Genomic DNA, 115343 nt, shown 5'->3' on the forward strand with positions numbered 1-115343 from the left:
GGAAGCGCCCACGGCTCCAGCCCTCCCCCCTGTGGTGGTCATGGGCACTCGCCCTGACCATGCTCTACCTCCTGGCGCTCACCGCCATGACCTTCCTCAAGAAGCACGCCCTCGATTGGCCCGCGCTCGGATACGCCAGCGCCGACATGCCTTTCCAGCTCGCGCTTATCGGCGAGTTGAAGAACCACATGCCACCCACCTCGCCGATGGTGGCCGGGGAACCGCTCCTCTACCACTGGTTCGTCTACGCCCACTTCGCCGCGTCGAGCTGGATCACCGGCATCGAGCCGCTCGTGCTGCTGTTCCGCCTCGGCATGCTGCCCATGATGGCCGCGATCGTCATCTTGACGGGCATGGTGGCGCGGCGCGTCATCGCTTCCTGGGCCGGAGCTTTCGCCGCCGTGATCTCAGCGGTCTCCGTCGGCGCCGTGAACCTGTACACGGGCGCCGGTTATCTCCTCACCCGGGGCGGCATCGCGGACGCCTCCTGGACGAGTCCCACCCACGCTTTTGGAACCGTCTTGTTCGCCCCCGTCGTCCTCCTCGTCCTCGATCTGAGGCTCAGGCGCTACAGAGGTGGATGGCTCCTGCTCGGCGTGTTCCTGCTCGCTGTCATGGGAGCCAAGGCCATCTTCCTTCCCCTGCTCGGAGCGGGGCTCGTGACGGCGGTCGCGCTGGAGGTCGCTTCGCGGCGCAGGCTCCCCTGGCCCACACTGGCCGCACTTGGGATGACCGCGGCCTGTTTCCTCTTCGCACAGGTGGTGCTGTTCCGGGGGGTGCGGAACGGCATGATCGTCGAGCCCCTTTCTTTCGCGAAGGTCGCATGGGTGGAGCTGACCGGTCTCCCCGACCCGAACCCTCCCCTGCTCTCCTCGCTCGGGATCACCTCCATCTACGTGCTCGGCTGGGTCATCGCGTGGGGAGGAAGCCTTGGGCTGCTGAGCCGGTCACGCTCATGGGCTCGGCCGGGAATCCCGCTCATGCTCGGCATAGGGGCCGCCGGGATCGGCGTGGCGCTGCTGTTCGGACATCCCGGCCGCAGCCAGCTCTTCTTTCTCTGCGGCGCGTACCCCTACCTCGCGATCGGCTCGGTCTATGGAACCCTCGTGCTCGCGCGGCGGGCGCGGGTGTCTCGGCGGGCGATCGTCTACTCCGCCATAGCCGGAACGGCCGTGACCTACCTGATCACCTTCGCCTGCGGCGTCACCATCCCGCTGCGCCCTGGCGAGCCGGTCGGCCTGCTCTATCGCCCCTACGCCGTCCTCCTGGCCGTCCTCGTTCTGGCCGCCGCCTTCATCACCGTCGTCTGGGGTCGCCTTCGCGCCTGGGCGCTCATCACCGTCGCGTGCACGGCCGTCGGCATGACCGCCTACGTGCACGCGCGGGTCGCCTCAGCCGTCGGCCTCTCCACCGGAGACACCCATCTGGTTCGCCGAGCGCAGGACGTGGTGATCCCTGCGGGCGTGACGACGGCCGCGCGGTGGCTGCGCGCTCACGCCGGACGGGGAGACGTGGTGGCCACGAACGTACATTGCCGCTGGAACATCCCCGACGTCTGCAACAGGGGCCAGTCCTGGATCGCCGCCCTATCCGAGCGGCACGTGCTGGTCGAGGGATGGAGCTACACCACCACCAACCTCCGCCAGTGGCGGCCCGGGCTGGATCCCGAACACCTTCCGTTCTGGGACGGCGAGCGACTGCGGCTCAACGAAGCCGCCTTCACATCGCCGTCGGCGGCCGTCATCCGCGGCCTTCGCGATCGTTACGGCGTGCGGTGGCTGTTCGCCGACGAGCGGACGGCGGGTCTCAGCCCGCGCATCGGTGACTACGCGACGCTTGCGTTCCGTTCCGGCGACTGCGCCGTCTATCGCATTCCCGCGTGACCCGCACTTTTCCTGAAAAACACGAGCCAGGAGGGCGATGTGAGAATTCTGCACATCGGCTATCGACTGCCGCCGGAGCCGGGCGGCAAGGAACTCTACATCGAACGACTCGTCCGCGAGCAGGTGCGCCGTGGACACGACGTGATCGTCGCGCACCGGCGCGGCGCACCTCTCCAAGGTACGACGACCCTGCGCTTGCCTCCTGTTCGGGCAAGCCGGATTGTTTCCTTGAAATCGGATGAAATTGCCTTCGCGATGGAGTGCGCCAAGGCGCTGCCCCGCACGCGCGGGCTCGACGTCGTCCACCTGCACGGCGATCACCGCGAGGCGCTCGTACTCGGCCCCGCCACACGGCGCCTTGGCATTCCGCTCGTGCTGCACGTGCACGGCGCCCTCACGACGCTTCATCGCCCCATCATGCCGTGGGCGTTCCGCCACGTCGGCGGCTTCATCGTGTCGGGGACGCGCCCAAGGGGCGACCTGCTCGGCGTCGGTGTTCCCGATCGGCTTATCCACATGATGCCGAGCGGTGTGGAACTCGGTCATCTCGCCCGATTTCGCGGCAGTGCCCCAATTCAGCGTGGGCTGATCGTCAGCGTGGGATCACTGGTCAAGGTGAAAAACCACGAGCTGACCATCGAGGCGTTCCACCGGGTGCGGGCCGCCCGGCCGGACACCCGCCTCGTCATCGCCGGAGACGGACCGGAACGCGACCGGCTGCGGCGGCTCGCGGACGCCGGTCCGGGCATCGAGTTCCTCGGCCAGATCCCCAGCGACCAGGTCTATGCGCTGGTGAGCCGGGCGGACGCCTTCGTGCATTCCTCCCGGCGGCTGCGCACCATCGGCGAAGGGATACCGACTGCGCCGCTGGAGGCCCTGGCCCTCGGCACCGCCGTCCTCGTCTCGTCTGAGGCGTCGCTCGATCCGGCGGTTCCCCCTGCGGCCTATCGGGTGTTCCGTTCGCGCACGGATCTCGTCACCCAGCTCCACGCGGTGATGGACGACGAGGTGGCGCGCCTGCAGATGATCGAAAAGGGTGTCGAAGCCGCGGCGGACCTCGACTGGCGGCTGGTGGCCGAACGCATCGAACAGGTTTACGAGAAGGTCATCGCCCGCGACGCGGCTGCCCTGGCGGCGACATGAGCGGCCCCCACATCTGCGAGGTGATCAAGACGCTGGACCTGGGTGGGGCCGAGATCCTGCTGGTGGAGCGGATGCTCGCCACACCCCAGACCGGCAAGCGCTACACGGTGGTGTGCCTGCGGGCATCCACCGACGAGCTCAGGGCACGGCTGCGGTCGGCCGGAGTCGAGGTGATCGACCTCACCTCCCACCCGCGGTGGCAACGTCCGGCTCGCCTCATCCGCGTGATCGGCAAGCTCCGGCCGGACGTGATCAACATCCACTCTCCGCTTCTCGCGGTGCTGCTGCGGCCGCTCGCCCGGATGAGGCGGCCCCGCCCGGCTCTGATCTCGACGGTGCACAACGTCCGCTACCGCCTGCCGACCATGCTGCTCGACCTGGGCACGCGCTGGCTGGACATGCGGACGGTGGCTGTCTCCCCTCACGTCGCCCGGTCCCGGACCTGCTGGCTCGCCCGTCACGTCACGGTTCGCGTCCACGGTGTGCGGGTCGAGGTGCAACGCCGCTGGGCGCGGATGGCGGACCAGACCAGACGACATTGGGACGTGCCCGGCGGCGCCTTCCTGATCGTGCACGTCGGGAACTTCCATCCACAGAAGAACCACGACCTGCTGCTGGACGCGGCGGTGAAGGTCCTGGAGCAGGACAATCGCGCCCGCTTTCTGCTCGCCGGTTCCGGGCCGCTGTTGAACCGGACGGCGCGGCGGGTGGACGCCCTCGGCCTCACCGGCGTGCGCCTGCTCGGGCGCCTGCCCGACGCGAGGCGGCTCATCGCGGCGGCCGACCTGCTCGTGCTCAGCTCCTCCTACGAAGGGCTGCCCGTCGTCGTCATGGAAGCGCTGGCGGCGGGGGTGCCGGTCGTGTCGACGGCCGTCGGCGGGGTGCCCGATCTGATCAGCCACAACCGGAACGGGCTGCTCGTCGAGCCTGATGATCCCGATGCGCTCGCCGGGGCCATCCTGCGCGCGATGCGCCCGGACGCCCACGCGCGGCTGCGCGAGGGCGCGCGGGACAGCGCGGACCTCGTGGACATCGGACGGGCGGCGGAATGGTTCGACCGGCTCTATGACGACGTCCTCGCCTAGGCCCGTGCGGATCCGACTGCCGGGCCGGCGGCACCTGCGCACCTTCACCTCGCTGAGTTCCGCCGGGCTCGGCGAGGCCGTGCTTCCCACGCTCAGCCTGATCGCCCTCGTCCGGGTGACCGGGAGCGAGACCTCAGGGCACGTCATCTTCGCGCAGTCCGTGTCCGTTCTCTGGTTCCTCCTGTGTGATCCGTGCCTGGAGAACGCCGCCCAGCGGTTCGTTCCTCTGGAGCAACGGCGGACCGGCCATGGCGCGGCCCTCTTCCTGCGCCTGCTGCGTCTGGACGTGGTCATCGGTTTGGCGGCGACCCTGCTCGCCCTCCTGATGGTGCTCGGCGCATGGCTTCTCGGCCACGTCTCGGACGGCCTCGCGCTCACGTTCGCCCTGGCGGTTGCGGGGCGAGGTGCCATGGCGCCGTACGCGACGGCGTGGGCGGGATTTGCACTGGCCGGCCGTTTGCAGACCTCGGGGGTGCTGCGCGTGCTGGGCGCGGTCCTGTCGTTCGGTTCATCGCTCGCCGGGCTCTTCATCGGTGGCCCACTGCTCTATCTGGCCGGTCAGGCGGGCAGCGCGCTGGTCATGGCGGCGATGTTCTGCCTAGCCGCGTCACGTGCGGTGACGCGGCAGCTGGGCCCGGCCGCCGGCCGCCCCAGGCTGCCCGCGGGATTGCTCCGGTTCACCCTGCCGACCTCGATCGGCACCTTCGTGGCCGGTGTCTCCGACTCCGGCATCCTCACCATCGCGGGCCTCGTGGGCGGGCCACAGCTCGTCACCATCTTGAAGATCACGATGGCACCGGGGCGCTTCTACGCCAATCTGGCCGTCCCGGTCGCGGCGATGCTGTACCCGCGTCTCACTCAGGCCGTCGCCCTGGAAGCCGGAAGCGCCGTCATCATGCGAGACGTCGTCCGTACCACCGCGCTGTGCGCGGGGGGCGGTGCGGTGACAGCCGTCGTCGCGCTTCCACTGATCGGCACCGTCATCACCATCGCCTACGGACCTGAGTACGGTCCCACCGGGGCGGTGGCGATGCTGCTCCTCGGGGCGGCATGCATGAAGGGCACGGCCTGCTGGTCCAACGTGCTTCCCCTCGCCATGGGCAAGCCGGGCGTGCGGCTCGCCTACCTCTGCGCCGAGGCGGCCCTTCTCGTGGGCACACTGCTCGTCGCGGGCTGCACGACCTCCGCCACCGTGGCCACGGCACTCGTCTTCGCCTGGGGAACGCTGGGCCTCGCCATCCTGGGCACCGGCTTCTGGATCGCGTCGCTGGGCCGCGTCATCGGGCCTCGATCGCCCGGTTCACACCAGGATCCAATTCCTTCCGATCGCACGATTACGGCAGCGCAATGAACACAGCATTGGTTGTAAATGGTTCCCCGACGAAATTTGAAAAACATAAGGGAGCTCGATATCTGCGGGCACGGTGGTTGCCGGCGGCCTTTCTCGGTATTGTTACGGTCGCAGTGCTGCGCCTTTACGGCGTTTCCGTCTCGGACCTGTCGGCCTTCGCCGCCTATCTCACGATGGGCCTGACGTTTCCCGGAGTGCTGCTGATCCGATGCCTGTATCGCGGGCGCCGGACGCTGGTGGAGGAGATCGCCCTGGGTCTGGTCCTCGGCTATGCGATCGAGGTGCCCGCCTACATCGCCGCACGGGCGGCCGGTCTGCCGCTGCTCGTACTGGCATTCCCCATCGGCACCTACGCACTGTTCCTGGTCGTGCCCCGGCTGCGTGGACACTGGAAGGGGGGCCCGCGGCGGGCATCACCCTTGTGGTGGTCGTGGTCCATCGCCCTGACGATCGTCTACCTGGTCGTCTGGAGCGCGGCCACCTTCTTCAGAGCCAATGCCCTGACCTGGCCCGCGCTCGGACTTTCCCATGTCGACACGCCGTTCCACCTCTCCCTGATCGGCGAACTGAAACACCACCTGCCTCCCACGGTTCCGGCGGTCGCGGGAGAGCCGCTGCTCTACCACTGGTTCGTCCACGCGGAGCTGGCCGCGACGAGCTGGGTGACGGGCGTGGAGCCGGCGGTGCTGCTGCTCCGCCTCGCCATGCTGCCCATGCTGGCCGCGCTCGTCGTGCTGGTGGGCGTGATCGCGCTCCGCGTCCTCGAGTCGCGGCCGGCCGCGCTCGTGGCGGTCCTGGCGGCGTTGTTCATGGCGGCGCCCAGCCTTCACCTGGGCAGCAACGGGGTGTTCACCTGGGGCGGCATTCAGGACGCGGCATGGATCAGCCCGAGCCAGACGTTCGGGGGGGTCCTGTTCGCACCGGCCGTCCTGCTGCTCATCGACATCCTCGAAGAGGACGACGTCCTCGGGGCACGCCGCCTCGGCAGATGGCTGCTTCTCGCCGTCTTCCTCGTCGCGGTGATGGGCGCCAAGGCGACCTACCTCCCGCTGCTGGCGACCGGCCTTGCGGCGGTCGCCGCTGTGGAGGCGACCAGAAGCCACCGCCCGCCGCGACCCGCGCTCATCGCGTTGGGGATGACCGTCACGTGCCTCCTCTTCGCACAGGCGGTGCTGTTCCGGGGCGCTCGGCAGGGGGTGGACTTCTCCCCCTCCTCCGTGAGCCTCCACCTGTGGAAGGAATTCACCGGACGGTCCGACGCTCCGCCCCTCGCCGCGGTGTTCGGACTCAGCTTCCTGTTCCTGACCTGCTGGCTCTTCACCTGGTGCGGGGTGCTGGGGTTGCTCGGCCGGCCGCGCCTGCTCATGCGCCCCGCCGTCGTGGTCATGACCGGGATGGGCGCCGCCGGTCTGGGCGCGGCCCTCCTGCTGGGAAACATCCATCTCAACCAGCTCTACTTCCTGCGGGCCACCTACCCCTACATGGCTGTCGTCACGGTGTACGGCCTCGTCACCGCTGTCCGCGGCTCACGCGGGTCCCCCCTCGCTGTGGCGTCCGCGACCGCCCTCGGCGCCGCCGCCGCATATCTGATCCCCTTGTGCTGCGGGGTCGAAATCCCGCTGGCTCCGGGTCGGCCGCCCGCGCTCCTGTACCTGCCGTACATCGCACTGGCGGCAGTCCTCCTCCCGACGGGGATCGTCTTGATCGTGAGACGGGGCCGGACGGGCTGGGCCCTGACGTTGTCGATGGTCGCCGCCATAGGCCTGCCGGCGGAGGCGCACGCGCGCATCCTTGCGATCGTGCAGGGCATCGCCGGAGCCAGGACGGAAGCGCTCGCCGGGCCGGTGACCGAGCCGTCCGTGCCGAGGGGCGCTCTGGCCGCCGCGAGATGGCTCCGCGACCACTCGAACCCCGATGATCTGGTCGCCACGAACGATCATGTCCGCTGGGCAGACCCGAATTCATGCGATACCCGTCATTCTTGGGTGAGTGCCCTGACCGAGCGGCGCGTACTGGTCGAAGGATGGGCGTACACCGCGAAGACCTGGGATCGGCTGCGACCGGGTCAGGGGCCGGAGTGTACGCGATTCTGGGACACCGCCCGGCTCAGATCGAACGACGCGGCATTTGTCACGCCCTCACCGGAATCGATCCGTCGGCTGTGGACAGACTACGGCGTGCGATGGCTCTTCTCGGACGAGCGGCACGCCGGGCAGATCCGGCGCTACGCGACCATGCGCTTCCGCTCCGGCGACGTCGCCGTCTACCAGATCCACGACTGATGCACCGCACCTTGTCTGTCGATTTCTTGGCAAAGTGCCCCTTCCGCGAGTAATCGATCAGGTTCGGGTACCGAATTCGGAAACTCTTCGCCGTTACGGTGAGCACATCACGGCGAAGAGCCGCGTCCGAGTTAGCTTCTCCGGCGTGAACCATACCCGTCTGCAAGGAGCCCGCGATGAAACCGGACGGCCGTATTCGCGTCATGGAAATCATCGCCCGCATGAATATCGGCGGCCCGGCCACCCAGGTTATGGGACTGTACGAACGGCTGAACCGCGATGAGTTCGACCACCGCCTTTACACGGGCCACGTCGACGGCGCCGAGGGCGACCAGCTCCGGCTTCGGGGCGCGACGCTGCGGGTGCACCGGATCCCGGGCCTCGGCCGCGCGGTCAGGCCGGCCGACGACCTCCGCGCGCTCCTGCGGCTGATCGGCGCCATGCGCGAGTTCCGGCCGCACATCGTGCACACCCGGACGGCCAAGGCCGGGGCGCTGGGCCGTACGGCCGCCCGCCTCGCCGGCATCGGCGCGGCCATGGTGCACGTGTTCCACGGGCATCTCTTGGAAGGCTACTTCTCGCCGGCCAAGCGCCGCCTCTACATCCGGACGGAGCGGCGCCTGGCCGCCATGTCCGATCGCCTGGTGACGGTCGGGCCCAGGGTCCGCGACGATCTGCTCGCCGCCGGAATCGGACGCCCGGAGCAGTACGTCGTGATCCCGCCCGGCGTGAAGCTGGGCCCGATTCCCGACCGCGAGACGGCCCGCGCCGCCCTGGGCGTTCCCTTGGACACGCCCGTCGTCGCCTTCGTCGGCCGGCTCACCCGGGTGAAGCGACCCGACCGGTTGCTCGCGACCGCCGATGCCGTACTCCGCCGCCTGCCCACCTGCCGATTCGTCGTCTGTGGAGACGGCGAGCTCATGGAGGAGCTGGTGCGGGGCATCGCGGACAGGCCGGGCTCGTTCCGGCTGCTGGGATGGCGCAAAGACACAGAAACCGTGTACGCGGCGGCCGACGTGGTCATCCTGACCTCGGACAACGAGGGCACGCCGCTGACCCTCATCGAGGCGGGCATGGCAGGGATTCCCGTCGTCGCCACGCGGGTGGGAAGCGTCCCGGATGTCGTCCGCCACGGCGTCACCGGCCTACTGGCCGCCCCCGACCCGGACGACCTGGCCGAGCAGACCCTCCGCCTGCTGTCCGATCCGGCGCTCGCGGCTGGCATGGGCGAGGCGGCCCGCCGATGGACGTCGACGTCGTTCGCCGTGGAGCGCCTGGTAGCCGACACCGAAGCGCTCTACCGGTCGCTTTCCGTCGGACCGCGACACCTTACAGGAAACATCGCATGAAGATCCTCATCACGGGCGGCGCCGGGTTCATCGGCGCCAACGTCTGCCGGACGCTCACGACGCGGCCGGAGGTCGAAAGCATCACGGTGCTCGACGACCTCAGCACCGGGAGTCTCGCCAACCTTGCCGACGTGGGAGTCGAGGTGGTCACGGGCAGCATTCTCGACCGGGAGTTGCTGGCCGAGATCGTCCCCGGCGCCACACACGTGATCCACCTCGCGGCCCGGCCGTCGGTGCCCCGGTCCCTGAAGGATCCTGTCGCCTCACACGCCGTGAACGCGACCGGCACTCTTCACGTTCTCGAGGCCTGCCGGGCCACCAGACCGCATGTCATCATCGCCTCCTCGTCTTCGGTGTACGGCGACTGCCAGGAGCCGTACAAGCACGAGGACCTGCCGACCCGGCCGCTCAGCCCGTACGGCGCGGGCAAGCTCGCTACCGAGGCCTACGCCCTGGCGTACGCGGAAAGTTACGGTCTGCCGGTCCTGGCGTTCCGTTTCTTCAACGTCTACGGACCTCTGCAGCCCGCGGGTCACGCTTATGCGGCCGTCATCCCGGCCTTCGTGTCGGCCGCGCTGAACGGCCGTCCGGTCCCGATCCACGGTGACGGGAACCAGGCACGGGACTTTACCTTCGTCGGATCGGTGGCGGACGTCCTCGCCGACGCCGCCGCCCGCCGGGTCACATGCGGCAAACCGGTCAACCTGGCATTCGGCACACGGGTAACCCTACTCCGCCTCAAGGAGATCCTGGAAACCGTCCTCGAGCGCCCGATCGAGGCGGAATTCCTGCCGCCCCGTGTGGGCGACATCAGGGAGTCGCAGGCCTCTTCGCGCCGACTGCTCGACCTGTTCCCCGGGGTGCGGCCCGTGCCGTTGAAAGACGGGCTCAGCCTGACCGTGACGTGGTTCGAGAAGGCGGTGAGCACGAACGAACACGCTGAAAGGGCCCCGAGCACGCACGGCTGATTCGCCCGCCGCCGCATTCATTTACCCGAGCGATCCTGTCAACTGCCACTTGTATGGAGAGAAGTCGTTGACCATGCCCAGCGGAAACACCTACCTGATCACGGGTGGGAGCGGTTTCGTCGGATCCCACTTGACCGACGCGTTGCTCGCACGGGGCGATTCCGTAATCGTTTTGGACAATATGTCGACCGGGCGTCGCGCCAATCTCGTGCATCACGTCGGCAATCCCCGGCTGCGCGTCGTCCAGGGCTCGGTACTCGACGCGCTCCTCGTCGACGAATTGGTCCACGAGTGCGACGTCGTCGTCCATCTCGCCGCCGCCGTGGGCGTGAAGCTGATCGTGGAGCAGCCGCTGCGCTCCCTGACCACGAACATCCGCGGCTCGGAGATCGTGATCGAGGCGGCGCACCGGTATCGCAGGAAGATCCTTGTCACGAGTACGAGTGAGATCTACGGAAAGAACTCCGGCGGACCCCTCACCGAGACGTCCGACCGCATACTGGGCAGTCCCGGCGTCGTGCGATGGTCCTACAGCACGGCGAAGGCCGTCGACGAGATCCTGGCCAACGCCTACCACAGGGAACGTGGCCTGCCGACAATCATCGTCAGGCTGTTCAATACGGTGGGACCCCGGCAGAGTCCGGCCTACGGGATGGTCATCCCGCGACTCGTCCGGCAGGCGATCGCGGGGCTCCCGCTCACCGTCTTCGGGGACGGCACGCAGACCCGCTGCTTCGCGCACGTGCTCGACGTGGTGCAGGCGTTGGTCCTGCTGCTCGACCATGAGGCCGCCATCGGCCAGACCTTCAACATCGGGTGCAGCGACGAGGTGAGCATCCTGGAGCTCGCCAAACTGATCGCCGAACTCACGGGGAGCACGTCGGGCGTCGACCTCGTCCCGTACGCCGAGGCCTACGGGACGGGCTTCGAGGACATGCAGCGCAGGGTCCCCGATACCACGAAGCTGCGCGAACTCACCGGCTGGACGCCGCAGCGATCGCTGGACGACATCCTGGTGGAGACCATCGCGGAAGCCCGCGCCGAGCCGGTGAATTTCCGGCGGTGAACAGCACGACTCTCCTCGCAGCCGTGATCAGCAGCTTCCTGCTGACCGCGGCGGTGACCCCTCTGCTGCGCCGTCTGGCGCTTCGTTGGGGATTCATGGATCGACCCGGAGGTCACAAGTCGCATGAGCGGGCCACTCCCTACCTCGGCGGCGTTGCGATCATGCTGGGCACCGTCATCCCCCCGATGGCGCTGATCAGTCCCACCGATGAGCGATTCATTTTGATCGTCGTCGGGGCGGTGGTTGTGACCCTGCTCGGCCTCATCGACGATCTGTCGCCGCTGCCCCAGCTCACCCGATTGACCGTGGAGTCGCTGGCCGCCGGCGGGGTGGTGCTGACAGGCGTCCAGGCGTCGGTGACCGGCACCTGGCTCGACGGCCCGATCACCGTGCTGTGGATCGTCGTCGTCACCAACTCCTTCAACCTGCTCGACAACATGGATGGAGCGCTCGCGGCCGTCACCGCGGTCACTGCCGTGATTCTGGCCGGGGCGGCCTTCGTGTCCGCCCAGCCCGCGATCGGACTGATCTTGATGACCCTCCCCCTGGCCTGCTTGGGGTTCCTGCCGTACAACTGGGCGCCGGCGAAGATTTTCATGGGGGACGCGGGCTCGCTGTTCGTCGGATTCGTCCTCACCTGTTCGGCGGCCCTGCTGATCACCGGTCGCGACACCGGCACGGCGATCGCAGGCATGCTTCTGCCGACCTTCGTCGCGACCGTGGACACGGGGGTCGTGCTGCTCTCGCGGAGGAGGGCGGGACGGCCGATGATGCGAGGCGGAACCGACCATCTTTCCCATCGTCTTCGCAAACTCGGTCTCAGCACACGGCTCACGGCCCTCACGCTCGCCGCCCTCGCGGCTGTGACCAGCATGCTGGAGCTGGTGATGACGCTGGGCTGGATCCCGCCGCTCGGCGCGACGATCGTCGGCCTGACGGCCGCCTGCATTCTCATCGGCCTGCCTCAGCGCGTGCGGGTCTACCCGCCTGTCCGCGCTCAGCAGTCTCTTCACGTAAGGCGAAAATGATTATGGAACTGCTCTATTACGCGCGACTCATCCGCAGGAGCTGGCTGCTCCTGCTGCTATCGCTGATCATCGGGGCGGCGTCCGCCCTTGTCATCACCGCGAACACACCGCCCAAGTACGTCACCACGATCTCCATGCTGGTCTCCGGGGACGACAGGGAGGGCAGCGTCTCTGCCGCCCTCCAGGCCGGGGCCCTGTCGCAACAGCGAGTGCAGTCCTATGCCACCCTGCTGACCAGTCGCCGGGTGGTCGGTCAGATTGTGCACGGCGCGGACATCCCGAGCCTCCAGGCGAGCATCACGGCCGAGACCATCCCAGGCACCTCGCTCCTGCGTGCCACCGTCACCGACACCGATCCGAGGCGCGCCGCCGCCCGCGCCAACGACCTCGGGGCGGCCTTCGCCGCGCTGATCGACCAGATCGAGCGGCCCACCCCCAAGAGCCGCCCGAACGTCCGGGTCTCCGTGGTCGACGCGGCGGAGATCCCGACAGCGCCGGTGTCTCCCAAGCCATTGCTCAACGTGGCACTCGGACTTTTGCTGGCGCTGTTCGTCGCCATCGGCACGCTGGTGCTGCGCGATCGTCTGGACACGAGCATCAAGGCCCTGGAGGCGCTACAGCAGGTCTCCAAGGGTTCGGTTCTCGGGATCATCGGCTTCGAGCGGAACGCGCGGCAGCACCCTCTGATCGTCCGCGGCGACGGCCGGTCGTCACGGGCGGAATCCTTCCGGTCCCTGCGCACGAACCTGCAGTTCACCGGGGTGGACAGGCAGTTGAAGTCGCTTGTGGTGACCAGTTGCCTGCCGGCGGAGGGCAAGTCCTCCACCTCCGCCAACCTGGCGATCGCGCTGGCTCAGGCAGGCTGGCGGGTGATCCTGATCGACGCCGACCTACGCCGCCCCCGTCTCGCCACCTACCTGGGCATCGAGGGCGGCACCGGTCTCACCGACGTGCTCATCGAGCGGGCCCGGCTGCACGACGTCATCCAGACGTGGGGGCAGCCGGCCCTGTCCGTCCTGCCCAGCGGCAGGATCCCGCCGAACCCCAGCGAGCTGCTCGGTTCGCGGGGCATGCGCTCGGTGCTGGCCCAGCTCACCGAGGAATACGACATGGTGATCATTGACGCGCCGCCGCTGTTGCCGGTCACCGACGCCGCGGCCCTCTCCGCGATCTGCGACGGCGCCCTGCTCGTCGTACGGCACGGCAAGACCCGGCGCGAGCAGGTGGCACGCGCCGAGGAACTGCTGTCGTCGATCAACGCCCGTCTGGTCGGGACGGTCCTGAACTTCGTGCCGGCGAAACGGAACGAGTACTTCGGGTACGAGTACTACAGCAGTAAGGCCGAGCCGGAGACGCCACGGGTCCCTGAGCCGGTACAGGCATGAGCAGGCGAGCCGGGCCCCGGAGCGACTCCGCGGAGCGGAACCGCCGGGGGCTCGGTCAGGGCGCCGACGCGTGTCTGAGAAGGTGCATCGGAACGGCGAGCGCGTCCACGATTCGGCGGGCCGCCTCCCGGTAGGCCCTGCGGGGACCTCCGTAAGGGTCCACGATGTCGGGCTGGTCCACCCGGACCAGCCCGCGCAGCGCTCCGGCCTCCTCCAGCAGAACCCGCGCCCGGCCGACGGGATGCCCCTGGCTCAGCACTTTGCCCGAAGGGACGGCGCGGGCAAGCGCGCCGAACTCGACGATGGTGAACGCGCGCGCGGCCGCGCGCGGATACAGGGCCGCCGCCTCGGCGCGGTGCTCGGACGAGGCCGCCAGCACGAGATCGGCGTCGGCCACCGCCTCGGCTGTGAGCGGGCGTGACGAGAAGCCCTCCGAATCCCCGCCGAGCCGCAGCAGCACCTCACGCGCACGCTCGGCCATCGGCCATCCCGTCCGGGCGCGGGTTCCCGCGCTGCCCACCAGGATCGGCGAGCCCGGTCCGAGGGCCGCCAGGGTAAGCCGCTCCGCCATGGCCGACCTGCAGATGTTTCCCGTGCACACGAAAAGGATGCGGAAGGTCCCCGTGGCTTTCCGCGCCGTTTCCTCCCCCATCTCCGGCGCTTCCGGCGTTGTCGGCACCGCGTCCGTCGCGGCTCCCGTCCACGTCCGCGTTTTGGCTTCCCCGGGGACCGCTCCAGTGGCGGTTTCCCCCGCATGCGTACACTCCATGGCCGGACGCTAAGCCGCGCCCGGCGTGCCGCCGCTCGCGGCACGCCGGGCCTTTACGGTTCTTGTCGGTTCCCTCGCGCGCTTGTCAGGAGCCGCAGCCCCTGCTGTCGGCCGTCACCAGCGTCCGCTGCGGCCGGACGAGCGGCTGCACAGGGACCACAGGGGCCGCCGCCGAGTACGGTTCGAGCAGGTCGATCTCCAGCGTCCTCGACTGGCCGGGCGCAAACTCCAGCAGCTTCGAGTAGACGGGGTGGGACCGCTCGGTCTCCGCATAGTACGAGATGGGCTGCCCGTCGAGCCGCACCGCCGTCGCCTTCGCCCCGATCCCCGCGTACAACGACACCCACAGCAGGTTGGAGCCGGCGGCGTGCGGACGCCGCGGTTCGTCGAGCCGGCTGGTGACGTACGGGGGCAGCGGACCGCGCGGCACGTCGTTGGTCAGCCGGATGCGAATGCGTGAGGCGCGCATCCCGTCCGGGCGGCACGGGCCGAGTTGGTAGGTGAGTGAACGGTCCAGGTAGTAGTCGAGCTTGGTGCCGGCCGAGTTGTTGACCACGAGCCCGGCGTACGGCCCGCGCTGCTCGGGCAGCACCCCGCCGAGCGGGCTCGCCGCGAGACGCCGCTGCTCGGCCTCGGCCCGGCTCCAGACGTTGAGCCGACGCTCGTTCACCATGCGCACGAAGGCGGGCAGCAGCCGCGCGGGCTCGTCCAGCGAGCCGGTGAGCGCTTCACTGACCGCGCCGGCGATCCTGACCAGGTACATCTTGCGCTGCGCCCGGTCGGGATAGCGGGCGTAGGCCTCCCGTTCCGTCAGGGCGACGACGTTGCCCGCCGTCACCGTCTCTCCGCTCGGGAGCTTCACCGGCCCGATCGCGCCCAGGATGTAGGAGAGGCCGACCGGGTCGGTGGCGATGGCCCCGTCCAGTTCCTGGCCCTTCTGACGGCGCCAGAGACCAGTCCAGGTGGCGGCCGCGTACGGGAAGTGCGGAGAGAGGTTGGACACCGAAAGTCGCGTGGTCGCGCCCCGCCCGTATCGGGAGACGAATTGCGGGCCGAGGTCGGCGACGGGCTTCGAGCTGGCCGGCATGCCGGTGTTGGCGGACAGCCGCGCGACGGACACCCTGCCGCCGTCGGCCTTCAGAACGCCGAACGCGCCGACGAGGCCGCCGGTGCCGCGAGCCTCGGCGTTGGTCTCGAACGCCAGGAAGTAGCGGCGGGGGCCGTCTCGGCCCAGCATGGGCGGCAGCAGCGCGGCGGCGTCCGCCCCCTGGCTCAGGAAACCGCGCAGCCGAGCCGCCTCGCGGAGCACGGTGTCGCGTGCCTCGTCCAGGGCCGCCAGCCCGGTCGACGCCGGGGTGCTCGCGACGCGTGACCTCGCGGCCTCCACGCGGACGGCGCCGTCGCGCAGCACCGGCGCCATCGCGTCGAGAGCGGCCAGCGCGCGCCGCAGATCCCCCGGCGCCCGCTCGCCCGAGGACAGCAACGGCGCGGTCACGCGCTCCACCTGGGACAGCACGTCGGTGATGTCCGCGACCGACGCGGCCAGCCCCCGGGTCGTCGCCGCGCCGTCGCCCATCACGGGCAGGTGGGTGAGCAGCGCCCAGTAAACGCCTCCGGTCAGCCGCCGCGCCTCGGCCGCGTGACCACGGGCTTCGGCCAGCGCCGCCGCGGCCGAGCGGGCCGTCCCGATGTCGCCCGGCCGCAGCCGGAGCAGGGCGGACCGCGTCGCCTCCAGGTGGTCGCGCACGCTCAGCCCGAGGTGGGCCGCCCAGCCCCCGGCCAGCACGAGGCCGAGGGCCAGCGACGGCAGGCCGACGACGACCAGCCGGCGATTCCTCCTACTCGGCACCGTTCGACCGGCGGCGTCGCGCGGAGACGAGAGTGCAGCCCACGGCGACGGCCAGCAGGCCCGCGCCCACCGCCGCGACGCCCACCGGGGCACCCGTGAACGGCAGCTGACCGCCGCCGGTCGGGCCGCCCGCGGCCTGTGCGGGTGGCGGCCCTGCCGGTGCCTCGCCCACGGGCCCGGCCTCCTCCTCGAGGGTCTCCTCAGGCTCCTCCTCCGGCTCCTCCTCTTCGGATTCCTCCGCAGGCGCCGCCTCGGGCGCGGCCTGCTGCGCGGCGTTCTGCACCGGGGTGATCCCGCTGGGACCACCCGTGCCGGGCGCCACGATCGGCTGCGCGTTGCCGGTCTTCGTGTCGTTGTTCGTGAAGGCCTGCGGCCAGTTCCAGCCTTGCCAGTTCTGCTGCGGCCAGACCCAGCCGTTGTTGTTGCAGTTGTTCCCGGTGCAGACGGGCTGTGTCGGCACGTTCTCCACCACGACGGGCCTGGGAGGATAGATGCCGTCCCCCGCCGGGGTCGCCGGCGACATACCGATCTGCGCGGCCGCGACCCCGGGGAACCCGAGTATCAGGCCGCCTGCTACCGTCGCCGCCAGAAGAATAGGTACGGTATTTTTTCGCGCCACTTTGGACTCCCGATAACTGCCGCTCAATTCATTGAGCCCCGATTGCCAGCGATATTTTGCTGCTCGACTGTTATATGCGCCGGGCGCGGAGCCGCTTCGTTCCGGCGCACAGTGCTTACCGAAGGATCGTCCAGGCTTTCGCTTCGTTGACCACTCCCACATCGCCGCAGGCTGAGCACACCGTACGGCCCGCGCGGGCGGTGCGGCGCGGGACACGCGACGGACTTACCGCTCCTGTGTCCGGCGTGCCAAAGAATTCACCAACGCCCTCCGCAAGGCCGCCGCCGGAGGATGTCCGAAAGCGATACTCGGTCCGTGCGCGGAGAAGACGACGGAGCGGTGAGAGCGGTGACTCGGGTCATCGGCGAGCTGTGCCTGCCCGTGGGGCTGGTCCTGCTGCTGTTCTACGCGTACCTGCTCTGGGGCACCGGCGCGGAGACCGAGCGGGAGCAGCGCGTCCTGCAGCGACGGCTCGGCGAGGTCTTCGGCAGGCACGGTGGGCAGGCGGGCGCAGGTGTGGGTGCGGTGCGGCTCGGCGACGCCCTGGCGCTGCTGCGCATCCCGCGGCTGGGCGCCGGCTACCGGTTCGCCGTCGTCGAGGGCGTCGGCCCGGCGGAGCTGCGCAAGGGCCCGGGCCACTTCCCCGGCACGGCGCTGCCCGGCCAGGTGGGCAACTTCGTGCTCTCCGGGCACCGCACCACCTACGCCGCGCCGTTCAACCGGATCGACCAGCTGCGGCGCGGCGACGACATCGTGGTGGACGCCCGGGACGCCCGCTACACCTACCAGGTGACGCGCAAGGAGGTCGTGGACCCCGGCGAGGTGGACGTCGTCGATCCCGTCCCCGGCCACCCCGGGCAGCGGCCCACCACCGCGCTCATGACCATGACCACCTGCCACCCCAAGTTCTCCGCGGCGCAGCGCCTGGTCGTCCAGAGCGTGCTCGTCCGCCGCGAGGAACGCCAGGAATGACCGAGGGAGATCCGGCGTGTACCGATTCCTGTGGCGGCGGCTGCCCGGCGGCACCGCGCTCCGGCTGGCCGTCGTGCTGCTGCTGACCGGCGCCGCGGTGGCCGCGCTGTGGTACGTCGTGTTCCCCTGGCTGGCGCCGCGGGTGCCGCTCGGGTAGCACTGGTCCCCGCGCCGTCGCGGGCTGAGCTGATTCAGAGGGCGCGGGGTTCAGAGGGCGGGGTTCAGAGGGCGGGGTTCAGAGGGCGGGGTTCAAAGGGAGACGCCGAGCAGCGCGTCGGCGACGTCGCGCACCAGCGCCGGGGAGGACGCGTCGTCGCCCTCCGCCGCCGCCCAGGCGTCGACCGCCGCGAGCGCGCCCGGCGCGTCGAGGTCGTCGGCGAGGCGCTCGCGCACCGCCGCCAGCACCGGGGCGCCCGCGGGGCCCGCCGGGCGGGCCACCGCGGCCCGCCACCGCGCCAGCCTGTCCTCGGCCGCGGCGAGCTGGTCCGGCGTCCACTCCCAGTCGGTGCGGTAGTGGTGCGCCAGCAGCGCCAGCCGTACGGCCATGGGCTCGGCCGTCTGCCGCAGCCTGGAGACGAACACGAGGTTGCCCCTGGACTTCGACATCTTCTCGCCGTCCAGGCCGACCATGCCCGCGTGGACGTACGCCCGCGCGAACGGCCACTCGCCGGTGGCCACGTGGCCCTCGCAGGCGCCCATCTCGTGGTGGGGGAAGATCAGGTCCGAGCCGCCGCCGGCGACGTCGAAGCCGCTGCCCAGGTGGCGCAGGGCGATGGCGGTGCACTCGATGTGCCAGCCCGGCCTGCCGGGACCGAACGGCGACTCCCAGGACGGCTCTCCCGGCCGCTCGGCCCGCCACAGCAGCCAGTCGAGCGGGTGGCGCTTGCCCTCCCTGCCGGGATCGCCCCCGCGCTCGCCGAACAGCTCCAGCATGGTCTCCTCGGAGTAGCCCGAGACCGCGCCGAACTTGGGCGCGGAGGCCACCGAGAAGTAGACGTCCCCGTCGATCTCGTACGTGGCGCCGCGCTCGGCCAGCCGGGCGATCAGTTCGGCGATCTCCCCGACGGTCTCGGTGACCCCGACGTACTCGCGGGGCGGCAGGATGCGCAGCGCCTCCATGTCGGACCGGAACAGCTCGATCTCGCGCTCGCCGAGGGACCGCCAGTCGGTGCCGGTCGCCTCGGCCCGCTCCAGCAGGGGGTCGTCCACGTCGGTGGCGTTCTGGGTGTAGTGCACGTCGTGGCCGGCGTCCCGCCACACCCGGTTGACCAGGTCGAAGGCCAGGTAGGTGTTGGCGTGCCCGAGATGGGTGGCGTCGTACGGCGTGATGCCGCACACGTACAGCCGGGCCTCGCCGGAGGGGGCCGTCTCCCGCACCTCACGGGCGGCGGTGTCGTACAGACGGAGCATGAGGCCCGAACCAGGCAGCCTGGGGACATTCGGAGCAGACCACGATCGCATGGTGTGAAGCCTATCCGCGAGCCCGGCGGATCGGTTCAGCCGGTGTGCCCCACGAGGTGTCGATCTCGTGCCAGGTGGCGGGGTCGTCGGGCTGGGGGCAGAAGTCGTAGCGCAGCCCCTCCTCCGCGAGGGCGACCAGCGTGATCGACAGGCTGGCGAAGACCCGTCCGTCCGGCAGCCGCCGCCGCATGACCAGCGCGCGGGGATCGTCCCAGGGCATCCCGGCGCCCGACGCGGGGTGGAGCCACTCCCCCCAGAACCGCTCGGACGAGCCGCCCGTGGTCCACTCGGGCCGGGCGGCCCGGGCGAAGCGGGGCCGGAACCAGGCGGTGCGCGGCTCGTTCTCGCCGCGGTCCCAGCCCGCGTTCACGATCACGTGCACGCCCTCGGGCAGCTTCTCCTCGGCCAGGCTCTCACCGTCCCAGCTCCACAGCCGTACGCCGTCGAGCCCGCCGAGGACGAGATGGAAAGGGTCGTACCAGGTCAGGTCGAGCGGTGGAAACTCCCCCGCCGCGGCGGCGAGGAGCGGCAGCTCGCCGCGCGAGCGGCGCCGCCCGGCCGGGGCCGCGGCGCCCTCGCCGTTGAGCAGCGCGGCCACGTGCCGCGCGGCGGGATCGGCGGCCAGCCAGGTGCCGCCCGCCTCCAGGTCGCGGCCTCCGATCAGGCCGGGGTACGCGGGCCAGTGCCGGTCCGGCGACATCCACGGCCGCGTGACGAACTCGTCACGCACTCCCGCCAGGAGCACCGGCGCGCCAGCCTCCGGCTCGACGCTCACGATGACCGTACACAATGCGTGTTCCCTCCAATATCGGTAGAGACCCCTGCAGAGTGCACAATCCACACGTTTTGCGCAAGCCTGTCTGCGGTGATCAAATCGGTGATCAAATCGGCGGCCACGGGATCGCCGGCCAGTCTTCGGAGGGGTGCGGATGGACCCCGGTGGCCAGCAGCCTCTTGACCCGCTCCCACGTGGCCTCCACCTCGGCCTGGGTCAGCAGCTCGCGCAGGCGCCGGCCGAGGCGCCCCCGCTCGATCTCGCGCTCCAGCCGCACCAGCACGTTGACCGCCTCGCGCGGGAGCGTCTTGCCGCGCCACTGCCACAGCACGGTGCGCAGCTTGTCCTCCACCGCGAAGCAGACCCCGTGGTCGACCCCGTACACGTGCCCGTCGGGCAGCGGCAGCAGGTGGCCGCCCTTGCGGTCGGCGTTGTTCACCACGGCGTCGAACACGGCCATGCGGCGCAGAGCGGGGTTGCGGCTGCGCATCAGCCCCATCAGGTCGGTCTCGGGATCGGCGTCGATCCACAGCTGCACCATCCCCGGGCCGAAGGGCCCGTCCCGGTAGACGGTCGGCGGCACGATGCGCCATCCGGTGACGGCCGCCACCTCGTAGGCGGCCACCTCCCTGGCCGCGAGCGTGCCGTCGGGGAAGTCCCACAGGGGGCGCTCCCCGCGCACCGGCTTGTACACGCACGCCGCCGCGTGCGCGCCGTCGCTGATGGAGCAGTAGAGAGTCATGTTCGTGGCCTCGACGAGTCGCCCGGCCACTTCTAAGGCGCCCTCCCGCAGCAGGCGCATGGCCGCCGCGTCGTCCAGCCCCGGCCCGTCCACGTCGCTGATGCTCGTCTCGTCCTCAGCCGTCATCCGGTTCCTCGCACGCGCGGCGCGAGGCCGCCCTTCCACCCGTTCACACCGCGCCTCTCATGCCGCCAGAACTCTCATGCGGACAGTCCCCCGGGGTGGTGACCGTTGAGGCGGACGCAGATGTGGCCCTCGGGATCGAGGGGCCGGCCGCACAGCGGGCACGGCGGGCGGCCCGCGGCGACCACCTCCAGCGCCCGGCGGCTGAACGCGCGGGCGGCGGCGGCGCTGATCCGCACCCTGAGGACGGCGGGCTCGGGCCGGTCGTCCAGCGGCGGCTCGTCCTCCTCGTCGCCCTCGGCCGCCTCCTGCGCCTCGATGATCACCTGGGCGGTCTCGGGATCCCAGGCGAGCGCCATCGTCCCCACCCGGAAGTCCTCGTCGATCGGCAGGTCGAGCGGGCCCTCGTCGGCCAGCTCCGCGGGGGCCATGGCCGGCACCGGCGCGCGCCCGCCGCTGCGCCGCAGGACCTCGTCGAGCAGTTCGTCCAGGCGGTCGGCCAGCACGGCGACCTGGAACTTCTCGAGGGCCACCGTGGTGATCCTGCCCTGGCCGCGGGCCTGCAGGAAGAAGGCTCGTGCGCCCGGTTGCCCCACGGCACCGGCCACGAACCTGTCAGGTGGATCGTAGTCGAAGACCGGCATAGCCCGACCTTATGTGGTCCCGGGTCCACCGCCGACGGCGGCATCGCTTCCGGTGATGGTTTCTCCCCCGTCTTCGTCCCCCGACACCTCCGGCGGGGGCACCAGGTTGGCCACTCCCCCGCCCACGTCGTTCGCCCTGAGGAGGAAGGGGCGCAGGGGGGTGTAGCGGATCACCGTGACGGACGCGGGGTCGGCCGTGATCCGCTGGAACTGGTCCAGGTGCAGGCCCAGCGCGTCGGCCACGATCGCCTTGATCACGTCCCCGTGGCTGCACACGAGATAGGTGGCCTTCTCGCCGAGCCGCTCGTTCCAGTCGCGTACGGCCCGCACGGCCCGGTTCTGCACCTCCGCCAGGGCCTCCCCGCCGGGGAACACCGCGGCGCTCGGATGGGCCTGCACCACCCGCCACAGCGGCTCCTCGGCGAGCTCCTTGAGCGGCCTGCCCGTCCAGTCGCCGTACCCGCACTCGCCGAACCTGTCGTCGGTCTGCACCGAGACGGCGCGGCCCTGCGCGATGGCGGCGGCGGTCTCCTGGCACCGCTCCAGCGGGCTGGACACGATGGCGTCCAGCTCCAGGGGCGCGAGCCGTTCGGCGACCGCACGCGCCTGCTCCCTGCCGCGCTCGTCGAGATGGACCCCGGGGGTCCAGCCGGCCAGCACAGGGCCGGTCATCGCGGTGAGGCCGTGCCGTACGAGGAGGACGGTCGTCATGACTGCACCACCCCGAGGCCCAGCAGCGTGAGGAGGAACGTCCCGGCGAAGACGCGGTAGACGACGAAGACGATGGTCGAGTGGCGCGCCACGTAACGCAGCAGCCAGGCGATCGAGGCGTAGCCGACGACGAACGACACGACGGTCGCGATCAGGGTCGGCGCGACCGGCGGGCCGCCGCCGTCGCCGACGTGCCGCAGCTCGAACAGCCCCGAGAGGATCACCGCCGGGATCGACAGCAGGAAGGAGTAGCGGGCGGCCGCCTCACGCGTGTATCCGAGGAACATCGCGCCGGTCATCGTGGAGCCTGAGCGGGACGCGCCGGGGATCAGCGGCAGCATCTGCCACGCGCCGATGATCAGGCCGTCGCGCATGTTGAGGTCGGCGACCTCCTTCTTCTTGCGGCCCATCTGGTCGGCCACGAGCAGCAGCAGGCCGAAGACGATGAGCATGGCCGCGTTCAGCCACAGGTTGCGGGCCGGGCCCTCGATCGCGTCCTTGAACAGCAGGCCGGCGACGCCGATCGGGATCGTGCCCAGGCCGATGTACCATCCCATGCGCGCGTCGAGGTCGCCGCGCAGCTCCGGCGTCCACAGGCTGCGCAGCCAGGTCCAGGTGATCCGGACGATGTCCCGCCAGAAGTAGATGAGCACCGCGAGCATGGTGCCGAGCTGGATCACCGCGGTGAACGCGGCGCCGGGGTCGCCCCATCCGGCCAGCTTGGGCACGATCAGCAGGTGGGCCGAGCTGGAGATGGGCAGGAACTCGGTGAGGCCCTGCACGAGCCCGAGCACGATCGCCTGAAGTACGTCCATGGTGCGGACAGCCTATCGGCTAGTCTGTCCGCACCATGGACCAGCGACTAGTCGGGCGCAGCGGTCTGTCGGTGTCCAGGATCGGGCTCGGCACGATGACCTGGGCCCGCGACACCTCCGCCGAGGAGGCGACGGCGCAGCTCACCGCCTTCGCCGAGGCCGGCGGCACGCTGATCGACACCGCCGACGTGTATGGCGGCGGCGACGCCGAGCGCCTGATCGGCCGGCTCATCCGCGACGTGGTGCCGCGCTCGGAGCTGGTCATCGCCACCAAGGCCGTGCTCACCCCCGGCGGTGAGCACGACGCCTCGCGCCGCCACCTCATCCGCGCGCTCGACGCCTCCCTGGCCCGGCTCGGGCTGGACGAGGTCGACCTGTGGCAGCTCCACGCGTTCGACCCCCGGGTGCCGTTGGAGGAGACGCTCGCCGCCGTCGACTTCGCCGTCTCCACCGGCCGCACGGCGTACGCGGGCGTGTGCAACTACACGGGCTGGCAGCTCGCGGCCGCCGCCACGTGGCAGCGGTGCGGCGACGCGCGGGCCCCGATCGTCGCGGCGCAGGTGGAGTACTCCCTGCTGGCCAGGGACGCCGAGGAGGAGCTGCTGCCGGCCGCCGGCCACGTGGGCGCCGGGGTCCTCGCCTGGTCGCCGCTGGGGCGCGGCGTGCTGACCGGCAAGTACCGCACCGGCATCCCCGCGGACTCCCGCGCCGCCACCCCGCACTTCGCCGAGTTCGTCCGGCCGTACCTGGACGAACGGTGCCGCAGCATCGTGGAGTCGGTGACGACGGCGGCGGAGGGGCTCGGCGTGTCGCCGCTCGCCGTGGCGCTCGCCTGGGTGCGCGACCGCCCGGGCGTGTCGTCGGCGATCGTCGGCGCGCGCACCCACGCGCAACTCCTCGGCGTGTTGCAGGCCGAGAAGCTGACATTGCCGTGGGAGATCCGCGAGGCTCTGGACGACGTCTCCGACCCCTGACCGCCGCGCCGGGCCCGCGTGGGCGGACGAGAGGCGAATGAGAATCGTCCTCACGTATCACACATCGATACCGAACTGCAACTTTCTACTGCATAACCCCGCGCTCTGGCGAAGAGTGGCGGGTATGTCGGGGACGGATCAGAGCACTGCGGAAGGGGACACATGGGGATCGTAGGCAAGGCCTCCGCGATCTCCGCCGGGGCTATCGCGATCACCCTGGCCGGAGGACTCCCTCTCGCCGCGTCCCCGGCACAGGCGCTCGACTGCACGGGTGACGGCGGACTGGTCTCGGGCATCACCGGCGGCGTCTGCTCGCTGGTGGACGGCGTGGGCCGCCTGGCGGACGGTGTGACCGACGTCGCGGACAAGGCCACCGGCGGGGTGACCGGACCGGTCACGAAGGTCGTGGACGACACGCTGAAGACGACCACCGGAGCCGCGGGCACGGCGGTGAACGACGTCGGCAAGGCGGTCGACAAGGCCGGCCGGACGCTCACCGGTGCGGCCGACACCGTGACGGGTGCGGCCGGCGGAGCGACGGGGAAACTGAGCGGAGCGGCGGGCACCGCGGCCGGGGCGGCGACGGGAGCGGTGACGGGCGGCGACGGCGGAGGCCGATCCGCGGCCACGCACAGCCCCGTCCCCAGCGTCCAGAAGCTCACCGACGGGCTGACCCGCGCCGTCCAGGACACCTGCCTGCCCCTGGTCGCCGGCGAGGGCTGCGCGTCCCACGGGCAGCGCGAGGACGGCGAGGCGCAGAGCTCAGGAAAGCCGCGGCCGGCCGGCAAGAAGCCGGCGCGGCCGAAGGCGTCCATGACGCCCGAGGGCGCCCTCGTGCCCGAGCCGTACCGGCCGCGTCTCGTCGCGGCGCACGACGACGCGCCCGAGACGGGCAGCGCGTCGAGGGTGGACCCCGACAAGCAAGGCGTGATCCCCCTCCTGTGGCCCGGGCAGAAGATGCCCGAACTGCCCGAGCTGCACGGCGGCCCGGCGGGCGCGCCCGCGCGGGCCCACCGGTCCTACGACGCGGCGGGGACGGCCCTCACCGCGGCGCTGCTGCTCTCGGCGCTGCTCGCCACCCGCGTGGTCTCGGCACGGCGGGCGCGCGCCGGGCAGCAGGAGCCGCGCGAGTCGATCCCGTTCGAGGGCGGCCTGCGGCTGCCGGGGAAGCCGGGACGCCACCGGCTCGCCTGAGGCCGGCCCGCGTCATCGGCCGGAGCCGCGCCGTGCCGGATTTGATGGGTTGATGCGAACCCCCGCCGGGTGATCGCGCATCAACTCCGGGACGGGTTATCCATGCCGTGGCGGCACCGCGAGGTGCCCGGGTCACGGAAGGAGCAGCTCGCGATGAGATGGAGCACCACCCTCAGGGCACTGGCCGTCCCGGCGGCGGCGGTCGTGCTGACGACGACCGCGACCGGTGCGGTCGCCGGGCCGGGAGACGGGCCGGGCTCGGGATCGGGGTCGGGCCGGACCGGCACGGTGCGGCCCGACGACATTCCGCGCGGCGGGACCGCGAACCTCCCGCGCCGCGTTTCCGACAAGGTGTGCGACCAGGGTCGCAAGAGTGCGCAGACCTGCGACCAGACCGACCCGATCAGGAGCCGCTGCGACTACGGCGCGTACACCGTGGCCAGTTCGCGGCTCTGGTATCACGACGGTCGCGGACGGGCCACCCGGCCCGCGGGTGCCACGGTCGAGTTGCGGTACTCCCCCCGCTGCGGGACCAACTGGTCGAGGGTCACGCTCGACGAGGGGCGCACCGCACCGCTGGGCGTCCTCGTGTGCCGGGGCGGGGGCTTCGACGACTGCACCGAGACGTACGCGACCCGCAACGGCACGGCGTACTCCGACCAGCTCTACGCGAAGGACGTGGAGGCGACGGCGTACGCGCTGTGCTGCGGCACCTGGCCGGGCGTCGCCGCGGCCTGGGCCCGAGGCTGAGCCTGCCGGGGAACCGACGGTCCGGGCGCCGTACGCCGCCGCGCCGGGAGGAGCCAGCGCATGGGCGCGCGGACGGGAACGGGGGCCGGTCGTACGGCCTCCTCGCGGACCGTGAGGAGGCCGTACGCGGCCGGTCAGGAATACCACGTGGGCTCGGGGATCTCGTCCCGCAGGCGGTAGACGCCCACCTCGCGGCGCTTGTACGCCACGGGGTCGTGCAGGGTGTGGGTGCGCACGTTGCGCCAGAACCGGTCGAGCCCGTGACGGGACGCGGTCGAGCGGGCGCCGGTGGCCTCGAAGACACGCGAGGTGACCTCCAGGGCGACGTCGGTGGCCCGCGCCTTGACCGCGGCCACCCGCACCTCGTGCTCCCCGCGCAGCCGGGGGGTGACCTCGTCCGGGTCGAGGTGGAACCGCAGGCCCTCCCGGGCGACCTCGTCGGCCAGCGCCTCGGCCGCCCACAGCTTGGCGGTGAGGTCGCCGTAGAGGTCGATGACGTACGGCTCGTCGACCGCGCGCTCGTGCCCGCCGTGCAGCCACGGGCGGGTGTGCTCCCTCGTGTACGCCAGCGCGGTCTCCAGCGCTCCCCTGGCGATGCCGAGGTAGAAGTTCACGAACACGAGCTGGATGGCCGGCACGTTGAGGGTGGCGTAGACGCGCGGCTGGAACTCCTTGTCCACGTAGCCGAGGGCGTCGCGCCACGGCACGCGCACGCCGGAGACGGTGACGCTGCCGCTCTCGGTCAGCCGCTGGCCGATGTTGTCCCAGTCGTCGTGGAAGGTCAGCCCCTCTGAGCTGGAGGGGACGATGGCGAAGACGTGCTTGTCGGTGCCCTCCAGCACGCCCTCCAGGACGGTGACGTCGGAGACCTTGCTGCCGGTGGAGAAGGTCTTGCGCCCGTCGAAGACGAGGGTGTCGCCCTCGTCGCGCACGACGATGTCGCGGTCGCGGGGGTTGACGGCCCCGCCGAAGAACCACCGGTGCCGGGCGGCGTCCGCCTCGACGCGCTCCCACTGCTCGCGGGTGCCCACCAGGCGTGCCGCCCAGTTCCAGAGGTAGTGGTAGCCGAGCAGCTGGCCGATGGAGCCGTCGGCCGCGGCCACCTCGCGGACGACGCGGTAGGCGGTGGGCCAGTCCTGCCCCGCGCCGCCGTGCCCGGCCGGTCCGAGCAGCGTGACCAGGCCGGAGTCCTTGAGCAACCCGACCTCGGCGTACGGGGTCTTCGCGGCCCTGTCGCGCTCGGCGGCGTCAACCGCGAGGACGGCCGCCACCTCGCCGGCGCGCGCGATCCACTCGTCGGGAGTGCGCGGCGCCGGGCCGTCCGTCCATTCCGTCCGGCTGGCGTGAGCGATGGTCACGTGTCGTCTCCTCTCGTGTGCGGCGCGTCGCGCCGGCTGTCGCTCACCAGGTTAGGCAACATTCTCTACTTGTTAAGTAGGGAAATCGCCGAACGGCCGGTAGGGTCGCCCTTGAACACCGGCCGGACACCCCCGGCAGCCCCTCGGACAAGGTGGACGACTATGCGCATCGAGCAGCTCGAGTACATCCGCGCGGTGACCCGCCTCGGCTCGCTGCGCCGGGCGGCCGACCATCTGCACCTGTCCCAGCCGGCGCTGAGCGAGACCGTGCGCAACCTGGAACGGGAACTCGGCGTCGACCTCCTGGAGCGGCGCCGGTCCGGCGCCACGATCAGCGACAAGGGCCGCGAGCTGCTGCCGTACATCAACGGCGTGCTGGAGGCGGTGGACCGCCTGCGCGGCGCGGCCGACGAGCAGCACCACACGGCCCGCATGGTCAGGCTGGGCACGGTCAACGCGGCCACGGTCCCGCTGCTGATCCCCGCCGTACGGGCGTTCCGGGAGGCCCATCCGGCGACGCAGGTCGAGGTCGTCGGCGCGCAGCAGGCCGAGATCCACCGGCGCATCCGGGAGGGCAGCTTCGACCTCGGGCTGGTGAACTACCTGAGCGGCGACGACCTGCCGCCCGACCTCGCCACGACCGAGCTGCTGCGCGGCCTCCCGGTCGTGTGCGTACGGCCGGACAGCCCGCTGGCCTCGCTGCCCGCGGTCGAGGTCGCCGACCTGCTCCGCGAGCCTCTGATCGTGATGCGCTCCGGCTATGTCATGCACCGCCTGGTGCACCGCCTCCTCGGCGGGCGGACGCCGTCGTTCTCGTATTCGACCGACGGCGCGGAGATGGGCAAGCTGATGGTCGCCGAGGGGCTGGGCGCCACCGTGCTGCCCGAGTTCAGCGTGGCCGGCGACCCCCTCCTGCGCAGCGGTGCGATCACCTACCGGCCGCTGGCACAGCGCGTGGCGGAGGTGCTCCTGGTGATCCAGTCGCAGCGATCCACCTCCGCCCCCCGGGTGGCCCGCGACCTGCACCGGTTCCTCCTGGACCGGGCACGCGAGTGCCGCACCGGCGCCCGGGCGCGCGCCGCCGGGTAGACAGCCCAGGACGACGGGGCCGGGTGACAGGGCGGAGTGCCAGTGGTGGGGTTACAGGGCGGCCCTATCACTCCCCCGCCGATCGCGTGTGGAACTCCCGGCATGGCCGCCGTACGATCCCTATTGTTCGAGTAGGAAATGCCTGGAAGGGGTCCTTCGTGTCCGCGAACGTCAGTCCCGAGCCACTGCGGTTCGCCTACTGGGTGCCCAACGTCAGCGGCGGGCTCGTCACCAGCACGATCGAGCAGCGCACCGACTGGAGCTACGACTACAACCGGAAGCTGGCGGTGCTCGCGGAGAACAACGGCTTCGAGTACGCGCTGTCCCAGGTGCGCTACATGGCCAGCTACGGCGCCGCGTTCCAGCAGGAGTCGACGAGCTTCAGCCTGGCGCTGCTGCTCGCCACCCAGCGGCTGAAGGTGATCGCCGCCGTGCACCCCGGCCTGTGGCACCCGGCGGTGCTGGCCAAGCTGCTCAGCACCGCCGACCACCTCTCGGGCGGCCGGGCCGCCGTCAACGTGGTGAGCGGCTGGTTCAAGGGCGAGTTCACCGCCCTGGGCGAGCCGTGGCTGGAGCACGACGAGCGCTACCGCCGGGCCGAGGAGTTCATCCGCGTCCTGCGGGCGAGCTGGACCGAGGACAAGGCGCGGTTCCAGGGCGACTTCTACCGGCTGCACGGCTACGACCTGCAGCCCAAGCCGCTCTCTGGGCCGGACCGCCCGCACCCCGAGATCTTCCAGGGCGGCAACTCCACCGCGGCACGCGCCATGGCGGGCCGGGTCTCCGACTGGTACTTCAGCAACGGCAAGGACTTCGACGGCGTCACCGAGCAGATCGAGGAGGTCGGGGCGGCCGCGCGGGCCCACGGCCGCCGGGTGCGCTTCGGCCTGAACGGCTTCCTCATCGCCAGGGACACCGAGGCCGAGGCGCGCGAGACGCTGCGCGAGATCGTGGCCAAGGCCGACGTCCAGGCCGTGCACGGGTTCCGCGACGCGGTCCGCCAGGCGGGGCAGTCCACCCAGGACGGGCGGGGGATGTGGGCCGACTCCTCGTTCGAGGACCTGGTGCAGTACAACGACGGCTTCCGCACCCGCCTCATCGGCACGCCGGAGCAGATCGCGCACCGGGCCATCGAGTACAAGAAGCGCGGCGTCGACCTGCTCCTGCTCGGCTTCCTGCACTACCACGAGGAGGTCGAGTACTTCGGCCGCCACGTGCTGCCCATCATCCGCGAGCTGGAGGGCGAACTCGCGGCGAAGGGCGCCTTCCCGGTGGAACCGGCCCGGGCCTGATCCCATGACCGATCTCACCCACGCACCCGTTCGCCCATTGGGGACCGCGCACGTCGTCACCGGCGACGAGGAGGCCCTCGCCGTCGCCGCCGAGCTCGCCGGGCGGTTCGCGAACGGCGCGGCGGAACGGGACGCCCGCCGCGAACTCCCGCACGCCGAGCTGGCCGAGCTGTCGGCGAGCGGCCTCCTGGGCGTCACCGTCCCCCGCGAGCACGGCGGCGCCGACGTGCGGACCGCCACACTGGCGGAGGTCGTCCGCCTGCTCGCCACCGCCGATCCCAATATCGCCCAGATCCCGCAGAGCCACTTCGTGTACGTCAACGTGCTGCGGCAGCAGGGGTCCGCGGCGCAGCGGGAGTTCTTCTTCGCCGAGGTCCTGGCGGGCAGGCGGTTCGGCAACGCCCAGTCGGAGGCGGGCACCCGGCACGTGCAGGACTACCGCACCCGGCTGCGTCCCGCAGAGGACGGCGGCTTCGTCCTCGACGGCGTCAAGCACTACTCGACCGGGGCCCTGTTCGCCGACTGGATCACCGTGCTGGCCAAGGACCCCGCCGACCGGCTCGTCGTCGCGTACGTGCCCGCCGGCGCGCCCGGCCTCACGGTCGTGGACGACTGGGACGGCATGGGCCAGCGCACCACGGCCAGCGGCACGGTCCGGCTGGAGGGCGTGCGGGTGCCGGCCGACCGCGTGGTCCCCCATCACCTGACCTTCACCGGGCCGCAACTGCACGGCGCCCACGCGCAGCTGCTGCACGCCGCGATCGACGTCGGCATCGCCCGCGCAGCGCTCACCGAGGCCGCCGAGTTCGTCCGCACCCGCAGCAGGCCGTGGTTCGAGAGCGGCCTCGACCGCGCCGCCGACGACCCCCTGACCATCCAGCGCTTCGGAGAGCTGGAGGTCTCCGTACGGGCCGCGGAGGCGCTGCTGGGCGAGGCGGGGCGCGCGGTCGACCGGGCGCGGGAGCGGCTCGACGACGAGACCGCGGCGGCGGCGTCCATCGCGGTCGCGACGGCGAAGGCGTTCGCCGACCCGGCGGCCGTCGAGGTGACCGATGCCCTGTTCGAGGTGTCCGGCACCAGGTCGGCGCTCGACTCGCTCAACCTGCACCGGCACTGGCGCAACGCCCGCACCCACACCCTGCACGATCCGGTGCGCTGGAAGATCCAGCACATCGGCCGGTACGCGCTGAACCGGACCCCGCCCCCACGGCACGGCCTGATCTGATCCGCCCCACCTGAACAGGCCCCACCCGAATCCGGCCCCACCTGAATCCGGTCCGAACCGACGGAGGTTCCGCCATGTCCGCCATCGTCGTCCTGTCCGGCAGTCCCTCGCCGGTCTCCCGCACCGCGGCGCTGTGCGCACACCTCGCCGACCGGCTGCGTCTCCCCGGCCACGAGGTCCGCACCGTGCACGTGCGCGACCTGCCGGCGGAGGCGCTGCTGTCGGCCGACACGGGGCACCCGCGGATCGCCGAGGTCGTCGGCCTCATCGGCGAGGCGGACGGCGTGCTGGTCGCCTCACCCGTGTACAAGGCCGCCTACAGCGGGCTGTTGAAGACGCTGCTCGACCTGCTGCCGCAGTTCGCGTTCGCGGGCAAGGTCGTGCTGCCGGTCGTCACCGGCGGCAGTCCCGCCCACGTGCTGGCCATCGACTACGCGCTCCGCCCGGTCCTGACCTCGCTCGGGGCCGACCACGTCGTGCCGGGATGGTTCGTTCTCGACCGGCATATCGCGATCCGCGACGGCGAGGCCGGCCTCGACCCGGAGCACGCCGCCCCGCTCTATCGCGTGGTCGACGCCTTCGCGTCCGCGGTGGCCGCGCGCAGCCCGCTGCTGGCCGCGTCCTGAGGAGAACCCCCATGACACTGACCTTCCACTGGTTCCTGCCCACGTACGGCGACAGCCGGCACCTCGTCGGCGGCGGGCACGGCACGGACATCACCACAGCCGGCGGGGACCGGCCGGCCACCCTGGCGTACCTGGGCCAGATCGTGCGCGCCGCCGAGCAACTCGGATTCGACGGGGCCCTCACCCCGGCGGGCGCCTGGTGCGAGGACGCCTGGCTGACCACCGCCATGCTGGTCGCGGGCTCCGAGCGGCTGAAGTTCCTGGTCGCCTTCCGGCCGGGGCTGCTGTCGCCCACGCTCGCCGCGCAGATGGCCGCCACGTTCCAGCGGCACTCGGGCGGCCGCCTGCTGGTCAACGTCGTCACCGGTGGCGAGGACCACGAGCAGCGCGCCTACGGCGACTTCCTCGCCAAGGACGAGCGCTACGAGCGCACCGACGAGTTCCTCACGGTCGTCCGCGCCCTGTGGCGCGGGGAACGGGTCACCCTGGAGGGCAGGCACGTCAGCGTCGCGGACGCCGCGCTGAGCCGGGTGCCGTCCCCGGTCCCGGCCGTGTATTTCGGCGGGTCGTCACCGGCCGCCGGACGGGTGGCGGCGCGGCACAGCGACGTCTACCTGACCTGGGGCGAGCCGCCCGCGCAGGTCGCCGAGAAGCTCGCCTGGATCCGCCGGGAGGCCGCCGCGGCCGGGCGGGAGGTGCGGTTCGGCATCCGGCTCCACGTGATCACCCGGGACACCTCGGCGCAGGCGTGGGCGGAGGCCGATCGCCTGCTGTCCGCCCTGGACCCGGCGGTGATCATGTCAGTGCAGGCCGGTCTCGCACGCAGCGGGTCGGAGGGGCAGCGGCGGATGCGGGCGCTGCACGGGGGCCGCACGGACGCGCTGGAGGTCTCGCCGAACCTGTGGGCCGGGGTGGGCCTGGTCCGCGGCGGCGCGGGCACGGCCCTGGTGGGCAGCCACGTCGAGGTGGCAGAGCGGATCGAGGAGTATCACGCTCTCGGCATCGACGAGTTCGTGCTGTCGGGCCACCCGCACCTGGAGGAGGCCTACTGGTTCGGCGAGGGCGTCCTGCCCCTGCTGCGCCGCAAGGAATTGTGGCGGCACCCGGTGGACGCGCCCGACGACCCGCTCCCGGCCGCCATCCCGTTCGCCGGCACCGCGTCCCGATGAGATGTCCCGATGAGGCGTCCCGATGAGGCGTCCCGATGAGGCGTCCCGATGAGGCGTCCCGATGAGGCGTCCCGATGAGATGTCCCGCTCCCGCGGGCCGCGGCAGGATTGCGAGCCGCCGCGACCCGTCGGCCCGCGGAATCTCAGGAGCCGGGGAGCGGACCGCCGTCAGGCGCCCATGGCGTGCACGCCGCCGTCGACGTGGACGATCTCGCCGGTGGTGGCGGGGAACCAGTCGGACAGCAGCGCGACGCACGCCTTGGCGGCGGGGGCGGTGTCCGCCAGGTCCCAGCCGAGCGGCGCGCGCTCCGGCCAGGAGTCCTCGAACTCCTTGAACCCGGGGATGCTCTTGGCCGCCATCGTGCGGAGCGGGCCGGCGGCGACGAGGTTGACCCGGATGCCGTGCTTGGCGAGGTCGCGGGCGAGGTAGCGCGAGCAGGACTCCAGCCCGGCCTTGGCCACGCCCATCCAGTCGTAGACCGGCCACGCCTTGGTCGCGTCGAAGTCCAGGCCGACGACCGCGCCGCCCTCCTTCATCAGCGGCAGGCACGCGACGGCCAGCGACTTGAACGAGAACGTCGAGATGTGGATCGCCGTGGCGACGTCCTCCCACGAGGTGTTGAGGAAGTTGCCGCCCAGGCAGGACTGCGGGGCGAACCCGATCGAGTGGACGACCCCGTCCAGCCCGTCGAGGTGCGCGCCGACGCGGTCGGCGAGCGTGTCGAGGTGATCGTTGTTCTGGACGTCCAGCTCGATCACCGGCGGCGGCTCGGGCAGCCGCTTGGCGATGCGCTCGACCAGGCTGAGGCGGCCGAAACCGGTCAGCACGACCTGGGCGCCCTCCTCCTGGGCCAGCTTCGCGACGTTGAAGGCGATCGACGAGTCGGTCAGGACGCCGGTGACCAGCAGTCGCTTCCCGTCCAGCAAACCCATGTCCAGCTCCAGTCTGTCGTTCGCTCAGTGGCCCATGCCGAGGCCACCGTCGACGGGGATGACCGCCCCGGTGATGTACGAGGCGTCGTCGCTCGCCAGGAATCTGACGACCCGCGCGATCTCCTCCGCCTGCGCCTGCCGCCCGAGCGGGATGCTCTTGCGGATCTGCTCCTGCTGCGCCTCGTCGAGCACCGCGGTCATGTCGGTCTCCACGAATCCCGGCGCGACCACGTTGACTGTGATGCCGCGCGAGCCGAGCTCGCGGGCCAGCGACCGGCCGAAGCCGACCAGCCCGGCCTTGGAGGCGGCGTAGTTGGTCTGGCCGGCGGAGCCCGACAGGCCGACGACGGAGGAGATCAGGATGATGCGCCCGCGCCGCATCCGCAGCATGGGCCGCACGGCCCGCTTGGCGACGCGGTAGGCGCCGGTCAGGTTCGTGTCGATGACGTCGGTGAAGGTCTCCTCCTTCATCATCGGCAGCAGCGTGTCCTTGGTGATCCCCGCGTTGGCGACGACCACCTCGACCGGGCCGTGCTCGGCCTCGGCCTTCTCGAAGGCGGCGTCGACGTCGGCGGAGCTCGTCACGTCGCAGCGAACCCCGAACAGCCCCTCCGGGGGCTCGCCGGAACGGTAGGTGACGGCGACGGCGTCCCCCGCGGCGGCGAGCTCGCGGGCGATCGCGAGGCCGATGCCGCGATTTCCGCCGGTGACGAGAACAGAGCGAACCATGCGACCGACCGTATCGGCTACTTGGGGGTAGTCCACTTGTCCGCAGGGCACAAGATCACAGGGTTAGGATCGTGGACATGCGCCAGATCGACCCCGACTTCCTCGCCCTGCCGCTGCGGCGGCTGGCGGACGCGGCCCTGCAGCGCGCCCGTGACCTGGGAGCCGAGCACGCCTCGTTCCGGCTCGAACGCGTGCGCGCCGAGACGCTGCGCCTGTTCGACGCCCGGCTCGAGGGGTCCTCGGACGCCGACGACCTCGGCTTCGCCGTACGGGTGATCAAGGATGGCACGTGGGGCTTCGCGTCCGGGATCGAGCTGACCCCGGAGGCGGCCGCCCGGGCCGCCGAGGAGGCCGTGCGGGTGGCGGCGGTCAGCGCGCCGATCAACCGCGAGCCGGTGGAGCTGGCCCCCGAGCCGGTGTACGACGACGTGACCTGGGTGTCGGCCTACGAGGTCGACCCGTTCGACGTGCCGCTGCCGGACAAGGCGGCGCTGCTCGCGGAGTGGTCGTCCGGCCTGCTGGGCCGGGTCGACCACGTCTCGGCCTCGCTCATGCAGGTCAAGGAGCAGAAGTTCTACGCCGACACGGCGGGCACGGTCACCACGCAGCAGCGCGTGCGGCTGCACCCCGTCCTGACGGCGATGCGGGCCGACGGCGACCGGTTCGACGACATGCGCACGCTGGCCCCGCCGGTCGGCCGGGGGTACGAGTACCTGACCGGCACCGGCTGGGACTTCCCCGCCGAGCTGGCCGAGATCCCCGACCTGCTGGACGAGAAGCTCAAGGCGCCCTCGGTCGAGGCCGGGCCGTACGACCTGGTGGTCGATCCGTCGAACCTGTGGCTGACGATCCACGAGTCGATCGGCCACGCGACCGAGCTCGACCGGGCGCTCGGCTACGAGGCGGCCTACGCCGGCACCTCGTTCGCCACCTTCGACCAGCTCGGCACCCTGCAGTACGGCTCGCCGGTGATGAACGTGACGGGCGACCGCACGGTCGAGCACGGCCTGGCCACCGTCGGCTGGGACGACGAGGGCGTGGCCGGCCAGTCGTTCGACATCGTCCGCGAGGGCACGCTGGTGGGCTACCAGCTGGACCGGCGGATGGCGCTGCTGAAGGGCCTCGGGCGGTCGAACGGCTGCGCGTTCGCCGACTCCCCCGGGCACGTGCCGATCCAGAGGATGGCCAACGTGTCGCTCCAGCCGGCGGCGGACGGCCCCTCCACCGACGAGCTGATCTCCCGGGTCGAGCGCGGGATCTACGTCGTCGGCGACAAGAGCTGGTCGATCGACATGCAGAGATACAACTTCCAGTTCACGGCGCAGAGGTTTTACACGATCGAGAACGGCCGCCTGGCCGGGCAGCTGCGCGACGTGGCCTACCAGGCGACGACCACGGACTTCTGGCGCTCCATGGAGGCCGTCGGCGGCCCGGAGACGTACGTGCTCGGCGGCGCCTTCAACTGCGGCAAGGGCCAGCCGGGCCAGGTCGCGCCGGTCAGTCACGGCGCTCCCGCCGCCCTGTTCCGCGGCGTACGGATCCTCAACACCGTCCAGGAGGGTGGCAAGTGAGCGACGGGGTGACCACACCGCAGGAGACGGTGGAGCGGGCGCTCGCGCTGAGCGAGGCGGACGGCTGCGTCGTCATCGTGGACGAGGGCTCGACCGCCAACCTGCGCTTCGCCGGCAACACGCTGACGACCAACGGGGTCGCGCGCTCGTCCCGGCTCACCGTGATCTCCGTCGTGGGCGCCGGGACGGGGGTCGTCTCGCGCTCCGCCGTACGGGCCGACCAGCTCGCGGACGTGGTGGCGGCGGCGGACCGCGCCGCGCGGGAGGCCCGGCCGTCGGAGGACGCCCGGCCTCTGGTGGAGGGCACCGCCGGTGCGGACTGGGAACGCCCGGTGGAGCCGACCTCCATCGACGTCTTCGCCGCGTTCGCGCCCGCGCTCGGCGAGGCGTTCGGCGCCGCCGAGGCCTCCGGCCGCAGGCTGTACGGCTTCGCCGAGCACATCATGACCTCCACGTTCGTCGGCTCGTCCGCGGGCCTGCGGCTGCGCCACGACCAGCCGACCGGGCGGCTCGAACTGAACGCCAAGTCGGCGGACATGACGCGCTCGGCGTGGACGGGCGTGGCCACCCGCGACTTCTCCGACGTGGACGTGGCCGCCCTGGACGAGACGCTCACGCGGCGGCTCGACTGGGCCAAGCGGCGGATCAGCCTGGAGCCGGGCCGCTACGAGACGCTCCTGCCGCCGACGGCGGTCTCCGACCTGATGATCTACCTGTACTGGTCGGCCGGCGCGCGGGACGCCGCCGACGGCCGTACGGTGTTCTCCCGGCCCGGTGGCGGCACCCGTGTTGGCGAGCGGCTCTCGACGCTGCCGATCTCGCTGCGCAGCGATCCGGCGCGGGCCGGCGTCGAGTGCGCGCCGTTCGTCGTCGCGCACTCCTCCAGCCGGGAGCAGTCGGTCTTCGACAACGGCCTGCCCCTGGCCCGCACCGAGTGGATCAGCGACGGCACGCTGGCCAACCTCGTGCAGACCCGGCACTCCGCCGAGCTGACCGGGCTCGCCACCACCCCGCAGATCGACAACCTGATCATGACGGGCCCCGAGGGCGGCCGCTCGCTGGAGGAGATGATCGCCTCGACCGAGCGGGGCCTGCTGCTGACCTGCCTGTGGTACATCCGCGAGGTCGACCCGCAGTCGCTGCTCCTGACCGGGCTGACCAGGGACGGCGTCTACCTCGTCGAGAACGGCGAGGTCGTGGGCGAGGTCAACAACTTCCGGTTCAACGAGTCGCCGGTCGACCTGCTCGGCCGCCTCACCGAGGTCGGCGCGAGCGAGCAGACGCTGCCGCGCGAGTGGAACGACTGGTTCACCCGCGCCGTCATGCCGCCGGTCCGGGTGCCCGACTTCAACATGTCGACGGTCAGCCAGGCCAGTTAGCACGGTGACTGGAAACGGTCACCACGCGCGGTCCACAGAGCCGGTTGAATGTGCCCGTCTCTTCCGTGCGCTCAGCGGCAGAACATGGCAGTCGACCTTGAGCGTCCGATCGCGGATTCAGTGGCCGGATTCAGGCAGGATCGCGTTCGCGTCGATTCCCGTCGTGGAGCGATGACGAGCTTGCCTTCATCCGCGGCTGAACCGTTCGCCGAAGCGGGCGGTGAACAGGTCGGCGCCCTTGCGTTGAGAGACCGTTTCGGTCGTCGCCGGCGCGACGCCGCCGGGCACCGGCAGCTGGCCGACACCTCGACGCGGGCCGAGCGGAAGCAGGATCCTCTGGTGCGGCGTCGGCGTGTGGACGGCTTTCGGCCGCTCGCCGGCGAGCTGGGCTCTGAGGTTCTCGGCCACTACCTGCGCCTGCACCTGGGCGTACGACGCCATCTTGGGGTCGGGGAGGTCGGCGATGTCGCCGAGGGCGTAGACGTGGTCGTATCCCTGGACGGTGAGCCGGTCGGTGACCGGCACCGTCGCTCGCGCGGTCAGCGGCGTGAGTTCGCCGTCGGTCAGGTAGTCGCTGGTGATCCGCACCCCGAACGCCTGGAACCAGATGTCCGCGCTGATCTCGTTGCCGGCGTCGGTGGTGGCGGTGAAACGCCCGGCCCGGCCGGCCTCGGTCGGGGGCGGCGCGGTCAGGGTGGCGCCCAGCAGCACGGTGATGCCGAGCTCGCCGAGCTGGCGGTGCAGCTCGGCGCGTACTTCGGGAAGGAAGCCGGGCAGGAGGCTTTCGGCCTTGCTGACGATGGTCACGTCCTTGTCCGGCCAGACCTCTTTGATCTCCCCCGCCAGTTCCAGCCCGACCGGGCCGGAGCCGAGGATCAGGACACGGCCGGCGCCGGACAGCTCCTTGTGTGACTCTCGGAGATCGTCGAGCGCCTGGGCGATGGTCGTGGCGGATGGCTTCGGCTTGGCGGGAAAGGGGTAGCCGGAGCCGGTCGCGAGAACCAGATAGTCGGCCTCGACCCGGTCGCCCGACGCGAGCGTCACCCCGGCCGGATCCACCGAGGTGGCCCGGTCACGGATCACCCGGCCTCGCTCGAGCAGAGTGTCGAACGGGAAGAAGATGTTGGCCGCCCAGTCGGGTTGGGTCAGCGCCCGCAGCGACCCCGCCGCGTTGACAAATGCTTCCCGTGGGTCGATGAGGACGACGTCCCCGGCGAGATCCAGCGCCTTGGCGACCAGGGAGCCGCCGTATCCGCCGCCGACCACCGCAACCGTACGCGTCATTGCTGCACGCCCCCACAAATAGAAAGTTCGGTCACCGAACAATATTAGTTCGGTGACCGAACTTCAAGGGCGGCGCTCAGATCTCCATGAAGATCATCGAGACCTTGTTGTCGTCGGCGACGCGGCCGAGCAGAGCCGCGAGCGTCGTGCGCTCGTCCTCCGTCAACGAGACCGCCAGCTGCTCGATCCGCCGGGACCCGTCAGCGTAGAACTTGTCGGCGACCTCCCGGCCGTGCGACGTCAGCGCGACCGACACCGCCCGCGAGTCGCCGGGGTCGACCTCGCGCCGCACCAGACCGTTACGCTCGGCGTAGTTGACCATGCCGCTGACCGTCGACTTGGCGAGGCCCATCACGGTGCCGAGCTCACCCATACCGCACGGCCCCGGCCGTAGAACACACAGGAACTGTCCCTGCTGGGGCGAGAAACCGAACTCCCGGCTGGCCTCCGTATAGGCCGCATTCACCAGAAACGCAACCCGCGCCAGAGCGGTCGTGAGCCCCAGCCGGCCCTCTCTTCTACCCACGTGACCAGCTTACGGCCCACCACGCTCCGCAAAGATTCTCAACCGGCCGCGTGCGCGCAGGAACCAGTCGAGCAGAAACACCGCGATCCGGTCGTTCATCAGCCCGAACGGCGCGGCGACCGTGACGAGCCGGTCGGCGCCCGGGGTGCCTTGGTTTCCGGCAGCGCGGTGTCCTCGGTGGCGAACCACAGGTAGACCGCCGCCAAGGCGCCGGCGAACCTGCTGTTCACCGTGGAACTGCAGCGCCGCCTCACCGAGGCCGGTTCGCCGGTGCTCGCGACGGCCGCGCACCCCGGCATGGCGGCCACACCCTCGTCGGGCACCTCGAGAACGAGGGGCGCCGGTCACCCTCGGTGAGCTCCAGTGCCGGCCGAGCGCTCCCCGGGCCGCCCGGACGCGAGCTACCGCTTCAACCGGCTCTGCGGACCACGCAGGTGACCGTCTCCAGTGACCAGGTCTTACCCGGCGTCCTCAAGGCGGAAGCCCACTTTCATGCCGACCTGGAAGTGGGCCACCTCGCCGTCCACGATGTGGCCGCGCACCTCGGTCACCTCGAACCAGTCCAGGTGCCGCAGCGTCTGGGCGGCCCGCCTGACGCCGTTGCGGATGGCCTGGTCGACGCTCTCGGCCGAGGTGCCCACTATCTCGGTCACCCGGTAGGTGCGATCCGACATCACGTCCTCCTGCCTGTGCCTGTCGCGTGATCGTATCCCCGTGCGGGCGTCACCCCCGCCTCCCCCGGGGTCTACCGTGGAAACCGTGAATCCATGGCGCTGGTTGAGAAAAGACCGCCCGGTCGTTCACCAGGTGACGGACGCCCAGCCGTCGCTGTCCGACGACGTGCGCAAGCGGGAGATCAGCTACCTCATCAAGATGGGCATCCGCCTCGTCTGCCTCATTCTGGCCGTGGCGGTGCCGGCTCCCTGGCCCGTCAAGGCCCTGTTCGTCGCGGGGGCGGTTCTTTTGCCGTACCTTGCCGTCATCGGGGCCAATCAGAGAGGTCACGAGCCTCCTCCGCCCCCAGGTTTTACCTCGCCTAACCAAAACGAGATACCACGCCATCGACGCGAGATCGGGTCGTGACAAAGTCTTGACGCAACCCAAGGGTTGGAGGTGTACAGTTTAGCCAAGCGCTCTGGTCCCCCGTCGGAGCGCTGGTGCCGGCGTTCCGGGCCCCCGTCGGAACGCCGATGAAGCGGCGCCGGGTGGTTTGCCCCCGTAACCACCCGGCGCCGCCCTTTTCCGACGACTTTGCACAGGCCTCGACTCAGCACAGGTCTCACGGACCGGCCGTCGCGGTCGTCTCCGGGAGGGGACGGCCCTTCCGCCGAGCGGCCCCCGGCGCCCGCCCTTCCCCTCTACGCGGCGCGCCGGGGCCGTGGAAGCCGGCGTCAGGAGTCGGGGGTGTCAGTGGTCGCACGCGTCTCCGCGGTCGCCTCCGCCCAGTCCTTCGCCATCCGCGACACCCGCTCCACCGCGTCCGGCGGCGCGGTGCCGGCCCCCTGCGCCAGCCCCACCAGGTAGGCGGTCAGCGGGGCGGCCGGCCGCGCCACATTGTGCGCCACATCCCTGGTCAGGTCCAGCAGCGCGGTCCGGTCCACCCGGGCGGGGTCGATGCCCAGCTCGCGGCAGACCAGCGCCGTCCATTCCTCCAGCACGTTCACGCGCACTCCCTTCACCCGCGTTCCCGGGCCCGCTCGCGGGCCGCGCGGAGATCGTCGACAGTGTCGCAATCGAACCACGGCGGGGTCTCGCCGGGCGCCACCGGAGGGCGCACGGGCGCCGGCTCCAGCGGGCCGAGCAGCCCGCGCAGCGACCGGCCCCGGTACGCGCCGAGCGCGGACCGCAGCGCCGCCGTCCGCCACGCACCGGTCAGCCACTGCTCGCGGCCCTCGTCGTCCACGAGCACCGCGCCCGCGCCGCCCTCCGGCACGGCCGCCAGGAGCGCCGCGACGTGGCCGGCGACGACGAACGGCAGGTCGGCGGCGAGCAGGACGACCAGTGGGAGCGTCACCTCGGCGAGCCCCGCGCGCAGCGCCGGCACCGGTCCGCCGCCCGGCGGGTCCTCGCGGGTGAACAGCACGCCCGGCATGTCCCTGGGCGGGCCCACCACGACCACGGCGTGTGCGTCGCGGACCGCCGCCGCCACACGCTCGACGAGGGGCAGCCCGCCGACGAGCGCGCCCGGCTTGTCCGCGCCACCGAGCCGCTCGGCCCGGCCCCCCGCCAGGATCACGGCGTCGTACGGCGGCACGCCGGCCGCCTCACCGGCACCGGTTCCAGGACGGGGACGCACGGGTGCTCCCTGGACTCTCTCGCGGGCTCTCTCGGGCTCTCTCTGGGCTCCGTCAGCCGCCGATGGCCGACATCGGGCGGGCCGGCTGGAGGAACGCGGGGTCGTCGATGCCGTGCCCGGCCCTCTTCCCCCGCACCGCCGCGACCCACCGCGCCGCCAGCTCCTCGTCCGAGGCGCCCGCGCGCAACGCCGTACGCAGGTCGGACTCCTCGGTGGCGAACAGGCAGTTGCGGACCTGGCCGTCGGCGGTGATGCGGACGCGGTCGCAGGCGCCGCAGAACGGCCGGGTGACCGAGCCGATCACGCCCACCCGGTGCGGGCCGCCGTCCACCAGGAACAGCTCGGCCGGGGCGCTGCCCCGCTCGCGCGGGTCGTCCTCGGTGAGGTCGAAGGAGTCCTTCAGCAGCCCGAGGATCTCGTCAGCCGTGATCATGTCGTCGCGGCGCCAGCCGTGCTGGGCGTCGAGCGGCATCTGCTCGATGAAGCGCAGCTCGTACCCCTGGTCGAGGCAGTAGCGCAGCAGCGGCGCGGCCTCGTGCTCGTTGACGCCGCGCATCAGCACGGCGTTGACCTTGACCGGCGTGAGCCCCGCCGCCGTCGCCGCGGCGAGCCCGTCCAGCACGTCGCGCAGCCGGTCGCGGTGCGCGAGCCGGGCGAACACGTCGCGGTCGAGCGTGTCCAGCGAGACGTTGACGCGGTCGAGGCCGGCCCGCGCGAGCGGCTCCGCGAGGCGGGCCAGGCCGATGCCGTTGGTCGTCAGCGACACCTGGGGGCGCGGGCGCAGCGCGGCGGTCGCGGCGACGATCTCGGCGAGCTCGCGCCGCAGCAGCGGCTCGCCACCGGTGAAGCGGACCTCCCGGATGCCGAGCCGCTCCACGCCGATCGTCACCAGGCGGATGATCTCCTCGCCGGTGAGCAGGTCGGGCTTGGGCAGCCAGTCGAGGCCCTCGGGCGGCATGCAGTACGCGCACCGCAGGTTGCACCGGTCGGTCAGCGACACCCTCAGATCGGTCGCGACCCGGCCGAACGAGTCAACCAGCACGAGAGGACCTCCAACCCCAGAGAGCCTCAAGCCTAAGCCCTGCCGTCACGATGGCGGCAACCTCGGTCTCCCCGCCGTGATTCCCGCACCCCGGGACGGAAGGGGGGGCCGTCCGCGGGGCGGGTTCGCGGCGGCGCGCCTCCTCGGCCGTTTCGCCGCCCCGGCCGCGACCGGCCGGCGGACCCCCTCCTCCGGCTGCGAACGAACCCCCGGCTGCGACCGGACCTCGGGCGGCGCGTCCGTCTCCGCGTGAGATCAGCGGTCGCGGCGGCGCTCGACGCGCTTGCGGCGGGCCACCTCGCGCCGGTGCTCGGCCAGCGCGCGCTCGCGTTCGCGCCGGTTCACACGCGCCTCGCTCCTGGTGCTCTCCAGTTCGAGCCGCAGCGCCTCCTGCGCCGCCGTGCCGCGCCGCTCGACCCGGGCCGCCGCGCGGGCGGCCAGCTTGGCGGCCCGCTTGGGATTGACCCGCCGCTCCCCCCGCTCCCCCACCCGTACGGCGGGGGCCGCCTCGGCGCGTTCGAGCAGGGCGACCCCATGCCGCATGAGGAACTCGTACAGCTCGGGGTCGGTGGGTTCCGAGCCGAGGACGAACCGGGTCGCGCGAAGCTCGCCGTCCTCGACGATCTCCAGGACGCCCACCCAGAACGGGCTCTCGAAGTAGACGGACAGGGAAACCACGATGCCTCCACAGGTATGCCGACTGGCGGCTTGGCGAAGCCGCTTTCCGGCACACCGGACATCCTCCGAGGCTCCCCGAGGGGACACGAGAGGCGGATACGAGACCGCCGGCACCGGTTCGGATCGACCGGGGGCCGGCGGGTGCCCGGGCTACCGACCGGGACCGCGTTTTCGTGTGCGCAGCCCAGCTTAACGGCCACGTCCCCGCCACGGCCATCGCCTTTCCCGGGCGCCGAATGGAGCCGGGGAAGCCTGGGGAAGCCTGGGGAAGACTGATGGGCATGGAGCCGATCTCTCTCGACGCGCGGGCCAGGGAACTACTCGAACGCGCCGCCGCCGCTTCCGGCGGGCGCGCGGCCGACACCGTGCACGGCGGCCACGAGCAGGCGCTGCGCCAGACGCTGCTCGCGCTCACCGCCGGCACCGGCCTCGCCGAGCACGAGAGCCCGGGTGAGGCGACCCTGCTGGTGCTGCACGGTCATGTACGGCTGAGCAGCGGCGACGCCTTCTGGGAGGGACGGTCCGGCGATCTGCTGGCCATCCCCGACGCACGGCACGCGCTCGACGCCGTCGAGGACAGCGCGGTCCTGCTCACGGTCGTCAAACGCCCCTGACCTCGCCCGGCAAGCGATCTCACCGGCTCCCCGCGCCAGTCGCCGGCCTCTGACGGCTCGCCTCTCCGGCCGCGGGCGGCCCCCTGCGCCTTCTCACACCGCCTGGAGGACCCAGCCGAGAGCGAGCAGCGACAGGACCTTCACGACCTCCAGCGCCACGTAGTACAGGTGCGCCCTCGACCTGTGCCGCGCCGGGTCCTCCCCTGCCAGGACGCGGTCCGACCTGCGGTTGAGCGACGGCCGTACGACGGCGAGCTGGGTCACCAGGACGATCGAGGCGACCGCCGTGAGCACCGCCACCGCCACGCCGGGCGCTCCGGTCGCGACCGCCGCGATCACGACGACCGCCAGCACGACCTCGGCGGCGTTGAGGGCGCGGAAGACGAGACGGCCGATGCCGAGCCCGATCGGGATCGTCACCCCCGGCGCGCGGAACTTCAGGGGCGCCTCCATGAAGGAGATCGCCAGCACCATCCCGAGCCAGACGAATACGGCGGCGGCCGCTATGGAGTTCATCGTCTCCGCGCCTCCCCGGTCCATGCGCGTTCTGACACGCCGGGCGGCCCCGGCGGGCGCCGCCATTGTCCCGCCTCCGCGGTCCGGCCCCCGGCCCGGGTCCCGGGCTCCGCTCCGGCCGCCGCCGCCGCCGTGCCTGTCTGTCACAAGTGGGCCGCAAGAGCGTCGAGACAGTCTCAAGGGCGTGAATCACGACACGGAGGGCCGCGTCCGGATCGGCCCGTGGTTGATCGCCTGGCATCCGGCGTGGTGGGCCTCCCTGCTGTGCCTGGTGGCGGCGGTGCTGCTGTTCGTCTTCGTCGAACCCGCCGACTGCTACGGCCCGCCGTGCGCGTCCGACAGCTCCAACTACGACCGGGCGGCCAGGGTCTTCACCGCCGTGGCGCTGGCGGCCTACTTCTGGGCGTACGGGCAGTGGCGCAGGCTCGGGCGGCACGAGAGGAGCGCGTCCGACGCCGAACGTGTGCTGGTCGTGCTCTTCGGCCTGATCCTGGCGATGGCGCTGTGGCCGCTGTATCCGCCCACGTCCCGCTGCGGCCCGCCCGCCGCCGCCCTGACCCCCTGGTACGGCGACCGGAACGGCCGGCTCCCCGACGCCTGTGCGGAATCTCTCGACCAGCGCCAGACCCAGCTCATCCTGCTCGGCCTGCTGGCGATCCCGCCGGCGGTCGCGGCCGCCAGAGACGCGGGCGGGAGATAGGGACGCGCTACGGGGCCTCGGCCCCGGCGGGGCCTATCGCCAGCCGGTCCGCTGCCGCAGCCAGGCGAGCGCCGCCCGGCCCTGCGCGAGCTGGAACGCGCGGAGCGTGGGCAGGCCCGGCGGCGGCGGGAGGCTTCCCCGCTGCAGGAAGAAGCCGGTCACGGCGGCCAGGACCGCGGTGACCGCGTCGCCGTCCGCCTTCGCCGCGACCGGGTGGCCGTCGAAGACCTCCGCCGGCGGCGGACCGCCCTGCATGGCCACGCTCGGGAGCATCCCGAGCAGGTCGAACCAGGGGGTGGTCAGGCACGCCCAGGGCCAGTCCACCACGTACACGCGTCCGTCCGCGGTGAGCAGCAGGTTGTCGGCCCGGAGGTCGGCGTGGGCCAGCGTGTCGCCCTCCGCCGCCCGATCCCAGGCCGCCTCCAGCTCCGCCAGCCGGTCCAGGTGCCGCCGGGCCCACGCGGCGTCAGATCCGTCCACACCGAGTCCGTCCACACCGAGTCCGTCCACACCGGGGCCGTCCACACCGGGGCCGTCCGGGCCGGCGGCCAGCCGCCGCCATCCCCGGTACTCCTCCGCGAACCGCTCGGCGGCCGGCGGCACGGCCACGGGCGCGGGAGTGAGCGACTCGGCCAGCTCGGCCATCGCGTCGAGCACGAGGTCCAGTTCGGCCGGATCCCAGGGCTGGGCCGGCGACCGTCCCTCGACGTCCTCGAAGAGCAGGACCACCCAGCCGTCCTCGTCGAAGGACGCGAGCAGCCGGGGCGCGGGCGCCGTGGCCGGCAGCGCGGCGGCCACCCGGGCCTCCGAGCGGTGGATGCCGGGGCTGAGCGGGTTCGGCTCGGGCCCGACCGCCTTGACGAAGGCCCGGCCGCCGCCCGCGAGCCGCAGGCGGGCCGCCACGCCCGGCGAGAAGCCGCCGGGCTGGGTGACGGCCCCGGTCACGCGGTCTCCGAGGTGCCGCTCGACGGCCAGCCGCAGGTGCGCGGGCACCGCGGTCCACGGCAGCCGTACGCCGCGGGCGGGTGGGGGCGGGCCGTCCTCGCCGCCACGGCGATGCCGCTCCTCCTCCTCGTCCTGACCACCGGGGTCGCGGGAATCGTGGCTCATTTCGGCATGATGGACGGCGGGCGGGTAGGGCGGCAAACGAGTTTCCGCGCGATATTCGGTTGGGATTCCCGCCCGGCGCCCGGCACAGTGGATCTCGACCGAGGAGGGGATCCAACCATGCCGAAGCACATCGCCCCGAAGGTGCTGTCCTGGGCGAGCGAGATCGACGACGGGACGATCGTCCAGGCCGCCCGGGCGGCGCGCCTGCCGTTCGTGCCCGGTCACGTCGCGCTCATGCCGGACGCGCACGTGGGCATCGGCGCGACGGTCGGCTCCGTGATCCCCACGGAGGGCGCGATCATCCCGTCCGCCGTCGGCGTGGACATCGGGTGCGGCATGGTCGCGACCGAGACCACGCTCACGGCCGCCGACCTGCCCGACTCGCTCGACCCGCTGATGCGGCTGGTGGAGCGGCGCATCCCGGCGGGCGTGGGCAAGGGGCACGACGACCGCGCGGTGGACCGCGCGCTCGGCGAGCTGGGCCGGCCGCACACCGGCCTGACGCCCAAGCAGGAGAACACGGTGGCATGCCAGTTCGGGACGCTCGGCTCGGGCAACCACTTCGTGGAGGTCTGCCTCGACGAGCGCGACCGGGTCTGGACGGTGCTGCACTCGGGCTCGCGCGGGATCGGCAACCAGCTCGCCACCGCGCACATCAACGGCGCGAAGCGGCTCATGCGGCGCCTGGAGATCGGCTTGGAGGACTACGACCTCGCCTACTTCACCCAGGGCACCCCGGAGTTCACCGCGTACATCGAGGACATGCTGTGGGCGCAGCGCTACGCCATGGCGTCGCGGGCGCGGATGGACAGGGTGCTGAGCGAGGCGCTGTTCCGCGTCGTCGGCGCCGGTACGCGGGTACGGACGATCAATTGCCACCACAATTTCACCCAGATGGAGACCCATCAGGGCCAGCAGCTGTGGATCACCCGCAAGGGCGCGATCAAGGCGGACACCGGGGACGAGGGCGTGATCCCGGGCTCGATGGGCACCCGGTCCTACATTGTGCGCGGACGGGGCAACCCGCTGTCGTACAACTCCTGCTCGCACGGTGCGGGGCGCAGGATGTCGAGGAGCCGGGCCAAGCGTGAGCTGTCGCCGGCCTCGCTCAGGGAGGCGATGCGCGGCCGGACCTGGAACGCCGACCGGGCCGCCGCCCTGGTCGACGAGCACCCCGAGGCGTACAAGCCGATCGACCAGGTGATGGCGGACCAGAAGGACCTCGTGGAGGTCCGGCACACGCTGCGCCAGGTCTTCAACTACAAAGGATGAACGGAGGGGCGCCGCCGTTCCGCCCCCACAGGCTCGCGGGTCACGGCCGCGCCGGCCGGACGCAGGACGAAGCCGCTCGCCACCCGGGCCGGGATCCGGTACGGCGAGACGCCGAGGTCCTGCTCCGGCACGGTGTAGTCCAGCCGGGCCAGCCGCGGCGCGAGGGCCTCCAGCAGGCCCACGACGACGGGCTCGCCCGGGCACCGGTGGCCGGCCGCCGGGTCGCCCCCGCCCTGCGGGATCAGGTCGTACCGGCCGATCTCGCGCCCGATGAAGCGTCGCGGGTCGAACGCGCACGGGTTCGGCCAGAGCGCCGGGTCGTGGTTCTGGCCCCAGATGTCGAGCAGCACGAGCCAGTCGGCCAGGATCTGCTCGCCCTTCCAGGTAAGGTCCGTGACGGCCTTGCCCGCCACGAACGGCGCGAAGGGGTAGAAGCGCCGCACCTCGTGCGCGAACGCCTCGGCGTACGTGCCGTCGGCGTCCTCGGCCAGGCGGACGCGGTTGACCGGCCAGCAGTGCAGCGCGTGCGCGGCGAACGCGAGGAACCAGCTCACGGCGACGGTGGGGCGCACCAGGTTGAGCAGTTCGACCGCCGCGATCCGGGGCGCGAGCGGCTCTCCGTCGGGCTCCGTGTGGCGGGCGGCCACGGCGAGCGCCGAGGTGTCCGGCACCCGCAGGGCCCCGCGCCGCACGTCCTCGACCAGTCCCGCCAGCCACGCCTCGCGCCGCCTGCGGGCGCCGCGGGCCCGCCAGTGCCGCGGGCCCGGTGACCCGAAGCCGTCGACCAGCGCGACGAGGTCCGCGGCGAGAGGTTCGGCCTCCTCCTCGGCGAGCGGGATGCCCGCCCACCGGCACGCCCCCCGGGTGATGACGCGGGCGGCCTCGTCGAGGAGCACGACCTCTCCCCTGTCCGGCCAGGTCGCCACCGCCGCGTCCCACGCCGCGGTGGTCTCGCCCACCAGGGCGGCGACGCTCCGCGGCGTCATCAGCGACATGAACATGTCCTTGCGCGCCCGGTGCGCGGCCTGGTCGAGCGTGTGCACCGCGCCGTGGCCGAACAGCGTGCTCTTGATCGGCTCGGGCAGCGCGGGAGCCCGCTGGACGTGGTTGTCGTCGTAGAAGAAGCGGACGGCGTCCGGCCCGCGCAGCACGACGGCGCGCCGGCCCATCAGCCGGGTGTGGACCATCTCCCCCTGGGTCTCCCGCCAGCGGGCCAGCAGCCAGGCGTAGCCCTCGAACAGCAGGAGCAGCGTGGTGTCGAGCAGCGGCATACCGTGCTGCCTGCCCCGAATCACCCCCCGAAAACGGCCGACCCCGCCGGCCCGGGCGCCGGGCCCGCACGCCGTCCGCGGGGCATGTCTCGACACGACCAGGATTCTAGCGCCGCTAGCGTTGTTGCCGCCGCTCTGTTATCTTCGCTCTTGTTCCTAGCGTTGCTAGCAAGGAGATGTGGCGTGACCACCACCGCATACGCACTGGCGATCGTGCTCGACCTGCTCGTCCTGTTCATCGGAGCCCGCTTCCTGCTCCAGCCCCGCGCTGCCGCGGCGGGGTACGGCGTGCCCGCCGTCCCGAACGGCGACGCGGCCTATCTCACGATCAAGGGACTGCGGGACGCCACCTTCGGCGTCCTCGGCCTGGCCCTGCTGGCGGGCGCCGGCGCCCGCGCGGAAGCCTGGTTCATGCTCGTCGTGGCGCTGGCGCCGCTCGGCGACACCGTGATCGTGCTACGGCACGGCGGCACGAAAGCCGTCGCGTTCGGCATTCACTTCGCCACCGCGGTCGTCGTCCTCATCAGCGCCGCCCTGCTCTTCGCCGTGTGAGAACCGTGGGAGAACCGACCGCGGTGGGATCCGGCCCGTACGGCGGTCAGCCGCGGAGGCAGGTGCCGCCGTTCAGCGTGAAGCCGGTGGGCTCGGGGTTGGCGCCCGCGAGGGAACCGTTGAAGCCGATCTGCAGGGACGCCCCGCTCTGGATCACCGAGTTCCACGGCATGGCCGCGGCGGTGACGTCCTTGCCGGACTGGGACCAGGTGGCCGACCAGCCGTTGACGACCTTCTGTCCCGCGTCGGGGAGGACGAAGCGCAGCGTCCAGCCGTTCATCGCCGTCTGACCGAGGTTGGTGATCGTGACGGTGGACGTGAAGCCGCCGGACCACGACCACGAGGTGTACTCGACCCTGCAGCCGACCGGGCGCGGCGAGTGCGTGGGGTAGTCGACCGGCACCGTGGCCGTCACCAGGTCGGACGGCAGGCTGAGGTTTCCCGCGGCGTCCTTGGCCACGACGAAGTAGACATACGACTGACCGGCGGTGAAGTAGACGTACTCCTGACCGGGGGTGGAGTTGAAGCCGCTCTCGGTGAAGGACCGGGCCGTGCTGGGCAGATCCCTGCCCGCCCGCGTCCAGCCGGTGTCGGTGCGCCGGTAGACGTCGTAGCCGGTGACCTCGACGTCGTCGGTGGACGGCGTCCAGCAGAACGACGTGCCGTTGAAGTCGGGCAGGCAGTCGGCCTGCATCCCGGTCGGCCTGGTCGGCGGCGTCGTGTCACCCGTGGGAGGGGTCGGCGTCACGTTCACGCCGGAAATCGCCGGGGTGCTGAACGGCGCGGAGGGCGGGCTGGTGTTCCCGGCGGCGTCCTTGGCGACGACGTAGAACGTGTAGGTCCGGCCGTGGACCAGCCCGGTGACGACGGCCGTCGTCCGGGAGGTGGAGGCCACGGGCGAGAAGCCGTCTTCTCCGAGGAGCATCACCGTGTATTCGGTGACCCCGACGTCGTCGGCGGACGCCGTCCAGCACAGCCCGACGACACCCTGGAAGCTTCCGCTCGGGGGCGGGGGCGGCGGGCACGCCCGCAGGCCGCCGGGGGCCGTCGGCGCCTTCACATCCGCCCCCGGTGACGGCGACGGCGACGGCGAGACGGTCCGCATCGCGTGGACGGCGTGTAATCCGGCCGCGCCGCCCGCGAGCACGGGCGGCGCTGCGATGTTGGCCGCCAGCAGCGCGGCGGCGACGGTGCCCGCCGCGGTCCACGCGGCCGGCCACGGCAGTCTGGACAAGACCCACCCCTCCGGGACGACGATCCCCCGACGGCATCGCCCGGATCATCCGTCGCCGGGCCGTGCCCGTCAAAGGCCACTCGCGTCCACGCCCGTCGTCCCTCAGGGACCGTGAAATTTTCAGACGGGCCGCGGCCGCCGTCACGCGGTGAACGAACCGGCCGCGGCGGGATCCGGCCCGTACGGCGGTCAGCCGCGGATGCAGGTGCCGCCGTTCAGTGTGAAGCCGGTGGGCTCGGGGTTGGCGCCCGTGGAGGTGCCGGTGAACCCGATCTGCAGGGACGCGCCGGGCTGGATCACCGCGTTCCACGACGTGTTCGCGGCGGTGACGTCCTTGCCGGACTGGGACCAGGTGGCCGACCAGCCGCTGGTCGTCTTCTGTCCCGCGTCGGGGAGGACGAAGCGCAGCGTCCAGCCGTTCGTCGCCGTCTGGCCCAGGTTGGTGATCGTCACGGTGGCCGTGAAGCCGCCGCCCCAGGGCCACCAGTCGTACTTGATCTTGCAGCTGACCGGGGGCGGCGAGTACGTCGGGAAGCCCGCCGACGCCACGGTCGTCACCAGATCGGACGGCAGGCTGAGGTTGCCCGCGGCGTCCCTGGCCACGACGAAGTAGACGTACGTCTGGCCGGTGACGAGGTTGCCCTCCGTGAAGTGCCGGGCGGTGGCGGAGGCCGTGCCCGCCCGCGTCCAGCCGGTGTCGGTGCGCCGGTAGACGTCGTAGCCCGTGACGCCGACATCGTCGGTGGACGGCGTCCAGCAGAAGGACGTGCCGCGGAAGTCCGGCAGGCAGTTGGCCTGCATCCCGGCCGGCCTGGTCGGCGGGGTCGTGTCGCCCGTGCCGGGGCTCGGCGAGACCGACATGCCGGTGACCGCCGTGGTGCTGAACGGCGCGGTGGGCGGGCTGGTGTTGCCGTCGGCGTCCTTGGCCACGATGGAGAAGGTGTAGGTGCGGCCGATGGTCAGGCCGGTGATCACGGTAATCGTGGACGTGGTCGAGGTCGCCTTGACGAAGCCGTCCGGGGTGAGGCGGTAGACCTCGTAGCCGGTGACGCCGACGTCGTCGGTGGACGCCGTCCAGCACAGGCCGACCACCCCCTGCGGCGTGCCGCCCGTCGGCAGGGGCGGCGGGCAGGGCCGCACCTCGCCCGGCGTCGTGGGCGTACCGGCGGGACCGGTCCCGGTCGGCTGCGGCGACGGTTCGCCCGCGGAGGCGGAAGCGGCGTACGCCGTCGTCACACTCGTCGCGAGGACGGGCGGCGCTGCGATGTTGGCCGCCAGCAGCGCGGCGGCGACGGCGCCCGCCGCGGTCCACGCGGCCGGCCACGACAGTCTGGACAAGACCCACCCCTTTGGCACGACCCGCCGACGGCATCGCCCGGATCATCCGTCGCCGGGACGGGCACGTCAAAGGCCGCTCGCGTCCGGGCCGGTCATTCCGTAAGGAACATGAAATTTTCAGCGGAGCGGGCCGTTGTTACCGTCACGGGGATGAAGATCGTGGTCACCGGCGCGGCCGGTTTCATCGGGAGCCGCGTCGCCGGGCTGCTGCGGGACGCCGGGCACGAGGTGCGGGGATTCGACCTGCGCGGCGGCGAGGACGTCACGGCCGGTGACGTGCGGGACGAGGACGCCGTCGGCCGCGCCCTCGACGGCGCCGACGCCGTCGTGCACCAGGCGGCCAAGGTCGGCCTCGGCGTCGACGTGTCCGACCTGCCGGACTACGTGTCGGTCAACGCCCTCGGGACCGCCGTGCTGCTCGCCGCGATGGCGCGGCACGGGGTCGCCCGGCTGGTGCTGGCGTCGTCGATGGTGATCTACGGCGAGGGCGTCTACGACTGCGCGGAGCACGGCCGCCTGCGCCCCGGCCCCCGGGACGAGGAGGACCTGGCCGCGGGGCGGTTCGAGCCGGCGTGCCCGCGCTGCGGGCGGGCGCTGACGCCGGGGACCGTGGACGAGGACGTCCCGGCCGATCCCCGCAACGCGTACGCCACGAGCAAGCTCGCCCAGGAGCACCTGGCGGCCGGCTGGGCCCGCGAGACCGGCGGCGCGGCGGTCGCCCTGCGCTACCACAACGTGTACGGCCCCGGCATGCCGCGCGACACCCCCTACTCGGGGGTGGCCGCGATCTTCCGGTCCGCGCTGGAGGCCGGACGGCCGCCGCTGGTGTTCGAGGACGGCGGCCAGCGCAGGGACTTCGTCCACGTCGCGGACGTCGCGGCGGCCAACCTCGCCGCGCTCGACGCGCTGGAGTCCGCCCCGCCCGGGCGGCTTCGCGCGTACAACGTGGCCAGCGGCGAGCCCCGCACGATCGGCGACCTGGCGGACGCGCTGAGCGCGGCGCGGGGCGGGCCGGCCCCCGAGGTCACCGGCCGCTACCGGCTCGGCGACGTGCGGCACATCGTGGCCTCCCCCGACCGCGCCGCCGCCGACCTCGGCTTCCGGGCCCGGGTCCGGTTCGCCGACGGCATGCGGGAGTTCGCCCACGCCCCGCTGGCCGGCTGACGTACGACTCGATCCCGGCTCGCTCACCAGGGCGACCGGACGAAGCCCTGCAGCAGCAGGCCCGCCATCGCCTGCGCGGCGAGCAGGCGGCGGTCTCCCGCACACCCTGCTCCCATACACCCGGCTCCCGTACGCCCCGCCACCGCGACGACCCACAGGGCGTACGGCAGCCAGATCCGCTCCACCTCACCCCGGGTGACGCCGCTGACGTCGAGGGCGAGCACCGCGGCCAGCGCCGCCACGGGCAGGATCCGCTCCCCGGCCCGCCCCGGCGCCACCAGCCCCACGGCGGCGGCCGGGCCGGTCACCAGGGCGAGCACGGCCAGGTCGGCGACCAGGAAGTACAGGTACGGCCGGGCCGCGCCGGGATCGGCCGCCCACTCGGCGTGGGTGGCGAGCACTCCGGCGGGCCACCAGAACCCCCCGGCGGCGAACAGGGCGCTCACCGCCGCCATCCCGGCCAGACAGGCGGCCACGGTCGTACGCGGCACCCCCGCCGCGACGGCCGCCACGAGGGGGACGAGCAGGTAGGGCACCAGGCCGTAGCTGAGGTAGGGCAGCGCGCCCAGGGCCAGCCCCGCGCCGAGGCCGAGCGCCACCCGGCCCGCCCGGCTCCGCGCGCCGAGCACCAGCAGCGCCGTCCCCCACGCCCCCACGCCCGCGAAGAACGCGTCCATGGTCGTCGCGATCCACACCGCCGCCGGGCACAGGGCGAGGTACGGCAGCGCCCGCCTGGCCGCCTCCTCCCCCGCCACGCGCCACACGGCCAGCCCGATCGCGGCCGTGGCCGAGCACCCGGTCACGACCACGAGGACGGCGGCCCAGAACGGCCCCGGCAGCCCGGCGGCGGCCAGCGCCCACAGCACCAGCACCGGCAGCGGCGGATGGCCGCGCACGTGCGTGGGGTAGGCCGGCAGGGCGCGGGTGAACCCGGCGAGCCAGCCGAGGGGGTCGTCACCCACGGCCCCGAGCCCGGCCAGGTACTCCTGGGGGTGGGTGAACGGCCACGCCAGCCCCTCCCCCGACACGGCCAGCAGGACCGTCCACGCGAGCGACGCGGCGAAGGCCGCCGCCAGCGCCGCGCGCATCGGCAGGTGCGCGGTCAGCCGGGGCAGCGCGGGGACCGCGACCGCGGCGAAGGCCGCCGCCGGAAACAGCGCGAGCGTGGGCAGCCGCGCCAGCGCGTGCAGCGGCGGGAGGTGGTCGATGCGCAGCGCCCCGCGGGCGTGCAGCAGACCGCCCACGGCGAACGCGCCCGCCACCAGCGCCGCCCAGGCCGCCAGCGCCCGCCGCCCCGCGATCCACCGTGCCGTCACGACCGACACCGTAGGCGCGCCGGGGCCGCCCTCCCGCCCCGTGGACGGCCCCGTAGTCACTTCGTAAGAACTGGGCGGCCCCGGCGGCCCTAGCTTCTGCGGCATGCAGATCGATGTGGTGCTTCCCTGCCTCGACGAGGCGGCGGCGCTGCCCTGGGTGCTCGGCCGGATGCCGGACGGCTGCCGCGCCATCGTGGTGGACAACGGGTCCACCGACGGGTCGGCCGAGGTCGCCGCCCGGCACGGCGCGCTGGTGGTGACCGAGCCCAGGCCGGGGTTCGGCGCCGCCTGCCACGCGGGCCTGGAGGCCGCGACCGCGCCCGTCGTGTGCTTCATGGACGCCGACGCCTCCCTCGACCCGCGGCAGGTGCCGTACGTCGCGGAGGAGGTGGTGAGCGGCGCCGCCGACCTGGTGCTGGGCCGCCGCAGGCCCGTCACCGGCTCGGCGTGGCCCGCGCACGCCCGGCTGGGCAACCGGGTGCTCGCCTGGCGGCTGCGCCGCCGCACCGGCGCCCCGCTGCGCGACCTCGGCCCGATGCGCGCGGCCCGCCGTACGGCGCTGCTCGCCCTGGGCCTGCGGGACCGGCGGTTCGGCTACCCGCTGGAGATGGTGCTGCGGGCGAGCGAGGCGGGCTGGCGCATCGGCGAGGTCGAGGTCGACTACCTGCCCCGGGTGGGCCGCTCGAAGGTGACAGGCACCGTACGCGGCACCGTGCGGACCGTCCGCGACATGTGGCGGGCGGCGTGAAGACCAAGGCCGTGACGCAGATCCTCGTCATCGCCAAGGCACCCGTGCCGGGGGCGGTCAAGACCCGGCTCACGCCGCCCTACACCGCGCGGGAGGCCGCCGCGCTCGCGGAGGCGGCGCTGCGCGACACGCTGTCGGCCGTCACCGCCGCCCCCGCCGCGCGCCGGGTGCTGGCCCTGCTGGGCGAGCCGGGGCCCTGGCTGCCCGAGGGGTACGACGTGGTCGCGCAGCGGGGGGACGACCTGGCCGCACGGCTGGCCGCCGCCTTCGCCGACGCGTGGGCGGCCCTTCCCGTCCCGGTCGTGCTGATCGGCATGGACACCCCGCAGGTCACCCCCGCTCTGCTGGCCGAGGCGGGGCGGTCGCTGGACGAGCACGAGGTCGTTGTCGGCCCGGCCGCCGACGGCGGGTTCTGGCTGCTCGGGCAGCGCAGGCCCGACCCCGCCCTGCTCGCCGGGCTGCCGACGTCCCGGCCCGACACCGGGGCGCTGCTGATGGAGCGGATCCGCGCCGCCGGCGTGCGGGCCGCCCTGCTGCCCGAGCTGACCGACGTGGACACCGCCGCCGACGCGCGTGCGGTGGCCGCGCGGATCCCCTCCTCGCGGTTCGCGGCGACGCTGGCGGCCCTCGGCGCGGACGTCGTCGCGTGATCGGCCCCCTCTACGCCGAGTCGCTGGACGGCGCGCGGGTCGAGGCCGAGTCGGCCGACGGCAGGACATGGCCGCTGGAGGCATGGCGCTGGCTGGACGGCGCCGAGGGGGACGAGGCCATGCTCGCCCGCTGCGCCGACCCCACGCTCGACGTGGGCTCGGGGCCGGGGCGGCTGACCGTGGCGCTGACGAGGCGCGGCGTGCGGGCGCTCGGCATCGACGTCACCCCCCGGGCCGTACGGCTCACCCGCCTGGCCGGCGGGCGGGCCCTGTGCCGCGACGTGTTCGGCCACGTGCCCGGCGCCGGCCGCTGGGGCACCGTGCTGCTGGCCGACGGCAACATCGGCATCGGCGGCGACCCCGACGCCCTGCTGCGGCGGGTCCGCGAGCTGCTGCGGCCCGGCGGCGAGGTCGTCGCCGAGCTCGATCCGCCCGGCACCGCGACCCGCACGGAACGGGTCCGGCTACGCCGGGAGGGGACAGTCACCGGGTGGTTCGCCTGGGCGCGGGTCAGCGTGTCCGGCATCGGGCCGCTCGCCGCGCGCACCGGCTTCCGCCCCCTGGAGGTGTGGACCGAGGCCGGGCGCTGGTTCTCGGTCCTGGGCTGAACCGGGAGCGGCTCGCGCGCGGGTCGTCCGATCGTGTCGCCTCCAGAGACCCCGTCACTCCGGAACCCGGCTCCGAGCACCTCGTCGTGCAGCCGCTCGAGGTAGGCGAGCAGCGCGTCGATGGCCGCGTGGCCGTCCCCGGAGGGCCCGTGACCCGGCACGATGGTCACCAGATCGGGCATGACGGTGCCGGCAGGGAACGCCATGTTCCCGAAGGTGTGGTCACCGTGGTAGGTGGTGTTGACCAGGAACCGCAGCGGCCGGTCGGTCAGCTCGGCGACCAGCTCCTGGATCCGTCCGGACACCTCCGGGATGATTCCGGCGTCCACGACGAGGGCGGCGTCGCGGCCGGCGACGAGCCCGTTGTTGTCCTTGGGCGGAATGGTCGCCATCAGCGCGTGGACGCCGTCCGCGAGGGTATGAGGTCTCAGCCGCAGGCCCGTGGGCGAGAGGTTCGGCCCCGCGTATCCGCTCGGCCGCTCGGCCAGCTCGCGTTCCGGAATGTGCGTCGTCGCGTTCATCCCTCGCTCCTCAGCAGGCGGGCGGTGAAGGGGTTGAGCTCGATGGGGCCGTCCTCGCCGATGACGACGGTGCCGCCGAGATTGGTCAGGCGATCGCCGATGACGGCGTTGGGCTCGAAGGCGAAGGTCATCCCGGGCATCAGGGGGAGCTGGCCGCCCATGGTCGGCAGGTCGAACAGCCGGCCGTACCGCGCCGCCTCGGGCAGCCTGCGCAGGCCGGCGCCGAAGCCGCCGACGGGGCCCATCGGGTTGAGCGTGTGGACCAGCGGGTGGACGTTCCAGGCGCCGGCGTCGCGCAGCGGCCCCTGCATGGCCTCCACCAGGTCGCCGAAGGTGGTGCCCGGACGGGCCGCGGCCAGACCGGCTTCGTAGCTGGCGCGGGCCACCTTCGCCCCTGTCTCGATCTCCGGGTGCGGCTCCCCCACGGCGATGGCCACCTGGTGCTGGGTCTCCTTCATCCCGAAGCGGCAGAACACCTCGGCCATGACGACGTCGCCCTCCTCGACGGCGCGCGGCGCCTGCGGCCGGTAGGACCAGGCGGGCGGTCCCCAGGAGACGAAGCCCGGCCCGGACGACAGCAACATGCCCGGGGCGGCCAGGCCACGCCGGAACGCCGCCGCCATGCCGGCCGCGTAGATCTCCGCCTCACTCACCCCCGGCCGGGCGGCCTCCAGCATGGCCTCGGCCATCGCGTCGCCCGTCTCGGCCGAATAGCGGACGACCGCGAGTTCCTCCTCGGACTGCCGCATGATGGCGAGCAGGTAGCTCAAGCCGACGGGTTTGAAGCTGACCTCCGGCAACTCCGCCAGCACCTGGGACCACAGCCCGTACGGCATGATCGGATTGATGTGGAACGGCGGGTAGGGGTCCAGCCCCAGCACCCCGACGGCCGCCGTCTCCAAGCGATGTTCCCGGAGGACCTCCGCCACGCCCGCCGCGTGCCTGGCCACCCGGATGCGCTCCGGGGGGATCCACAGCTCCTCACCCCGCCTGCTCGCCTGGATGTGGTCGGCGACGGGGAGCGTCGACCAGGTCAGCTCGACGGGGTCGGCGTCGCGGCAGAAGACGACGATCGCGCCGGGCCGGTCGTTGGTGAAGTAGGCGTCCGGGGCGAAGGGCGCGAGATCCACGCACTCGTGCTCGCCGTACGCGATGAGCGCCTGCACGCCCTCGGCTTCCATGATGCCGCGGGCGATCGCCCAGCGGCGGTCCCGCTCCGCAAGTGAATAAGTGGGAATGCTCATGCCGCCGAGGCTAGGAACGGACGCGGCCGTGCCGCCTCCGTCATGTGACGGTAGTGGCGGACACCTCGCCCCGGTCCGCTTAGGTCATCACGAACCTGGCGAGCTCGGCGCGCGAGGTGATGCCCAGCTTGGGGAACGCCTTGTACAGGTGGTAGGCGACCGTACGCGGGCTCAGGAAGAGCTGCGTGCCGATCTCCCGGTTCGACGCTCCGCCCGCCGCCAGCCGCACCACGTGGAGCTCCTGCGGCGTGAGCATGGCCAGCGGGTCGCGGCCGTTGTCGCGGGGGGACGGCGAGACGCCGGTGGCACGCAGCTCGGCCGCCGCACGGGCGGACCACGGAGCCGCGCCGAGGCGGACGAACGCCTCCATGGCGGCGTTCAGCCGGGTGCGGGCCTCGGCGCGGCGCTGGTGACGTCGCAGCCATTCGCCGTACAGCAACTCCGTGCGGGCCTGCTCGAAGGGGTGGCCGGCCTCGCGGTGCAGGGCCAGCGCCCGCTCGTACGCCGCCTCGTCGCCGGTCATCAGCGCCTGGCAGCGTTCCAGTACGGCGAGCGCCCACGGCTGCCCGATCGCACGCGCCCACGTGGTGATGCGCTCGAGCGCGTCGCGTGCCCGATCGGGAGCGCCCACCCGGACAGCCGCCTCGACGTAGTCGGGGTAGGCGTAGCGCCAGATGAAGGCGTGCCGGCCGGGCCCGGTCATGCGCTCGTCCATGCGCTCGAGCACCGACGTGTAGCGGGCCGCCCCCAGGTCCAGCATGATGGCGGCGTACGTGGCCCAGGTGGCGCCGGTCATCCACGTCTCGGCCGCACACGCCTGCGCCATCAGCCGGCGGCACTCCTCCTCCGCCCCGGCCACCGCCGCGAGCCAGGCGGAGACGCCGGTGAGGTAGTTGTGCCAGTACGGCTGGTCGATGTCCGCCGCGATCTGCAGGCCTTCGCTCACGCTGGCCCGCGCGGCGCGGTGGTGTCCGTTGAGGATCTGCGCCGCGGCCTGGAGCAGCATGGCCTGCGGGAGACGGCCGACCCGCCCGGCCTGGCGGCATTCGGCGACCAGACCGTTCGCGTCCTCCAGCATCATGCGCTGCCGGCCGTGGACGAAGCCGAGGTAGGTCGCCATGGCGCGCAGCTCGAACGGCAGCGCCGCCTGGTGCCCCAGCCTGGAGTACGGCATGCCGAAGACGGCCGTGTCGTCGCCCTCAAGCAGGTGGACCATGTCCTGGCTGAACTCCTTGATGACGCTCAGAGGGCCCTCGACGAGCGGCGTCAGGTCCGCGATACGGCGGGCCAGGCCGACCTGGTCGGGATGTGGAGTGCTGCTCCAGGTGGAGACGACGGCCAGGCCCAGCATCGGCAGCGCGGCCTCGGGGTCGACCGGGACCAGAGCCTCGACGCCGTCCAGGATCAGCCGGGTCGCCTCCAGCGGTCGGCCCGCCTCGAAGGCCAGCGTGGCCCGCACCCGCGCCAGCTCGGCCGCCACCACGGGGTCCGGCGCCGCCGGAGAGGCCCGGTGGGTGAGCTCCTCGGCGCGCCGCCGCAGGCCGGCGTCCAGGGCCGCCGCCGCGGCGGCGGCCCAGCGGCGCGCCGCGGCCGGCGGATCGATGGAGAGCCGCGCCGCCCGCTCGTACCCCGCCGACGCCGCCGCCTGGCCGCTGCGCCTCGCGGCGCGGATCGCGGCCTCCTCCAGCTCCCCCGCCACCCGTTCGTCGGGCCCGGCGGCCACCGCCGCCAGGTGCCAGGCGCGGCGGTCCTCGTCCGCGGCCCCGGCCAGGGCGTGGTGCGCGGCGACGCGCTGCGCGACGTCCGCCGCCAGCCGCGCCGCCGTACGCACCAGAGGGTGGCGGAAGGCCACGCGCGTGGGGGTGACCCCGACCAGCCCCGCGCGTTCGGCGGGCGCGAAGTCGGTGAGCGAGACGCCCATGCCCTGCAGGGCGCGGTTGAGCGTGTCGATGTCGCCGCTGTCGTCCAGGGCCGCCACCAGCAGACATGACCGGGCCGCGGCGGGAAGCTCCAGGATCGCGGCGCGGAAGCCCGCCAGCACCCGGCCGGAGACCGGCTCGGCGCCGCCGAGGGAGAAGGCCGGCGGCCCGATGGCTCCGGCCCGTTGCTCGGCGGTGAGCGTACGCGGCAGCTCCAGCAGCGCCAGGGGGTTGCCCTGCGCTTCGTCCACGATGAGCTCGCGTACGGCCAGTGGGAGCCCGCCGGCCCGCTCGGCGAGCAGGCTCGCGGCCGGTCGCCGGGCCAGCCCGGTCAGCCACAGCTCCGGCTGCCCGGGGGCGGGAAAGGACGTCCCGTCGTCCCGCGCCGCGAAGATCAGCGCGATCGGCTCGGCATGCAGGCGGCGGGCCGTGAACAGCAACGCGTCCGCCGACTCCTGGTCCAGCCACTGAGCGTCGTCGACCAGGCAGACCAGCGGCTGGTCGGCCGCCAGCTCGGTCAGCAGGCTCAGGGTGGCGAGCCGTACGAGGAAGCGGTCACCGGGCGCCGCCCGTCCCAGCCCCAAGGCGCTCATCAGGGCGTCCGCCTGCTGGTCCGGCAGCGCCGCGATGCGGTCGAGCATCGGGCGCAGCAGCAGGTGCAGAGCGGCGAACGGCAGCTCCGCCTCCGACTCGACCCCGCTCACCCGCAGGACGCGGCCCTTGGCGGCGGAGGCCGCGTACTCCAGCAGCGCGGTCTTCCCGATCCCCGCCTCGCCGCGGAGGATCAGCACACCGGTGCGATCGGCCAGCAGCCGGTCGATCTCCGCCTGTTCCGCTTCGCGGCCGTGGAGCATGCCTCATAGTCTGCCGCACACCGTAGCGGGGTGATCCACTCGTCGGCCTTGACCGGTTCCGATTTCGAGTCCACTGGTCACGCGCGGTTCCGGCCCGTGCCGTGGTGGCGTGGGTAGGCTGCCGCAGGAAGCAGGCGGAAGCGAACGGGACGGATGGCGGGGATCGCGCGAGCAGTCGCACGGGTGGTCGCACGATGGTCGCGGGCGCGGCGCGGCGACCGCATGGGCGGGAACGGCGCCACCGGACACCTCGCCCCCGGATGCGTGACCGGCAGGGACCTCGCCTGCGTCTCGGCCCTCGCCGCCGCGGCGGCGGCGCTCTACGCGTTCTATTCGTGCGTCACGCTGGCGCGGTTCCGGGCGGGCGCGTACGACTTGGTGATATTCGACCAGGCGATCCGCTCGTACGCGCGTTTCCAGCCGCCGGTGTCGATGCTGAAGGGAGTGCACAACGGGTTCGGGCCGGGGTTCTGCCTGCTCGGCGACCACTGGTCTCCGGCGCTCGCGCTGCTGGCGCCGCTGTACTGGCTCCACGACGGGCCCGCGACGCTGCTCGTCGCGCAGGCCGTCCTCCTCGCGCTGTCGATCCCGTTCGTATGGGCGTACGCCTTCCGCGCCTCCTCGGCGGTCACGGCCGGGCGGGGCGTCGCCTATCCCGTCGCGGTCGCCTACGCCCTGTCGTGGCCGATCACCGAGGCCGTGGCCTTCGACTTCCACGAGGCGGCGTTCGCGCCGCTGCTCACGGCGGCCATGCTGGAGCGTCACCAGGCCGGGCGCAGGCGGACGGCCGTCCTCGCCGGGCTGGCACTTCTGCTGGTCAAGGAGGACATGGGCCTGCTGGTGGCCGGGTTCGGGCTGTTCCTGCTCACCCGCCGCCGCGACCGGGGACCGGGCGCGCTGCTCGTCGTCGGCGGCGTCGCCGCGACCCTGGTGGCGACGCGGCTCCTCATCCCGCACTTCGGCGGCAGGGCCGACTACTACTGGGCGTACTGGACGCTGGGCCCGGACCTGCGCCGGGCCGTGGTGCACGCCGTCACGCGGCCCGGCGACGTCGTCGCGCTGCTCGCCGACCCGCCGCTGAAGCTGCGCACGCTCGCGCTGACGCTCGCTCCCGTGCTGTTCACCGCCCTGCTGTCCCCGTTGGGGCTCGCTCTGCTGCCGCCGCTGCTGGAACGCATGCTCGCCAGCACCTACCCGAACTGGTGGACGCCGCGATACCACTACACGGCCTTCGTCGTCGCGGTGGTCTTCGCCGCCGGCGTCGACGGCGCGCTGCGGGTGGCCGCCCGGCTTCCCGGACGGTCCGGAAGGCTCGTGCGGGGATGGGCGCTGCTCGTGCTCGCCACCGCGCTCGCGCTCGTGCCGTTCTTCTCGTTCGGCGCGCTGTTCACGCCGTCCTTCTACGCGGAGACGGCACGGACGCGCGCGGCCGGGCGCGCCGTCGCGGCCGTGCCGGACGGCGTGCTGGTCGAGGCGGCCGGCTCCCTGGCCCCGGCCCTGTCGGCGCGTACGCGGACCCTGCTGTGGGACCGCACGCCGCGCGGGGCGCCTTGGGTCGCCGCCGACGTGGGGGCCAGGACGTTCCCCTTCGACTCCGTCCGCCGGCAGATCGCCCGGGTCGAGACGCTGCGCGAGCAGGGCTATCGGGTGGTGTTCCGGGAGGCCGGCTACGTGGTGCTCACCCGCCCCTAGCCGGCCGTCTCACGGGCGTACGTAGGCGTGCGGGGTCGTGCCGAAGGCGTGCTTGAACGACTGGATGAACGCGCTGGGCCCGCTGTAGCCGCAGGCGGTGGCCGTCGAGGTCACCGATCGGCCGCCGGCCAGCAGGATGAGCGCGCGATGCAGCCGCAGCTGGGTGCGCCACTGCGGGAAGCTCATGCCGGTCTCCGCGCGGAACAGCCTGCTGAGCGTGCGTTCCGAGGCGCCCACCGCCGCGCCCAGCTCGGCGAGCGTCCGGCCGTCCGCCGGATCGGCCTCCAGGATCGCGGCCACGTCGCGAAGCCGGGGATCGGACGGCGCCGGCAGGCACAGCGGAAGCGCCTCGACCCCGCGGAGCTGGTCGAGCAGCACGCGTTCCAGGTTGGCGCGCTGCCCCGCGGTCAGCTCGTCGTCGCCGGTCAGGGCGACCACCACCTCCCGCAGCAGCGGCGTGATCGCCAGGACCGTGGGCCGGTCCAGCCGCAGCGGGTTGACCGGAGGGGCGAACACCAGCGCCCGCATCTCGGTCGGCCCGTACGCCTCATGCGCGTGCGTCACCCCGGCCGGTATCCACACGCCCCGGTGCGGCGGCACCACCCAGTCGCCGAGCGGGGTCGAGATCCGCAACACCCCGCGGTGCGGATGGATGAGCTGGTGCGAGGCGTGGTCGTGCCAGTCGATGCGCTGGCGGTGGGCCAGCGGCACGCGGGACGGGCCGCCGCCGGCGGGATGGCGGGTTGTCGACATGACTCGGCAGAGTATCGATAGTTCGCCGACTCGGTCGTCCGGGATGCTCGACGAAGCCTCTCAAGGAGACGATCAGTGACAGAGACATCCGTTCGGGCACCGGCGGCGCGGGCGACGTCCGCGTGGCGGCGCATGTGGCTGTGGGCGGCCGCACACGCCGTCGACGACCTCTACCAGGGACTGGTGCCGGCCTGCGTGCCCTACTTCGTGCTCGACCGGCACTACGGCTACGTGGCGGCCTCCGGGCTGACGCTGGCCGCGGCCCTGGGCAGTTCGATCCCGCAGCCGTTCATCGGCCTGGCGGTCGACCGTTTCCGCCTGGGCTGGCTGGCCGCCGCCGGCGTCGCGCTGGCCGGGCTCGGCCTCGGCCTGTCCGGGCTCGTGGAGTCGTACGCCGCGGTCTGGACCCTCGTCCTGCTGTCCGGGCTCGGGGTGGCCATGTTCCACCCGGCGGCGGGCAAGGGGGCCCGGGAAACGGCGGGAGACAGCGCCACGGCCATGAGCGTCTTCGCGGCGGGCGGGAGCGTCGGCTTCTTCCTCGCGCCGGTGCTGGCCACGCCCGCCCTGATCTCGATGGGTGTCGGCGCCACGGCGCTGTTCATCCCGCCGGCCCTGCTCGTCGCGTTCGCGCTGCTCAGGAACCGGCCGGCGGGCCACACGGCCACGGCGGCCACGCGTGCGGGCGCCGACAGGTGGACGCCGTTCATGGTCCTCACCGGCATCGAGATCATCAGGTCGGTGACGTTCTTCGGCGTGCTCACCTTCATCGAGCTTTTCTGGATCAGGCACCTGGACGCCGGACGCGGCGTCGCGGGCGCGGCGCTGGCCGCCTTCCTGGTCGGCGGGGTCGCGGGCACGCTGATCGGGGGGCGCCTCGCGGACCGGATCGGGCTGGTGCGGACCGTGCAGATCGGCGGCCTGCTGGCCATACCCGCGCTCGCCGGGCTGCGCCTGCTCCCCGGGCCCTATCTGCCACTGGTGTTCGCCGTGCTGGCGGGCATCGCGATCAACATCCCGTTCGCCGTGCTGGTGAAGCTGGGTCAGGACTACCTGCCGAACCGGCCGGGCACCGCCGCCGGTGTCACGCTCGGGCTCGCCGTGAGCGTCGGAGGGCTCGCCGCGCCGGCGCTCGGCGTCGCGGCGGAGGCGTACGGCCCGCAGGGCGTCTTCACGATCCTCTGCGTGGTGCCGATCGCGGCCGTGGGACTCGGGCTGTTCCTGCCCCGCAGGTGACCTCACGCAGGTGATCTCACGCAGGTGACCTCACGCAGGTGACCCCTGCGGATGGTCGCCGCGGGCACCCCGGGCCGCGCCCCGGCGGCGGCGCGGAATCAGCCGGCGGTGACGACGCCCGGCGTGGCCGCGAGCAGCAGGACGTCGATCCCGGCGGCGCCGATCGCGGCGGCGAAGGGCGCCACGGGCACGCGCCGGCCGAGCAGCAGACCGGCCGCGGCGCACGCGGCCACCCCGGCGAGCGCGAGCCACCCGGCCGGGCCGGCCGGTCCCGGGGGCGCGACCACCAGCAGCGCGGACGCGGCCAGCAACGGCAGCGGCAGGAGAACCCGCACCCGGGCCGGGCCGAGACGCTGCGGCCAGCCCCGCACTCCCGTGGCGACGTCCGTCTCGATGTCGGGCAGTACGTTGGCGAGGTGCGCCGCGCAGCCGAGCAGCGCCGCGGCGAGCACGGCCCACCACGCCGGCAGCGCGACCGGCAGGGAAACCGGCAGCGCGACCGGCAGGGAGACCGGCAGCGCGCGGCCCGGCGTCCCGGTCGTCATGAACACCGGCACCGCGCCGAACCCGGCCGCGTACGGCACCCACGAGGCCGCCGTGCCCTTGAGCCACAGGTTGTAGAGCCACGCCGCGGCGACGGCCGCCAGGTGCGTCGCCCCGGCCACCACGCCGCAGGCCAGCGAGAGCGGCACGCAGGCCGCCAGCGCGGCGAACGCCGCGACGCGCACCGCACGCGCGGACACCAGGCCCGCGACGATCGGCTTGGCGGTCCGGCCGGCCGCGGCGTCCCTGGCGGCGTCCACCGCGTCGTTGCACCAGCCCACGGACAGCTGGCCGGTCAGCACGGCGAGGGCCGTCAGCGCCGTCCCCGCCGGGCCCCACCCGGCGACCGCCACAAGCGCCGTGACCAGTGTCGTCACCGCCGCCGTCGGACCGGGGTGGCACGCCCGGGCCAGCCCGGCCGCCGTCCGCGCCGTCCGCGCCGTCCGCGCCGTCCGCGCCGTCCGCGCCGTCCGCGCCGTCCGCGCCGTCCGCGCGGTCCCGGCCGCCGGGCGATGCCCGGCCGCTTCCCGGCCCGCGACGTCCCTCGAAGCGACGCCCCTCAGGGCCGGATCCCTCAGGGCCGGATCCCTCAGGGCCGGATCCCTCAGGGCCGGATCCCTCAGGGCCGGATCCCTCAGGGCCGGATCCCTCAGGGCGGGGTCCTCCACGACGGGGTCCCCGTGACACGCGCCTTGAACCGGCACGGCGACACCCATTTCGGCCGCCGTGTCGTCGGGCAGCGCCCCTGAACCGGTCACGATCCCGAGCGTAACGGGAGGTCCCGGATACAGATCACGATCGAGCCCCGGAAGGCATGCGCCGCCCATCAACGGGCAAGAGGGACTTGTCACGGTTTCGCCACCTTGGGGAGTGAGATGACGCGGATCGCGGCCGTCCATGGTGTCGTTCCCCCTCATCGCCACTCACAGGCGGAGATCGCGGACGCGCTGGCGAGGGTCTGCCTTCCGCCGGGTGCCGATCGCCGGCTTCTCGACCGGCTGCACGCCGGCGCCCGGGTGGAACACCGCAACCTGGTGCTGCCGCTCGACCAGTACGGCAAGCTCGACGGCTTCGGCGCGGCCAACGACCTGTTCATCGAGGCCGCGCTCGACCTTGGCGCGCGGGCCGTCACGGGAGCGCTGGACGCGGCCGGCCTCACCCCGGCGGACGTCGACATGATCATGTGCACGTCGGTCACCGGTGTCGCCGCGCCGTCGCTGGACGCCCGGCTGGCCAACCGGATCGGGCTGCGCCCGGACGTGAAGCGGGTGCCGGTGTTCGGCCTCGGGTGCGTGGCGGGCGCGGCGGGGATCGCCCGGCTGCACGACTACCTGCGCGGCTGGCCCGGCCACGTGGCGGTGCTGCTCTCGGTCGAGCTGTGCTCACTCACGTTGCAGCGCGACGACACCTCCACGGCCAACCTCGTGGCGGGCGCCCTGTTCGGGGACGGCGCCGCCGCCGTGGTGGCGTACGGGGACGACCGCGAGCCGCCCCGGGGCGGCGGCGCGGCGGGCAGCACGGTGGACAACACGGTGGACGGCACGATGGACGGCACGGCGGGCAGCACGGCGGGCAGCGCGGTGGACGGCACGGCGGGCAGCGCGGTGGCCCATGCGACGGGGACAGCGGCTGGGACAGCGGCGGGGCCCATGGTGGTGGCGACGCGCAGCCGTCTGTATCCCGGCTCGGAACGCGTGATGGGCTGGGACGTCCGCGACAGCGGCTTCCGGGTCGTGCTGGACGCCGGGGTGCCCGACATGGTCCGCGCGTACCTGGCCGGCGACGTGCACGGGTTCCTCGCCGACCACGGCCTGACGTCCGGCGACGTCACCGCCTGGATCTGCCACCCCGGCGGCCCCAAGGTGCTGGAGGCCGTCGCGGAGACGCTCGCGCTCCCGGACGGCGCGCTCGACCTCACCTGGCGTTCGCTGGCCGCCAACGGAAACCTGTCGTCGGCCTCGGTGCTGCACGTGCTGCGCGACACCCTGGCTCTGCGGCCTCCGCCGCCGGGCACGCCGGGCCTGATGCTGGCGATGGGCCCGGGGTTCTGCTCCGAACTCGTCCTGCTGCGCTGCTGAAGAGTCCGGCGGGAAGCCGGTGGGAAGGGGGTGGGGATGTCACCCTGGCCTGTGTCGCCCTGGCTAGTGTCGCCCTGGCCTGTGTCACCCTGGCCTGTGTCACCCTGGCCTGTGTCTCCCTGGTACGTGCTGCTCGTCGCGCTCGTCGTGGTGGAGCGCCTCGCCGAACTGGTCGTCGCGCGCCGCAACGCCCGCTGGAGCCTCGACCGGGGCGGCGTGGTGTACGGCAGGGGCCACTATCCCTGGATGGTCGCCCTGCACACCGGCCTGCTGGCCGGATGCCTGCTGGAGGTGTGGCTGGCGGACCGGCCGTTCGTCCCCGGCCTGGGCTGGCCGATGCTCGGGCTCGTCCTGGCCGCGCAGGCGCTGCGCTGGTGGTGCGTCACCACGCTCGGCCCGCAGTGGAACACCCAGGTCATCGTCGTGCCCGGCCTGCCACTCGTGACGCGCGGGCCGTACCGGTTCGGGTGGCTGCGCCACCCCAACTACGTCGCGGTGGCGGTGGAGGGGGCGGCGCTGCCGCTCGTGCACTCCGCCTGGCTGACCGCGCTGGCCTTCACCCTGCTCAACCTGCCGCTCATGGCCGTGCGCCTGCGCTGCGAGAACGCGGCCCTCGCCACCGCCGCCGGATGCACCGCACGTGAGGCCGGGCGGACGCCGGGCGGGGCCGCGGCGTGATCGACGTGCTGGTGGCCGGCGGCGGGCCGGCCGGGCTGGCCACGGCCATCCACGCGGCGCTGGCCGGCATGGAGGCGGTCGTGGTCGAGCCCCGGCCCGGGCCGGTCGACAAGGCGTGCGGAGAGGGCCTGATGCCCACCGGTGCCGCCGCTCTCGCGGATCTCGGGGTGGCGGTGCAGGGCGGCAGGCCGTTCCTCGGCATCCGCTACGTGGACGGGCTGCACCGGGTGCAGGCGGAGTTCCGGGACGGCCCCGGGCTGGGCGTGCGCCGCACGGCCCTGCACACCGCGCTCGCCCTCCGCGCACGGGACCTCGGCGTCCGCGTCGTCCCCGGCCGGGTGGAGGCGGTGCGCGCCGCCGGCGAGACCGTGCGCGCCAGCGTGACGGGCGGGCCGGAGCCGTGCCGGCCTGAACTGGGCGGGCCTGAACACGGGCCTGAACTGCGCGGACCTGAACTGCGCGGACCTGAACTGCGCGCGCGCTGGCTGGTCGCGGCCGACGGGCTGCACTCGCCGATCAGGGCGCGGCTCGGGCTCGACCTGCCGTCCGGCGGCCCGCGCAGGTACGGCCTGCGCCGCCACTACCGGGTCGCGCCGTGGACGGACTTCGTGGAGGTGCACTGGGCGCCCGGCGGCGAGGCGTACGTCACGCCAGTGGGTGACGACCTGGTCGGCGTGGCCGTGCTGAGCAGCGAGCGGCGGCCGTACGGCGAGCACCTGGCGCGGTTCCCCGACCTGCTCGCCCGGCTGGACGGCCCGGCCGCCACCCCCGTGCGCGGGGCCGGGCCGCTGCGCCAGCGGGTGCGGCGGCGGGTGGCCGGGCGGGTGCTGCTCGTCGGCGACGCCGCGGGCTACGTGGACGCGCTCACCGGCGAGGGGATCTCGCTGGCGCTGCTGTCGGCCCGCGCACTGGTCGACTGCCTGCGGGAGGGCCGTCCCGAGGAGTACGAGACCGCCTGGCGGCGCCTGTCGAGGCGTTCCCGGCTGCTGACGGCCGCGCTTGTGCGGGCCCGGCGGCATCCTCCGGCGGCCCGGATGATCGTGCCCGCCGCGCGGCGCCTGCCCGCGGTGTTCGGGGCGGCGGTGCGGTCGCTCGCCTGAGCCCCGCGCCCTGCCCAGCCCCGCGCCTTCCGCAACTCCACTCCTTCTGCGCGAAACGGGCATAGCGCCCGCGAATTGTTACAACCGGATTCACAATTCATGAACGCCCGTTTTTAGGGCACCCCCGGCAACCCCTATACGGGCTGGCAATAGAACCTACTTTGATATGAACGAAGTAGCCATATTTCGTGACCGGTATGGAAAGATCTAGCGTGTGCACGGAATGGCGAGGCCGATGTTACGGCAAGGATGACTGGAGGGTCGTCACTTGCCCCACTTTTCCCACATCGCCCTGCTCGTCCTGCTCGCCCTGCTCGGTACGCTCCTGATCGCCGCGCTGGTGGTCCTCGCGGTGCGCCTGCGCCGGCTGCGCGCCATGCAGGCCGAGGCCGTACGGCAGGCGGCGGCGGAAGCGCGCGAGCAGTTCGGCCGCGACGTGCACGACCTCGTGAGCAGCCGCCTGTGGCTGGCCACGCTGCGCAGCGAACTCGCATACCGGCTCGCCGATGACGACAGCCCCCTGCGACCTGCGCTGGCCGACGTGGTGCAGTCGATCCGCCAGGCGTCCGCCGACATCCGCAACGTGACCCGCTCCTTCCGGGACGTCTCGCTCGCCTCCGAACTGGCCAACGCGCGGGCCGTGCTCCGCGCGTACGGAACCGACTGCAAGGTCGAGGCGGCCGAGGAGGCGGAGCTGGGCGAAGAGGTGAGCGCGGTGCTCGCGATCATGGTGCGGGAGGCGGTGACCAACGTCCTGCGCCACAGCAGGGCGACCCTGTGCACGATCGAGATCGTCGTGCGGGGCGGCGTGGCGACACTCACCGTCGCCAACGACGGCGTCGCCCCCTCCATACCGCCCGGCGACGGCAGCGGGCTGGACAACCTGCGTAACCGGGCGGCGGCGCTCGACGGCGTCATGGGAACGGTCCTCGACCCGGACGGCTGGTTCCGCCTCATCGCCGAGATCCCCCTCAAGGGCGGCGACCGCCGCTGACGCCGGCCGGGCTCACCCGCCGGGCGGCCCGGCCCCCGCGGCCCGGCCCCCGCGGTGCAGCCCCCGGGACCCGGCCCCTGCGGCGCGGGCGCGCCGCTTCAGATCTCTGAGTGCCTGCCGGGCGCGAGCGCCCCTGTCACCGCGCCCCTCTTACCGCGCCCCCTTACCGCGCCCCTCTTACCGCGCCGCCCCCATCGCCATGTCCCCCATCGCCATGTCCCCCATCGCCGCGCCCCCATCGCCGCGCCCCCATCGTTGCGCCACTGTCACCGCGTCGCGTGCCACGCCGGGCCAGCCCCCGCACTCGTCTCACCGCCCCCTACTCCGCCCCCACGCCGCCCCCTACGCCGCCTCCACGCCGCCTCCACGCCGTCCCGCGCGGGCCCCGGCCGGCCCGCCGCGGATGGCGTCGCATGTTTGACCAGCAACTTGACCGAATGCTTCACGCGGCATCCCGGAGACGGCCGTGAACAGCATCATCGTCGACCCATGACTGCGTCACGGTTCGTTATGTGCAGATTTCACATGCCGCAGTTGACGGGCGTAACTTGGCCCTTCTCTTTATTTCCGGAATTCTTTGACGTGACCGGCCTAAGGGGACATCTGGTGATTAGTAAGTACGAGATTTACTGCCTCGCAGATCCCTTGTTCTACGACACCCTCGACGCCAAGCGCGCGGAGCACCCCGACTTCGCCATCTCCGCCCGGCCCACGCCCGACGGGTGGGCGCACGCCGAGAGCGAGACCTGGCTGCACTACGCGCCGGCCGGCGCGGCCCTGCCCACGCAGGGCTGGAAGATCCACGTCTCCTCTTCCGTACCGGAGGCGGAGCGGGTGATCGCGGCGGCGTGGGACTACTGCGTGCCCCGCGGACTGGCTTTCAAGTTCCTGCGCGGCCGGCGCGTGATGACGATGCAGAACTCGAAGTACGCCTTCCGCGGGTCGAGCGGCAAGCTGGTCACCATCTACCCCGTGGACGAGGCCCAGCTTGAGCTGACGCTCAAGGAGCTCGCCGAGATCCTCGACGGCGTCGAGGGCCCGTACATCCTCAGCGACCTGCGGTACGGCGACGGCCCCCTGTTCGTCCGGTACGGCGGGTTCGCCGAGCGCCACTGCCTCGACGACAACGGCGAGCGGGTGCTCGCGATCGAGGACGCCGACGGCAACCTCGTCCCCGATGTGCGCGGTCCGGCGTTCGCCCTGCCCTCCTGGGTGACCCTGCCGGCCTTCCTCGAACCACACCTGGCCGCGCGCAACGCGGTGACGCTCGAAGGCGTGCCGTACGAGGTGGACAGCGTCCTGCACTTCTCCAACGGCGGCGGCGTCTACCTGGGGCGCGACAGGCGCACCGGCGAGAAGGTGGTGCTGAAGGAGGCCCGCCCGCACGCCGGGCTCGACGTGGAGGGACGCGACGCCGTCACCCGCCTGCGGCACGAGGCCGCGATCATGGAGCGGCTGGCCGGCCTCGATGTCGTGCCGGCGCTGCGCGACTACTTCACGGTCGGCGAGCACCACTTCCTGGTGCAGGAGTACGTGGACGGCACCTCGCTCAGCCAGCTCATCGCCCAGAGGCACCCTCTCACCCGGGCCGACCGCACCCCCGAGCTGGACGCGGACTACGCCGAGTGGGCCATCGGCATACTCGCCAAGGTGCGGGCGGCGGTCTCGGCGCTGCACGGGCGCGGTGTGGTGTTCGGCGACCTGCACCCCTTCAACATCCTGGTGGACGGCGACCGCGTGGTCCTGATCGACTTCGAGGTCTCCTCACCGGTCGACGAGCGCAGGCGGCCCACGCTCGCCAACCCCGGCTTCGTGCCGCCGCGCGAGCTGGCCGGCGTCGACGCCGACGAGTACGCGCTGGCCTGCCTGCACCTGGGTGTGTTCGCCCCGATGACCACCATGCTGCTTCAGCTCCACCGGCCCAAGGCCGCCCAGCTCGGAAGGCTGATCACCGAGACGTTCCCGGTGCCCCCCGCGCTGATCGAGGGAGCCGTACGGACGATCCTCGGACAGGACCCGCCGGAGCCGGAGCCGAGCCGGCTCCCCCGGCCGAACCGGCTCGGGGAGGGCTGGCCCGCCCTCCGGGAGGCGCTGGCGAAGGCGATCGTCGCCTCGGCCACGCCGGACCGCGAGGACCGGCTGTTCCCCGGCGACATCGTCCAGTTCGAACCCGGCGGCGGGGTGAGCCTCGCCAACGGCGCGGCCGGCGTCCTCTACGCGCTGGCGGCGACCGGGGCCGGGCGCTTCCCCGAGCACGAGGAGTGGCTGCTCAGGCAGGCCGCCAAACCCGGCATCGGGCCCGGCTTCTACAACGGCCTGCACGGCGTGGCGTACGCGCTGGAGGCGCTCGGCCGCCGCGGGGACGCGCTCGACGTGGCGCGGCGAGGCGTGCGTGAGTTACGGGACGGGCTGGACCTGAGCCTCTACCGCGGCCTGTCCGGCATCGCCCTCGCCCTGATGCACCTGCACGACGCGACCGGTGAGCCGGAGCTCCGCGAGTGGGCCGCGCGTGTCGTGGCGCTGGTGGCCGACCGGCTCGGCGGCCCTGACGACGTGCCCGAGATCAGCGGCGGGAAACACCCGCACGCGGGGCTGATGTACGGCTCGTCGGGACCCGCCCTGATGTTCCTGCACGCCTACGAGCGCACCGGCGACGCCGGGCTGCTCGACCTCGCGGCCACCGCGCTGCGGCAGGACCTGCGCCGGTGCGTCGGCCGCGAGGACGGCCAGCTCCAGGTGCAGCAGGGCTGGCGGACCAATCCGTACCTCGACGAGGGGTCGGCCGGCATCGGCCTGGTGCTGGACCGCTACCTCACCCACCGGCACGACGACACCTTCGCGGAGTCGCTGACCGCCATCCGGCCGGTCACGACGCTGCACTACTACGTCCAGCCGGGGCTGTTCGCGGGCCGGGCCGGCATGATCGCCTGCCTGTCGTCCGGCTCCCGCCCCGACCCCGAGGCCGCCGCGGCGCAGATCGCCCGGCTGGCCTGGCACGAGCTTCCGTACCAGGGCGGGCTGGCCTTCCCCGGGGCCCAGTTGCTCCGCCTGTCCATGGATCTCGCCACCGGGAGCGCCGGCGTGCTGCTCGCGCTCGGCACCGCGCTGCACGACGAGCCGGTTCACCTCCCGTTCCTCGAGCCCCCCGGACGGTCCCAGGCGCAGGGGCCCCTGCGCACCGCCGCCGGGTCGAACGTCCCGACCAGCCCCGGAAGGAGGTGAACGCACAATGGCGCTCCTCGACCTTCAGACCCTCGAGGCCCCCGGTGGCCACGGCGGTGGCGGCGGCAGCAACCTGAGCCTGCTCGGGTGCACCCCGCACGAGAACAGCAGCCTCAGCCTCATCTGCGGCTGACGACCCTTCCGGTGAACACGAACTCCAGCCTCATCCAGGCTGGCGGAACCCATACAAGGAGATGATCCAGATGGCGCTTCTCGACCTTCAGACCCTCGAGGTTCCCGGCGGCCACGGCGGTGGCGGCGGCAGCAACCTGAGCCTCCTGGGCTGCACCCCGCACGAGAACAGCAGCCTCAGCCTCATCTGCGGCTGACAGCACGCGCACAGGAGTCCTGGGCGGTCGTCGAGGCCGCCCAGGCTTCCGCGTTTCCGGCCCCGGCCGGCCGCGCGGTACGGATGGCACGGCGCGGCGCCCCGGGATCGCGAGGGGTCGCGTCGCCCGCACTGCCGGGCTCGTCGAAGTGGAGGATCGTTTGAGATCTCGTCCGGCGGACCTGCTGATCGCCCAGGCCGTACGGCGCGGCGGCCCGTGGCTCGCGGCGCTGACGGCGGCGGCGCTGCTGGGCGCCGCGGCCGACCTGCTGCTCCCGGCGGCGCTCGGCCGCGCGGTCGACGCCGTGGTGCGGACCCAGGCGGGGGCCGCAGCGGTGGCCGGAGCGAGGACCGGGGCCGAGGCCGGTTCCGGGCTCACCGGCCCGCTCACGACCGCCGCGCTGCTGGTCGCGCTGGTCGTCGCGTGCGACGCGCTACGCGTGCTCGCGGCCGGCGTGAGCGGCGCGCGGGCCGCCCAGTGGCTGCGGTCCCGGGTGGTGGCCCACACCCTTTCCGTCGGCGCCGGCATGACCCGCCATCTCACGCCGGGTGAGATCGTCACCCGCGCCGGGGTGAACGTGGAGGAGGCCGGGCGGACACCCGAGGCGGTCGTCACGGCCGCCACGCTCATCGTCCCCGCGGCCGGCAGCGTCGTCGCGCTCGCTCTGATCGACCCGTGGCTCGCGGTCACGCTGGTGGCCGGTCTGCTTCTGATCGTGACCGTGCTGCGCGCGTTCATGCGCAGGACCACGGCGGCCTCCGGCGGCTACCAGCAGGCCCAGGGGGAGATCGCGGGCATGCTGGTGGGCGCCCTCGCCGGGGCCCGCACCATCACCGCGGCCGGGACCGAGGACCGGGAGGCCGCGCGCGTGCTCGCCCCGCTCCCCCGCCTGCGCGCCCACGGCCTGGCGCTGTGGCGGCTGCAGGCGCGGGCCGGCGTGCAGGCCGCGGTCGTCGTCCCGCTCCTGGAGATCGCGGTGCTCGCCGTCGGCGGGCTGCGCCTGTCGGCCGGCGGCCTCACCGTCGGGGAGCTGCTCGCCGCCGCGCGCTACGTCGTGCTCGGGGCGGGCCTGGGGTCGGCGCTCGGGTACGCGGCCCGCATCGCCCGCGCCAGGTCGGCCGCCCAGCGCCTGGAGCAGGTGTTCGCCGTGCCGCCCCCGGCGTACGGGGACCGCCCGCTGCCCCCCGGCCCGGGAACCCTGGAGCTGCGCGACGTGACCGTACGGGCCGACGGCGTACGGCTGCTGAGCGACGTCAGCCTGGTCGTGCCCGGCGGCACGTGCACGGCGGTGGTGGGCCGCTCGGGCTCGGGCAAGTCGTCGCTGGCCGCCGTCGCCGGCCGGCTCGCCGACCCCGAACGCGGCACGGTCCTGCTGGACGGCGTGCCCCTGCGTGAGATCGGCCGGGAGCCGCTGCGCCGCGCGATCGGGTACGCGTTCGAGCGGCCCGCGCTGTTCGGCGAGACCCTGGGCGAGGCCGTCGCCTTCGGCCTGGGCGCACGGGACGCCCCCGGCGGGCGGAGCGGGCACGCGGTGCGCGTGGCCGCGGCCGCCGCCCGCGCCGACGCCTTCATCCGGCGGCTGCCGCTCGGGTACGCCACCCCGGTCGGCGATGCGCCGATGTCGGGGGGCGAGATCCAGCGGGTCGGCCTGGCCCGCGCGTTCGCCCAGGCCGGACGGCTGCTGATCCTGGACGACGCCATGTCGAGCCTGGACACGGTGACCGAGCGGCAGGTCGGGCGGGCGCTCACCGGGAGCCTGTCCGACCGCACCCGGCTGGTGGTGGCCCACCGTGTGACGACGGCGGCGCAGGCCGACCAGGTCGTGTGGCTGGAGAACGGGCGGGTCCGCGCGACCGGCACGCACGACCGTCTGTGGGACGACCCCGGCTACCGCGCGGTCTTCCGCGCCGAGGAGGCGTCGTGAAGCTCCGTGCGCCCGCGGAAGCGAACGCGCCGCTGTCCGGGCCCCCCAACGAGACCGCCACCGAGACCGCCACCGAGGGCGCCGCGGAGACCGCCGCCGAAACCGCGGCGTCTCCCGTGAGCGGCACCGCGAAGAGCGGCGGGACAGCCACCGCGCGGCTCCCCGGGCGGCCGGGGGTGCGGAGTGTGGTCGCGCGGGCCCTGCTGCGCGAACCCTCCCGGCTGCTGTGGCTGGCCTGCTGGTCGGTGGCGGAGGCCCTGCCCGCGCTGACCGGCGGGTACGCGATCGCGCGGGCCGTGGACGACGGCTTCGCCGCGGGGCGGCCGGGCGCCGGCCTGATGTGGCTCGGCGTGCTCGCCGCCGCGTGGGGGGTGGCCGCGGTGGCCGCCCGGCAGGTGCTGCTGCTCGTCGCCGGGATCGTCGAGCCGTTCCGCGACGACCTGCTGGAGCGCGTGGTGACCGGGGCGCTGCGGGCCGGCCGGGGCGGCGACAGCGCCGCGGTCGCCCGGATGAACCACCAGGTCGAGCTGGCCAGGGACGCCTTCGGCGCGATCATCACGGTGGTCAGGACGTTCGTGTTCACGCTGGTGAGCGTGGCGGTGGGGCTGACGACCCTGGCCCCGGAGGTCGTCCCGCTCGTGCTGGCTCCGGTGGCTCTGGGGCTCGGCCTGTTCCTCGTCTCCCTGCCCGCCCTCGCCCGGCGTCAGCGCGAGTTCATCGTCGCCGACGAGCGCACGGCCGCCGCGGTGGCCGCGATGGCGGGCGGCCTGCGCGACGTGACCGCCTGCGGCGCCGAGGCGCGCGTCGCGGCGAGCGTCGGGCGGGAGGTCTCGCGGCAGGCGAGGGCCGCGCGGGCGCTGGCCCGGGTGACGGCGTCGCGGACGCTGTCGCTGGCGGTGGGCGCGTGGCTGCCGGTCGTGCTCCTGCTGGCGGGCGCGCCCTGGCTGGTGCGCCAGGGCGTCACCGGCGGGGTGATCCTCGGCTCGCTGACCTACGTGATGCAGTCGCTCGCCCCCGCGCTCGGCGGCCTCGTCCAGGGCCTCGGTGTCAGCGGCGTCCGCCTGGCCGTCACGCTGGAGCGGATCCTGCACGCGCCCGGCCCGCCCGTGCCGCACGGCGACCGTGAGCCCGGCGGGGCGCGGTTGCGGCTGCGCGGGGTGCGCTTCGCCTACGGTCCGGGCGCCGAGCCGGTGATCGACGGCCTCGACCTCGACGTGCCCGAGGGCGACCACCTGGCCGTCGTCGGCCCGAGCGGGATCGGCAAGTCCACGCTGGCCGCGCTCGTCGCCGGCCTGCTGACGCCGGACGACGGCGAGGTCCTCGTCGGCGGGGTCCCGGCCGCGCGGGTCCATCCGGCCGCCCGGGCGCTGATCCCCCAGGAGGCGTACGTCTTCCCCGGCACCCTGACGGAGAACCTGACCTACCTCGCGCCGGGGACGCCTCCCGACCGGGTGGACGAGGCGGTGGCGGCGTTCGGGCTGGCGGAGCTCGCGCAGCGCACCGCGGGCGGCCCGCTCGACCCGGCCGAGCTGTCGGCGGGCGAGCGGCAGCTCGTCGCGCTGGCCAGGACCTACCTGTCCCCCGCCCGGCTGGTCGTGCTCGACGAGTCGACCTGCCATCTCGACCCCGCGGCGGAGGCACGGGCGGAGGCGGCGTTCGCGGCGCGCGAAGGCACCGTGATCGTCGTGGCGCACCGGATCTCCTCGGCCCTGCGGGCCCGGCGGGTGCTGGTCATGGACGGCACCCGCGTCCTGCTCGGCACGCACGAGGAGATGGTGGCCGCCTCGCCGCTGTACGCGGACCTGGTGGGCCACTGGACGGGCTGACGGGCCGATCAGGGCCGGAGCCGCCCGGCAGGGAAGAGCGGCCCCGCCCGGAGCCGGCGCACGTTCAGGCGGGCGGGCGCCAGGAGCTGCCTTCGCCCTTCTCCGCTTCGAAGGCGGGGCGGGCGGTGACGGTGTCGTAGATGATGTGGAGTGCGGCGATCCGGCCGTCGTCGGCCAGTTCGAGGACGTCCACGCATTCGAAGTCGGCCGGCTGCCCGGAGGGCAGTGTCCAGTCGAACTGGAACCAGATGGTGACGAGCCGGCCGCCGTCCGTCCTGGCGCCTTCCGCCACGCCGAGGAGGTCGAGCTTCGCCCGGCCGGTGTCCGCGAACAGCGCCGGGTAGAAGTCGGTGGCGGGGATGGGCCCGTACAGGGGCGAGTGAACTGTCGCGCCGGGGCGATACAACGCCAGGACGGCGGTCAGGTCCCCGCGTGTCAGGCCGTCGAGATACGTCCTGGCCAGGTCTTCGGGCGTCATGCCGATCCGGTCCTTTCTCCGCCGCTATGGCGGTCCAGCGCGTCGAGGTCGAGGGTGAGCGCGGCGGTCCCTTCGGGCAGGCCGAGGCGGCGCAGGACGGCGGGATCGAGCTCGCCCGCCTCGCCGATCGACGTCTCGCCCAGGACCAGGCGCGCCCACTGCCCGCTGCGCCAGGGCCAGGCGCCGCGTGCGTGTGCGTGCGCGGGTTCGGGGCGGAGGGGGACGCCCCACTGCCGTCCCACCGTGCGGGCGGCGGCGACCGCGGTGTGCCAGTGCCCGCCCGACAGGCCCGCCGCCAGGTGAAGGGGCTGCGCGGGGATCGCCGAGTACAGACCCGCCAACTGCTCCGGGCGCGGTGGCCTGCCGACAGGCAGCCGAGGCGGCGGAAGCCGGCCGGTCGGGCGGTGGAAGACCGTTCCCTGTTCGAACAGCATGGGGTCGCCGCACGAGCGCCGGACCCACGCCCGCAGGGCGAGCAGGACGCCGGGGAGCAGCGCGGTGCGCAGCGCCCGGGTGTGTTCCCCGAGCGGGTTGGCGATGCGGAGCTGAGCGCGGCGTGGGTCGTCCCGGTCCAGCCCGAGGGCGTCCCATACGGACGGATCCAGGAAGGGATGAGTCTGGATCTCGGTCCAGCCGGCGTCCGCGAGCGCGTGCGCCGCGGCCTGCCGTCGCCTGAACCGTGGCACGGGTCGCGGCCGGCCCCGGGACGGGTGGAGGGGAAGGCGCGGCCGCCGGACGCTCAGGTGGAGCCGGTCGTGCCCGATGACCTCCCGGATGTCGTCCAGCCCGTGGCGGAGCATGAGGGTGCGCTCGACCCCCACCCCGAAGGCGAAGGCGGTGTAGCGGCACGGGTCCACGCCACAGGTGGCGAGCACCCGTGGGTGGATCATGCCGCAGCCGGCCCACTCGATCCATCCGTCCTCGCACCGGTCGCACCCCCCTCCCCGGCAGGCCGGACAGCGTACGTCGGCCTCCGCGGACGGATCGGTGTAGGCGAACCAGTGCGGGCGCAGCCTGACCGGCACGTCGTGACCGAACATGGCCACGGCCAGCCGCCCGAGCGTCGCGCGCAGGTCGTCCATGGTCAGTCCCTCGGCGACGGCGAGCCCCTCGGCCTGGTGGAACACCGGACTGTGCGTGGCGTCCGGCGGGTCGGGGCGGAACACGCGTCCGACCGTCACCATTCGCAGCGGCGCCGGGTGGCTGAGCATCTGCCGCACCTGCACCGGCGAGGTGTGGCCGCGCAGCACCAGGCCCGAGCGGCCGCGCGGGTCATGGATGTAGAAGGTGGCGTCGGGGGACCTGCTGGGATGGTCGGCTTCCATGTTGAGAGCGTCGAAATTGAGCCATTCGGCCTCGAGTTCGGGCCCCTCCGCGAACTGGTAGCCCTCGGCGGCGAACAGGTCGACGATCTCTTCTGCCAGGGCGGCGACCGCGTTGCGGACGACGGCCGGGTGATCGGGCATCGGTCAGGGCCCCTCGACGGTCCAGGCCGCGATGCGGTTGTGGACCAGGTCGATCTGGTCCCAGGCGCGCCGGCAGGCCGCCAGCAGCCGGGGGAACTCCGATGAGGGCAACGTGGCCAGCCGGTGCCGCCCGATCTCCCTGTGTTCGTCGTCCGCCGTGGCGTGCAGGGTGAAGAAGTCGTCGTCGGCGGCGTCCCGGCCGAACGCGTCCGCGGCGGCCGCCCCGAACAGGTGGCCGCTGGTCTCGACGACCATGTGCACCGTGACGATCTTCTGTGCCTCGTCCAGCTGGTACATCTGGGCGACGAACCAGGTGCAGGCCGCCTCGAGCACGGGGTCGTCGACCTCGCCGCTGATTCCGTAACGGTCGCGGAGCAGCCTGTCGTGGCCGAACTCCTCCCGCAGGTGCTCCTCGTACTCCTGGCGCAGGACGGGATCGGCGCACACGGCCTGCCGGGCGAGCAGCATGCGCTGGAAGTGACACGACCACACGTGCAGCGCCCTGACGAAGCGGTCGCGCATCCGCGGGTCCCTCCCCAGCCGGCCGCCGCGCAGCAGGTCGAACAGGTCGTTGCGGATGTGCCGTTCGGCCAGCGCGTCGTTGAGCGCTTCCAGCCCGGCGAGCGGCTCCGGCGCGGTGCGGCCGTTCCGGGGTGCGCCGGTGACGGCAGGCCCGGCGGCGCCGAAGACCGCCCGGGGCGCGAACTCGTCCTCGTAGAGCCCCATCCCCTCGAACTGCACGGACAGGCCGTGGAACTCCTGACCGGGGTCCGTGCGGAAGCCGTGGAGGCGCCCGGCGGGCACGCACACGACGTCGCCCTCGGCGAGCGACCGCTCCGTCTCCCCCGTAAGCCGTACGGTTCCCCGGCACACGAGGATCATCGAGGGTGTCGGGTGGCGGTGCACCGCCAGTTCCTCGCCGTCCCGGAGCCGCACCCACGCGAAGGACGGCCGTCCGGAGTCGGGCAGGAAAGCCGACAGGACGGGATGGCGCCGGAAGTCGCGCTGCTGCCCGAGCCGGTGGACCTCCCCGTCCACCACGACCGAGGTGATCGGCCGGATCTGCTCGCGCGCGACGGTGGTCACGGTCACGACGGCGTCGTGTTCTTCGGTCAACGGTGCGGTCATGACACTGCTGTCCTCTCACTGGTGGGGGGAGCCGCTCTCGGTGAGTGCGGCGAGCAGCCGGTCGTTGTGGACGGGTTCTCCGACCGAGATGCGCAGGTGGCCGTGCCAGCCCATGGGATCGGGCACAGTGGCCAGTCCCGCGGCGCGGAGCCGGGCGGCGACCTCGGAGGCGGGGCGTTTCGTCCGCACGGTCACGAATCCGGCCGCGGAGCGGACCTGCTCGACCCCGGGGCAGCGACGCAGCCCCGCGGCGAGCCGGTCGCGTTCCTCGACGAACAGATCGATGCCGTGGCGTAGCCCGGCCGGATCGGCCAACGCCGCGGCCGCCTCCGTGATCACAGGCGTGGGCAGGGCGAAGGGAAGGCGCGCCCGCCGCAGTGCCGACACGATCCCGGGGTGCGCGAGCACCGCGCCCAGGCGCAGCGCGGCCAGGCCGAGTGCCTTGGACATGGATCGGACGACGACGAGGTTCGGATGGCGGGGGACGAGATGGCGATGCGAGGGGCGGCGGGTGTACTCCGCGTAGGCCTCGTCCACCACGACGAGGCCGTCGAAGGCGGCCAGCAGGCGCTCGACCTCGCCGGGCCGCAGCGACGTCCCCACGGGGTTGCCGGGGTCGCACACGATGACGCCGGCGGCCCCCGACCCCGCCAGCGCCGCGACGTCGAGCCGGTCGTGCGCGATGCCGGCGAGCGGCACCCGAAGCCGTTCGATCCCGTGGACGACGGCCAGTTCGTCGAAGAGCGCGAACGACGGAGGCGTGAGCGCGACCGCGTCCGCGACCGGTTCGAAGAAGGTGCGGAACAGCAGGTCCAGGGCGTCACCCGCGCCCCGGGTGAGCAGGATCGTCTCCGGACCCCACCGCCAGGCCCCTGGCGGACGCGTATTCACTGCGGAGCCGGTCCCGTCGCCTTCGACGACGTCCAAGGCGTCGGCGTACAGGCGGACCAGCTGACGGTTCATGTTGTCGGGGTAGCGCCGGTGGGGGCCGGCGAAGGGGTTCTCGTTGTCCCTGAGGTTCACCAGCCCCTCGTCCTCGGGGCGGGACTCGAACAGGAACGACGGGCGGAGCGACCTGATCGCCCTCCGGGCGGGCCACCCGCCCGCCTCGGCCGAAGCCCGCCGCGCCACTCGATCCACGGGGGCCGCGGCGGGCGCCGATCCGGCCGGTTCGCCCATCAGCGGCTGGGCGCGGTCAGACCATGGACGGGGATGTCCCCGCTCGGCGACGCGTAGTAGTCCACGATCGTCGCGGCCCACACGTCGACCGGGACCCGGCCGTCGCCCGACTCGTCCAGCTGCTTGAACAGGGTCTCGCTGTTGGCCCTGGGGAATCCGATCGCGGTCATGCAGATGAGGAAGCCGTCCAGCTCGATGAACCCGTCGTCGTCCCGGTCGGCCAGGGCGGCCAGGGACTGCGCGTAATCGGCGACGATCTCCCGCGCCTCCGCGGCGGCCCCGAGCCTCGCGGTGTATTCCCGCAGGTCGATCCTGCCGTCGCCGTCGGTGTCGAGCGCGGCACGCAGCCCTTCCCAGTAGCGCCGGTGCCCGGTCAGAACCGCCTGGCCCTTCCGCGAGCCCTTCGGCTCGCCCGCAGCCGCCAGGATCTCGGCGGCCAGCCGCTCGAAGTCCTCCCCCTCCAGGTAGCCGTTGCCGTCGGTGTCGAGCATCTGGAACCTCAGCCGGAGCCGTTCGAGCACCGCGGGGCTCGCCTCGGCACCCGGCGCCTGGGCGGACTCAGCAACCATTGTCGATCTCCCATCGCTTTGCGTACTCACATGAACACACGAAGCGATGGGAGATGAAAGGGCTCCAACCGGCGCCGGAAACAAGAAGTTGGAGTCCAGTTCGTGGTTCTCCGCCGGCCCCGGCCTCAGCGGCGGGGGCGGTAGCGCAGGATGCCGATGTCGCGGCCGGCCGCGGGCCACAGCCAGCCGCACTCGGAGGCGATCTGAATCGCCTCGACGCGTGAGCGGGCGCCGACCTTGGCGAGGATGCGGGACAGGTAGTTGCGGACGGTGCCCCGCGACAGCGACAGGCGGTCGGCGATCTCGCCCACGGTGGCGCCGCACGCCGCGGTCTCCAGGACGTCCAGCTCGCGGGCGGTCAGCGGGTTGCTGTCGGCGTCGAGCGCGGCCACCGCGAGCTCGGGGTCGATGACCCGCTCCCCCGTCGCCACGCGGCGGATGCAGTCCACCAGATGACCCGGCGAGGCGTCCTTCACGACGAAGCCGCGCACGTTGGCGTCCAGCGCCTTGCGCAGCGCCATGGGCGTTCCGAGCCCGGTGAGGACGACGGTCTTACAGGAGGGCAATCGGCGGTGCAGCTCGGCCGCCGCGGTGAGGCCGTCGACACCGGGCATCCCGATGTCGAGCACCGCGACGTCGGGGCGCCGCAGGCAGCCGAGCCTGACGATGTCCTCGCCCTTGTCCGCCTCGGCCACCACCTCGAGGTCGTCCTCGCTCGACAGCAGAGCGACCAGCGCCTTGCGGATGAGGTGCATGTCCTCGGCGAGCATCAGTCGGATCAAAACAGACCCCCTACACGCGGTGCGAGCGGATGCTCGCCGTTGGTGACCGCGGCGCTTCACTCACTATGAAGGTTCCGCGCGTATGCCGGGACCTCTCTACCCGAACTGTCACCTTTAATCAGGAACCGCGTCAGAGAAAAAGCCGGACGCCCGGCCCCCTCCACGGGAGCCGGGCGTCGCGGTCGGGCTTCCTAGTGGCGCCAGACCTTCACGTAGTCGGTCGCCTCGGAACCCTTGAGACGCCGGTTGCCGTCGAACCGCACCGCCCAGGTGCCGGACCGCCAGGCCCGGACCGTGGTGGCGAAGTCGCCGTCGTCGTCGGTCTCGATCGTGTCCACGTACTGCCACCTGCCGGAGCCCGAGGGCTGGAAGTAGACCTTCACGTCCTGCGAGCCCAGCCAGTGCCAGTCGTTCCAGTAGTCGCGGCCGTCGGAGCAGTAGCGGTCGCCGCCGCGACGGCCGGAGTAGTCGTCCCAGTCGTCGTAGTACCAGTCACCCCAGCACTGCGCGACCTGTAGCGTGCCCTCCAGGGTCAGCGCGCGGCCCTTGCGGACCGGCTCCGGCGAGGCGTCGAAGCCGGCGATGCGGGTCGCCTTCGGGCCGCTCGGGCGCGGCCAGTGCCACTGCTTGCGCTTCACCGTGAAGGAGCGGTCCTCGGTGTACTTCTTGCCGTCGAGGCCGATGGCCTCGACGTGCACCTTGTAGGTGCCGGCCCGGTCGCTCCAGTCGAAGCGCCACGACCGCGACGCGCGGTCGAACTTCGGACCGTCGTTCGGGCCGCCCTTGCGCTTGCCGAACCAGTGGTCGCCGCCGTCGTCGCCGCGGCCCCTCGGACCCCACAGGTCGATGTCGACGCTCTGGACGTCCTTGGTCGTGACCCGGGCGGTGACCCGGGCGGACCGGCCCTTGCTGACCACCACCACGTCCGGGTCGACGTCGACCGACAGGATGCGCGGGTCGGGCGTGTACGGCTTGCGGGCGTTGTCCGCGGCGGTGTCCCCAGCGCTGGGGCTCGGCGTGGGCGTCGGCGAAGGCGCGACAGGCTCCGCGTACGCGGGCGCAGTCGCGAGCGCCGTGGCGCCCATGGCGACCGCTACCAGGGTGGTAGCGACTCGTTTCACCATGAGGGTGTTCCTCTCCCCGTCCAACAACGCACCCCGGTTTGGGGCGCGCCTACGTCATAGACGTCACAAGGAAGAGAAAAGTTGCCTCACTCTCGATTAAAGAGATTACGAAACGATAACTGTCCTTTGCGACTGTTTTGTGCCATTTGCGGCAGTTAATGCCTGTTCATGCTTCTCGTTGCGGGCTGGCGTCGGCGGCATAACGGGACGTACCGGCGTATTCAGCACGCCACGTGCCCTCGCCATCCGCGCGGACCCTTGCGGTGAACCAGCCGTCCCTGCGGGTGACCGTCTCCCCCACGGTCTTCCAGCGGGACGACCCGGCGGGGCGGAAGCAGATTCTGACCCTCTGCCCGGGGAAGGGCCGGTAGTCGACCTTCCCGACCGGGTCCACCCGCAGCAGCGTCCCGGTGACGCGCACGGCGTCCCCGTCGCGCGCCACCTTGAGCCCCTCGATCTCGGTCGCCCGGCGCAGGTTGAACCCCACCCGGGCGACGGCCCGCTCGCCCCGCGCGTTCACCGCGGTCGCGGTGACCGTCCACGGGCCGCTCGGATACCACCGCGACAGCGGCTTGTCCGGGAGGAACCGCCAGGTCTCCCACTCCCCGGACGAGGTCCGCCGGGCCGGCCGGCGGTTCACCGGCGACGCGCCGACCACGCCGGGCATCGCGGCGGACGCCAGCCCGCCCAGGCCCGGCAGGGGCACGGCCGCGGGTACGGCCGGGGGTATGGCCGGGGGTACGGCGGAGCCGGGGGAGACCGTCGGATCCGGAGAGGCGGACGGCACCGGCACGGCGTCGCCGGACGGCGGCGAGGGGGTCGCGCCCGGCTCGGGCTCCTTGCCGGGCCCCTCCTCTCCCGGCTCGTCTCCTCCCGAGGGGGCGCGGCCGGGTTCCAGGACGACGGAGACGCGGTCCGCGCCGCGCGCCACCACGTCCACGACCAGCCGCACCGACCCGCTCGGGCCCACCACCGGGTCGGACGGGCGCACCTCGACCGAGCGGATGGCCAGGTCGCCGGAGACAGTGGCCGGCGCGGCCGCCGCCGCCGTCGTGGCGGCCGCGAGGACCAGCGTCGCGAGCAGAGGTCTCGTCATGCCCCGTGACCGTACGCACGCCGGGCCGCCGTCCCGCCCCCGACACACTCCCGGTCCGGTAAAAACTCCGTTCGGTGAATCAGCCGGCCCCGTACAGCTCCTCGATCACCTCGGCGTACCTGGCGTGGACGACGCGGCGCTTGAGCTTGAGGCTGGGGGTGAGCTCATCGGTCTCGGCCGTCCACTCGACGGGCAGCAGCCGCCACCGCTTGACCTGCTGCACCCGGGCCAGCTTGCGGTTGGCGGCCTCGACCGCGGCCTCGACCTCCTTCAGCACGTCGCGGTGCCCGGCCAGGTCGGACAGGGAGCCGAAGGCGATGCCGCGCGCCCGCGCCCACTCGGGCGCCACCTCGCCGTCCAGGGTGAGGATCGCCACCGGGTACGGCCGGCGGTCCCCGTACGCGAGGGCCTGCCCGATGAGCGGGTGCTCCTTCAGATGGCCCTCGATGACGGCCGGGGAGACGTTCTCCCCGCCCGAGGTGATGAACAGCTCCTTCTTGCGGTCGACGATGCGGACGAAGCCGTCCTCGTCGATCGACCCCACGTCGCCGGTGTGCAGCCACCCGTCGGCGTCGAGAAGCTCGGCGGTCGCCTCGGGCAGGCCGAGGTAGCCCCGGGTGTTGAGCGGGCTGCGCGTGAGGATCTCGCCGTCCCCGGCGATCCGCACCTCGACTCCCGGCTCGGCCCGGCCCACCGTGCCGAGCTTGAAGACGTCCGGCGAGTTGACGGTGAAGGCGCCGGTCGTCTCGGTCATGCCGTACACGTCGATGACCTTCAGGCCGAGGCCGGCGAAGAACCGCTGCACCTCGGCCGGCATCGGCGCGGCGGCGGTGGCGCACCAGCGCGCCCGGTCGAGCCCGATCAGGGCGCGGACGACCGACAGCAGCGCGGCGTCGGCCCGCTCGTACGCCTCCCGCACCTCCGGCGTGACCGTGTGGCCGTACTGCAGCCCCTCCACGTAGGCAAGCCCGGCGGCCATCGCCGCGCGCACGTTCTCCTGCTGCTCGGGCGGCTGCGTGGCCAGCAGCGCCTGCAGCCGGGCCGTCATCTTCTCCCAGACCCGGGGGACGCCGAAGAACAGCACGGGGCGCACCTGGCCGAGCGTCGCGCCGAGGTTCGCCATGTCGGTGCAGAAGTAGACGTGGTTGACCTTGACCAGCGGCAGGTACAGGCTGAGCACCCGCTCGGCGATGTGGGCGTAGGTGAGGTAGGAGATCTGCGTGCCGTGCACGGGCAGGTCGATCATCCGCTGGGTCGTGGCGATCTCGAACAGCACGTTCGCGTGCGTCAGCGGGACGCCCTTGGGGTTGCCCGTCGTTCCCGAGGTGTAGAGGACGGCCAGCGTGTCCTCCGGGGTCACCGCGCGCCAGCGCGCCTCCACCGCGTCCGGGCCGGCGGCCAGCTCGCCGGCGCCGAGCTTCAGGAACGCCTCCCAGCTCAGGAAGCGCTCGTCGCCTTCCGGTGCGCCCTCCAGCATGACGATCCTCGTCAGCGCGGGCAGCTCGGCGAGGATCGGCTCCCAGCGGGCCAGGTCGTCCGGGCCGCCGAGCACCGCGATCCGCGCCCCGACGTCGCGGGCGACGTACGCGATCTGCTCGGGGGCGAAGGTGGCGTAGACGGAGCAGGGGACGGCGCCCGCGTGGACGGCCCCGAGGTCGGCCAGCACGTGCTCGCTGCGGTTGACCAGCATCAGCGCGACCGCGTCGCCCGGCCGCAGGCCCAGCGCGGCGTAGCCCGCGGCGATCTGCAGCACCCTCGCGCGCGCCTCGGCGTAGGTCAGCGTCGTCCAGCCGTCGCCCGCGGGATCGGAGTAGGCCGGCGAGTCCGGATGCTCCGTCGCGGCCCACCTGAGCTGCTCGCAGACCGTCCTTCCCGCGATCTCCCGCTCGATCGCGGCCCGTTCCTCAAGTACGCCGGTCATCGCGCCTCCCAACGGGGCATCTCGCACGCGTGGCATGCATCGCACCACAACAGATCAGCGCGGACAAGACCCCGGTGGTGAGCAAACGCGGGCGGCGCGGAGCCCGCGAACGGCGGAGATACGACGTATCGGCGTGGAGCCCGGGACCCCATCTCGGCGATCATTACGGCTAGGATGATGCCGATGAATCCCACCTTCGCGGCTGGAGCCCCGGTTACCCGGGTACGCGCCTCTCGCGCACAGGAGTCACGCTGGCGCGGATCCGCCTTCGACACGGTGAACCGCGTCTACCGCTTGCGGGGTCCGCTGGAACCCGGTCCGCTCGGTGAGGCCCTCGCCGTCGTGATCGGCCGCCATGAGGCGCTGCGGTGCAGCCTGCACCACGAGGGCGACCTGATGATGTGGATCCACCCGGAGGTGCCGACGCCTCTGCGCCACGTCGCCGCGCCGGGAAGCACGCCCGCGGAGCGCGAGGCGTGGCTCTCCTCCTGGCTGGCGGAAGAGGTCAGACGCCCCTTCGACCGCGGCGAGGCGCCGCTCCTTCGGGTGACGCTGGTCCGGCTCGACGAGGCCGACCACGTTCTCGTGATCGTCGTCGACCACATCATCTCGGACGGCTGGAGCGTCGAGGTTCTCGTACGGGAGCTGAGCGCGGCCTATCGCGCGGCTATCGGCGAGGAGACGGAGCCGCCCGCGGCGGCCGGGCAGTACCCCGAGTGGGTCGCGCGTCAGCGGGCGGCCTTCAGCGAGGAGCTCCTGGCGGCGCGGGCGGACTTCTGGAGGGACAGGTTTCCCGGCGGGCCGCAGGACGTCGCGGTATGGCTCTCCGGTTACCGTGCCCCCGAGGAGGCGCCGTCGGGCCGCGCGGGGGTCATCGAGGCCGTGCTCGACGACGAGATCACCGGCGCGCTCCGGCGGGCGGCGCGTCGTCTCCGGGTGACGCTGAACGTCCTGACCGCCACCGTGCTGGTGCGGCAGCTGCAGAAGGACACGGGGCAGGAGCGCATCGCCCTGTCCACCTCGTCCGCCTCACGTTTCGGCCCCGAGACGGCTTCCATGATCGGATACCTCGCCAGCACCATATGGGTGCCGACGACGTTGGGGGGTGCGGAGGATCTGCCGGCCGCGATGCGGGCCTTCCACCGCGACATGCTCGACGCGATCGCGAAGTCCGACGTGCCGGCCCGGGCCGTGTTCGAGCGGCTGTGGGGACGCGACGCGCGTGCGCTGATGGACCAGGTGCCGCAGGTCGGCTTCCTCTGCACGCCCTTCTGGGGCGAGTCGCTCGTTCTCCCGGGAGTGGACGTGGAGGCGAGCGAAATCGACGACGGCTGCGCCGACGCCGCCCTGTCCATGTACCTGACCGACCGAGGTTCCCGGATCGAGGTGCAGGCGCGGTACGAGCCGGAGACCCTGGAGGACGGGTATCCGCGGAGCCGGCTGGACGACTATGTCGCCGGTCTCGTGGAGGTCGCCGGCCGGTTCGGCTGAGGCGGCCGGCGCGGGCCCTCCCGCGGGCCCACGCCGCCGGGAATGCACGTGGATCGATGCGAAGATTGCCGCAATCACCGGGAGACCGAGATTGAGTGACACCGCCTACGTCGAGCTTGTGCGGAAGATGATGTCCGAGCTCCTCGGCACGCCGGACATCGAGGAGACCGACGACCTCTACAGTGCCGGTGGAGACTCGTTCACGGCCATCCGCCTCGCGTGGCGTCTCTCCGAGGCGACGGGTGTCGAGCTGAACGTGGCCGAAGACATCATGCCTGAACCGACGCCCTGCGCGATCGCCCGGATCCTGGCGGACCGGTCACCGGGCGCGGTCGCGGAGTAGCGGCGCCGGCGCCGTCAGCGCGTGAGGCTCAACGGCAGTCCGCTGATGCCGAGGATGAAGTTGGACCGCACGCGCTTCACCGGCCCCTCGACGGCCCACCTGACGCCGCTGTCCAGCAGGCGCCTGAACAGGATCGACAGCTCCACCTGCGCCAGGGAGGCGCCGATGCACCGGTGGACGCCGCTGCCGTAGGACAGGTGGCGGTTGGGGGATCGCGCGACGTCGAAGCGGTCCGGATCGGCGAACTGTTCCGGATCGCGGTTGGCCGCCACGTTCCACAGGGTCACGGAGTCCCCCTTCCGGATGGTTCTGCCGGCCATCTCCACGTCCTTCGCGGCGATCCGCTGGACGTACGCGTTGGTCGAGCTCCACCGCAGCATCTCGTTGATCCCGCTGTGCAGCAGGTGGGGATCGCCCAGCAGCTTCGCGTGCTGCTCCGGGTGCTCGGCCAGCGCGATCATGCCGGCGGAGGCAGTGTGCGAGGTCGTCTCGTTGCCTCCGACCGCCACGTTCATGCAGTTGAAGACGACGTCCTCGTCCGACAGCCTGCGGCCGTTGATCCTCGCCTCCGCGAGGATGCCGACCAGGTCCGTGCCGGGGCGCCTGCGCCGCGCCTCCAGGAGGTCGTAGAAGAACTCGAAGATCTCGCTCTGGATCGACGCCAGACGCAGCCGCTCGTCGCCCGACAGCTCCACGTATGACGAGTCGCGGAAGCCGATCATCCTCCGGGTCATGTCGATCAGGGCGTGCGCGTCGTCGTATCCGATGTCCATCATCCCCATGAGCGCGCCGGCGGGCAGCTCGGGACCGATCTGTGTGGCGAAGTCGCATCCCCCGTCGGAGAGCGCGCGATCGACAGCGGCGTCCACCAGGACGGTCACCCGGCGGGCGATCCGGTCGATCGTCTCGGGTGCGAAGGCACGGTGCATCAGCTGCCGGAGGAGACGGTGCCGCGGCGGGTCCGACGACACCAGCATCCGGCCCGCGGCGGTGTCCGCCTCGTTGCGGTACGACCCGCCGAGCATCGCGCCGCCGGACGACAGGAACGAGGCGTGATCCAGGTATGCCGCCGTGACGTCGCCGTAGCTGGTCAGCGCCCAGAACCCGGACCCGTCCGGGAGCGGGTGCCAATGGACCGGGTCGTGCTCGCGCAGCGAGCGGAGCATGCCGTGGTGCTCGCCCCGGGCGAACACGTCGACGTCCGTCAGGTCGACGACTTCCGGTGTCATGAGGCGCCGCACCTCCGCGCGGTCACGAGATCCGCCAGCTCGCCGAGCACCGTCACGGTCAGCACGTCGTGCATGTCGAGGGAGACGCCGAGGTCGCCGCCGATCCGGCGGCGCAGGCGGAAGGAGAGCATGGAGTTGCCGCCGAGGGCGAAGAAGTCGTCGTGGACGCCCACCTCCTCCACGCCCAGCAGGTCCTCCCACACCTTCGCCAGGTAGTGTTCGACCTCGTTGCGCGGGGGGACGGCGGTGCTGCGACGGCGAAGCTCGTCACGGGCCATCCGGAGCAATCGGCCGGTGTCGCGTTTGCCGTGGTCGTTCGCCGGTATCTCACGTACCAGTGCGAAGGCTCCGGGGACCATGTAATCGGGCAGCACCTCGGCGGCGTGGTCCCGCAGGTCGCGCAGCGACAGCGCCTCACCCGCCACCAGCGCGACCAGATGCTTGCCGTCGCCCTCGCCGCTCACCACGACGGCGAGGTCGCGAACGCCGGGGTATCGGCTCAGGAGCCGCTCCACCTCCCGCGGCTCCACCCGGTAGCCGCGCACCTTGACCTGGTCGTCCACCCGGCCCACGAACTCGAGCAGGCCGTCGTCGCGGCGTCGGGCGAGGTCCCCTGTGGCGTACATCCGGCCGCAGTCCGGAGCGAAGGGATCGGGCAGGAAGCGCGAGGCGGTCAGACCTGGCTGCCCGAGATAGCCGCGGGCCACCCCCGGCCCGCCGATGAAGATCTCACCGACCTGGCCGTCGACGACCGGCCGGCGGTCGCCGTCCAGCAGGTAGACACCCGCTCCGGTCAAGGGGACGCCGATCGGCACGTTCACCTCGTCGGGGCCGACCGCCTCGATGTGGTACGCGGTGCATGCGGTGGTTCCCTCGGTCGGGCCGTACAGGTTGTGGAAGGCGCCCGCGAACGAGCCGGACAGCAGTTCCCTGCAGGCCGACGGGAGGATGACGTCGCCGCCCGTGTGCAGGATCCGCAGGCTGGAGAACGCCTCCCGGTCCTCGTGCACGACGTGGTTGACCGCCATGGTGGGCGCGAGCATGGCGGTGACGCGCTGTCGTCGCAGCTCGCGTTGCAGGTCCGTGGCGACGAGGTCGGGCATGGTCGGCAGGACCACGATCTCCGCCCCGGCGGCCAGCGTGCACCAGACCTCGAAGTTGAAGGCGTCGAACGACAGGCTGGAGACGTGGCCCACCCGATCCTCGGGCACGAGCCGGGGCAGCGCGGAATTGAGCGCGAAGTAGCCGAGGTTGCGGTGTTCCAGCACGATGGCCTTGGGCACCCCGGAGGACCCCGAGGTGAACAGGACGCACGCCGCCTGGCATCCCAGCACGTCGTCGCCCGTCAACGGCGCGTCGTCCTGCCCGGTGAGCCGCTCGGTGAGCTCCTCGACCGTCACGGCGGTCACCCCGGCCGACGCGAGACCGGGCAGCAGCCGGGACGAGGTGATCACCAGGCGCGCCCCGCTGTCGCGGATCATCAGGTCACGCCGGGCGTCGGGATACCGGGTGTCGACGGGGACGTAGGCCCCGCCGGCCTTCAGGATCGCCAGGAGCGCGACGAAGACGTCGGCTCCCCTGGGCAGGTACACCGCCACCCGGTCCTCACGCGAGACCCCCGATCGTCTCAGGGCCGCGGCCATGCGCCCGGACTCCCGGTCGAGGTCGCGGTACGTCAAGGCACGGTCGGCGTCCGTCACCGCGCCGCGGTCGCCGTGGAGCCTGACGGTTTCGCCCACGATCGCGGTCAGGGTGTCGTGGGGGCACGTGGCCCGGCCGGCGCACTGCGGGCCGGGCCACGCGTCGCCGGTCGCCTCGACGGCGGCGATGCACCCTTCGTAGTCGCCTTCCCGTCCTGCCGGGCGCCACCCCGGCGGAAGCGGCCGCTCCACGGGCCAGACGCTGAGATGCCCGGCGTCAGAGCGCACGACCGAGAACCTGCGTCCGGTGTCGTTCCAGGTAGCCGCATCAGATCGCATGGCCGGACCCTTTCCGGAGTGTCGACAGAACGGTCGAAAGGACGTCGGGATGCACCAGCAGGTCGTTCCGGCTCGCCGCGACGCGCACCGTCCGGGTGGCGGTGGCGCCGGGCCAATCCGGCGCGCAGGAGTGGTCGCGAGAGACGATCTGCACCGCGGGCCCGCCCCAGTGTGACCAGCACGCGTTGTGCGCGGCGATCAGATGACCCAGCCAGTCGCGGTAGAAGTCCGCCACCGCCTTGGCCTCCGCGCGGGCGACGGCCGCCTCCCCATGGGCGGCGGCTCTTTCGCCCAGCTCCAGCAGCCCCTCGTGACCGCGCCGGAGCGCCTCTTCCGGTTCGTCCCGGATCAAGGCGGCGTCGAAGGCCGGCGGCGGGGTGCGCTCCTCCCCTGTCAGGCCCAGCAGTTCGCCCAGCTTCTCACTGGCGAGCACGTACTGCTCCTCGATGGCCCGGGCCGTCGCCGGTTCACCGTCGAACAGCACAAGAGGCACCGGTGCGCCGCCGGCCGCGCGGATCGAGGCGGCGACCTCCTGAGCGATGGGCGCGGCCATACAGTACGCGAGCACCGCCAGCACCCTGCCGCCGGACGAGCCGTGCCCGTCCAGCAGCCCTTCGGCGTACGAGGCCGCGGTCAGCAGGCGCGGAAAGGGGGGCTTCAGCAGGTAGTGGACGGTGTAGCCGTGTGACTCGAGGCCAAGGGACGAGACGGGGGCCTCGGCCCGCCGGCCGGGGTAGTCGAGCACCAGCACGACGCCGCCGGCCGCGCCCGAGGTGTCATCCGCCAGACACTGTTCATCCATGTTCCATCCCTGTCTGCGAGGTCGTCGGCAGGGCCTCGACGCCCGCCGCCGGTCCCGACTCGACCGGCTGAGGCGACAGGGCCCAGGTGACGGGCATGGCCAGCGCCGCCCCGGTCACCACCACATAGAGCACCGCGGCGCCGATGAGGACGACGTCGGCGCCCAGCCCGGCCGCCATGGGCCCGACGATCGCCAAGCCGATCGGGCGCAGCACGGTGGAGCCCAGCCAGTCGTAGGAGACGACACGAGACAGCACCCGTTCGGGCACGTGGTTCTGCAGCGTCGCCTCCCAGACCGCGTCCGCGAAGGCTATGGCCGCGCCGAAGAGCAGCGACGTCGCGGCGAGCAGGTACACCGGCGCGGCGAAGGCCAGTGCGACCAGCACGACCGGCGCCGTCAGCAGCGCTCCGCCGAGGGCCGCCAGCGGGCGGGCCGGATGCCACCGGATCGCCGCGAAGCTGCCCAGCAGCGAGCCCACGCCGAGACACGCGGACATCACCGCCCAGGCGGTCTCGCCGCCCAGCGACGTCTCGGACACCAGGGGGCCGAGCACCATGAAGGCGGACAAGACCGCGAACTGGAACAACGCGAAGTTGAAGATCCAGGAGCGCAGCCACGAGCGGGACGTCACCTCTCCCCAGCCGTCGGCCAGGTCCCGGAGGAAACTGTTGCGTTCCTTCGCCGCGCCGCGCTCGGGCGTACGGACGCGCAGCAGCAACAGTCCGCTGATGCCGAACGAGGCCGCGTCGATGGCGAGGGTCCAGGCGGGGCTGGACACCGCGAGGATCACTCCGGCGAGCACGGGCCCGAGGATCCCCGCCATGCTGGACATCGAGTACATGAGGGCGCTGCCGCGTTGCCTCAGCTCGGACGGCAGCAACTGGGCCAGCAGCCCGCTCGACGCGGGGCGGTAGAAGGCACTGGCCGTGCCGTGGACGGCCTGCAGGACCACCATGGCCCACAGGGGGGCGTGGCCGGTGAAGAGCAGGGCGGCGAAGACGGCCTGGCTGACCAGGCGTACGACGTCGGATGCCACCATGATCAGCTGCCGGGGCAGCCGGTCCGCCCACACGCCGCCGGTCAGCACGAAGACCGCGAGCGGGACGGTGCGGGCCAGCAGCACGACGCCGAGCGCGGTGGCGGACCCGGTCACCTCCAGCACCGCGAAGGCCAGTGCCACCGTGACGATCTGGTCACCGAGAAAAGACGCGGTGTTCGCGAGGAACACCGAACGGTAGCCGGGTGACCGCAGGGGGGCCAGCGAATCCTTCAGTGCCACCCTCACCGAGGGCTCCTTCCTTCCGTTCGGCCACCGTCGCACCTACCGGGGACACGCCTGCCTTCCCGCCGTGTCCGCGGGCTTCCCGGGGTGCGGGTCGTGCGGGTGTCGCGGCTCTGTGCCCCGCGGCCGGATGCCGCGCGGCGGCCCGTCTCCGCCGGGCGTGCCGGCCGGGGCGACGAGTCGCCGGAGTGCCCGCCGGAGGATGTCCCGGCTCGCCGATCCGCGTCCGGTCACGCCTTGTCCGCCGCTTGTCCGCCGCCCCTCGTCATCCACGGAGGATTTCGCAGTCAACCCGCCCCTGGCTGCCAATGCCGTCACTCACGGAACAACGCGCGCACTTGAGCACAAGCTCGTATAAATCCCACCGGCACAGGGCCCTATAATCACAGCAATCAACTCCGCGATCAACTCCCGTTCACTGCCACGAAACGCAGGCACGACAAGCCCGCATCGCGTTACTCGCCGTACCTGCCGGTCACCGCGGAGATTCGGCGGATCCGGACGTTTAGGGCAATCTAATTCGGCATTTCGGTCCGTACGTTTTCCCGTCCAGGCTCCCCGGGTCGCTCGTCCGGTGGCGCGCCGTCGCCACAGGCGAAATCTGCTACCTTCGCATATCGGTAAACAGCGGAATCGGTGGCAGAGGCATCGGAGCGGCCGAAGCGCCCAAGGTTCCCGCCAGCATCTGGAAAACGGTCACTCGCGGGCCGCGGACGTCCCGCCCCTAGTCGCCCCAGTGGGAGATGTCGCCGGCATGATCAGAGAAGCGTGTGGAGTCTTCGGGGTAAGGGCGCCCGGGCAGCCCGTCTCCCACATCACCTATCTCGGCCTGTACGCCTTGCAGCACCGGGGCCAGGAATCGGCCGGCATCGCCGTCGGCGACGGCAGCCGCATCCTCGTCGACAAGGGCATGGGACTGGTGTCCTCGGTCTTCGACGACCACCGCCTCGCCGCCCTCCAGGGCCACGTGGCGATCGGCCACACCCGTTACTCCACCACGGGGGCGAGCACCTGGTGCAACGCCCAGCCCGTTCACCGTGCCGCCGGCGGCGCCGATTTCGCGCTGGCGCACAACGGCAACCTCGTCAACGCGGCCGAACTCGCCGACGAGGCGGGCGTCGCCGCGGGCGAGGCGACCAGCGACAGCGACCTGGTCGCCGAACTCCTCGTCGCCGAACTGCCCGCGTCCGCCGGCCTCGGCCACGCCGAGGGAGACCCGCTGGAGCGGGCCCTCGTCTCGGTCCTGCCGCGGCTGCGGGGGGCGTTCTGCTTCGTGATCAGCGACCAGGACCGGCTGATCGGCGTACGCGACCCCAACGGTTTCCGCCCGCTCTTCCTCGGCCGCCACCCGGACGGCTGGGTCCTCGCCTCCGAGACCCCGGCGCTCGACGTGGTCGGCGCCGAGACCGTCCGCGAGATCGAAGCCGGCGAGATGGTGGTCATCGACGGCTCCGGGATCCGCAGCGTGCGCCCGTTCCCCGCCGAGGCGGTGAGCCCCCGGCTCTGCTCCTTCGAGTTCGTCTACTTCGCCCGGCCCGACGGCAGGCTGCGCGGTCAGAGCGTCCACGCCGCCCGCAGGCGGATGGGCATGCAACTGGCGATCGAGGCGCCCGTCGACGCGGACCTCGTCGTGCCGGTGCCGGAGTCCGCCATCCCGGGCGCCCAGGGCTACGCGCAGCAGTCCGGCATCCCGTATGGGGACGGGTTCATCAAGAACCGGTACATCGGCCGGACGTTCATCGCTCCCACCCAGGAGCTGCGCCGCAACGCGGTGCGCATCAAGCTCAACCCGATCGAGGAGAACGTCGCCGGTCAGCGGCTCGTGGTCGTGGAGGACTCGATCGTCCGCGGCACCACCCTGCGGGAGACGCTGCGCATGCTCCGCAAGGCCGGCGCGATCGAGATCCACCTGAGGGTCCTGTCCCCGCCGTACCGGTGGCCCTGCCACTATGGCATGGACACCTCCGACCGGAGCAAGCTCCTGGCCGCCAACCTCAGCGTCGAGGGCATCCGCGACTACCTCGGCGTCGACTCCCTCGCCTACCTCGACATCGGCCGCATGCTCGCGGCCATCACGCCCGAGGACGACGGCTTCTGCACGGCGTGCATGACCGGGGAGTATCCGGTTCCGGTCTCCGTCCGCTCCGGCAAGGACGCGCTCGAGCGGGTCTGACACGACGACGCGAGGACGGCCGCCGCGACCGGGAGCGCCCCGGCGCCCGCGAAGACGGGGCACCGCGCGCCCCCGGCCGTCAGCAGAGGCCGAAGGGCGGTTTGAGGAACTCGGGCCGGCCGCCCTCACGGCGGATGGCCGCGTCCGCCGTGATCGGTGCGAAGACCTCCTGCGGGACCGGGCAGTCCCAGGCTTCGCCCAGCACGACGGTCGAGGCGAGCCTGCCGATCTCGTCGGACCCGCGGGCGCCGTGACCGTTGCCGCCGACGGCCACGGTCAGACCGTCCTCGACGCGGCCGATGTAGGGATAGCGGGACGGGGTCTTCTCGATGATGCAGCAGGCCGGACGGACGGACTCCGGCTTCAGCTCGGGGACCAGCATCTGCATCATCGACGTCAGGAACGCCTGCTGCCGCGAGGTGATCTCCTGCCTGGCGTACCAGGAGACCATCTCCTCGACGGTCCGCAACTCCTCGACGAGAGGCTGCATCCCCGGCCCTATCCGCATGTACCAGCGGCCGTCCGGGTATCGGATCGGCGGCAGCATGTAGAGCGACATGTTGTCGTCGCCCGTGTCCTCGGGATCGACGGTCACCAGGGCGGGCAGGTGTCGCAGCCGGTCGAGCTGGTGGTCGCCGACCTCGAACAACAGGTTCGGTTCCGTGAAGGCGTAGAGGGCGAGCTCGCATCCGGCGGGCAGGACGTTGTTGTGGTTCGTCAGGGCGCCGGTGGCGATGAGCACCTTCTCCGCCCTGATCTGCCTGTCGCCTCCGTCGCCCGCCACCCGCAGCCGCCACAGACCCGAGCCCTCCTCCTTCCGGATTCCGGTGACCGCCGCGCGCAGGACCCGGCCTCCCGCCGCGACGGTGAGGGCCAGCTGGGCCTGCACGAGCCGCCTCGGGTTGAGATAGCCGGCCTGTTCGCGCTCCAGCAGACCCTCGGCTCCCCCGGGAAAGGGCGGGACGCCGAGTCCGGGGAACTCGGCGCGCAGCTCCTCTTCCCGCAGCCGCTCCACGACGATGCCGTCGGCCTGGCACTGGCGCAGGATCGCCACCGTCTTGTGCCCGATCGACTTCGCCATCAGGACGAGCGAGCCGCACTCGTGGAAGAACCGGACCCCCGACTCGGATTCGATGTCCCGGAAGCGTTCCAGAGACCGCGCGTCCGTGGTCCCCCAGACCGCGTCCCATCCCAGGCGCCGGGTGATCCTCGCCTCGTCGAAGTACGCGCCGAACGCGTACTGGCTGACGGGGTCGCCGCCCCTGGGCTCCGCGGGACCGATCACCAGAACGTCCGCGCCGCTGCGGCTGAGGTGCTTGGCGGCCGCGGAGCCGAACATCCCGGCTCCTACAACGACGACCTCAAAGATGTCCGACATGACCCTCCACGTTCGGGACTGCTGTTCGTGCGACGTCGCGGTTCGCGGCGTTCGGCCCATCCGGGCTCCCGGGGCGGCGGGGAGGACCTCAGATGTGCGGCACCGGCGCGGCGGAGGATGCCGGCCCGCGCCCGGCTCCTGCCGGGGCGGTGCGGCGCCCTCGGCCCCCCGTACGCGCGCACGCCCGCGGCGAGGAAACGGCGTCTTCCTCGGGGTTCTGCACGGCGAGAATCCTCCCGGAAGGGCGGACCACCGATATCGGACGTCCTTAAAACCGGTTTGCGCAAGGTTTCCGCGCACCCCGGGCCGAATAACCCTGAGCCGGATGAAGTCGCACCTTTGTCAGCCCAGTTCAGAACCGGCCCTGTGTGATCGTCCATGGAGAATACGCATCCCCGAGCGCATCCACAAGTTCCCCATTCGGCTCTTCGTGACTTGTGCCCGGACTTGCCCGACTGGTAGTTGTGTGTTGTGCGGACATGCGGAATGTGCGAGATTCGGGGAGTTCCGGTAAGCCTGCCCAGACACCGGCACGCATGAGCGCGAAATGCCTTCCACGGGAACCACAAGTACGGCGGATCCCTCTACCGGCCGGTCACCCGCGGCATTCGGGGCACCCCACGGCCCCGCCCCGGGTTCGTCTGCGGCCGTACGGCTTTTCTGCCTGCCTTATGCGGGCGGTTCCGCCGCCGTATACCGGAGTTGGGGGGCCGCGCTCGGTCCGCGTTTCCCAGTCACCGCCGTCGAATATCCCGGCCGCGGCCGGCGTATCCGGGAACCGGTGGCCACGTCGGCGTCCGCCCTGGTGGACCTGCTCGTGGCCGAGCTCGCGGAGGACATGCGGGCCACGCCTTTCGCGATCTTCGGTCACAGCCTGGGAGGCCGGCTGGCCTTTCAGCTGGCGCACGAGCTCGGACGCCGCGGGCTGCCCCGTCCCAGGAGGCTGTTCGTCTCGGCGGCCGCGGCCCCGTTCCACCTCGGATGGGGCGCGCTCCACTCGCTCCCCGAGCCCGAACTTCTGGCGGCGCTCGAACGACTCGGCGGCGCCCCCGCCGAAGCGCTCGCGAACCGGGAGTTCGTCGAGTTCATGCTTCCGGTGGTCCGCGCCGATCTGCGCCTCGCGGAAACCTGGTCGTTTCTTCCGGAGGAGCCCCTCGACATTCCGGTCTCACTTCTCGGCGGCATTTCGGACCCCCTCGTTCCTCCTCACGAGATGGAAAGATGGCGAGGCTTCTTCGCCGGCGAGATCCTGCGCCGCAGCTATCCGGGGGGCCACTTCTATCTCCGCACGGAGGAGGAGTCGCTGCTGCGTGACGTGAGCGCTGCCCTGTCGGACGCGCTCCGCTCCACGGAGTGAAACGACCACGGAGCAGCACGTAGGCCTTCACACGGGCATCGGCCGCCCGGTCCGGCGAGCCCGCCGACGCGCTCGCCGATCTCGTCGCCCCCTTCTCACCGGTATGACTTCCCGGTCGTGATTCCAGCCCCCCAAGCGGAAAGCAGGCTGTTGCCACCATGCGTGATAAGGAGCACTTCGCCGCGTCTTTCGAGCAGGAGCGCGCCTACGTCCTCGACCGGCTGGGAGCCGGCGACGCCGTGCACCGGGCCTGGACTCTGGAGGGAGCGCTGCCGGTGGAGACCGTGCGGCAGGCTCTCGCGCAGCTGACGGAGCGGCACGAGATCCTCCGCACCCACCTCCACGACACCGCGGCCGAGCTCGTCCAGATCGTCCGCGACCGGGTGGACGCGGACTTCGGCTTCGAGGACCTGTCCGAGGCGGACGACCGGGACCGGCGCGCGCGGCAGCTCGCCGCGTCCTTCGCGCAGCGGCCCTTCGACCTCGGCGCCGCCCCGTTGTGGCGCGTGCTCCTGATGCGGCTGCGCGCCGACAGGCACGTGGTGGTGCTGTCCATGCACGCGGCGGTCGCGGACACCGAGACGGTCGTCCGGCTCTTCGAGGAGCTCCTCGAGTGCGTCACAGCCGGCCGTACGGGGGAGACGGCGACCGCCGCCCCCCGGCAGTACCGGGAGCACGCGGCCCGGCAGCGCGCTCTGGACGCCGGGGCCATGGCCGAGCAGGAGGCCTACTGGCTCGGCCACCTGGAGGGCGAGCTCCTGCCGGCCGAACTGCCCGTGTCCCGGCGGCGCCCCGCGGACCGGACGTCCGGCTGCGGCCGGCATCGGCGCCTCCTTCCGGCCGCGCTCGCGGCCGAGGCGGAACGCCTCGCGGAGGACGTCGGCTGCTCGCTCTCCGCGGTGCTGACGGCGGGTTTCGCGGCGCTGCTCTACCGGTACGGCGCCCGTTCCGAGGTGACCTTCGGCTCCCCCCTGTCCACCCGGCGGGGGCCGTCCGGCGAGACGATGCTGGGCAACTGCGAGAACCTGGCCGTGATGCGCCTGGCGCTCCGCGGGGACACGACCTTCGAGGAGACGGTCCGGCTGACGGCCGACCGCCTGGCACGGGCGGAGGCGAACCGGGACTACCCCTACCAGCGGCTGCTCCGCGCCCTGGGCATGCCGTGGGACGCGCGCGTTCCCCCCGTCTTCCGGATCCTCTTCGATCCGGAACCGTGCCGGGAACCGGCCCGGAGCCTGTCCCGGCCGGGTGAGCTCGTCGTGGACGACTTCGACGTCCCGCCGTCGTCGGCCGCGCACGACCTACGGGCGATCGTACGACCGACGGCGCAGGGCCTGGCCCTCGACTGGATCTTCGACACCGGCGTCTTCGAGCCGGAGCTGATCGCGCAGGTCGCGGATCACTTCGTCGGGCTGCTCTCCGCGGCGGTCGAGGAGCCCGGCGCGCCGGTCGCGACGCTCGCCTTCCTCTCCCCCGCGGACATGGACGCCATCAGGCGAAGGTGGAACACGGCCCGGACGCCGTACCGCCGGCACTGCGCTCACCGGCTGATCGAGGAGCAGGTCGCCCGCACCCCGGAGACCGTCGCCGTGGAGTTCGCGGATCGGCGTCTGAGCTACTCGGAGCTGAACCGGCGAGCGAACCGGCTCGCCCGCCACCTCGTCTCGCTGGGCGCGTCGCGGGGAGACATGGTCGGCCTCTGCATGGACAGGTCCGCCGACCTCGTCGTGGCCGTGGTGGCCATCCTCAAGGCCGGCTGCGTCGTGGTGCCGCTGGACGCCGCCTATCCGCCGGACCGCCTGCGATTCATGCTCCAGGACGCCGGCGTGCGCACGGTCGTGACCGCCCGCGTGCTCGTGGAGCGTGTCGCGGCTCTGGCCGAGCTGTTCGAGGGGCTGACCAGGGTCGAGGTGGACGCGGACCGGAGCGTGATCGCCCGAGCCGCGGATCACGACCTGGAGGACGGCCCGGAGGACGGCCTGCCTCCGGAAGCGGCCGCCTACTGCATCTACACCTCCGGCTCCACGGGGCGTCCCAAGGGCGTGGTCGTGGAGCACGCGGCACTGGCCAATCTCGTCCAGTGGCACCTGGACACCTGGCTGACGGGCGTCGGCATCCGGACGCTCCTGTACTCGCCCATCAGCTTCGACGTCGCGTTCCACGAACTGCTGGCGGGACTGTGCTCGGGCGCGACCCTGATGCAGATCGACGAGGACACCAGGCGCAACCCGATGGCGCTGCTCGAGTTCGTCCGGCAGCGGCGCGTCGAGAAGTGGTACATGCCCTTCGTCACCCTGCAGCAGGTCGCGCAGGCCGCGCGGACCTCCGCGGCCCCCGAGCATCTGAAGGAGCTGATCGTCGGTGGCGAAGTGCTCCGGATCACGCCGGAAATACGGGACTTCGCGCGCCGGACCGGGTGTGTGATCCGCAATCACTACGGATCGACGGAGTGCATCGACGTCGCGACCCACACGCTGTCGGGCGATCCCGATCTGTGGCCGGACGTGGTCCCCATCGGGCGGGCGAACGTCCACAACATGAACCTCTACATCCTGGACGACGCACGGCAGTTGGTGCCGGTCGGCGTGGTGGGCGAGATCTACGGCGAAGGCGACAGCCTCGCCCGGGGCTACCACGGCAGGCCGGAGCTGACACGGGAGCGGTTCGTCTCCAGCCCGTTCGGCACCCAGGGCGCCCGCCTCTACCGGACCGGCGACCTCGGCCGCTACCTGCCGGACGGCACGATCGAATGCCTCGGCAGAGTCGACAACCAGGTGAAGATACGGGGGTTCCGCGTCGAGCCCAGCGAGGTCGAGGCGGTCCTCGCGCAGCACCCGGCGGTCGCGGAGTGCGCGGTCGCCGCCAAGGCCGGGAACGGGGGACGTGCCCGGCTCCTCGCGTACGTCGTACTCCGGGAGGGCCGGGACGGGTCGGCGGCGCCGGAGGAGCTCCGCGTTCACCTGGCCGAGCGGCTCCCCGGCTACATGGTTCCGGCGGCCGTCGTCGTGCTCGGCGCGCTGCCGCTCACGCCGAGCGGCAAGGTCGACGTACGCGGGCTGCCCGACGTCCGCCCGCGGCAGGCGGAGCAACCGCCGCGCGTCTCCGGCGACCTGCGGGAGTCCATCTCCCGCATCTGGTCGGAGCTGCTGGAGACGCCGGAGATCGACGCGGGGAAGACCTTCTTCGAATTGGGCGGCGACTCCGTCCTGCTCGTGCGGGCGCACCAGCGGATCGCCGAGGCGGTGGGACGGGAGCTGCCGGTGGACACGCTGTTCCGGCATCCCACCGTGGAGGCTCTGGCGCGTTTCCTGGAGAAGCCGGACCAGCGATCCGGAGACGCGGAGCCGGAGGACGGGCGGCGGGACGATCGTCCGGCCGGCGCCCCGGCCGGACGAGACCTCGCCGTCATCGGCATGGCCTGCAGGGTGCCGGGCGCCGACGACGTCACCCGATTCTGGTCCAACCTCCGCGACGGGGTCGAGTCCGTCCGGACGCTGCCGCCCTCCGAGATCCTGGAGCTCGACACGAAGCAGACCCGGGATCCGCACTTCGTCCCGAGGGCCGCCATGATCCCCGGCATCGACCTTTTCGACGCCGCCTTCTTCGGCTACAGCCCCGCCGAGGCGGCCGTGATCGACCCGCAGCAGCGTCTCTTCCTCGAGTGCGCGTGGGAGGCGATCGAGGACGCGGGGGTCGACACCGGTTCCGTCCGCGTCGGCGTGTACGCGGGCGCGAGCCTCAGCACCTATCTCGTCAACAACGTCCTGCCCGCCAAGCTCAGGTCGGGGACGTTCCTGAGCCACCGCCAGTTCGACGAGGCGACGGAGCTGCGCATCGAGCAGGGCAACGCCCGTGACCACCTGCCGACGCGGGTCTCGTTCAAGCTCGACCTGCGGGGACCGAGCGTGAACGTGCAGTCCACCTGCTCGACCTCGCTGGTCGCGGTGCACATGGCGCGCCAGGCCCTGCTCGACGGCGACTGCGACGTGGCGCTGGCGGGCGGTGTGTCGATCATCACGCCGCAGAACACCGGCTATCTGTGGCGAGACGGCATGATGGTCTCCCCCGACGGGCGCTGCCGCGCCTTCGACGCCGAGGCCGACGGCACCGTGTTCGGCAACGGCCTCGGCGCGGTGGTGCTCAAACCCCTCTCCCGGGCGATCGCCGACGGCGATCACATCTACGCGGTGATCAAGGGGTCGGCGGTCAACAACGACGGCGCGCTCAAGATGGACTACACCGGGCCGAGCGTGGAAGCCCAGGCGGAGGTCGTCGCCATGGCTCACCGCAGCGCCGGCGTCTCGGCCGACGAGATCTCCTACGTCGAGGCCCACGGCACGGGTACCAAGCTCGGCGACCCCGTGGAGATCGCCGGCCTGACGGAGGCGTTCCGGCGCAGCGCCGGGCGCGGCGGCGCGTACTGCGCGATCGGCTCGGTCAAGACGAACATCGGCCACCTCGACGAGGCGGCGGGGGTGATCGGGCTCATCAAGACGGCGCTCAGCCTGTATCACCGGGAGATACCGCCCAGCCTCCACTACAGGTCGCCGAACCCGCTCGCCGGCCTGGAGACGAGTCCTTTCTATGTCAACACGCGGCTGCGCCACTGGGAGACGCCGGACGGCCGCCCCCGGCGTGCCGGTGTGAGCTCCTTCGGCATGGGCGGCACGAACTGCCACGTCGTCCTGGAGGAACCGCCCGCGGTGGTGCGTAAGCCCCCGGAGCACGATCGGCCGGTGCACATCCTGCCCGTCTCGGCGCGTTCCGCCGACGCCCTGCGCGGCACCATGCACCGCTATCTCCGCCACCTGGAGGGACAGGACGACGCCGCGCTGCCGGACATCTGTTTCTCGGCGGCGACGGGCCGGCGGCACTTCGGATGGCGGGTCGCGGTCCTGGCCGGGAACGTCGAGGACGCGCGTTCCCGGCTCGCGGAGATGCTGGCCGCTCCGGACCTCGCCGAGGTCGCCTCACACGTCGGAGACCGGCCGCCGCCGGTCGCCTTCCTCTTCACCGGGCAGGGGTCGCAGTACACCGGGATGGGCGGCTCCCTCTATGAGACCCAGCCCGTCTTCCGCGAGGCCGTCGACCGTTGCGACGAGATTCTGCGCCCCCTGATCGGCCGATCCCTCGTCTCCATGCTGTACGGGCCGGACCCCGTCCCGCTCGACGGCACCGAGACGGCGCAACCGGCCCTGTTCGCGGTCGGCTACGCGCTCAGCAGGCTCTGGAAGTCGTGGGGCGTCGAACCCGATCTCCTGGTGGGTCACAGCCTCGGGGAGTACGTCGCCGCGTGCGTCGCCGGCGTGTTCAGCCTGGAGGACGGGCTGAAGCTGGTCGCGGCCAGGGCCCGGCTGATGGCGGACCTGCCTCGCACGGGCGGCATGCTCCAGGTGAACGCCGGTGTGGAGAAGGTGGCACCATACCTGGAAGGGCTCGCCGACGCCGTCTCGACAGCGTCGGTGAACGCGCCCGACCTCACCGTGATCTCGGGCCGGTCGGACGTCCTGGAAGCCGTCCGGCGGGAGCTCCTGCGGAAGGAGGGCGTGGACGCGTTACCGCTCGACGTCTCGCACGCCTTCCATTCGCCGTTGATGGAGCCGGTGCTCGAACCCTTCCGGGCCGTGGCGGAGACCGTCCGCTACTCGCCGCCCTCGATCGACATCGTCTCCAACGTGACGGGCGCCCCCGCCGGACCGGGAGACATGGAATCGGCCGGCTACTGGGTCCGGCACGTCGTCGAGCCCGTCCGGTTCGACCAGGCCGTGCGGGTCGCCGACGAGCGCGGAATCCGTCTCTTCGTCGAGCTCGGGCCGAAGCCGACGCTCATCAACCTCGCACGGCGGCGTCTGCGAGGCCGGGACGCCCTGTGGCTGCCGAGCCTCACGCCGCGGGACCCGCACGCCGCCGTCGCCGGCCTGCGCGAGCTCTACCTCGCGGGCGCGCAGGTGGACTGGTCCGGCTTCGACGCGCCCTTCCGCCGCCGCCGTAAGCCGCTGCCGACCTACGCCTTCCAGCGCCGGCGCCACTGGCTGGGGCCCGACCCGACGGCGGCGGAGCCCGCCTCCGGTTCGCGCGGGGACGCCGCCACGCCCGCGGCCCCTGCCGGCCGGTCGGCGGCGCCGCAGGCCCTCACGGTCACGTGGGAGCCGGCGACGCCCGGACCCGCACCGCGCTCGGCCGGGCGCCGCTTCGTCGTCATGGGCGGGCAGGACGGCCTCGCGGCCCGGCTCGCCCATCGCCTGAGGGAGCGTGGTCACGCCTGCGCCGAGGTGGTCGCGTACGGCGACGCGGGGCCGGGCGCCGATCCGTCCCCGGACGGCGTGTCGCCCGCGCGGCTGTCCGAGGCGCTCGCCGGGGTCGCCGGTGACCCGGAGGGGCTGCACCTGGTCTTCGCGCCCGAGTGCTCCGGCGTCACCGACGTGCCCGCCGCCGCGGCGCGGCTGCTGGCCGACGCCAGAGCGATCCTGGAGTTCGCGGTCGGATCACCGCCTGCCGCCGGGCTCTGGTTCGTCACGCGGTCGGCGGGGCTCGACGCGCCGGCCACCGAAGCGGAGCTGGCCCAGTCGGGGCTGGCCGCCCTGGCGCGGACCGTCAACACCGAGCATCCGGAACTCGCCTGCGTCGCGCTGACCCTGCCCGCGGCCGGGGACGGCGATCTCGACGTGGTCGCCGGCCTGCTGGAAGGGGGCGCTCCCGAAGGCGAGGAGCAGCTGGCGGTCCACGAGGGACGTGTCTGGCAGGCACGGCTGGAGGCTCTGCCCGCCCTCCCGGGGTCCCCGGGGGAGACGGCCGCGCAGCTGCCGATCCGGCCCGGCGGCGTGTATCTGATAACCGGCGGCACCGGGGCGCTCGGCCTGCGGCTCGCGGCCGCGGTCGCGAGGTTCCGGCCCCGGCGTCTGGTCCTCGTCAGCCGCCACGGCGAATCCCGGGCCGGCGACGAGGCGGCGGCCTGGGCGGAGCTGGAGGCGACGGGAGTGCGGGTGGACACGGTCCGCGCGGACGTCGCGGACGAGGCGCGGATGCGCGAGATCCTGGCCGGCTGCGGCCCGGACCTGCGCGGGGTGTTCCACTGCGCGGGCGTTCTGGACGACGGAATCCTCCTGCGGCAGACGTCGGCGAGGATGTCGGGCGTTCTCCGGCCGAAGGCGGCGGGCGCCTGGGTGCTCCATCGGCTCACCGAGGACCGTGACCTCGACTTCTTCGTCTTGTTCTCCTCCCTGGCCTCGGTCCTCGGCTACCCCGGTCAGGGCGGCTACGCCGCCGCGAACGGGTTCCTCGACGCCCTGGCCCGTTATCGGCGCCGGCGCGGTCTTCCGGCGCTCAGCGTGAGCTGGGGAAGCTGGGCCGGCGCGGGGATGACCGCCCGGCTCACCCCCGGGCAGCGGGCCCGGCTGCGGGACGAGGGCGAGCGCCCCATCCCGCGCGAGGAGGGCCTGGCGGCGCTGGCGGCGCTCATGACGGCGGGGCCGCCGCACGCCGCGGTGGCGGCCGTGGACTGGCCGGATTTCGCCGCCTCGCGCGCACGCAGGCCCGCCATGCTCAAGGCTCTGCTGGAGCCGCGGCCCGAGCCGGACCACGCAGCCGCCGAGGCGCCCTTCGCCGCGAGGCTTCGCGAGGCGCCGCCGGAGGACGCCCGCCGGATTCTGCGGGACACCGTCACCGCGATCGCGCGGAGCCTTCTCGGGGACGAGACGGCACGGGTCGATCCCGCCCGCGGCCTGGCGGAGATGGGCCTGGACTCGCTGGGAGCGCTCGACCTGCGCGGAAGGCTGCAGACCGAACTCGGCCTGAGCCTTCCCGCGACCCTGGCGTTCGAGCACCCGTGTGTCGACGCGCTGGTCCGGCATCTGGAGGAGCACCACTTCACCGAGGAGATCCAGGCAGTCCCGGACTCACGTCCCGCCGCGGCGGGCGATCTCGAGGCGGGCCGCGCCGAGGCGGCCGTCGTGAAGGCCGCCGATACAGCCGCCGAGACGGCCCCGCAGGCGCGGCGGGACCCGGCCGCGGAGGAAGCCGTGGCGATCATCGGCATGTCCTGCCGGTTCCCCGGCGCCGCCTCCCCCGAGGAGTTCTGGAAACTGCTGGTCGAGGGCCGGGACGCGGGGCGGGAGATCCCCGGGGAACGCTGGGATCTCGATCGGCTGTACGACCCCTCGCCGGACGCGCCGGGCAAGATGTACGTCCGGCGGATGGCGTTGATCGACGACGCGGAGTGCTTCGACGCGGCCTTCTTCGGCATCTCGCCGCGCGAGGCTGCCGCGATGGATCCGAGCCACCGGCTGCTGCTGGAGGCCGCCTGGGGCGCGGTCGAGGGCGCGGGGATCGATCCCGCGTCCCTCCGCGGCAGCGACACCGGGGTCTACCTCGGCTGTGACCAGTTCACCAACGACTACCTGCGCCTGGCGGAGCGCGGGCTGGGCTCCGAGCCCTACATCGCCACCGGTACGACGCTGAGCTTCTCCGCGGGACGCCTGTCGTACAAACTCGGCCTCCACGGTCCCAGCATGGTGATCGCCGCGGCCTGTTCCTCGTCGCTCGTCGCCCTGCACTCGGCCGTGCGGGCGATACGGCACGGGGAGTGCGGCATGGCGATCGTGGGAGGCGCGAAGCTCATGCTGGGCCCGGAGGAGACGGTCCAGCTGTGCAAGCTCCGCGCGCTCGCCCCGGACGGCCGGTCGAAGGCGTTCTCGGCCGGCGCGGACGGCTTCGGCCGGGGCGAAGGCTGCGCCGCGCTGCTGCTCAAGCGCCTCGACCGGGCCTTGGCCGACGGCGACCCGGTGCTGGCGGTGATCCGTGGCACCGCGGTCAACCACGACGGCCCGAGCTCGGGCCTGACGGTGCCGAACGCCGCGGCACAGGCCCGCCTCGTCGCCGGCGCGCTGGAGGACGCCCGGGTGGACCCCGCGGACGTGACCTACGTCGAGACGCACGGCACGGGCACCCAGCTGGGCGACCCCATCGAGCTCCGTGCGCTGGGAGAGACCTTCGGCGGTCGCGCCAGGCCCCTGCTGATCGGTTCGGTCAAGGCGAACATCGGTCATCTGGAGGAGGCGGCCGGTCTCGCGGGCGTGATCAAGGTGATGCTCGCGCTCCGCGACGGCTTCGTCCCGCCGCAGATCCACTGCGACGTCCTCACCGACAAGGTGGACTGGGACAGCCTGCCGCTTGTGGTCCAGCGCACCGGGATCGCCTGGCCGCCGGACGCGCCCAGGATCGCCGGTGTCAGCTCCTTCGGCATGAGCGGGACGAACGCGCATGTCGTGCTGGAGGCCTTCACGCCGCCCCCGCCGCGCGCCTGCCCCGGCCCCTTCGTCTTCCCTTTCTCGGCCCGGGACGAGACCGACCTCGTGGCCGCCGTCCGCCGCTTCGCCGAGGCCCTCACCGTGCCGTACGACCCGGGGGAGGTCGCCTACACCCTGCAGACCGGCCGGTCGCACCATCGCCTCCGGCTGGCCGTGGTGGCGCCCGGCGTCGGCGCGTTGCGCGCACGCCTGGAGGCCTTCCTGCAGGGCTCGTCCGGCGTCCCGGGCCTGGTCCGCGGGGAGGCCGGCGACGGGGAGGAGCGCCGTCTCGGCGCGGACGAGGCCGCGCGGCTGATCGAACGCCAGGATCTCGCCGGTATCGCCCAGGCGTGGTGCGACGGTCACGCGATCGGATGGCGCGACCTCTACGCGGCCGAGGTCCCACGCCGGATCCCGCTGCCGGCCTATCCCTTCAAGCGACAGCGGATCCGGATCGGCGAGGAGCTCGGTCGCGTCTCCGCGCCCGTTCCCGGCACCGTCGCGCCCGCGCCCACGCCCGCGCCCGCGACGCCGAATCCGGCGCCGTCCGCACCGTCCGCCCCGCCGGTTGCGCCGGAACCCGCGGCGGCGCCGGCGGCCTCGGGCGGAGGGCGTGACGTGGTGGACGATCTGCGCGGGCATGTCGCCGAGCTTCTCGGCATGGCACCGGACGACCTGACTCCCGCGGCGTCCCTCCACGACCTGGGCGCCGACTCGCTGACCTTCATGCGCGTCAGCCAGTTCATCCGCGACCGGTTCCAGACGGTGATCCCGTTCCAGCAACTGGTGGAAGAGACCTCGACGCTGCGGGAGCTGGCCTCCCTGGTGGCCGCACACCCCGCCGCGCCCCCGCCGGCCCCGTCGGCCGCGGCGCCGGCCGCACCGCCGCCATCCGAGCGCGGGTTCGCGTCCGGGCCGAGCGCCCTGCGGACGGGCCCCCAGACGACGGAACGGCTGACCGACCGGCAAGCCCGCTTCCTGTCGGAACTCGTCGAGGCCTACACGGCCCGCACCCGCGGGTCGAAACGCGAGGCGGAACGGGACAGGCCGGTGATGACCAACTGCCGGATGCCGCCGTTCCAGGCGCTCTGCAAGGAGATGTCCTACCCCATCGTCGTGGAACGCTCGTCCGGCGCGCGGTTCTGGGACGTGGACGGCAACGAGTACGTCGACATCTCCATGGGCTATGGCGTCCATCTGTTCGGCCACCAGCCCTCGTTCGTCGCCGAGGCGCTGCGGGCCCAGATCGACGACGGCTTCCACATCGGGCCGCAGGCGGTCCAGGCCGGGCGGGTGTCGCGCCTGCTGTGCGAGCTCACCGGCATGCAGCGCGCGGCGTTCTGCAACTCCGGGACCGAGGCGGTCATGGCCGCGCTGCGCTTCGCTCGCGCGGCGACCGCGCGTACCCGCTTCGTGATGTTCGAAGGCTCCTACCACGGCTGGTCGGACGGCACTTTGGCCCTGCCCGCCGGCCCCCGCGCCTCCATCCCCATGGCGCGCGGCGTCGGCGCGGGCGCCATGGACGACGTGGTCGTGCTGGAGTACGGGACGAGGGAGAGCCTGGAGACGATCCGGGAGCTCGGCCCTGAGCTGGCCGCGGTGCTGGTGGAACCCGTCCAGAGCAGGCGCCCCGACCTGCAGCCCACGGCGTTCCTGAGGGAGCTGCGCGAGGCGACGCGGGCGACGGGAACCGCGCTGATCTTCGACGAGGTGATCACCGGGTTCCGGGTCGGCCCGGGAGGCGCGCAGGCGTGGTCGGGGGTGGACGCCGACCTCGCGGTCTACGGGAAGATTCTCGGCGGCGGAACGCCGATCGGCGCGGTCGCGGGCCGGGCGAGGTTCATGGACACCGTCGACGGCGGGGCCTGGAACTACGGCGACGACTCCCGGCCGACAGTCCCGATGACGTTCTTCGGCGGCACCTTCAACAAGAACCCGCTGTCCATGGCGGCGGCCGAGGCGGTCCTGTCCCGCCTGAAGGCCGAAGGGCCGGAACTGCAGCGGCGTGTGGCCGAGAAGGTCGACCGGCTGGCCGACGACTTCAACGCCTTCTGCCGCCGGGAGGGGTTCCCGCTCCGGATCGTGCACTTCTCCTCGCTGTTCCGCTTCATCGGCGAGGGCGAGTACAGCCTCCAGCGCTTCCCGATCGCGATCGACCTGTTCTTCCACATGCTCGCGCTCAAGGGGATCTACGTCCTGGAGACCCGTGTCTGCTTCCTCTCGACGAGCCACACCACCGACGACGTGGAGTTCGTCTCCGAGACGGCCAAGTCCTGCCTGAGGGCTCTGCGCGACGCCGGTTTCCTCCCCAGGGCGACGGCGTCCGTCCCGGCCCCGGCTGCTCCGGCCACCGTCGCCCCGGCCGGGGCCGGGCTCACGCGACGCCTGGCCGAGGACGCCCGCCTCGACCCGGCCTTCGCGGTGCCGCGCTCCGCGCCCCCCGCCTCGTGTGAGCACGTGCTGCTCACGGGCGCGACGGGCTTCCTCGGCGCGCACCTGGTGAAGGACCTGCTGCGCGCCACCTCGGCCCGCATCCACTGCCTCGTACGGGCCGAGGACGGCGGGCACGCCCGAGACCGGGTGATCGACAATCTCGCGGCCCACGGGTGCCTGGACGATGGTGCGTACGAGCGCGTCGTCGGCGTCCCCGCGGACCTCTCCCTGCCGCGTCTCGGGCTTGCCGACCCCGTCTGGCGGCGGCTGGCGGAGCAGATCGACGCGATCTATCACAACGGCGCGCAGGTGAACTCGCTGCTGCCGTACGACAAACTGAGGGCCGCAAACGTGGAGGGGACGCGGGAGCTCCTGCGGCTCGCGGTGGACGGCAGAACCAAGGCCTTCCACCATGTCTCGTCCGACGCGGTCTTCGACGCCTACGGCTACCATCGCCACGCCACGATCTACGAGGACGAGCCGCTCGCCCACAGTGAGACCCTCTACGGCGGCGGGTACGCGGAGTCGAAGTGGGTGGCCGACAAGCTCGTCGAGCGTGCCCGCGCGGCGGGCCTGCCCGCGTCCGTCTATCGTCCCGGCATGATCACCGCGGCGGTCTCGGGCGGATGCGGGCAGCCGGGGGACTTCCTCACCCGGTTCATCGCGGGGATCGTCCGGATGGGTGTCTGCCCGGAGACGGACGCGACCATCGATTTCGCACCCGTGGACTACGTGTCGCAGATGATCGTGAAGTTGTCGGCGGCCGGCGGGGCGGGGCGCACGTTCCACCTGACCCATCCCGATCCGATCACCTACCGCGCGTTCGTCGACGCCATCCGCGACGCCGGGTACGAGCTCGAGGTCGTCCCGCTCCACGTGTGGGACAGGGCGCTGGCGACGTTGCGCTACGAGGACGACAATCCGCTGTATCCACTCCTGCCCTTGTTCACGGAGTCGTCCGACCCCGTCTTCCGCCGGTCCAGGCTGGACACCCGGCACGCGCGGGCGGGCGCCGCCGCCCTCTACGAGGCATGTCCGCCGCTCCTCGAACTGATCCCCGTCTATCTGGAGCGGTTCCGCGACGCCGGGTACCTGAAGCGGCGTTGATGCGACCAGAGGACACGATCATGAATGTGGGCGGCATCGACCACGAGTGGCTCCGGACGCGCCTCGGCTGGCCGCTGAGCGGCCACGAGGAGATCGGCGTGGACTCCGTCTCGCAGTCGGGCGGCCTCATGGGCGGTGTGTACCGGGTCCGCTGCGCCGGCCGTTCGTTCGTCTTCAAGGGACCGCCCGACAGGGTCAGCGCATGGGGAAACCTGGCGGCGGACACCGGTCTGATGGCCCGCGAGGTGCTGTCGTACCGCCTGCTGGGCGAACGCGGCCCCACGGCCCCGAAGATCGCGCCCGCGTGCCACTGGTCGGCGCTCGCTCCCGACGGCAGGGGCGCGCTCGCGCTGGAGGATCTGGGCGGTCAACCCGCCTCCGCCGCCGTCATGGCCGACGGCCTGAGCCGTTCGCAGGCCGTCGCCGCCGTACGATGCCTCGCCCTCGCGCACTCCGTCCTGGCCGTCCAGGAGGCGGACCCGTTCACACCCCCGTATCCGTGGCTCTATTCCGCGACCTCCCAGGGCCTCGTCGCCGCGGTGCGGATGGGTCTGCGGGATCTGCCGCGGCTGCTGGCGGAGCGCTGGCCCGAGAGCCCGCCCGGCGGCGAGTCGTGCGTCGGGGACGCCGACGTGGAAGCGGTGTCGGCCCGATCCCACAGCGGCGCCGGCATCGTCACGTTCTGCCACGGCGACGCGTGGGCCGGCAACATCCTGTTCGCGCCCCCGGGCGGGCCCGCGGAGCACCCGGGCGCGTTCCTGATCGACTGGCAGTTCGCGATGTGGGGCAACCCCATGTCGGACGTCGCGTTGCTGCTGCTGTCGTCGCTGGCGCCGGCGTCACGGGAGGCCTGGCAGGACGAGCTCGTCCGGCACTACCACGCGACATTGCGGCGGCACAGCGCCGTCGACTACCCCCTGGAGGCCTGCCGTGACGACCTTCGCAGGGCGGAGCCTTTCGCCGCCCTCGTGGCCCTGGCGACCGTCGAGGCGTACACGTCCGGGATGGACCGGGAGCAACTCGGCCGATTCCGCCCCCGGGTGCTCGCCGCCCTCGACCTCGCCGCGATCCGGGGCTGACGAGGCGCCGCGTCCCTGCCCTACTGTGTGCCCCATGCCCACCCTCCCCCTTCTCCTGGTCGTGTACGACCGCGGGTCCGCCAGCGCCATGGAGATCCTCGCCGCGGCGAGGAACCTGTGTTCGGTCGTCTTCGTCTGCGAGGGCGACCGGCAGCACTCGCCCGGCACGGCGGAATGGCTCGGCAGGCTGGGACGGACCCTCGACCTGACCGGCATGTCCCCCGGGGAACGGCGCGGCGCGCTGGCGGCACTGGGGGCCGGCGGGATCGTGACGTTCAGCGAGTATCAGCTGGCGAGGACGGCCGAGCTCGCCGAGGCCTGCGGGCTTCCCTTCCACAGTCCCGAGGTCGTCGCCGGCCTGGTGGACAAGCGGCGGCAGCGATCGCGCCTGCACGAAGCCGGGGTGCAGTCGACGCGCTGCCGCGTGGTGCGGAAACCGGAGGACGTGCGGGAGGCGCTGCTCGACGTGGGGCTGCCCGCGGTGATCAAGCCGAGGAGGGGCGCCGGCAGCGTCGACACCTTCCGGGTCGACAGCCTGGAGCAGGCCATGGCGGAGGCGGTGCGCTTCCTGACCGGCGGTGCCACGGAGTTCGTGGTGGAGGAACTGCTGCCCGGCGACCCGGACGCGGCCGGTCCGGACTTCGGCGACTACGTGTCGGTGGAGTCGGTCGTCCACGACGGAGTCGTGCGTCACGTGTGCGTGACCGGCAAGCTTCCGCTGGCCGAGCCGTTCCGGGAGACCGGCATGTTCCAGCCGGCCCACCTGTCCGAACGGCTGACCTCGGAGGTGCTCGCGCTGACCGAGTCCGCGCTGCGTGCTCTCGGCGTCACGCGAGGTGTGACGCACGTGGAGATCAAGCTCACTCCGGACGGGCCCCGCCTGATCGAGGTCAACGGCCGCGTGGGCGGCTACGTCGGAGCGCTCCTACGGCGCTCGGTCCGCTTCGACCTGGTTCGCGCGGCTCTGCGGGCGGCGCTGTCCCTGCCGCCGGAGATCCCGGAACCGGCGTTCCCCGCTGTGGAGTTCGTGTACTTCGTGGTGCCGCCGGCCACCGCCGAGGGCACGCTTGCGGGGATCCGGGGCCTGGACGAGGTCGCCGCGCTGGACGACGTGTGGCAGGTCAACGTGAACGCGGAGGCGGGCCGTCCCCTCCGGTGGCGCGACGGCACCGAGGGACACCTGGGCACGATCCACGGGACCGCCGCCGATCACGAACGGCTGCGCGCCACGATCGCCGCGATCCGGTCCGCGATCCAGATCGACAGCGAGTTACTCCCTATCCGGCGTTACATAATCGGACAAACAAGACATAAAGGCAGGTAAGGTACACGGGATGGTGCGTGATCGGGGGGTCGCATGGCATCCGGAAGATCGGGTCCGCCGGTGGGCGAGCGGACGTTCTTCGGCCATCCACGGGGGCTGGCCACGCTGTTCGGCACGGAGATGTGGGAGCGCTTCAGCTACTACGGCATGCGCGCCGTCCTGGTGCTGTTCCTGACGGCGCCCGTCACCCGCGGCGGCATGGGCCTGCCCGAGACGACCGCGGTCGGCATCTACGGCGTCTACATCGCCTCGGTCTACCTGCTCGCCCTCGTGGGCGGCTGGCTGGCCGACCGGCTGCTCGGGGCGCGCAGGACCGTGCTGTGCGGCGCCCTGGTCATCATGGGCGGCCACGTCAGCATGGCGATGCCCATGGGCGGCGGGTTCGTCTGGCTCGGCCTCGTACTGATCGCGCTGGGCAGCGGACTGCTCAAGCCGAACATGTCGGCGCTGGTGGGCGAGCTGTACCGGCACGAGGACGACGCCCGGCGCGACTCCGGCTACACGATCTTCTACATGGGCATCAACCTGGGCGCCTTCCTCGGCATCATGGTCGTGCCCTGGCTCCAGACGGGCGGCCGCTGGCACCTCGCCTTCGGCGCGGCGGCGCTGGGCATGGCCGTCGGCCTGGCGCAGTACGTACGGGGCCGGGCCACCCTGTGCGGCGCCGGAGAGGAGCCGGACCACCGCCTGACACCGGACGAGGAGCGGCGGTTCAAGCTCGTCGCGGGCGTCTCGCTCACCGTCGGCGCGGGCGCGCTGGCCCTGTGGGCGCTCAGCGGCACGCTCACCGTGGACCGCTTCGCCCTCCTGCTCACGGTCGTGACGGCGGCCGTGCCGGTGGCGTACTTCGCCTTCCTGTTCTCCTCGCGCGAGATCACCGCCGAGGAGCGGACCGGGCTGTTCGCGTACGTGTGGCTGTTCCTCGCCGCCGCGATCTTCTGGCTCGTCTACGACCAGGCCGGCAGCGCGCTGCTGCTGTTCGCCAAGCACGACACCGACCTGAACGTGCTCGGCTTCGCGATCCCGCCGGGCTGGGTGGGCAACATCAACTCGCTCGCGATCATCCTGGTCGCCCCCCTCTTCGCGGACATGTTCCTCAAGGCGGGCAACCGGATCAGCACGCCGTTCAAGTTCGCGGTCGGCCTGGTGGTCGTCGGGCTGAGCTTCGTCGTCATGTCGGTCGCGGCCGGCGTCGCCTCCG

General features: G+C 72.6%; 93 protein-coding genes and 1 pseudogene (1 of these 94 running past the window's edge). 51 read left to right on the plus strand and 43 right to left on the minus strand.

Annotation, left to right across the window (positions count from 1 at the left end):
• The 10 genes from ABZ857_RS19985 to ABZ857_RS20030 form a co-directional block, all read left to right on the plus strand.
• On the plus strand, positions 1-1883 hold a 1883-nt coding region (locus tag ABZ857_RS19985), incomplete at its 5' end, for a hypothetical protein (RefSeq protein WP_357044898.1).
• A gap of 39 nt (positions 1884-1922) precedes the next feature.
• Complete coding sequence (locus tag ABZ857_RS19990; protein WP_357044900.1) at positions 1923-3026, plus strand: glycosyltransferase family 4 protein; 1104 nt, start codon at positions 1923-1925, stop codon at positions 3024-3026.
• Positions 3023-4111 carry a glycosyltransferase gene (locus tag ABZ857_RS19995; RefSeq protein WP_357044902.1) on the plus strand — a complete coding sequence of 363 codons (1089 nt, stop codon included), beginning with the start codon at positions 3023-3025 and terminating at the stop codon, positions 4109-4111. The genes ABZ857_RS19990 and ABZ857_RS19995 overlap by 4 nt, the downstream gene beginning before the upstream one ends.
• Positions 4092-5462, plus strand: a complete 1371-nt coding sequence (locus ABZ857_RS20000) for a hypothetical protein (protein ID WP_357044904.1) — start codon at positions 4092-4094, stop codon at positions 5460-5462. Before ABZ857_RS19995 ends, ABZ857_RS20000 begins: the two co-directional genes overlap by 20 nt.
• 113 nt (positions 5463-5575) lie before the next feature.
• Positions 5576-7744 (plus strand): hypothetical protein, encoded by a 2169-nt coding sequence (locus ABZ857_RS20005; protein WP_357044906.1) that lies wholly within the window; start codon positions 5576-5578, stop codon positions 7742-7744.
• Between the two features lie 176 nt (positions 7745-7920).
• Complete coding sequence (locus ABZ857_RS20010) at positions 7921-9093, plus strand: glycosyltransferase (RefSeq protein ID WP_357044908.1); 1173 nt, start codon at positions 7921-7923, stop codon at positions 9091-9093.
• Positions 9090-10061, plus strand: coding sequence for an NAD-dependent epimerase/dehydratase family protein (locus ABZ857_RS20015; RefSeq protein WP_357044910.1), 972 nt, complete (start codon positions 9090-9092; stop codon positions 10059-10061). The genes ABZ857_RS20010 and ABZ857_RS20015 overlap by 4 nt, the downstream gene beginning before the upstream one ends.
• A 73-nt stretch (positions 10062-10134) precedes the next feature.
• Positions 10135-11127, plus strand: coding sequence for an NAD-dependent epimerase/dehydratase family protein (locus ABZ857_RS20020; RefSeq protein ID WP_357045237.1), 993 nt, complete (start codon positions 10135-10137; stop codon positions 11125-11127).
• A gap of 23 nt (positions 11128-11150) precedes the next feature.
• Positions 11151-12155 (plus strand): MraY family glycosyltransferase, encoded by a 1005-nt coding sequence (locus ABZ857_RS20025; RefSeq protein WP_357044912.1) that lies wholly within the window; start codon positions 11151-11153, stop codon positions 12153-12155.
• A 2-nt stretch (positions 12156-12157) separates the two neighbouring features.
• Complete coding sequence (locus ABZ857_RS20030; RefSeq protein ID WP_357044914.1) at positions 12158-13540, plus strand: polysaccharide biosynthesis tyrosine autokinase; 1383 nt, start codon at positions 12158-12160, stop codon at positions 13538-13540.
• A gap of 55 nt (positions 13541-13595) precedes the next feature.
• On the opposite strand, the gene ABZ857_RS20035 is transcribed toward ABZ857_RS20030, so the two are convergent.
• The 3 genes from ABZ857_RS20035 to ABZ857_RS20045 all read right to left on the minus strand — a co-directional run bounded on the left by ABZ857_RS20035 (position 13596) and on the right by ABZ857_RS20045 (position 16618).
• The gene (locus ABZ857_RS20035) at positions 13596-14309 is read right to left on the minus strand and encodes a hypothetical protein (RefSeq protein WP_357044916.1); all 714 of its coding nucleotides are present in this window, start codon (positions 14307-14309) and stop codon (positions 13596-13598) included.
• 85 nt (positions 14310-14394) lie between these two features.
• Positions 14395-16158: a DUF4012 domain-containing protein gene (locus ABZ857_RS20040; RefSeq protein ID WP_357044918.1), complete on the minus strand. Its 1764-nt coding sequence runs from the start codon at positions 16156-16158 to the stop codon at positions 14395-14397.
• Complete coding sequence (locus ABZ857_RS20045) at positions 16148-16618, minus strand: hypothetical protein (RefSeq protein WP_357044920.1); 471 nt, start codon at positions 16616-16618, stop codon at positions 16148-16150. The genes ABZ857_RS20040 and ABZ857_RS20045 overlap by 11 nt, the downstream gene beginning before the upstream one ends.
• Positions 16619-17116: 498 nt before the next feature.
• Here ABZ857_RS20045 and ABZ857_RS20050 point away from each other — a divergent pair, with 498 nt between their 5' ends.
• Together ABZ857_RS20050 and ABZ857_RS20055 are read left to right on the plus strand one after the other, a co-directional pair.
• Positions 17117-17749 (plus strand): class E sortase, encoded by a 633-nt coding sequence (locus tag ABZ857_RS20050; RefSeq protein WP_357044922.1) that lies wholly within the window; start codon positions 17117-17119, stop codon positions 17747-17749.
• Positions 17750-17765: 16 nt separating this feature from the next.
• A complete protein-coding gene (locus ABZ857_RS20055) occupies positions 17766-17906 on the plus strand; it encodes a hypothetical protein (protein WP_179155138.1) in 141 nt (46 codons plus the stop codon).
• 92 nt (positions 17907-17998) lie between these two features.
• Here the strand turns inward: ABZ857_RS20055 and mshC are convergent, their stop codons facing one another.
• The 6 genes from mshC to ABZ857_RS20085 all read right to left on the minus strand — a co-directional run bounded on the left by mshC (position 17999) and on the right by ABZ857_RS20085 (position 23020).
• A complete protein-coding gene (gene mshC, locus ABZ857_RS20060) occupies positions 17999-19210 on the minus strand; it encodes a cysteine--1-D-myo-inosityl 2-amino-2-deoxy-alpha-D-glucopyranoside ligase (protein WP_357044925.1) in 1212 nt (403 codons plus the stop codon).
• Positions 19211-19220: 10 nt separating this feature from the next.
• Positions 19221-19985: an NRDE family protein gene (locus ABZ857_RS20065; protein WP_357044927.1), complete on the minus strand. Its 765-nt coding sequence runs from the start codon at positions 19983-19985 to the stop codon at positions 19221-19223.
• A 106-nt stretch (positions 19986-20091) separates the two neighbouring features.
• A complete protein-coding gene (locus ABZ857_RS20070) occupies positions 20092-20853 on the minus strand; it encodes an SCO1664 family protein (RefSeq protein WP_357044929.1) in 762 nt (253 codons plus the stop codon).
• Positions 20854-20927: 74 nt separating this feature from the next.
• Complete coding sequence (locus ABZ857_RS20075; RefSeq protein WP_357044931.1) at positions 20928-21494, minus strand: DUF3090 domain-containing protein; 567 nt, start codon at positions 21492-21494, stop codon at positions 20928-20930.
• A gap of 9 nt (positions 21495-21503) precedes the next feature.
• Positions 21504-22205 carry a histidine phosphatase family protein gene (locus ABZ857_RS20080; RefSeq protein ID WP_357044933.1) on the minus strand — a complete coding sequence of 234 codons (702 nt, stop codon included), beginning with the start codon at positions 22203-22205 and terminating at the stop codon, positions 21504-21506.
• Complete coding sequence (locus ABZ857_RS20085) at positions 22202-23020, minus strand: undecaprenyl-diphosphate phosphatase (protein ID WP_357044935.1); 819 nt, start codon at positions 23018-23020, stop codon at positions 22202-22204. The genes ABZ857_RS20080 and ABZ857_RS20085 overlap by 4 nt, the downstream gene beginning before the upstream one ends.
• Positions 23021-23055: 35 nt before the next feature.
• Here ABZ857_RS20085 and ABZ857_RS20090 point away from each other — a divergent pair, with 35 nt between their 5' ends.
• The 3 genes from ABZ857_RS20090 (at position 23056) to ABZ857_RS20100 (ending at position 25938) form a co-directional block, all read left to right on the plus strand.
• Entirely contained in the window at positions 23056-23994 is a 939-nt protein-coding gene (locus ABZ857_RS20090; protein WP_357044937.1) for an aldo/keto reductase, read from the plus strand.
• A 162-nt stretch (positions 23995-24156) separates the two neighbouring features.
• Entirely contained in the window at positions 24157-25188 is a 1032-nt protein-coding gene (locus tag ABZ857_RS20095; RefSeq protein ID WP_357044939.1) for a hypothetical protein, read from the plus strand.
• Positions 25189-25341: 153 nt separating this feature from the next.
• Complete coding sequence (locus ABZ857_RS20100; RefSeq protein WP_357044941.1) at positions 25342-25938, plus strand: DUF2690 domain-containing protein; 597 nt, start codon at positions 25342-25344, stop codon at positions 25936-25938.
• 134 nt (positions 25939-26072) lie between these two features.
• On the opposite strand, the gene ABZ857_RS20105 is transcribed toward ABZ857_RS20100, so the two are convergent.
• The gene (locus ABZ857_RS20105) at positions 26073-27296 is read right to left on the minus strand and encodes an acyl-CoA dehydrogenase family protein (RefSeq protein WP_357044943.1); all 1224 of its coding nucleotides are present in this window, start codon (positions 27294-27296) and stop codon (positions 26073-26075) included.
• A 162-nt stretch (positions 27297-27458) separates the two neighbouring features.
• Here ABZ857_RS20105 and ABZ857_RS20110 point away from each other — a divergent pair, with 162 nt between their 5' ends.
• From ABZ857_RS20110 to ABZ857_RS20130, 5 genes are all read left to right on the plus strand, one after another.
• Positions 27459-28385, plus strand: coding sequence for a LysR family transcriptional regulator (locus tag ABZ857_RS20110; RefSeq protein WP_357044945.1), 927 nt, complete (start codon positions 27459-27461; stop codon positions 28383-28385).
• A 158-nt stretch (positions 28386-28543) separates the two neighbouring features.
• On the plus strand, positions 28544-29677 hold the full coding sequence (gene sfnG / locus ABZ857_RS20115) for a dimethylsulfone monooxygenase SfnG (protein WP_357044947.1): 1134 nt from the start codon (positions 28544-28546) through the stop codon (positions 29675-29677).
• 4 nt (positions 29678-29681) lie between these two features.
• Entirely contained in the window at positions 29682-30902 is a 1221-nt protein-coding gene (locus tag ABZ857_RS20120) for an SfnB family sulfur acquisition oxidoreductase (protein WP_357044949.1), read from the plus strand.
• 74 nt (positions 30903-30976) lie between these two features.
• On the plus strand, positions 30977-31528 hold the full coding sequence (gene ssuE, locus ABZ857_RS20125; protein WP_357044951.1) for an NADPH-dependent FMN reductase: 552 nt from the start codon (positions 30977-30979) through the stop codon (positions 31526-31528).
• An 11-nt stretch (positions 31529-31539) separates the two neighbouring features.
• On the plus strand, positions 31540-32697 hold the full coding sequence (locus ABZ857_RS20130; protein WP_357044953.1) for an LLM class flavin-dependent oxidoreductase: 1158 nt from the start codon (positions 31540-31542) through the stop codon (positions 32695-32697).
• A gap of 168 nt (positions 32698-32865) precedes the next feature.
• Here ABZ857_RS20130 and fabI read toward each other — a convergent pair whose 3' ends face one another.
• Positions 32866-33630: an enoyl-ACP reductase FabI gene (fabI, locus tag ABZ857_RS20135; protein WP_357044955.1), complete on the minus strand. Its 765-nt coding sequence runs from the start codon at positions 33628-33630 to the stop codon at positions 32866-32868.
• A gap of 24 nt (positions 33631-33654) precedes the next feature.
• Positions 33655-34359 carry a 3-oxoacyl-[acyl-carrier-protein] reductase gene (gene fabG, locus ABZ857_RS20140; protein WP_079314918.1) on the minus strand — a complete coding sequence of 235 codons (705 nt, stop codon included), beginning with the start codon at positions 34357-34359 and terminating at the stop codon, positions 33655-33657.
• A 77-nt stretch (positions 34360-34436) separates the two neighbouring features.
• Between fabG and ABZ857_RS20145 the strand changes: the two genes are divergently transcribed.
• Both ABZ857_RS20145 and ABZ857_RS20150 read left to right on the plus strand, forming a co-directional pair.
• Complete coding sequence (locus ABZ857_RS20145; RefSeq protein ID WP_357044958.1) at positions 34437-35930, plus strand: TldD/PmbA family protein; 1494 nt, start codon at positions 34437-34439, stop codon at positions 35928-35930.
• Entirely contained in the window at positions 35927-37309 is a 1383-nt protein-coding gene (locus ABZ857_RS20150; protein ID WP_357044960.1) for a metallopeptidase TldD-related protein, read from the plus strand. The genes ABZ857_RS20145 and ABZ857_RS20150 overlap by 4 nt, the downstream gene beginning before the upstream one ends.
• Before the next feature lie 186 nt (positions 37310-37495).
• Here the strand turns inward: ABZ857_RS20150 and ABZ857_RS20155 are convergent, their stop codons facing one another.
• On the minus strand, positions 37496-38593 hold the full coding sequence (locus tag ABZ857_RS20155; protein WP_357044962.1) for an FAD-dependent oxidoreductase: 1098 nt from the start codon (positions 38591-38593) through the stop codon (positions 37496-37498).
• 76 nt (positions 38594-38669) lie between these two features.
• Complete coding sequence (locus ABZ857_RS20160) at positions 38670-39119, minus strand: MarR family transcriptional regulator (protein ID WP_357044964.1); 450 nt, start codon at positions 39117-39119, stop codon at positions 38670-38672.
• 213 nt (positions 39120-39332) lie between these two features.
• Here ABZ857_RS20160 and ABZ857_RS20165 point away from each other — a divergent pair.
• A pseudogene (locus tag ABZ857_RS20165) lies at positions 39333-39428 on the plus strand (oxidoreductase); the annotation flags it as partial.
• A 149-nt stretch (positions 39429-39577) separates the two neighbouring features.
• Here ABZ857_RS20165 and ABZ857_RS20170 read toward each other — a convergent pair.
• Positions 39578-39793 (minus strand): dodecin, encoded by a 216-nt coding sequence (locus ABZ857_RS20170; protein WP_357044966.1) that lies wholly within the window; start codon positions 39791-39793, stop codon positions 39578-39580.
• 85 nt (positions 39794-39878) lie between these two features.
• Here ABZ857_RS20170 and ABZ857_RS20175 point away from each other — a divergent pair, with 85 nt between their 5' ends.
• The gene (locus tag ABZ857_RS20175; protein WP_357044968.1) at positions 39879-40202 is read left to right on the plus strand and encodes a DUF3099 domain-containing protein; all 324 of its coding nucleotides are present in this window, start codon (positions 39879-39881) and stop codon (positions 40200-40202) included.
• Between the two features lie 308 nt (positions 40203-40510).
• On the opposite strand, the gene ABZ857_RS20180 is transcribed toward ABZ857_RS20175, so the two are convergent.
• The 4 genes from ABZ857_RS20180 to ABZ857_RS20195 form a co-directional block, all read right to left on the minus strand.
• Positions 40511-40783, minus strand: a complete 273-nt coding sequence (locus ABZ857_RS20180) for a DUF6457 domain-containing protein (RefSeq protein WP_357044970.1) — start codon at positions 40781-40783, stop codon at positions 40511-40513.
• Positions 40784-40794: 11 nt separating this feature from the next.
• Positions 40795-41415 carry an NTP transferase domain-containing protein gene (locus ABZ857_RS20185; protein WP_357044972.1) on the minus strand — a complete coding sequence of 207 codons (621 nt, stop codon included), beginning with the start codon at positions 41413-41415 and terminating at the stop codon, positions 40795-40797.
• Between the two features lie 52 nt (positions 41416-41467).
• Positions 41468-42457, minus strand: coding sequence for a GTP 3',8-cyclase MoaA (gene moaA, locus ABZ857_RS20190; RefSeq protein ID WP_357044973.1), 990 nt, complete (start codon positions 42455-42457; stop codon positions 41468-41470).
• A gap of 255 nt (positions 42458-42712) precedes the next feature.
• The gene (locus tag ABZ857_RS20195) at positions 42713-43135 is read right to left on the minus strand and encodes a YjdF family protein (RefSeq protein ID WP_357044975.1); all 423 of its coding nucleotides are present in this window, start codon (positions 43133-43135) and stop codon (positions 42713-42715) included.
• 281 nt (positions 43136-43416) lie between these two features.
• Between ABZ857_RS20195 and ABZ857_RS20200 the strand changes: the two genes are divergently transcribed.
• Positions 43417-43749: a cupin domain-containing protein gene (locus ABZ857_RS20200; protein WP_357044977.1), complete on the plus strand. Its 333-nt coding sequence runs from the start codon at positions 43417-43419 to the stop codon at positions 43747-43749.
• A gap of 93 nt (positions 43750-43842) precedes the next feature.
• Here ABZ857_RS20200 and ABZ857_RS20205 read toward each other — a convergent pair whose 3' ends face one another.
• Complete coding sequence (locus tag ABZ857_RS20205) at positions 43843-44265, minus strand: hypothetical protein (protein ID WP_357044979.1); 423 nt, start codon at positions 44263-44265, stop codon at positions 43843-43845.
• Positions 44266-44449: 184 nt separating this feature from the next.
• On the opposite strand from ABZ857_RS20205, the gene ABZ857_RS20210 reads away from it, so the two are divergent.
• Positions 44450-44965 carry a hypothetical protein gene (locus ABZ857_RS20210; protein WP_357044981.1) on the plus strand — a complete coding sequence of 172 codons (516 nt, stop codon included), beginning with the start codon at positions 44450-44452 and terminating at the stop codon, positions 44963-44965.
• A gap of 33 nt (positions 44966-44998) precedes the next feature.
• Here ABZ857_RS20210 and ABZ857_RS20215 read toward each other — a convergent pair whose 3' ends face one another.
• Positions 44999-46075, minus strand: a complete 1077-nt coding sequence (locus ABZ857_RS20215; protein ID WP_357044983.1) for a phosphotransferase — start codon at positions 46073-46075, stop codon at positions 44999-45001.
• 117 nt (positions 46076-46192) lie between these two features.
• On the opposite strand from ABZ857_RS20215, the gene ABZ857_RS20220 reads away from it, so the two are divergent.
• A complete protein-coding gene (locus ABZ857_RS20220) occupies positions 46193-47347 on the plus strand; it encodes an RtcB family protein (RefSeq protein WP_357044985.1) in 1155 nt (384 codons plus the stop codon).
• Here ABZ857_RS20220 and ABZ857_RS20225 read toward each other — a convergent pair.
• The gene (locus tag ABZ857_RS20225) at positions 47335-48618 is read right to left on the minus strand and encodes a cytochrome P450 (protein WP_357044987.1); all 1284 of its coding nucleotides are present in this window, start codon (positions 48616-48618) and stop codon (positions 47335-47337) included. The genes ABZ857_RS20220 and ABZ857_RS20225 overlap by 13 nt on opposite strands.
• 183 nt (positions 48619-48801) lie before the next feature.
• Between ABZ857_RS20225 and ABZ857_RS20230 the strand changes: the two genes are divergently transcribed.
• Positions 48802-49170: a DUF4267 domain-containing protein gene (locus ABZ857_RS20230; protein WP_357044989.1), complete on the plus strand. Its 369-nt coding sequence runs from the start codon at positions 48802-48804 to the stop codon at positions 49168-49170.
• A 46-nt stretch (positions 49171-49216) separates the two neighbouring features.
• Here ABZ857_RS20230 and ABZ857_RS20235 read toward each other — a convergent pair whose 3' ends face one another.
• Both ABZ857_RS20235 and ABZ857_RS20240 read right to left on the minus strand, forming a co-directional pair.
• Complete coding sequence (locus ABZ857_RS20235; protein WP_357044991.1) at positions 49217-50404, minus strand: cellulose binding domain-containing protein; 1188 nt, start codon at positions 50402-50404, stop codon at positions 49217-49219.
• A 189-nt stretch (positions 50405-50593) separates the two neighbouring features.
• Positions 50594-51742, minus strand: coding sequence for a cellulose binding domain-containing protein (locus ABZ857_RS20240; protein WP_357044993.1), 1149 nt, complete (start codon positions 51740-51742; stop codon positions 50594-50596).
• Between the two features lie 150 nt (positions 51743-51892).
• Here ABZ857_RS20240 and ABZ857_RS20245 point away from each other — a divergent pair, with 150 nt between their 5' ends.
• On the plus strand, positions 51893-52906 hold the full coding sequence (locus tag ABZ857_RS20245; RefSeq protein ID WP_357044994.1) for an NAD-dependent epimerase/dehydratase family protein: 1014 nt from the start codon (positions 51893-51895) through the stop codon (positions 52904-52906).
• 23 nt (positions 52907-52929) lie between these two features.
• Here ABZ857_RS20245 and ABZ857_RS20250 read toward each other — a convergent pair whose 3' ends face one another.
• Positions 52930-54222 (minus strand): hypothetical protein, encoded by a 1293-nt coding sequence (locus tag ABZ857_RS20250; protein ID WP_357044996.1) that lies wholly within the window; start codon positions 54220-54222, stop codon positions 52930-52932.
• A 103-nt stretch (positions 54223-54325) separates the two neighbouring features.
• Here ABZ857_RS20250 and ABZ857_RS20255 point away from each other — a divergent pair, with 103 nt between their 5' ends.
• Genes ABZ857_RS20255 through ABZ857_RS20265 form a run of 3 tightly spaced genes read left to right on the plus strand, consistent with a single transcriptional unit; the run spans position 54326 to position 56228 of the window.
• Entirely contained in the window at positions 54326-54970 is a 645-nt protein-coding gene (locus ABZ857_RS20255; RefSeq protein ID WP_357044998.1) for a glycosyltransferase family 2 protein, read from the plus strand.
• Positions 54967-55620 carry a TIGR04282 family arsenosugar biosynthesis glycosyltransferase gene (locus ABZ857_RS20260; RefSeq protein WP_357045000.1) on the plus strand — a complete coding sequence of 218 codons (654 nt, stop codon included), beginning with the start codon at positions 54967-54969 and terminating at the stop codon, positions 55618-55620. Before ABZ857_RS20255 ends, ABZ857_RS20260 begins: the two co-directional genes overlap by 4 nt.
• Positions 55617-56228, plus strand: a complete 612-nt coding sequence (locus tag ABZ857_RS20265; RefSeq protein WP_357045002.1) for a methyltransferase domain-containing protein — start codon at positions 55617-55619, stop codon at positions 56226-56228. Before ABZ857_RS20260 ends, ABZ857_RS20265 begins: the two co-directional genes overlap by 4 nt.
• A 517-nt stretch (positions 56229-56745) precedes the next feature.
• On the opposite strand, the gene ABZ857_RS20270 is transcribed toward ABZ857_RS20265, so the two are convergent.
• Positions 56746-57993, minus strand: a complete 1248-nt coding sequence (locus tag ABZ857_RS20270; protein ID WP_357045004.1) for a M24 family metallopeptidase — start codon at positions 57991-57993, stop codon at positions 56746-56748.
• A gap of 79 nt (positions 57994-58072) precedes the next feature.
• On the minus strand, positions 58073-60766 hold the full coding sequence (locus tag ABZ857_RS20275) for a LuxR family transcriptional regulator (protein WP_357045006.1): 2694 nt from the start codon (positions 60764-60766) through the stop codon (positions 58073-58075).
• 183 nt (positions 60767-60949) lie between these two features.
• Between ABZ857_RS20275 and ABZ857_RS20280 the strand changes: the two genes are divergently transcribed.
• Positions 60950-62458, plus strand: a complete 1509-nt coding sequence (locus ABZ857_RS20280) for a DUF2079 domain-containing protein (protein WP_357045008.1) — start codon at positions 60950-60952, stop codon at positions 62456-62458.
• Between the two features lie 9 nt (positions 62459-62467).
• Here the strand turns inward: ABZ857_RS20280 and ABZ857_RS20285 are convergent, their stop codons facing one another.
• A complete protein-coding gene (locus tag ABZ857_RS20285) occupies positions 62468-63211 on the minus strand; it encodes a helix-turn-helix transcriptional regulator (protein ID WP_357045010.1) in 744 nt (247 codons plus the stop codon).
• Positions 63212-63286: 75 nt separating this feature from the next.
• Between ABZ857_RS20285 and ABZ857_RS20290 the strand changes: the two genes are divergently transcribed.
• The gene (locus ABZ857_RS20290) at positions 63287-64444 is read left to right on the plus strand and encodes an MFS transporter (RefSeq protein ID WP_357045012.1); all 1158 of its coding nucleotides are present in this window, start codon (positions 63287-63289) and stop codon (positions 64442-64444) included.
• A 98-nt stretch (positions 64445-64542) separates the two neighbouring features.
• Here ABZ857_RS20290 and ABZ857_RS20295 read toward each other — a convergent pair whose 3' ends face one another.
• The gene (locus ABZ857_RS20295) at positions 64543-65364 is read right to left on the minus strand and encodes a UbiA family prenyltransferase (protein ID WP_357045014.1); all 822 of its coding nucleotides are present in this window, start codon (positions 65362-65364) and stop codon (positions 64543-64545) included.
• 498 nt (positions 65365-65862) lie between these two features.
• Between ABZ857_RS20295 and ABZ857_RS20300 the strand changes: the two genes are divergently transcribed.
• The 9 genes from ABZ857_RS20300 (at position 65863) to ABZ857_RS20340 (ending at position 77138) form a co-directional block, all read left to right on the plus strand.
• Positions 65863-67065, plus strand: coding sequence for a 3-oxoacyl-[acyl-carrier-protein] synthase III C-terminal domain-containing protein (locus ABZ857_RS20300; RefSeq protein ID WP_357045016.1), 1203 nt, complete (start codon positions 65863-65865; stop codon positions 67063-67065).
• Between the two features lie 111 nt (positions 67066-67176).
• A complete protein-coding gene (locus ABZ857_RS20305) occupies positions 67177-67743 on the plus strand; it encodes an isoprenylcysteine carboxyl methyltransferase family protein (RefSeq protein WP_357045018.1) in 567 nt (188 codons plus the stop codon).
• Positions 67740-68843, plus strand: a complete 1104-nt coding sequence (locus ABZ857_RS20310) for an NAD(P)/FAD-dependent oxidoreductase (protein ID WP_357045020.1) — start codon at positions 67740-67742, stop codon at positions 68841-68843. The genes ABZ857_RS20305 and ABZ857_RS20310 overlap by 4 nt, the downstream gene beginning before the upstream one ends.
• Before the next feature lie 268 nt (positions 68844-69111).
• The gene (locus ABZ857_RS20315) at positions 69112-69837 is read left to right on the plus strand and encodes a histidine kinase (RefSeq protein ID WP_357045023.1); all 726 of its coding nucleotides are present in this window, start codon (positions 69112-69114) and stop codon (positions 69835-69837) included.
• A 606-nt stretch (positions 69838-70443) separates the two neighbouring features.
• Positions 70444-73059, plus strand: a complete 2616-nt coding sequence (gene lanKC / locus ABZ857_RS20320; RefSeq protein ID WP_357045025.1) for a class III lanthionine synthetase LanKC — start codon at positions 70444-70446, stop codon at positions 73057-73059.
• Positions 73060-73066: 7 nt separating this feature from the next.
• Entirely contained in the window at positions 73067-73192 is a 126-nt protein-coding gene (locus ABZ857_RS20325) for a SapB/AmfS family lanthipeptide (protein ID WP_357045027.1), read from the plus strand.
• 70 nt (positions 73193-73262) lie between these two features.
• Complete coding sequence (locus ABZ857_RS20330) at positions 73263-73388, plus strand: SapB/AmfS family lanthipeptide (RefSeq protein ID WP_357045029.1); 126 nt, start codon at positions 73263-73265, stop codon at positions 73386-73388.
• 160 nt (positions 73389-73548) lie between these two features.
• Positions 73549-75312, plus strand: a complete 1764-nt coding sequence (locus tag ABZ857_RS20335; protein ID WP_357045031.1) for an ABC transporter ATP-binding protein — start codon at positions 73549-73551, stop codon at positions 75310-75312.
• Positions 75309-77138 (plus strand): ABC transporter ATP-binding protein, encoded by a 1830-nt coding sequence (locus ABZ857_RS20340; RefSeq protein WP_357045033.1) that lies wholly within the window; start codon positions 75309-75311, stop codon positions 77136-77138. Before ABZ857_RS20335 ends, ABZ857_RS20340 begins: the two co-directional genes overlap by 4 nt.
• Positions 77139-77202: 64 nt before the next feature.
• Here ABZ857_RS20340 and ABZ857_RS20345 read toward each other — a convergent pair whose 3' ends face one another.
• From ABZ857_RS20345 to ABZ857_RS20385, 9 genes are all read right to left on the minus strand, one after another.
• Entirely contained in the window at positions 77203-77616 is a 414-nt protein-coding gene (locus tag ABZ857_RS20345; RefSeq protein ID WP_357045035.1) for a nuclear transport factor 2 family protein, read from the minus strand.
• Complete coding sequence (locus ABZ857_RS20350; RefSeq protein ID WP_357045037.1) at positions 77613-79082, minus strand: hypothetical protein; 1470 nt, start codon at positions 79080-79082, stop codon at positions 77613-77615. The genes ABZ857_RS20345 and ABZ857_RS20350 overlap by 4 nt, the downstream gene beginning before the upstream one ends.
• Positions 79083-79085: 3 nt before the next feature.
• Positions 79086-80210, minus strand: coding sequence for a cupin domain-containing protein (locus tag ABZ857_RS20355; RefSeq protein WP_357045039.1), 1125 nt, complete (start codon positions 80208-80210; stop codon positions 79086-79088).
• Positions 80211-80225: 15 nt separating this feature from the next.
• Positions 80226-81341: an aminotransferase class I/II-fold pyridoxal phosphate-dependent enzyme gene (locus ABZ857_RS20360; RefSeq protein WP_357045041.1), complete on the minus strand. Its 1116-nt coding sequence runs from the start codon at positions 81339-81341 to the stop codon at positions 80226-80228.
• A 47-nt stretch (positions 81342-81388) separates the two neighbouring features.
• Positions 81389-81958 (minus strand): EF-hand domain-containing protein, encoded by a 570-nt coding sequence (locus tag ABZ857_RS20365; RefSeq protein WP_357045043.1) that lies wholly within the window; start codon positions 81956-81958, stop codon positions 81389-81391.
• Positions 81959-82083: 125 nt separating this feature from the next.
• The gene (locus ABZ857_RS20370; protein ID WP_357045045.1) at positions 82084-82740 is read right to left on the minus strand and encodes a response regulator transcription factor; all 657 of its coding nucleotides are present in this window, start codon (positions 82738-82740) and stop codon (positions 82084-82086) included.
• Between the two features lie 191 nt (positions 82741-82931).
• The gene (locus ABZ857_RS20375) at positions 82932-83864 is read right to left on the minus strand and encodes a hypothetical protein (protein WP_357045047.1); all 933 of its coding nucleotides are present in this window, start codon (positions 83862-83864) and stop codon (positions 82932-82934) included.
• Between the two features lie 166 nt (positions 83865-84030).
• Positions 84031-84960 (minus strand): hypothetical protein, encoded by a 930-nt coding sequence (locus tag ABZ857_RS20380; RefSeq protein ID WP_357045049.1) that lies wholly within the window; start codon positions 84958-84960, stop codon positions 84031-84033.
• A 79-nt stretch (positions 84961-85039) separates the two neighbouring features.
• Complete coding sequence (locus tag ABZ857_RS20385) at positions 85040-86881, minus strand: AMP-dependent synthetase/ligase (protein ID WP_357045051.1); 1842 nt, start codon at positions 86879-86881, stop codon at positions 85040-85042.
• 183 nt (positions 86882-87064) lie between these two features.
• Between ABZ857_RS20385 and ABZ857_RS20390 the strand changes: the two genes are divergently transcribed.
• Together ABZ857_RS20390 and ABZ857_RS20395 are read left to right on the plus strand one after the other, a co-directional pair.
• Positions 87065-88372, plus strand: a complete 1308-nt coding sequence (locus ABZ857_RS20390) for a condensation domain-containing protein (protein ID WP_357045053.1) — start codon at positions 87065-87067, stop codon at positions 88370-88372.
• Between the two features lie 91 nt (positions 88373-88463).
• Positions 88464-88715: an acyl carrier protein gene (locus ABZ857_RS20395; protein WP_357045055.1), complete on the plus strand. Its 252-nt coding sequence runs from the start codon at positions 88464-88466 to the stop codon at positions 88713-88715.
• A 14-nt stretch (positions 88716-88729) separates the two neighbouring features.
• Here the strand turns inward: ABZ857_RS20395 and ABZ857_RS20400 are convergent, their stop codons facing one another.
• From ABZ857_RS20400 to ABZ857_RS20415, 4 genes are read right to left on the minus strand one after another with little or no spacing between them, the layout of a single operon-like run.
• The gene (locus ABZ857_RS20400) at positions 88730-89944 is read right to left on the minus strand and encodes a cytochrome P450 (RefSeq protein WP_357045057.1); all 1215 of its coding nucleotides are present in this window, start codon (positions 89942-89944) and stop codon (positions 88730-88732) included.
• Positions 89941-91923, minus strand: coding sequence for an amino acid adenylation domain-containing protein (locus tag ABZ857_RS20405; protein WP_357045059.1), 1983 nt, complete (start codon positions 91921-91923; stop codon positions 89941-89943). The genes ABZ857_RS20400 and ABZ857_RS20405 overlap by 4 nt, the downstream gene beginning before the upstream one ends.
• Positions 91913-92725: a hypothetical protein gene (locus ABZ857_RS20410; RefSeq protein WP_357045061.1), complete on the minus strand. Its 813-nt coding sequence runs from the start codon at positions 92723-92725 to the stop codon at positions 91913-91915. The genes ABZ857_RS20405 and ABZ857_RS20410 overlap by 11 nt, the downstream gene beginning before the upstream one ends.
• Positions 92718-94010: an MFS transporter gene (locus ABZ857_RS20415; RefSeq protein ID WP_357045063.1), complete on the minus strand. Its 1293-nt coding sequence runs from the start codon at positions 94008-94010 to the stop codon at positions 92718-92720. The genes ABZ857_RS20410 and ABZ857_RS20415 overlap by 8 nt, the downstream gene beginning before the upstream one ends.
• Positions 94011-94761: 751 nt before the next feature.
• Here ABZ857_RS20415 and purF point away from each other — a divergent pair.
• On the plus strand, positions 94762-96180 hold the full coding sequence (gene purF / locus ABZ857_RS20420) for an amidophosphoribosyltransferase (protein WP_357045065.1): 1419 nt from the start codon (positions 94762-94764) through the stop codon (positions 96178-96180).
• Between the two features lie 79 nt (positions 96181-96259).
• Here the strand turns inward: purF and ABZ857_RS20425 are convergent, their stop codons facing one another.
• A complete protein-coding gene (locus tag ABZ857_RS20425; RefSeq protein WP_357045067.1) occupies positions 96260-97558 on the minus strand; it encodes an FAD-dependent oxidoreductase in 1299 nt (432 codons plus the stop codon).
• A gap of 547 nt (positions 97559-98105) precedes the next feature.
• Here ABZ857_RS20425 and ABZ857_RS20430 point away from each other — a divergent pair.
• From ABZ857_RS20430 to ABZ857_RS20450, 5 genes are all read left to right on the plus strand, one after another.
• The gene (locus tag ABZ857_RS20430; RefSeq protein ID WP_357045069.1) at positions 98106-98915 is read left to right on the plus strand and encodes an alpha/beta fold hydrolase; all 810 of its coding nucleotides are present in this window, start codon (positions 98106-98108) and stop codon (positions 98913-98915) included.
• A 158-nt stretch (positions 98916-99073) separates the two neighbouring features.
• Complete coding sequence (locus tag ABZ857_RS20435; protein ID WP_357045071.1) at positions 99074-111739, plus strand: amino acid adenylation domain-containing protein; 12666 nt, start codon at positions 99074-99076, stop codon at positions 111737-111739.
• Positions 111740-111759: 20 nt separating this feature from the next.
• Positions 111760-112818, plus strand: a complete 1059-nt coding sequence (locus ABZ857_RS20440; protein ID WP_357045073.1) for a phosphotransferase — start codon at positions 111760-111762, stop codon at positions 112816-112818.
• A gap of 34 nt (positions 112819-112852) precedes the next feature.
• Positions 112853-114142 carry an ATP-grasp domain-containing protein gene (locus tag ABZ857_RS20445; RefSeq protein ID WP_357045075.1) on the plus strand — a complete coding sequence of 430 codons (1290 nt, stop codon included), beginning with the start codon at positions 112853-112855 and terminating at the stop codon, positions 114140-114142.
• A 60-nt stretch (positions 114143-114202) separates the two neighbouring features.
• On the plus strand, positions 114203-115343 hold the 5' portion of the coding sequence (locus tag ABZ857_RS20450) for an oligopeptide:H+ symporter (RefSeq protein WP_357045077.1). Its footprint extends 338 nt past the window's final position; only the first 1141 of its 1479 coding nucleotides appear in the window; its start codon is at positions 114203-114205; its stop codon lies off the right edge, out of view.

Origin of the sequence: Microbispora sp. NPDC046933 (assembly GCF_040644635.1) — a bacterium.
GTDB lineage: Bacteria > Actinomycetota > Actinomycetes > Streptosporangiales > Streptosporangiaceae > Microbispora.

Bases quoted from the DNA above. Each gene is read 5' to 3' on its own strand.
- ABZ857_RS20225 (WP_357044987.1), bottom strand. From the start codon at position 48,618: ATGCCGCTGCTCGACACCACGCTGCTCCTGCTGTTCGAGGGCTACGCC.
- ABZ857_RS20145 (WP_357044958.1), top strand. From the start codon at position 34,437: ATGCGCCAGATCGACCCCGACTTCCTCGCCCTGCCGCTGCGGCGGCTG.
- ABZ857_RS20120 (WP_357044949.1), top strand. From the start codon at position 29,682: ATGACCGATCTCACCCACGCACCCGTTCGCCCATTGGGGACCGCGCAC.
- ABZ857_RS20110 (WP_357044945.1), top strand. From the start codon at position 27,459: ATGCGCATCGAGCAGCTCGAGTACATCCGCGCGGTGACCCGCCTCGGC.
- ABZ857_RS20330 (WP_357045029.1), top strand. From the start codon at position 73,263: ATGGCGCTTCTCGACCTTCAGACCCTCGAGGTTCCCGGCGGCCACGGC.
- ABZ857_RS20095 (WP_357044939.1), top strand. From the start codon at position 24,157: ATGGGGATCGTAGGCAAGGCCTCCGCGATCTCCGCCGGGGCTATCGCG.
- ABZ857_RS20035 (WP_357044916.1), bottom strand. From the start codon at position 14,309: ATGGAGTGTACGCATGCGGGGGAAACCGCCACTGGAGCGGTCCCCGGG.
- ABZ857_RS20170 (WP_357044966.1), bottom strand. From the start codon at position 39,793: ATGTCGGATCGCACCTACCGGGTGACCGAGATAGTGGGCACCTCGGCC.
- ABZ857_RS20390 (WP_357045053.1), top strand. From the start codon at position 87,065: ATGAATCCCACCTTCGCGGCTGGAGCCCCGGTTACCCGGGTACGCGCC.
- purF (WP_357045065.1), top strand. From the start codon at position 94,762: ATGATCAGAGAAGCGTGTGGAGTCTTCGGGGTAAGGGCGCCCGGGCAG.
- ABZ857_RS20355 (WP_357045039.1), bottom strand. From the start codon at position 80,210: ATGACCGCACCGTTGACCGAAGAACACGACGCCGTCGTGACCGTGACC.
- ABZ857_RS19995 (WP_357044902.1), top strand. From the start codon at position 3,023: ATGAGCGGCCCCCACATCTGCGAGGTGATCAAGACGCTGGACCTGGGT.
- ABZ857_RS20130 (WP_357044953.1), top strand. From the start codon at position 31,540: ATGACACTGACCTTCCACTGGTTCCTGCCCACGTACGGCGACAGCCGG.
- ABZ857_RS20385 (WP_357045051.1), bottom strand. From the start codon at position 86,881: ATGACCGGCGTACTTGAGGAACGGGCCGCGATCGAGCGGGAGATCGCG.
- ABZ857_RS20000 (WP_357044904.1), top strand. From the start codon at position 4,092: ATGACGACGTCCTCGCCTAGGCCCGTGCGGATCCGACTGCCGGGCCGG.
- mshC (WP_357044925.1), bottom strand. From the start codon at position 19,210: ATGCGATCGTGGTCTGCTCCGAATGTCCCCAGGCTGCCTGGTTCGGGC.
- ABZ857_RS20245 (WP_357044994.1), top strand. From the start codon at position 51,893: ATGAAGATCGTGGTCACCGGCGCGGCCGGTTTCATCGGGAGCCGCGTC.
- fabG (WP_079314918.1), bottom strand. From the start codon at position 34,359: ATGGTTCGCTCTGTTCTCGTCACCGGCGGAAATCGCGGCATCGGCCTC.
- ABZ857_RS20435 (WP_357045071.1), top strand. From the start codon at position 99,074: ATGCGTGATAAGGAGCACTTCGCCGCGTCTTTCGAGCAGGAGCGCGCC.
- ABZ857_RS20270 (WP_357045004.1), bottom strand. From the start codon at position 57,993: ATGAGCATTCCCACTTATTCACTTGCGGAGCGGGACCGCCGCTGGGCG.
- ABZ857_RS20425 (WP_357045067.1), bottom strand. From the start codon at position 97,558: ATGTCGGACATCTTTGAGGTCGTCGTTGTAGGAGCCGGGATGTTCGGC.
- fabI (WP_357044955.1), bottom strand. From the start codon at position 33,630: ATGGGTTTGCTGGACGGGAAGCGACTGCTGGTCACCGGCGTCCTGACC.
- ABZ857_RS20085 (WP_357044935.1), bottom strand. From the start codon at position 23,020: ATGGACGTACTTCAGGCGATCGTGCTCGGGCTCGTGCAGGGCCTCACC.
- ABZ857_RS20090 (WP_357044937.1), top strand. From the start codon at position 23,056: ATGGACCAGCGACTAGTCGGGCGCAGCGGTCTGTCGGTGTCCAGGATC.
- ABZ857_RS20205 (WP_357044979.1), bottom strand. From the start codon at position 44,265: ATGAACTCCATAGCGGCCGCCGCCGTATTCGTCTGGCTCGGGATGGTG.
- ABZ857_RS20445 (WP_357045075.1), top strand. From the start codon at position 112,853: ATGCCCACCCTCCCCCTTCTCCTGGTCGTGTACGACCGCGGGTCCGCC.
- ABZ857_RS20020 (WP_357045237.1), top strand. From the start codon at position 10,135: ATGCCCAGCGGAAACACCTACCTGATCACGGGTGGGAGCGGTTTCGTC.
- ABZ857_RS20405 (WP_357045059.1), bottom strand. From the start codon at position 91,923: ATGCGATCTGATGCGGCTACCTGGAACGACACCGGACGCAGGTTCTCG.
- ABZ857_RS20400 (WP_357045057.1), bottom strand. From the start codon at position 89,944: ATGACACCGGAAGTCGTCGACCTGACGGACGTCGACGTGTTCGCCCGG.
- ABZ857_RS20410 (WP_357045061.1), bottom strand. From the start codon at position 92,725: ATGGATGAACAGTGTCTGGCGGATGACACCTCGGGCGCGGCCGGCGGC.
- ABZ857_RS20285 (WP_357045010.1), bottom strand. From the start codon at position 63,211: ATGTCGACAACCCGCCATCCCGCCGGCGGCGGCCCGTCCCGCGTGCCG.
- ABZ857_RS20375 (WP_357045047.1), bottom strand. From the start codon at position 83,864: ATGGTGAAACGAGTCGCTACCACCCTGGTAGCGGTCGCCATGGGCGCC.
- ABZ857_RS20075 (WP_357044931.1), bottom strand. From the start codon at position 21,494: ATGCCGGTCTTCGACTACGATCCACCTGACAGGTTCGTGGCCGGTGCC.
- ABZ857_RS20350 (WP_357045037.1), bottom strand. From the start codon at position 79,082: ATGCCCGATCACCCGGCCGTCGTCCGCAACGCGGTCGCCGCCCTGGCA.
- ABZ857_RS20155 (WP_357044962.1), bottom strand. From the start codon at position 38,593: ATGACGCGTACGGTTGCGGTGGTCGGCGGCGGATACGGCGGCTCCCTG.
- ABZ857_RS20430 (WP_357045069.1), top strand. From the start codon at position 98,106: ATGCCTTCCACGGGAACCACAAGTACGGCGGATCCCTCTACCGGCCGG.
- ssuE (WP_357044951.1), top strand. From the start codon at position 30,977: ATGTCCGCCATCGTCGTCCTGTCCGGCAGTCCCTCGCCGGTCTCCCGC.
- ABZ857_RS20015 (WP_357044910.1), top strand. From the start codon at position 9,090: ATGAAGATCCTCATCACGGGCGGCGCCGGGTTCATCGGCGCCAACGTC.
- ABZ857_RS20325 (WP_357045027.1), top strand. From the start codon at position 73,067: ATGGCGCTCCTCGACCTTCAGACCCTCGAGGCCCCCGGTGGCCACGGC.
- ABZ857_RS20070 (WP_357044929.1), bottom strand. From the start codon at position 20,853: ATGACGGCTGAGGACGAGACGAGCATCAGCGACGTGGACGGGCCGGGG.
- ABZ857_RS20380 (WP_357045049.1), bottom strand. From the start codon at position 84,960: ATGACGAGACCTCTGCTCGCGACGCTGGTCCTCGCGGCCGCCACGACG.
- ABZ857_RS20300 (WP_357045016.1), top strand. From the start codon at position 65,863: ATGACGCGGATCGCGGCCGTCCATGGTGTCGTTCCCCCTCATCGCCAC.
- ABZ857_RS20440 (WP_357045073.1), top strand. From the start codon at position 111,760: ATGAATGTGGGCGGCATCGACCACGAGTGGCTCCGGACGCGCCTCGGC.
- ABZ857_RS20100 (WP_357044941.1), top strand. From the start codon at position 25,342: ATGAGATGGAGCACCACCCTCAGGGCACTGGCCGTCCCGGCGGCGGCG.
- ABZ857_RS20215 (WP_357044983.1), bottom strand. From the start codon at position 46,075: ATGAGCCACGATTCCCGCGACCCCGGTGGTCAGGACGAGGAGGAGGAG.
- ABZ857_RS20220 (WP_357044985.1), top strand. From the start codon at position 46,193: ATGCCGAAGCACATCGCCCCGAAGGTGCTGTCCTGGGCGAGCGAGATC.
- ABZ857_RS20275 (WP_357045006.1), bottom strand. From the start codon at position 60,766: ATGCTCCACGGCCGCGAAGCGGAACAGGCGGAGATCGACCGGCTGCTG.
- ABZ857_RS20010 (WP_357044908.1), top strand. From the start codon at position 7,921: ATGAAACCGGACGGCCGTATTCGCGTCATGGAAATCATCGCCCGCATG.
- ABZ857_RS20365 (WP_357045043.1), bottom strand. From the start codon at position 81,958: ATGGTTGCTGAGTCCGCCCAGGCGCCGGGTGCCGAGGCGAGCCCCGCG.
- ABZ857_RS20200 (WP_357044977.1), top strand. From the start codon at position 43,417: ATGGAGCCGATCTCTCTCGACGCGCGGGCCAGGGAACTACTCGAACGC.
- ABZ857_RS20030 (WP_357044914.1), top strand. From the start codon at position 12,158: ATGGAACTGCTCTATTACGCGCGACTCATCCGCAGGAGCTGGCTGCTC.
- ABZ857_RS20255 (WP_357044998.1), top strand. From the start codon at position 54,326: ATGCAGATCGATGTGGTGCTTCCCTGCCTCGACGAGGCGGCGGCGCTG.
- ABZ857_RS20345 (WP_357045035.1), bottom strand. From the start codon at position 77,616: ATGACGCCCGAAGACCTGGCCAGGACGTATCTCGACGGCCTGACACGC.
- ABZ857_RS20080 (WP_357044933.1), bottom strand. From the start codon at position 22,205: ATGACGACCGTCCTCCTCGTACGGCACGGCCTCACCGCGATGACCGGC.